Source organism: Methylobacterium sp. PvR107, from assembly GCF_017833295.1.
In the GTDB taxonomy this organism is placed as follows: domain Bacteria; phylum Pseudomonadota; class Alphaproteobacteria; order Rhizobiales; family Beijerinckiaceae; genus Methylobacterium.
Genome location: NZ_JAFIBW010000001.1, coordinates 4,951,927 through 5,062,611, shown reverse-complemented (window position 1 = coordinate 5,062,611; position 110,685 = coordinate 4,951,927). Strand labels below are relative to the sequence as shown.

The 110,685-nt window shown below is 68.9% G+C and carries 108 protein-coding genes, 1 tRNA gene and 2 riboswitches (2 of these 111 cut by a window edge); of the genes, 48 read left to right on the top strand and 61 right to left on the bottom strand.

Annotated features, from left to right (window positions below; translation table 11 throughout):
- The 9 genes from JOE48_RS23940 to crcB form a co-directional block, all read right to left on the bottom strand.
- Positions 1-200: the 5' portion of a hypothetical protein gene (locus JOE48_RS23940; RefSeq protein ID WP_210033479.1), read on the bottom strand. It extends 88 nt beyond the left edge of the window; the window shows 200 of its 288 coding nt (coding positions 1-200); it begins with the start codon at positions 198-200; the stop codon falls past the left edge of the window.
- A 382-nt stretch (positions 201-582) separates the two neighbouring features.
- A complete protein-coding gene (ilvD, locus tag JOE48_RS23935) occupies positions 583-2,412 on the bottom strand; it encodes a dihydroxy-acid dehydratase (protein WP_210033478.1) in 1,830 nt (609 codons plus the stop codon).
- Positions 2,413-2,570: 158 nt separating this feature from the next.
- Positions 2,571-3,869 (bottom strand): phosphopyruvate hydratase, encoded by a 1,299-nt coding sequence (gene eno / locus JOE48_RS23930; RefSeq protein ID WP_210033477.1) that lies wholly within the window; start codon positions 3,867-3,869, stop codon positions 2,571-2,573.
- 109 nt (positions 3,870-3,978) lie between these two features.
- Positions 3,979-5,781, bottom strand: coding sequence for a lanthanide-dependent methanol dehydrogenase XoxF5 (gene xoxF5, locus JOE48_RS23925; RefSeq protein ID WP_210033476.1), 1,803 nt, complete (start codon positions 5,779-5,781; stop codon positions 3,979-3,981).
- A 615-nt stretch (positions 5,782-6,396) separates the two neighbouring features.
- Positions 6,397-6,466: riboswitch (Fluoride riboswitch) on the bottom strand.
- A gap of 90 nt (positions 6,467-6,556) precedes the next feature.
- On the bottom strand, positions 6,557-7,168 hold the full coding sequence (locus JOE48_RS23920) for a hypothetical protein (RefSeq protein ID WP_210033473.1): 612 nt from the start codon (positions 7,166-7,168) through the stop codon (positions 6,557-6,559).
- Positions 7,169-7,172: 4 nt separating this feature from the next.
- A complete protein-coding gene (locus JOE48_RS23915) occupies positions 7,173-7,610 on the bottom strand; it encodes an EamA family transporter (protein ID WP_210033468.1) in 438 nt (145 codons plus the stop codon).
- Positions 7,607-8,158 (bottom strand): inorganic diphosphatase, encoded by a 552-nt coding sequence (ppa, locus tag JOE48_RS23910; RefSeq protein ID WP_210033466.1) that lies wholly within the window; start codon positions 8,156-8,158, stop codon positions 7,607-7,609. The genes JOE48_RS23915 and ppa overlap by 4 nt, the downstream gene beginning before the upstream one ends.
- A gap of 24 nt (positions 8,159-8,182) precedes the next feature.
- Positions 8,183-8,374 carry a hypothetical protein gene (locus tag JOE48_RS23905; protein WP_210033464.1) on the bottom strand — a complete coding sequence of 64 codons (192 nt, stop codon included), beginning with the start codon at positions 8,372-8,374 and terminating at the stop codon, positions 8,183-8,185.
- 75 nt (positions 8,375-8,449) lie between these two features.
- Positions 8,450-8,842, bottom strand: a complete 393-nt coding sequence (gene crcB, locus JOE48_RS23900) for a fluoride efflux transporter CrcB (protein WP_210033462.1) — start codon at positions 8,840-8,842, stop codon at positions 8,450-8,452.
- Between the two features lie 97 nt (positions 8,843-8,939).
- Positions 8,940-9,002, bottom strand: a riboswitch (Fluoride riboswitch).
- Positions 9,003-9,388: 386 nt separating this feature from the next.
- Between crcB and JOE48_RS23895 the strand changes: the two genes are divergently transcribed.
- The 7 genes from JOE48_RS23895 (at position 9,389) to JOE48_RS23865 (ending at position 16,590) form a co-directional block, all read left to right on the top strand.
- Positions 9,389-10,003: a 2,3-bisphosphoglycerate-dependent phosphoglycerate mutase gene (locus tag JOE48_RS23895; protein WP_193375331.1), complete on the top strand. Its 615-nt coding sequence runs from the start codon at positions 9,389-9,391 to the stop codon at positions 10,001-10,003.
- Between the two features lie 183 nt (positions 10,004-10,186).
- Positions 10,187-11,248, top strand: a complete 1,062-nt coding sequence (locus JOE48_RS23890) for a YeiH family protein (protein WP_047170696.1) — start codon at positions 10,187-10,189, stop codon at positions 11,246-11,248.
- A gap of 101 nt (positions 11,249-11,349) precedes the next feature.
- Positions 11,350-12,489, top strand: coding sequence for an adenylate/guanylate cyclase domain-containing protein (locus JOE48_RS23885; RefSeq protein ID WP_007557758.1), 1,140 nt, complete (start codon positions 11,350-11,352; stop codon positions 12,487-12,489).
- Positions 12,490-12,685: 196 nt separating this feature from the next.
- Complete coding sequence (locus tag JOE48_RS23880; RefSeq protein WP_007557757.1) at positions 12,686-13,909, top strand: molybdopterin-dependent oxidoreductase; 1,224 nt, start codon at positions 12,686-12,688, stop codon at positions 13,907-13,909.
- Positions 13,910-13,920: 11 nt separating this feature from the next.
- Positions 13,921-14,259, top strand: a complete 339-nt coding sequence (locus JOE48_RS23875; RefSeq protein WP_007557755.1) for a c-type cytochrome — start codon at positions 13,921-13,923, stop codon at positions 14,257-14,259.
- Positions 14,260-14,442: 183 nt separating this feature from the next.
- The gene (locus tag JOE48_RS23870) at positions 14,443-15,426 is read left to right on the top strand and encodes a beta-propeller fold lactonase family protein (protein WP_210033460.1); all 984 of its coding nucleotides are present in this window, start codon (positions 14,443-14,445) and stop codon (positions 15,424-15,426) included.
- 78 nt (positions 15,427-15,504) lie between these two features.
- Complete coding sequence (locus JOE48_RS23865; protein ID WP_007557751.1) at positions 15,505-16,590, top strand: sulfite oxidase; 1,086 nt, start codon at positions 15,505-15,507, stop codon at positions 16,588-16,590.
- 3 nt (positions 16,591-16,593) lie between these two features.
- Here JOE48_RS23865 and JOE48_RS23860 read toward each other — a convergent pair whose 3' ends face one another.
- From JOE48_RS23860 to JOE48_RS23840, 5 genes are read right to left on the bottom strand one after another with little or no spacing between them, the layout of a single operon-like run.
- Positions 16,594-16,965 carry a YidH family protein gene (locus JOE48_RS23860; RefSeq protein ID WP_007557749.1) on the bottom strand — a complete coding sequence of 124 codons (372 nt, stop codon included), beginning with the start codon at positions 16,963-16,965 and terminating at the stop codon, positions 16,594-16,596.
- Entirely contained in the window at positions 16,962-17,852 is an 891-nt protein-coding gene (locus tag JOE48_RS23855) for a LysR family transcriptional regulator (protein WP_007557747.1), read from the bottom strand. Before JOE48_RS23855 ends, JOE48_RS23860 begins: the two co-directional genes overlap by 4 nt.
- Positions 17,849-18,658 (bottom strand): anti-sigma factor family protein, encoded by an 810-nt coding sequence (locus JOE48_RS23850; RefSeq protein WP_007557745.1) that lies wholly within the window; start codon positions 18,656-18,658, stop codon positions 17,849-17,851. Before JOE48_RS23850 ends, JOE48_RS23855 begins: the two co-directional genes overlap by 4 nt.
- Positions 18,655-19,164 (bottom strand): RNA polymerase sigma factor, encoded by a 510-nt coding sequence (locus tag JOE48_RS23845; protein WP_007557743.1) that lies wholly within the window; start codon positions 19,162-19,164, stop codon positions 18,655-18,657. The genes JOE48_RS23850 and JOE48_RS23845 overlap by 4 nt, the downstream gene beginning before the upstream one ends.
- A 43-nt stretch (positions 19,165-19,207) precedes the next feature.
- Positions 19,208-19,591, bottom strand: coding sequence for a hypothetical protein (locus tag JOE48_RS23840; protein ID WP_007557741.1), 384 nt, complete (start codon positions 19,589-19,591; stop codon positions 19,208-19,210).
- A gap of 181 nt (positions 19,592-19,772) precedes the next feature.
- Here JOE48_RS23840 and JOE48_RS23835 point away from each other — a divergent pair, with 181 nt between their 5' ends.
- On the top strand, positions 19,773-20,225 hold the full coding sequence (locus tag JOE48_RS23835) for a DUF305 domain-containing protein (protein WP_007557739.1): 453 nt from the start codon (positions 19,773-19,775) through the stop codon (positions 20,223-20,225).
- The gene (locus tag JOE48_RS23830; protein ID WP_007557737.1) at positions 20,222-21,658 is read left to right on the top strand and encodes a YncE family protein; all 1,437 of its coding nucleotides are present in this window, start codon (positions 20,222-20,224) and stop codon (positions 21,656-21,658) included. The genes JOE48_RS23835 and JOE48_RS23830 overlap by 4 nt, the downstream gene beginning before the upstream one ends.
- 151 nt (positions 21,659-21,809) lie before the next feature.
- On the opposite strand, the gene JOE48_RS23825 is transcribed toward JOE48_RS23830, so the two are convergent.
- From JOE48_RS23825 to JOE48_RS23805, 5 genes are all read right to left on the bottom strand, one after another.
- Positions 21,810-22,028, bottom strand: a complete 219-nt coding sequence (locus JOE48_RS23825) for a hypothetical protein (protein WP_210033457.1) — start codon at positions 22,026-22,028, stop codon at positions 21,810-21,812.
- Between the two features lie 55 nt (positions 22,029-22,083).
- Positions 22,084-22,782 carry a winged helix-turn-helix transcriptional regulator gene (locus JOE48_RS23820; protein WP_210033455.1) on the bottom strand — a complete coding sequence of 233 codons (699 nt, stop codon included), beginning with the start codon at positions 22,780-22,782 and terminating at the stop codon, positions 22,084-22,086.
- Positions 22,783-23,297: 515 nt separating this feature from the next.
- Complete coding sequence (locus JOE48_RS23815) at positions 23,298-24,074, bottom strand: hypothetical protein (RefSeq protein ID WP_210033453.1); 777 nt, start codon at positions 24,072-24,074, stop codon at positions 23,298-23,300.
- Between the two features lie 65 nt (positions 24,075-24,139).
- Positions 24,140-24,496: a hypothetical protein gene (locus JOE48_RS23810; protein WP_210033452.1), complete on the bottom strand. Its 357-nt coding sequence runs from the start codon at positions 24,494-24,496 to the stop codon at positions 24,140-24,142.
- 147 nt (positions 24,497-24,643) lie between these two features.
- Positions 24,644-26,695: a helix-turn-helix domain-containing protein gene (locus JOE48_RS23805; protein ID WP_210033451.1), complete on the bottom strand. Its 2,052-nt coding sequence runs from the start codon at positions 26,693-26,695 to the stop codon at positions 24,644-24,646.
- 458 nt (positions 26,696-27,153) lie between these two features.
- On the opposite strand from JOE48_RS23805, the gene JOE48_RS23800 reads away from it, so the two are divergent.
- From JOE48_RS23800 to JOE48_RS23790, 3 genes are all read left to right on the top strand, one after another.
- Complete coding sequence (locus JOE48_RS23800) at positions 27,154-27,540, top strand: hypothetical protein (RefSeq protein ID WP_210033450.1); 387 nt, start codon at positions 27,154-27,156, stop codon at positions 27,538-27,540.
- 88 nt (positions 27,541-27,628) lie between these two features.
- On the top strand, positions 27,629-27,958 hold the full coding sequence (locus JOE48_RS23795) for a hypothetical protein (protein ID WP_210033449.1): 330 nt from the start codon (positions 27,629-27,631) through the stop codon (positions 27,956-27,958).
- A gap of 37 nt (positions 27,959-27,995) precedes the next feature.
- The gene (locus tag JOE48_RS23790) at positions 27,996-28,700 is read left to right on the top strand and encodes a hypothetical protein (protein ID WP_210033448.1); all 705 of its coding nucleotides are present in this window, start codon (positions 27,996-27,998) and stop codon (positions 28,698-28,700) included.
- Here JOE48_RS23790 and JOE48_RS23785 read toward each other — a convergent pair.
- From JOE48_RS23785 to JOE48_RS23755, 8 genes are all read right to left on the bottom strand, one after another.
- On the bottom strand, positions 28,697-29,065 hold the full coding sequence (locus tag JOE48_RS23785; RefSeq protein WP_210033446.1) for a hypothetical protein: 369 nt from the start codon (positions 29,063-29,065) through the stop codon (positions 28,697-28,699). The genes JOE48_RS23790 and JOE48_RS23785 overlap by 4 nt on opposite strands.
- Positions 29,066-29,270: 205 nt before the next feature.
- A complete protein-coding gene (locus tag JOE48_RS23780) occupies positions 29,271-29,687 on the bottom strand; it encodes a DUF6634 family protein (protein WP_210033444.1) in 417 nt (138 codons plus the stop codon).
- A gap of 292 nt (positions 29,688-29,979) precedes the next feature.
- Positions 29,980-30,369: a hypothetical protein gene (locus JOE48_RS23775; RefSeq protein ID WP_210033442.1), complete on the bottom strand. Its 390-nt coding sequence runs from the start codon at positions 30,367-30,369 to the stop codon at positions 29,980-29,982.
- On the bottom strand, positions 30,366-30,617 hold the full coding sequence (locus tag JOE48_RS23770; RefSeq protein WP_210033440.1) for a hypothetical protein: 252 nt from the start codon (positions 30,615-30,617) through the stop codon (positions 30,366-30,368). Before JOE48_RS23770 ends, JOE48_RS23775 begins: the two co-directional genes overlap by 4 nt.
- An 11-nt stretch (positions 30,618-30,628) precedes the next feature.
- Positions 30,629-32,227 (bottom strand): AAA family ATPase, encoded by a 1,599-nt coding sequence (locus tag JOE48_RS23765; RefSeq protein WP_210033438.1) that lies wholly within the window; start codon positions 32,225-32,227, stop codon positions 30,629-30,631.
- Positions 32,228-32,296: 69 nt separating this feature from the next.
- Entirely contained in the window at positions 32,297-32,905 is a 609-nt protein-coding gene (locus JOE48_RS23760) for a hypothetical protein (protein ID WP_210033436.1), read from the bottom strand.
- A gap of 8 nt (positions 32,906-32,913) precedes the next feature.
- Positions 32,914-33,036 (bottom strand): hypothetical protein, encoded by a 123-nt coding sequence (locus tag JOE48_RS30910; RefSeq protein WP_280921335.1) that lies wholly within the window; start codon positions 33,034-33,036, stop codon positions 32,914-32,916.
- The gene (locus JOE48_RS23755; RefSeq protein WP_210033434.1) at positions 33,033-33,416 is read right to left on the bottom strand and encodes a hypothetical protein; all 384 of its coding nucleotides are present in this window, start codon (positions 33,414-33,416) and stop codon (positions 33,033-33,035) included. Before JOE48_RS23755 ends, JOE48_RS30910 begins: the two co-directional genes overlap by 4 nt.
- Positions 33,417-33,880: 464 nt before the next feature.
- Here JOE48_RS23755 and JOE48_RS23750 point away from each other — a divergent pair, with 464 nt between their 5' ends.
- The 5 genes from JOE48_RS23750 (at position 33,881) to JOE48_RS23730 (ending at position 36,390) form a co-directional block, all read left to right on the top strand.
- Complete coding sequence (locus tag JOE48_RS23750; protein ID WP_210033432.1) at positions 33,881-34,264, top strand: hypothetical protein; 384 nt, start codon at positions 33,881-33,883, stop codon at positions 34,262-34,264.
- A gap of 3 nt (positions 34,265-34,267) precedes the next feature.
- A complete protein-coding gene (locus JOE48_RS23745) occupies positions 34,268-34,486 on the top strand; it encodes a hypothetical protein (protein WP_210033430.1) in 219 nt (72 codons plus the stop codon).
- 2 nt (positions 34,487-34,488) lie between these two features.
- Positions 34,489-34,959 carry a hypothetical protein gene (locus JOE48_RS23740; protein ID WP_210033428.1) on the top strand — a complete coding sequence of 157 codons (471 nt, stop codon included), beginning with the start codon at positions 34,489-34,491 and terminating at the stop codon, positions 34,957-34,959.
- Positions 34,959-35,171, top strand: a complete 213-nt coding sequence (locus JOE48_RS23735; RefSeq protein WP_210033426.1) for a hypothetical protein — start codon at positions 34,959-34,961, stop codon at positions 35,169-35,171. The genes JOE48_RS23740 and JOE48_RS23735 overlap by 1 nt, the downstream gene beginning before the upstream one ends.
- A 184-nt stretch (positions 35,172-35,355) precedes the next feature.
- Entirely contained in the window at positions 35,356-36,390 is a 1,035-nt protein-coding gene (locus JOE48_RS23730) for a hypothetical protein (RefSeq protein WP_210033423.1), read from the top strand.
- Positions 36,391-36,394: 4 nt separating this feature from the next.
- On the opposite strand, the gene JOE48_RS23725 is transcribed toward JOE48_RS23730, so the two are convergent.
- From JOE48_RS23725 to JOE48_RS23710, 4 genes are all read right to left on the bottom strand, one after another.
- Complete coding sequence (locus JOE48_RS23725) at positions 36,395-36,619, bottom strand: hypothetical protein (protein WP_210033421.1); 225 nt, start codon at positions 36,617-36,619, stop codon at positions 36,395-36,397.
- 389 nt (positions 36,620-37,008) lie between these two features.
- A tRNA-Lys gene (locus JOE48_RS23720) sits at positions 37,009-37,084 on the bottom strand.
- A gap of 99 nt (positions 37,085-37,183) precedes the next feature.
- A complete protein-coding gene (locus JOE48_RS23715) occupies positions 37,184-38,752 on the bottom strand; it encodes a 2-isopropylmalate synthase (RefSeq protein WP_210033419.1) in 1,569 nt (522 codons plus the stop codon).
- 351 nt (positions 38,753-39,103) lie between these two features.
- The gene (locus tag JOE48_RS23710; protein ID WP_245252936.1) at positions 39,104-40,180 is read right to left on the bottom strand and encodes a hypothetical protein; all 1,077 of its coding nucleotides are present in this window, start codon (positions 40,178-40,180) and stop codon (positions 39,104-39,106) included.
- 13 nt (positions 40,181-40,193) lie between these two features.
- Between JOE48_RS23710 and JOE48_RS23705 the strand changes: the two genes are divergently transcribed.
- The 4 genes from JOE48_RS23705 to ubiB all read left to right on the top strand — a co-directional run bounded on the left by JOE48_RS23705 (position 40,194) and on the right by ubiB (position 44,748).
- Positions 40,194-40,907, top strand: a complete 714-nt coding sequence (locus tag JOE48_RS23705) for a carbonic anhydrase (protein WP_210033417.1) — start codon at positions 40,194-40,196, stop codon at positions 40,905-40,907.
- Positions 40,908-41,010: 103 nt separating this feature from the next.
- Positions 41,011-42,120 (top strand): 3-isopropylmalate dehydrogenase, encoded by a 1,110-nt coding sequence (gene leuB / locus JOE48_RS23700; protein WP_210033415.1) that lies wholly within the window; start codon positions 41,011-41,013, stop codon positions 42,118-42,120.
- 113 nt (positions 42,121-42,233) lie between these two features.
- Entirely contained in the window at positions 42,234-43,019 is a 786-nt protein-coding gene (ubiE, locus tag JOE48_RS23695) for a bifunctional demethylmenaquinone methyltransferase/2-methoxy-6-polyprenyl-1,4-benzoquinol methylase UbiE (protein ID WP_210033414.1), read from the top strand.
- A 166-nt stretch (positions 43,020-43,185) separates the two neighbouring features.
- Positions 43,186-44,748 carry a 2-polyprenylphenol 6-hydroxylase gene (gene ubiB, locus JOE48_RS23690; protein ID WP_210033412.1) on the top strand — a complete coding sequence of 521 codons (1,563 nt, stop codon included), beginning with the start codon at positions 43,186-43,188 and terminating at the stop codon, positions 44,746-44,748.
- A gap of 194 nt (positions 44,749-44,942) precedes the next feature.
- On the opposite strand, the gene JOE48_RS23685 is transcribed toward ubiB, so the two are convergent.
- Together JOE48_RS23685 and zapE are read right to left on the bottom strand one after the other, a co-directional pair.
- The gene (locus JOE48_RS23685) at positions 44,943-47,912 is read right to left on the bottom strand and encodes a response regulator (protein WP_210033411.1); all 2,970 of its coding nucleotides are present in this window, start codon (positions 47,910-47,912) and stop codon (positions 44,943-44,945) included.
- Positions 47,909-49,048, bottom strand: a complete 1,140-nt coding sequence (gene zapE, locus JOE48_RS23680; protein ID WP_245253478.1) for a cell division protein ZapE — start codon at positions 49,046-49,048, stop codon at positions 47,909-47,911. Before zapE ends, JOE48_RS23685 begins: the two co-directional genes overlap by 4 nt.
- A gap of 388 nt (positions 49,049-49,436) precedes the next feature.
- On the opposite strand from zapE, the gene JOE48_RS23675 reads away from it, so the two are divergent.
- Positions 49,437-50,030, top strand: a complete 594-nt coding sequence (locus JOE48_RS23675) for a GNAT family N-acetyltransferase (RefSeq protein WP_210033409.1) — start codon at positions 49,437-49,439, stop codon at positions 50,028-50,030.
- A gap of 15 nt (positions 50,031-50,045) precedes the next feature.
- Here the strand turns inward: JOE48_RS23675 and JOE48_RS23670 are convergent, their stop codons facing one another.
- Both JOE48_RS23670 and JOE48_RS23665 read right to left on the bottom strand, forming a co-directional pair.
- A complete protein-coding gene (locus JOE48_RS23670) occupies positions 50,046-50,807 on the bottom strand; it encodes a ComF family protein (protein WP_210033408.1) in 762 nt (253 codons plus the stop codon).
- Between the two features lie 25 nt (positions 50,808-50,832).
- Positions 50,833-51,075, bottom strand: a complete 243-nt coding sequence (locus tag JOE48_RS23665; RefSeq protein WP_210033407.1) for a hypothetical protein — start codon at positions 51,073-51,075, stop codon at positions 50,833-50,835.
- Between the two features lie 169 nt (positions 51,076-51,244).
- Here JOE48_RS23665 and JOE48_RS23660 point away from each other — a divergent pair, with 169 nt between their 5' ends.
- Both JOE48_RS23660 and JOE48_RS23655 read left to right on the top strand, forming a co-directional pair.
- Positions 51,245-52,135: a methyltransferase domain-containing protein gene (locus JOE48_RS23660; RefSeq protein ID WP_210033406.1), complete on the top strand. Its 891-nt coding sequence runs from the start codon at positions 51,245-51,247 to the stop codon at positions 52,133-52,135.
- Positions 52,132-52,494 (top strand): DUF427 domain-containing protein, encoded by a 363-nt coding sequence (locus JOE48_RS23655; RefSeq protein WP_210033399.1) that lies wholly within the window; start codon positions 52,132-52,134, stop codon positions 52,492-52,494. The genes JOE48_RS23660 and JOE48_RS23655 overlap by 4 nt, the downstream gene beginning before the upstream one ends.
- Before the next feature lie 18 nt (positions 52,495-52,512).
- Here JOE48_RS23655 and JOE48_RS23650 read toward each other — a convergent pair whose 3' ends face one another.
- Both JOE48_RS23650 and JOE48_RS23645 read right to left on the bottom strand, forming a co-directional pair.
- Positions 52,513-54,024: a DUF6880 family protein gene (locus tag JOE48_RS23650; RefSeq protein ID WP_210033397.1), complete on the bottom strand. Its 1,512-nt coding sequence runs from the start codon at positions 54,022-54,024 to the stop codon at positions 52,513-52,515.
- Positions 54,025-54,076: 52 nt separating this feature from the next.
- Complete coding sequence (locus JOE48_RS23645; RefSeq protein WP_210033395.1) at positions 54,077-54,316, bottom strand: hypothetical protein; 240 nt, start codon at positions 54,314-54,316, stop codon at positions 54,077-54,079.
- A 97-nt stretch (positions 54,317-54,413) separates the two neighbouring features.
- Between JOE48_RS23645 and JOE48_RS23640 the strand changes: the two genes are divergently transcribed.
- Positions 54,414-54,707, top strand: coding sequence for a hypothetical protein (locus tag JOE48_RS23640; protein WP_312893361.1), 294 nt, complete (start codon positions 54,414-54,416; stop codon positions 54,705-54,707).
- A 6-nt stretch (positions 54,708-54,713) separates the two neighbouring features.
- Here the strand turns inward: JOE48_RS23640 and fabI are convergent, their stop codons facing one another.
- The 3 genes from fabI to fabA all read right to left on the bottom strand — a co-directional run bounded on the left by fabI (position 54,714) and on the right by fabA (position 57,815).
- On the bottom strand, positions 54,714-55,544 hold the full coding sequence (gene fabI / locus JOE48_RS23635; protein WP_210033393.1) for an enoyl-ACP reductase FabI: 831 nt from the start codon (positions 55,542-55,544) through the stop codon (positions 54,714-54,716).
- Between the two features lie 368 nt (positions 55,545-55,912).
- A complete protein-coding gene (fabB, locus tag JOE48_RS23630) occupies positions 55,913-57,139 on the bottom strand; it encodes a beta-ketoacyl-ACP synthase I (RefSeq protein WP_210033391.1) in 1,227 nt (408 codons plus the stop codon).
- A 139-nt stretch (positions 57,140-57,278) separates the two neighbouring features.
- A complete protein-coding gene (fabA, locus tag JOE48_RS23625) occupies positions 57,279-57,815 on the bottom strand; it encodes a 3-hydroxyacyl-[acyl-carrier-protein] dehydratase FabA (RefSeq protein ID WP_210033388.1) in 537 nt (178 codons plus the stop codon).
- 203 nt (positions 57,816-58,018) lie between these two features.
- Between fabA and irr the strand changes: the two genes are divergently transcribed.
- Complete coding sequence (gene irr, locus JOE48_RS23620; protein ID WP_238198595.1) at positions 58,019-58,534, top strand: Fur family transcriptional regulator Irr; 516 nt, start codon at positions 58,019-58,021, stop codon at positions 58,532-58,534.
- Positions 58,535-58,774: 240 nt separating this feature from the next.
- Here the strand turns inward: irr and JOE48_RS23615 are convergent, their stop codons facing one another.
- Positions 58,775-59,338 carry an SH3 domain-containing protein gene (locus JOE48_RS23615; protein WP_210033386.1) on the bottom strand — a complete coding sequence of 188 codons (564 nt, stop codon included), beginning with the start codon at positions 59,336-59,338 and terminating at the stop codon, positions 58,775-58,777.
- Between the two features lie 270 nt (positions 59,339-59,608).
- Between JOE48_RS23615 and JOE48_RS23610 the strand changes: the two genes are divergently transcribed.
- Positions 59,609-60,607 (top strand): D-glycerate dehydrogenase, encoded by a 999-nt coding sequence (locus JOE48_RS23610; RefSeq protein WP_210033383.1) that lies wholly within the window; start codon positions 59,609-59,611, stop codon positions 60,605-60,607.
- A 19-nt stretch (positions 60,608-60,626) separates the two neighbouring features.
- Here JOE48_RS23610 and JOE48_RS23605 read toward each other — a convergent pair whose 3' ends face one another.
- Positions 60,627-61,250, bottom strand: a complete 624-nt coding sequence (locus tag JOE48_RS23605) for a Crp/Fnr family transcriptional regulator (RefSeq protein WP_210033381.1) — start codon at positions 61,248-61,250, stop codon at positions 60,627-60,629.
- Between the two features lie 87 nt (positions 61,251-61,337).
- Positions 61,338-62,675, bottom strand: coding sequence for a flavin monoamine oxidase family protein (locus JOE48_RS23600; protein ID WP_210033379.1), 1,338 nt, complete (start codon positions 62,673-62,675; stop codon positions 61,338-61,340).
- Positions 62,676-62,800: 125 nt separating this feature from the next.
- Between JOE48_RS23600 and JOE48_RS23595 the strand changes: the two genes are divergently transcribed.
- A complete protein-coding gene (locus JOE48_RS23595) occupies positions 62,801-63,505 on the top strand; it encodes a sulfate transporter family protein (RefSeq protein WP_210033377.1) in 705 nt (234 codons plus the stop codon).
- Between the two features lie 92 nt (positions 63,506-63,597).
- Positions 63,598-64,872, top strand: a complete 1,275-nt coding sequence (locus JOE48_RS23590) for an efflux RND transporter periplasmic adaptor subunit (RefSeq protein ID WP_210033369.1) — start codon at positions 63,598-63,600, stop codon at positions 64,870-64,872.
- Between the two features lie 16 nt (positions 64,873-64,888).
- Here the strand turns inward: JOE48_RS23590 and JOE48_RS23585 are convergent, their stop codons facing one another.
- Positions 64,889-65,266, bottom strand: a complete 378-nt coding sequence (locus tag JOE48_RS23585) for a plastocyanin/azurin family copper-binding protein (protein WP_210033367.1) — start codon at positions 65,264-65,266, stop codon at positions 64,889-64,891.
- 212 nt (positions 65,267-65,478) lie between these two features.
- Here JOE48_RS23585 and JOE48_RS23580 point away from each other — a divergent pair, with 212 nt between their 5' ends.
- Positions 65,479-68,361 (top strand): EAL domain-containing protein, encoded by a 2,883-nt coding sequence (locus JOE48_RS23580; RefSeq protein WP_210033365.1) that lies wholly within the window; start codon positions 65,479-65,481, stop codon positions 68,359-68,361.
- A gap of 257 nt (positions 68,362-68,618) precedes the next feature.
- Here JOE48_RS23580 and JOE48_RS23575 read toward each other — a convergent pair whose 3' ends face one another.
- From JOE48_RS23575 to JOE48_RS23545, 7 genes are all read right to left on the bottom strand, one after another.
- The gene (locus JOE48_RS23575) at positions 68,619-70,001 is read right to left on the bottom strand and encodes a class II 3-deoxy-7-phosphoheptulonate synthase (protein ID WP_210033363.1); all 1,383 of its coding nucleotides are present in this window, start codon (positions 69,999-70,001) and stop codon (positions 68,619-68,621) included.
- A 115-nt stretch (positions 70,002-70,116) separates the two neighbouring features.
- On the bottom strand, positions 70,117-70,434 hold the full coding sequence (locus JOE48_RS23570; protein ID WP_210033361.1) for an RNA polymerase sigma factor region1.1 domain-containing protein: 318 nt from the start codon (positions 70,432-70,434) through the stop codon (positions 70,117-70,119).
- A 55-nt stretch (positions 70,435-70,489) separates the two neighbouring features.
- Positions 70,490-71,872, bottom strand: coding sequence for a glutathione-disulfide reductase (gene gor / locus JOE48_RS23565; protein ID WP_210033358.1), 1,383 nt, complete (start codon positions 71,870-71,872; stop codon positions 70,490-70,492).
- Positions 71,869-73,089: an O-antigen ligase gene (locus JOE48_RS23560; protein WP_210033356.1), complete on the bottom strand. Its 1,221-nt coding sequence runs from the start codon at positions 73,087-73,089 to the stop codon at positions 71,869-71,871. The genes gor and JOE48_RS23560 overlap by 4 nt, the downstream gene beginning before the upstream one ends.
- Positions 73,090-73,131: 42 nt before the next feature.
- Entirely contained in the window at positions 73,132-73,707 is a 576-nt protein-coding gene (locus JOE48_RS23555) for a DUF2059 domain-containing protein (RefSeq protein WP_210033354.1), read from the bottom strand.
- Between the two features lie 43 nt (positions 73,708-73,750).
- Complete coding sequence (rpiA, locus tag JOE48_RS23550) at positions 73,751-74,464, bottom strand: ribose-5-phosphate isomerase RpiA (protein WP_210036012.1); 714 nt, start codon at positions 74,462-74,464, stop codon at positions 73,751-73,753.
- Positions 74,465-74,594: 130 nt separating this feature from the next.
- Entirely contained in the window at positions 74,595-75,059 is a 465-nt protein-coding gene (locus JOE48_RS23545) for a hypothetical protein (protein WP_210033352.1), read from the bottom strand.
- Between the two features lie 413 nt (positions 75,060-75,472).
- On the opposite strand from JOE48_RS23545, the gene gph reads away from it, so the two are divergent.
- Positions 75,473-76,171 carry a phosphoglycolate phosphatase gene (gph, locus tag JOE48_RS23540; protein WP_210033350.1) on the top strand — a complete coding sequence of 233 codons (699 nt, stop codon included), beginning with the start codon at positions 75,473-75,475 and terminating at the stop codon, positions 76,169-76,171.
- Between the two features lie 4 nt (positions 76,172-76,175).
- On the opposite strand, the gene JOE48_RS23535 is transcribed toward gph, so the two are convergent.
- Entirely contained in the window at positions 76,176-77,330 is a 1,155-nt protein-coding gene (locus JOE48_RS23535; protein ID WP_210033346.1) for a pyridoxal phosphate-dependent aminotransferase, read from the bottom strand.
- A gap of 309 nt (positions 77,331-77,639) precedes the next feature.
- On the opposite strand from JOE48_RS23535, the gene JOE48_RS23530 reads away from it, so the two are divergent.
- The 4 genes from JOE48_RS23530 (at position 77,640) to aat (ending at position 81,249) form a co-directional block, all read left to right on the top strand.
- Positions 77,640-78,422 (top strand): DsbA family protein, encoded by a 783-nt coding sequence (locus tag JOE48_RS23530; RefSeq protein WP_210033344.1) that lies wholly within the window; start codon positions 77,640-77,642, stop codon positions 78,420-78,422.
- A 151-nt stretch (positions 78,423-78,573) separates the two neighbouring features.
- Positions 78,574-79,047 (top strand): acetyl-CoA carboxylase biotin carboxyl carrier protein, encoded by a 474-nt coding sequence (gene accB / locus JOE48_RS23525; protein ID WP_210033342.1) that lies wholly within the window; start codon positions 78,574-78,576, stop codon positions 79,045-79,047.
- Positions 79,048-79,152: 105 nt separating this feature from the next.
- Positions 79,153-80,505: an acetyl-CoA carboxylase biotin carboxylase subunit gene (gene accC / locus JOE48_RS23520; RefSeq protein ID WP_210033340.1), complete on the top strand. Its 1,353-nt coding sequence runs from the start codon at positions 79,153-79,155 to the stop codon at positions 80,503-80,505.
- 66 nt (positions 80,506-80,571) lie between these two features.
- Positions 80,572-81,249 (top strand): leucyl/phenylalanyl-tRNA--protein transferase, encoded by a 678-nt coding sequence (aat, locus tag JOE48_RS23515; RefSeq protein ID WP_210033338.1) that lies wholly within the window; start codon positions 80,572-80,574, stop codon positions 81,247-81,249.
- Between the two features lie 209 nt (positions 81,250-81,458).
- Here aat and JOE48_RS23510 read toward each other — a convergent pair whose 3' ends face one another.
- Positions 81,459-82,118 carry a DUF2155 domain-containing protein gene (locus JOE48_RS23510; RefSeq protein ID WP_210033336.1) on the bottom strand — a complete coding sequence of 220 codons (660 nt, stop codon included), beginning with the start codon at positions 82,116-82,118 and terminating at the stop codon, positions 81,459-81,461.
- 126 nt (positions 82,119-82,244) lie between these two features.
- A complete protein-coding gene (locus JOE48_RS23505) occupies positions 82,245-82,661 on the bottom strand; it encodes an NADH:ubiquinone oxidoreductase subunit NDUFA12 (protein ID WP_210033334.1) in 417 nt (138 codons plus the stop codon).
- A 513-nt stretch (positions 82,662-83,174) separates the two neighbouring features.
- On the opposite strand from JOE48_RS23505, the gene JOE48_RS23500 reads away from it, so the two are divergent.
- The 10 genes from JOE48_RS23500 (at position 83,175) to JOE48_RS23455 (ending at position 97,883) form a co-directional block, all read left to right on the top strand.
- Complete coding sequence (locus JOE48_RS23500; protein ID WP_210033329.1) at positions 83,175-86,906, top strand: vitamin B12-dependent ribonucleotide reductase; 3,732 nt, start codon at positions 83,175-83,177, stop codon at positions 86,904-86,906.
- Between the two features lie 559 nt (positions 86,907-87,465).
- Entirely contained in the window at positions 87,466-88,515 is a 1,050-nt protein-coding gene (locus JOE48_RS23495) for an ABC transporter substrate-binding protein (protein WP_210033328.1), read from the top strand.
- Positions 88,516-88,895: 380 nt separating this feature from the next.
- On the top strand, positions 88,896-88,985 hold the full coding sequence (locus JOE48_RS23490; RefSeq protein WP_192707376.1) for a K(+)-transporting ATPase subunit F: 90 nt from the start codon (positions 88,896-88,898) through the stop codon (positions 88,983-88,985).
- A 23-nt stretch (positions 88,986-89,008) separates the two neighbouring features.
- A complete protein-coding gene (kdpA, locus tag JOE48_RS23485) occupies positions 89,009-90,724 on the top strand; it encodes a potassium-transporting ATPase subunit KdpA (RefSeq protein ID WP_210033327.1) in 1,716 nt (571 codons plus the stop codon).
- A gap of 1 nt (position 90,725) precedes the next feature.
- Positions 90,726-90,914 carry a hypothetical protein gene (locus tag JOE48_RS23480; protein ID WP_210033323.1) on the top strand — a complete coding sequence of 63 codons (189 nt, stop codon included), beginning with the start codon at positions 90,726-90,728 and terminating at the stop codon, positions 90,912-90,914.
- Between the two features lie 140 nt (positions 90,915-91,054).
- Positions 91,055-93,145 carry a potassium-transporting ATPase subunit KdpB gene (kdpB, locus tag JOE48_RS23475; protein WP_210033322.1) on the top strand — a complete coding sequence of 697 codons (2,091 nt, stop codon included), beginning with the start codon at positions 91,055-91,057 and terminating at the stop codon, positions 93,143-93,145.
- A 22-nt stretch (positions 93,146-93,167) separates the two neighbouring features.
- Complete coding sequence (locus JOE48_RS23470) at positions 93,168-93,773, top strand: K(+)-transporting ATPase subunit C (RefSeq protein WP_210033320.1); 606 nt, start codon at positions 93,168-93,170, stop codon at positions 93,771-93,773.
- A gap of 181 nt (positions 93,774-93,954) precedes the next feature.
- Complete coding sequence (locus JOE48_RS23465) at positions 93,955-96,672, top strand: sensor histidine kinase KdpD (RefSeq protein WP_210033318.1); 2,718 nt, start codon at positions 93,955-93,957, stop codon at positions 96,670-96,672.
- On the top strand, positions 96,669-97,391 hold the full coding sequence (locus JOE48_RS23460) for a response regulator transcription factor (RefSeq protein ID WP_210033316.1): 723 nt from the start codon (positions 96,669-96,671) through the stop codon (positions 97,389-97,391). The genes JOE48_RS23465 and JOE48_RS23460 overlap by 4 nt, the downstream gene beginning before the upstream one ends.
- Positions 97,392-97,436: 45 nt before the next feature.
- Complete coding sequence (locus tag JOE48_RS23455) at positions 97,437-97,883, top strand: PTS sugar transporter subunit IIA (protein ID WP_210033314.1); 447 nt, start codon at positions 97,437-97,439, stop codon at positions 97,881-97,883.
- Here JOE48_RS23455 and guaD read toward each other — a convergent pair.
- Genes guaD through JOE48_RS23435 form a run of 4 tightly spaced genes read right to left on the bottom strand, consistent with a single transcriptional unit; the run spans position 97,859 to position 104,125 of the window.
- The gene (gene guaD / locus JOE48_RS23450; RefSeq protein ID WP_210033313.1) at positions 97,859-99,229 is read right to left on the bottom strand and encodes a guanine deaminase; all 1,371 of its coding nucleotides are present in this window, start codon (positions 99,227-99,229) and stop codon (positions 97,859-97,861) included. The genes JOE48_RS23455 and guaD overlap by 25 nt on opposite strands.
- A complete protein-coding gene (locus JOE48_RS23445) occupies positions 99,229-100,566 on the bottom strand; it encodes an NCS2 family permease (RefSeq protein WP_210033312.1) in 1,338 nt (445 codons plus the stop codon). The genes guaD and JOE48_RS23445 overlap by 1 nt, the downstream gene beginning before the upstream one ends.
- Positions 100,557-103,301 (bottom strand): molybdopterin-dependent oxidoreductase, encoded by a 2,745-nt coding sequence (locus tag JOE48_RS23440; protein WP_210033311.1) that lies wholly within the window; start codon positions 103,299-103,301, stop codon positions 100,557-100,559. The genes JOE48_RS23445 and JOE48_RS23440 overlap by 10 nt, the downstream gene beginning before the upstream one ends.
- Positions 103,292-104,125 (bottom strand): xanthine dehydrogenase family protein subunit M, encoded by an 834-nt coding sequence (locus JOE48_RS23435; RefSeq protein WP_210033310.1) that lies wholly within the window; start codon positions 104,123-104,125, stop codon positions 103,292-103,294. Before JOE48_RS23435 ends, JOE48_RS23440 begins: the two co-directional genes overlap by 10 nt.
- A 170-nt stretch (positions 104,126-104,295) precedes the next feature.
- Between JOE48_RS23435 and pucL the strand changes: the two genes are divergently transcribed.
- Both pucL and JOE48_RS23425 read left to right on the top strand, forming a co-directional pair.
- Positions 104,296-105,138: a factor-independent urate hydroxylase gene (gene pucL / locus JOE48_RS23430; protein ID WP_210033309.1), complete on the top strand. Its 843-nt coding sequence runs from the start codon at positions 104,296-104,298 to the stop codon at positions 105,136-105,138.
- A gap of 526 nt (positions 105,139-105,664) precedes the next feature.
- Positions 105,665-107,149: a PAS domain-containing protein gene (locus JOE48_RS23425; RefSeq protein ID WP_210033307.1), complete on the top strand. Its 1,485-nt coding sequence runs from the start codon at positions 105,665-105,667 to the stop codon at positions 107,147-107,149.
- Positions 107,150-107,182: 33 nt separating this feature from the next.
- Here the strand turns inward: JOE48_RS23425 and JOE48_RS23420 are convergent, their stop codons facing one another.
- The 3 genes from JOE48_RS23420 to JOE48_RS30495 all read right to left on the bottom strand — a co-directional run bounded on the left by JOE48_RS23420 (position 107,183) and on the right by JOE48_RS30495 (position 109,056).
- On the bottom strand, positions 107,183-107,902 hold the full coding sequence (locus JOE48_RS23420) for an HWE histidine kinase domain-containing protein (RefSeq protein ID WP_210033305.1): 720 nt from the start codon (positions 107,900-107,902) through the stop codon (positions 107,183-107,185).
- 153 nt (positions 107,903-108,055) lie between these two features.
- Positions 108,056-108,397, bottom strand: coding sequence for a hypothetical protein (locus JOE48_RS30500; protein WP_245252935.1), 342 nt, complete (start codon positions 108,395-108,397; stop codon positions 108,056-108,058).
- A 218-nt stretch (positions 108,398-108,615) separates the two neighbouring features.
- Positions 108,616-109,056, bottom strand: a complete 441-nt coding sequence (locus tag JOE48_RS30495; protein WP_245252934.1) for a hypothetical protein — start codon at positions 109,054-109,056, stop codon at positions 108,616-108,618.
- Between the two features lie 468 nt (positions 109,057-109,524).
- On the opposite strand from JOE48_RS30495, the gene JOE48_RS23410 reads away from it, so the two are divergent.
- On the top strand, positions 109,525-110,685 hold the 5' portion of the coding sequence (locus JOE48_RS23410; protein ID WP_210033303.1) for a glycosyltransferase. The gene runs 9 nt beyond the window's last position; 1,161 of the gene's 1,170 nt are visible here — the first part of the coding sequence; the start codon lies at positions 109,525-109,527; its stop codon lies off the right edge, out of view.

Here is a 110,685-nt window from a genome sequence, read left to right as displayed (position 1 = left end):
TGGCGCTGCAGGTCGGCCTCACGGGCGCGGCTCGCCAGCAGGGCCTGGCCGAGCCGGTGGACGGCGGCCTCCGACCGGGCCTCAGCGCGGTCCCAGGCGGCCTGCTCGCGAGCGGCACGGATGCCGGCGTCGATGGCCAGAAGAGCGCCTCCCAGACCGGCCGAGATGCCGTCGTGTAGGATCTGACCGTGATCGCGCATCGCCGCCTCCGCCGTCTCAGGAGGCCTATAGATTCAGCTCGCTGACCCGGCGTCCAGCTGCGTCTGTGGGCAGGGTTACCGGTTCCCTGGCCGCTGAATACTGAGTGACACGTCCGGGTGCTTCCACGGACTTGGACGGCTAGCCCCCCCATTACTTCCCCGAAGAGGAACAGAAATCCAAGGGGACGCGGCGCATGGATCTAAGAGGGTGCAGAAGCGGACGTTCGGCTTTGCGCCCTTTGCGGCCATCCAGCCGAGTTGGTGGGTCATCCCGAAGCAGACGATATGGCGGGCAACGGCTTAGCCAAGGAGAACCGTGCGGATACCTCTGCGGTCGTGCCCCTCTTGACCCCCTCAGGAATTTAAAGATCGCTCAACGGGATCAGACTCGCCGGACCGCGCCGTGGGCGGCGCTGGTCGTGAGCATCGCGTAGGCGCGCAGGGCCGCGCTCACCTTCCGCTTGCGCGGCTTCGCCGGCTGCCAACCCGCTGCCTCCTGGGCGACCCGCCGCCGGTCGAACTCTGCCTTGTCCACGTCGAGGTGGATGCTGCGGTTCGGGATGTCGATGGCGATCCGGTCGCCGTCGCGCACGAGGCCGATCAGGCCGCCCTCGGCCGCCTCGGGGGAGACGTGCCCGATGGACAGGCCCGACGACCCGCCGGAGAACCGCCCGTCGGTGACGAGGGCGCACGCCTTACCCAGCCCCTTCGATTTGAGGTAGCTCGTCGGGTAGAGCATCTCCTGCATGCCGGGGCCCCCCCGCGGTCCCTCGTAGCGGATCAGCACGACCTCGCCGGCCGTGACCTTGCCGTTGAGGATGCCGTCGACGGCCGCGTCCTGGCTCTCGAACACGCGGGCGGTGCCCGTGAAGGTCAGGATCGCGGCGTCGACGCCCGCGGTCTTCACGATGCAGCCCTGCTCGGCCAGGTTCCCGTAGAGCACGGCGAGGCCGCCATCCTGCGAGTAGGCGTGGGCCGCGTCGCGGATCACGCCGCCCTCCCTATCGAGGTCGAGTTCGTCGAAGCGGGATTCCTGGCTGAACGCGACCTGGGTCGGCACGCCGCCGGGGGCCGCGCGATAGAAGTCCTGGACCGAGGTGGACGGTTCGCCGCGCACGTCCCAGCGGGCGAGCGCCGCGCTGAGCGTCCCGGCCGAGACGTTGCCGACGCCGGTGTCGATCAGGCCGGCCCGGTCGAGCTCGCCAAGGATGCCCATGATGCCGCCGGCCCGGTGGACGTCCTCCATGTGGACGTTGGCCACTGCCGGAGCGACCTTGCACAGCACCGGCACCCGCCGGGACAGCCGGTCGATGTCGGCCATGGTGAAGGGCACCTCGCCCTCGTGGGCGGCTGCCAGCAGGTGCAGCACTGTATTGGTTGAGCCGCCCATGGCGATGTCGAGCGTCATGGCGTTCTCGAAGGCTTTGAAGCTCGCGACCGCGCGGGGCAGCACGCTGGCGTCGTCCTGCTCGTAGTGGCGGCGGGCGAGATCCACGATCAGGTGGCCGGCCTCGACGAACAGCCGCTTGCGGTCGGCGTGCGTGGCGAGCACCGAGCCGTTGCCCGGCAGCGCCAGCCCCAGCGCCTCGGTGAGGCAGTTCATCGAGTTTGCCGTGAACATGCCCGAGCACGAGCCGCAGGTCGGGCAGGCTGAGCGCTCGATGACGGCGACGTCCTCGTCGGAGATGCGGTCGTCGGCGGCCGCGATCATCGCGTCGACGAGATCGACCTTTTTGGCGATGCCCGGCAGCTGGACCTTGCCGGCCTCCATCGGGCCACCTGACACGAAGACGGTCGGGATGTTGAGGCGGAGCGTTGCCATCAGCATGCCGGGGGTGATCTTGTCGCAATTCGAGATGCACACCATCGCGTCGGCGCAGTGGGCGTTGACCATGTACTCGACGGAATCGGCGATCAGCTCGCGGGACGGGAGCGAGTACAGCATCCCGTCGTGGCCCATGGCGATGCCGTCATCCACGGCGATCGTGTTAAACTCCTTGGCGACGCCGCCGGCCGCCTCGATCTCACGCGCGACGAGCTGGCCGAGGTCCTTCAGGTGGACGTGGCCCGGCACGAACTGCGTGAAGGAATTCACCACCGCGATGATCGGCTTGCCGAAATCGGCATCCTTCATGCCGGTGGCGCGCCACAGGCCGCGGGCACCGGCCATGTTGCGGCCGTGGGTGGTGGTGCGGGAGCGATAGGCGGGCATGGGCGTCTCGTTGGTGTCATGCGCGTTCTGCCGGATAGGCGTCGGCGAACAAGCGGGTTCGGCTCGGTGCTGTCATGCACCTTGGCTGTTGGCGTCCCGTCCACGCTCCCGCCGGCATCGGTGACGGGAACCGAGCGGGCGCCGACCTTGGCTCGGCGCTACCGAGTGCGTCCGTAGCGCGCGAACGGGTTCTCGAAGCGCGCGCGGGCGCCGAGTTCGGCCTCGATGGCCAGCAGGCGGTTGTACTTGGCTAGCCGCTCGCCCCGGCAGGGCGCACCCGCCTTGATCTGCCCGCTGCCCATGGCGACCGCGAAGTCGGCGATGAACGTGTCCGTGGTCTCCCCGGAGCGATGGGAAACCATCGTCGCCCACCCCGCCTTCCGGCACAGGGTGATGGCCTCGACCGTCTCGGACACGGTGCCGATCTGGTTGAGCTTGATCAGCGCGGCGGTACAGGCCCTTTCGTCGATGGCCTTCGCGATGAAGCGAGGATTGGTCACCAGCAGGTCGTCGCCGACGACCTGTATCCGCTCGCCCTGCGCGGCCGTCTGGGCCACGAACCCGGCCCAGTCCTCCTCCCCGAACCCGTCCTCAATGGAGACGATGGGCCAGCGCTCGACCCAACGGCCGTAGAGCTCCAGGAGCTGCGCGCTGTTCAGGAGGCCGGTCCGCGAACGGGCGAGATCGTAACCGTCCGCCGCCGCGAACGAAGAGGCCGCGGGGTCCAGGGCGATGGCGACGTCGGCGCCCGGCGTGTAGCCGGCCCTCTCCGTTGCCTCCACGATCAACGCCAAGGCCGCCTCGTTGTCGGGCAGGTTGGGTGCGAAGCCGCCCTCGTCCCCTACGGCCGTGGCTAGCCCCCGTTCGTGAAGAATCTCCCGGATAGCCGCGTAGGTCTCGGCCGCGACGTGCATCGCCTCGGCCAGGCTCGACGCGCCGACGGGCACGAGCATGAATTCCTGGACGTCGAGCGAGCTGTCGGCGTGCTGGCCTCCGTTGAGGACGTTGAGGCACGGCATTGGGAGAAGGATGGCGGCCTCGCCGCCGAGATGGGCGTAGAGGGGATGGCCCGTCGCGCGCGCGGCCGCACGCGCCGCCGCCATTGAGACACCAAGCATCGCGTTCGCGCCAAGCCTGGACTTATTCGGCGATCCGTCGAGCTCGACGAGCGTCCGGTCGACGCCTTGCTGGTCGGATGCGTCCCATCCCCGGAGCGCCTCGGCGATCTCGCCTCGAACGGCCTCAGCGGCCCTCAGCACGCCCTTGCCCCCGTAACGTGCCGGGTCATTGTCGCGCCTCTCGACCGCCTCGTTTACGCCGGTCGAGGCGCCCGAGGGGACGCCGGCCTTGGCACTGACGCCGCCCTCCAGCGTGACGCGGACCTCCAGGGTCGGGCGGCCGCGGGAGTCCAGGATTTCCAGGGCTTCGAGGGCGCGGATCTTCGTGTCCGTACGCATCGGGTATTCCATCGGTTGATGAAGGTTCTTGGCGGTGGCCAAGCATGGAGAAGGGTGCCGGCGCGGAACCCGCACCGGCACCCTCATGTCGTCAGCGACGTGCCGCTGCTTAGTTCGGCAGGGCGAAGTCGGTCAGCGTGCCACCGAGGTTGGTGTACTGCGACAGGGCCGCGTAGCCACCCACCGCGCCGAGGCCGGCGTTCGGGTCGGTCAGGCCGGCCGCAAGGCCGATGCCCGCCCAGCCGCCGACGCCCGAGAGGACGGCGATGTGCTGCTTGCCCTTGATCGAGTAGGTCATCACGTTGCCGATGATGCCCGACGGGGTCTTGAACTTCCAGAGTTCCTTGCCCGTCTTGTCGTCGACAGCCTTGATGTAGCCTTCCAGGGTTCCGTAGAACACTACGTCGCCGGCGGTGGCGAGCGCGCCCGACCACACCGAGAACTGCTCCGGGTCGGACCAGACGATCTTACCCTTCACGCCGTCCCAGGCGATGAAGTTGCCCATGCCGCCGTGCGAGTTCGGGGCCGGGTACATCGACAGAGTCGCACCGACGTAGGGCTGGCCCGGGGTGTAGGTCACCCGGAACGGCTCGTAGTCCATGCAGACGTGGTTGGTGGGGACGTAGAACAGGTTGGTCTTCGGGGAGAAGGCCGCGGGCTGCTCGTCCTTCGACCCGAGGGCCGCCGGGCAGATGCCCTTGGAGTTCACGTCCTCGCCGTTCTGCTCGGTCGAGTATTTCGCCTGGACGAGCGGGCGGCCATAGTTCTTGGAGCCCTTGTCCATGTCGACCTTGGACGCCCAATTGACGGCCGGGTCGAACTTTTCGGCCACCAGCAGCTCGCCCGTGTCGCGGTTCAGCGTGTAGCCGAAGCCGTTACGGTCGAAGTGGGTCAGGAGCGGGGTCTCCTTGCCGTCGACCTTTTGATCCGTGAGGATCATCTCGTTGATGCCGTCGTAGTCCCACTCATCGTGCGGGGTCATCTGGTAGACCCACTTGGCCATGCCGGTGTCCGGGTTACGCGCCCAAATGGTCATCGACCACTTGTTGTCGCCCGGACGCTGCTTCGGGTTCCAGGTCGAGGGGTTGCCCGAGCCGTAGTACACGAGGTTCAGCTTGGGGTCGTAGGAGTACCAGCCCCAGGTGCAGCCGCCGCCGGTCTTCCACTGATCGCCTTCCCAGGTCTTCAGCGAGGAGTCCTTGCCGATGGGCTTTCCGAGCGAGGTGGTCTTCTCCGGGTCGACCAGGAGCTGGTCGTCCGGGCCTTCCGAGTAGCCGCGCCACACGCGCTTGCCGGTCTTCAGGTCGTAGGCGGTGATGGAGCACTGCACGCCGAACTCGCCGCCGGAGATGCCGACGAGGACCTTGTCCTTCACGGGGAGGACGGTGGCGGTGTTGGTCGCGCCCTTGCCCGGGTCGCCGTTCTTCACCGACCAGTTCACCTTGCCGGTCTTGGCGTCTAGCGACACGACGGTGGTGTCGGCCTGGTGCAGGATGAGGGCGCCGTCGGCGTAGGCAAGGCCGCGGTTGACCGTGTCACAGCACATGACCGGGATCACGGACGGATCCTGCTTCGGCTCGTACTTCCACAGGATCTTCTGCTCATGCTCAAGGTCGAGCGCGTAGACGATGTTCGGGAACGGCGTGTGCACGTACATCACCGAGCCGATGACGAGCGGCGCGCCTTCGTGGCCGCGCAGGACGCCGGTCGAGAAGGTCCAGGCGACCTGGAGATCCTTGACGTTCTTCGTGTTGATCTGGTCGAGCTTCGAGAAGCGGGTGTTCGAATAGTTCAGCCCCGGGAACGCCCAGTCGTTGGGGTTCTCCATCATCTTCATCAGGTCGTCGTTGGCCGAGGCCGGCAGCAGGGTGGCGGCATAGGCAACTGACGCCGCGAGGGCGATCTTTTTCATGAGCGTTCCTCCGTTCAGACGCCGCGGCCAGAATTCGGCGTGGCCACGCGTCATGTCACGCGTTATCGCCACTTTTCTATCCCTGAATTTCCTCCGTTCAGGTCGAAAGCGAGCAATGCAGGTCTATCAAGACCATTAGAGATTACAATAAGATTCTTCTAAGTGCGACAGTTTTTCTTGTGCCGTCAGCACATTTACTTGTTAAGGCATGGATAATCTACCCGGCAAGCGATGCGCTTTCCAGGACCAAGTAAAACCGGCTTTTAAAAAGATCTAAGATGCCAATTTTCTTCGATTATCGGCCTGTTACCGTTGACTCGAAGCTTGTTCTAGCTATCCTGACCTCTCCGACAAGTAAGACTGAGATCTAGCGAACGACTTAAGTTACCGCTCGGGAAGTTCGCTGGGTGCGGCGGGGTCTTCGGACCTCGCCGTTTTTTTTCGTTCGAGCACGACGAAACGCGCGCGAAATCGCGCGCGTGGGTCAGGCTCAGAGCGGCGGTTGGTGGGATCGCATCGGCACACGGCTCACGCAGGATCCCGGTGAAGGGATCGGGTTACGGGAGGTGCGCGGCCGGATGTGGGGACAGGCACAGCCCTACCCGCGCCCGGAAGCGCACGGTAGGAGCTATCGTCCGGGCGTAGGGCCCGGCAGTTGTCGGGGAGCTCCATCCCCATCCCACGTCCGGGAGAGTGGCTTAATCCACGGCGGCCGTCAATTCTGACGCAGGTGACAAGGCCGTGACGGCGCCAGTCCGCCTTTCGCGCCGCCCGGTCAGCCGTCCGTGAGCGCCGACGCGAGGAAATAGGAGCCGTAGGCGACGACCATGAAGGCAGCGGCGCCATCCAAAAGGAATGGCGGTACGCTTCGGAAAACCCCCGTTCGGCCCAACGTCGCCGCCAACGCGCCGATGATCGCGACGCCGAGCGCGACCCCGAGCGTCGCGGTCGCGGCCCCCTCACGCAGTGCGACGCCAAGCCAGACGACCAGGACTTCCAGCCCTTCCGTGACCAGCGCCCAGAACCCGACGCCGATGCCGGCCAAGTTGAGTGGACGCGGCCAGTTGCCGGAGAATACAGGCGGTTTCGGGCTGGTCCCGTCCCACTGACTAAGACCCTGGAGGAACTCCCAGAGCAGGTAGATCCCGAACGCCAGCAGCAGCGCGGCGGCGATGGCGTCGAGGAGATGCAGCGCGAACCGGTAGGCCGCAGCCTGTAACACCCAAGCCAGCACGGCGACGGCGGTTCCGCCGAGGACGCCGCCCAATAGGAGGCTCCGCCAACCGAAGCGGTAGGCTCCCGCGATCAGGACCGTGGCCGCGATGAACAGTTCGGTGAAGGTGACCTGGAAGGTGATGACCACGCCGAACCAGGAGACGTCGCCCATGCGCTCACCCCCGGAAAGCGACGAGGATCGCGCCGGCTGCGATCAGGCCGACGCCGAGCCAATTGGGTCCGGACAGCCGCTCCCCCAGGAACACGACCCCGAACACGGCGACGAGCACGACGCTGAGCTTGTCGATGGGTGCGACCCGCGCCGCATCGCCTAGCTTGAGCGCCCGGAAGTAGCACAGCCAGGAGCCCCCGGTGGCCAAGCCGGACAGGACTAGGAACAGGTAGGTCCGGCGGGAGACCGACGAGAGCGGCTCCCACTGGCCGGTCGCAATCAAGATGCCGCCGAGGACGAGCAGGATCACGGCGGTACGGACGAAGGTGGCGAAGTCCGAGCCCACCGCCTCGATGCCGACCTTGGCGAAGATCGCCGTCAGCGCCGCGAAGCCGGCCGAGAGCAGGGCCCAGGCCTGCCAGGACTGCAGCAGGCCCCTCACGGCGTTATCGGCTCGGGTCCGGCCGCCCGGTGGCGTTCCACGGCCGCCGCGATCATCGCCCGCGCCGCGGCCGCCGTGTCCCAGCCGGTGATTCGGACCCACTTGCCGGGCTCCAAGTCCTTGTAGTGCTCAAAGAAGTGGTGGATCTGGCTGCGGGTAATTTCCGGCAGGTCGGTATGCTCGTGGATGGCGTCGTAGCGGCGCGTCAGGCGTTGCGCCGGGACCGCGACGATCTTCTCATCCGGACCGTGCTCGTCTTCCATCAGCAGCACGCCGACGGGCCGGACCCGCAATACCGCACCGGGCAGAACCCCGCGGGTGTTAGCCACCAGCACGTCGCAGGGATCGCCGTCCTCCGAAAGGGTGTTCGGAATGAAGCCGTAATTGCCCGGGTAGCGCATCGGCGTGTGCAGGAATCGGTCGACCACGAGCGCGCCGGCGGCTTTGTCGAGCTCGTATTTGACCGGCTCTCCGCCGACCGGCACCTCGACCAGTACGTTGACCTCGTGGAAGGTCGGATCGCCGACTGCGATGGCTTCAAGCTTCACGTTAAAAACTCCTTCTGGGCCGGTTCAGGGTTGGGTGACGATCCAGACGGAGGCGAGCGCCAGGATCAGCAGGACGGCGACCGCGAACACGATCAGGGCGGTGCTGCCGTGACGCACGCGTGCGCTCGATCGCTTGCGCTCCCGCTCGGCGCGCCGCAGCGCGTCGACGTCGCTCAGTTCGGGGTCTGGGTCGTTGCTCTCGGGTCGATTGGTCATCGCGGCCTCCCTTGCCGGATTGTCCACGCCTCGCCGGAGGCGGCGGACGGGGTGTTGCCGGCGTACCGGCCGGGCTCACGTCGGCCCCATGCCCAGGAGGCCGCGCACCAGCGCCAGGGCCGCCAGGAGGCCGAGCAGTGCCGCGATCACGGAAGCGAGGACGTAGGCGAAGGCCGCCCCGGTCTGGCCCCGCTCGTAAAGCGTGATCGCGTCGAGCGAGAAGGTCGAAAAGGTCGTGAAGCCGCCGAGCACCCCGGTGGTCAGCAGCAGGCGCAGGGGATGCCCGCCGGAGCCGCGGAGCACGAAGCTCTCGGCGATGATGCCCATCAGGAACGAGCCAAGGACGTTGATGAACAGCGTGGCGACGGGGAACGTGACGCCGGGCAAGAGGCGCGACGTGGCGAGGTTGATTCCGTGGCGGATGGCTCCGCCGACACCCGCACCCAGGAATACGATCAAGAAGTTCACAGGTCGCCTCTCGTCACATCGAGCGAGGGCAACAAAAAACCCGCCTTGCGGCGGGTTGCGTCGGAAACGCTCCCGCCGCGAGCGGGCACGCGGTGCCCTCGCAGCAGGAGCCATCAGCCCTCACGGGCGGTTGTCGGGAAGCTCCATTCCCATCACACGCTAGCCCTTTAACAGCGGGCGATGCGAAGGGTCAATGACTTTCGGTCGCGGTTCGAAATCCCAGCATCCAACACTGCTCATCCAGTCCGCACGAGCGGCCGCTTTCCCCCTGCCTCTGCTCAAACGGACAAGCGGCTTTCGGCCAGCTTCGGCCTCGCCGTTAGGCGATCGGGATGACTGGGGTGGGTGGGAAGCAGCTTGGCTGCTTTCGGTCGCAAGACGTTCTAAAGCGGACCTAGGATGAATCGCCGTCTCCGGATGGACGGTCCAACCCATCTCAGGGTCGAAGTTCGTTAAAGCCGGATGCCGTTTTCATCAGAGGCGATGCGACCGACGCGAAAGTGCGTTGCCTTGGGAGACAGAGTGATTCACGATCGCAAAGCCCCAATCACGCGACGTCTCGTGCTGGTCCGGCATGGCCAGAGCGTAGCCAACCGATCCGGTCTGTTCACGGGATTGCTGGACTCGCCCTTGACCGAGCAGGGTCGGATAGAAGCCGTGGCAGCCGGGCGGCGTTTGGCCGAGCGCAGCTGGCGCTTTTCCGATGCCTTCACCTCGACGCTGACGCGGGCCGTCGTGAGCGGCCGGCTTATCCTCGATACGCTCGGGCAACCCGGATTAATCCCTCAACGCTTCGCCGCGCTCGACGAGCGAGACTACGGCGACCTCAGCGGGCTCGACAAGACCGCCGCCGATGCGCGCTGGGGGGCGGAGCGGATCGAGACCTGGCGGCGCTCCTACGCCGAGGCGCCGCCGAACGGTGAGAGCCTGCGCGATACCGTCGCCCGCATCGTGCCATGCTACCTCCGATCCATCCTACCGGCGGTCATGGGCGGGGACGTGCTCGTCGTCGCCCACGGTAATTGCCTGCGGGCGCTCGTTATGGCGCTCGACGACCTCAGCCCGGCGGAGGTCGAGCAACTCGAACTCGCGACGGGCTCCGTCAGGATCTATGAGTTTGCTGCGGACACGACGATCGAGGCCCGCTGGATCGACGGTTGAATCCGCCTGTAGGCCCCCAAGAATGGGTCGCCTCACGCTTCGAGGGGATCCCCATTTGATCTAATTAAGTGATTGGAATTATCTAATCATTCCGTTGGAGTGAATGAAAGGGAAGTGGGATTCTCCGGCATCACATCGGAGCCACCCATGTCCGCCCCCAGACTTGTCTCCCACCCTCGATCGATGCGTGCCCTGGCCGGCACGAGAGCCATCCTTCCAGGACTGGGCCTCTGCGTGGCAGTTACCGCCGCAGCGGTCGGCTTCGAAGCCGTCGAGACGCACCTGTTCGGTCGCGCTTGGCTCGAAGCCCTGGTGCTGGCGATCCTCCTCGGGAGCGCGATCCGCACCGCCTGGACCCCGTCGCAGCGTTTCTTTCCCGGCATCGCCTTCGGGGCCAAGACCGTGCTGGAGATCGCGGTCGTAATGCTAGGCGCGTCGCTCAGCCTCGCGACGATCCTCGCCGCCGGCCCGGGCCTGCTCTTCGGCATCGCGGGCGTCGTCGTGGTCGCGATCCTGTCGAGCTACGGCATCGGCCGGGCGCTCGGACTGCATTCGCGCATGGCGATCCTCGTCGCCTGCGGCAACTCGATCTGCGGCAACTCGGCGATCGCCGCCACCGCCCCGGTGATCGGCGCCGACGGCGAGGACGTCGCCGCCTCCATCGCCTTCACCGCGGTGCTGGGCGTGCTGGTGGTGCTCGGCCTGCCGCTGCTGGTGCCGCTGCTCGGCCTGTCGCCGATGCAGTACGGCGTGCTCGCCGGCCTCACCGTCTACGCCGTGCCGCAGGTCCTCGCCGCCACCGCGCCGGTCGCGGCGCTCAGCGTCCAGGTCGGAACCCTGGTGAAGCTCGTCCGGGTGCTGATGCTCGGGCCGGTCGTTCTGATGCTCTCCCTCGGCGCGAGCCGGCTGCGCGAGGAGACCGACGAGGCCGCCCCCGGCGTCACAACCGGCGACCGCCCGGCCCCCGGCGGCCTCGCGATCCACCGCCTGGTGCCGTGGTTCATCCTCGCCTTCCTGGCGCTCGCGGGACTCCGCTCGGCCGGGCTGATCCCGCAAGTCGCGCTCGCGCCGATGTCGGAGACCGCCAACGTGCTGACCGTAGTCTCGATGGCGGCACTCGGCCTCGGGGTCGACGTGCGCAGCGTCGCCAAGGCCGGGGCGCGGGTGACCCTCGCTGTGGTCGCCTCGCTCCTTGCCCTCGGCGCCGTCAGCCTCGGCCTGATCCATGTGCTCGGCCTCGTCTGATCCACGCTATGGCATCGATCCGACCCCTTGATGGAAGAATTGCCGTGACACGTTCGTCCCAATCTTCATCCGAGGCAGTCGCGCAGGCGACGGGATGGTTGATGGGGCCGGGTCGCGAAGCGGTGGACGCGGCAGCCCTTCTCGATGGGTTCAGTGCGTGCCTCTCGGGGCTTGGCCTGCCGCTGGCCCGCGCCACCACCCACGCGCCGACCCTGCATCCGTCGTTCCGGTGGGTGATGCGCGTCTGGCATCCAGGAACGTCGAGCCTAGCCCTGCGTCGCCGCCACGGCATCGAGGGCACGCCGACCTTCCACGGCAACACCGTCGAGCACGTGGTCGAGACGCGGACCCCACTCCAATGCCGTCTCGACGGGGATGGGCCGCTGCCGTTTCCCGTGCTTGGCGAGCTTCGCAACGAGGGTCTGACCGACTACCTCATCGCGCCGCTGCATGCCGCGCGTGGACGCATGGGTGCCGCCTCCTGGGCCACGGCGAGACCGGGCGGCTTCACGCCGATCGAGATCGAGACGTTGCTAGCGCTGGTCGAGCCGTTCTCGCTGCTGTTCGAAATCAAGGCGCTCGACGACATGCTTGGCGCGGTCCTGAGCGCCTATGTCGGGCGCGACCCGGCGCGGCAAATCCTGGCCGGCACAGTGCGGCGCGGCGACGTACGCCTCATGCGGGCCGCGATGATGCTGACCGATCTGCGCGGGTTCGGTGAACTGTCCGACCGGCAAAGCCCCGACCATGTCGTGGCCGCCCTCAACCGGATGTTCGATGCCATCGTGCCGGCCGTCGAGGCGGAAGGCGGCGAGGTGCTAAAGTATATTGGTGACGGGCTGCTGGCCGTGTTCGATGCCGATCGCGACGAGGCCGAGGCGCGCCGTGCCGCCTTGCGTGCCGCCGAGGCCGCACTCGATGCGCTTGCGACCCTGCGCGACGGTGACAGGGCTGCCTTTGAGGTCGGCGTCGCACTTCATGTTGGGGAGGTCGCCTACGGCAATATCGGCGGCGGCGACCGGGTCGACTTCACGGCGATCGGCCGCGATCTCAACGTGCTCGCTCGCGTCGAGCGCCTGTGCAAGACCTACGACACGCCGCTGATCGCCACCGACACCTTCCTCCACGGCCTGGCGCATGCCCTCGAACCGCTCGGCATTGTCGCCCTTCGCGGTTTCGCCGAGCGTCACGCCTTGTTCGGGTGTCGCAGGACCGCGCCTGTCGAAGCACCGGCGGTCTGACGTCGAGACGATATCTGGCACCACCGGCGCGGAGATCCAAAATTCTCAAATCATCGCATTGGGAGATCGTTCGCATCGCGAAAGACCGTTGGTGGGAATTAAACGCATCCCGTAGCATCTCCCTAGTCGCAAGGAATCGCCACGGGTCCGGTGCCCTCGAACGCATCGACGCCGACGAACTTTGAAGGGAGAGACCATGCACGGATTGGAAAGACCGACGAACCGCCGCCTCCTGTTGGGCGGGCTCGGGCTCGGCAGCCTTGCCGCCGCGATGCCGGCCTGGGCCGCGGGCTCGGTGAAGCTGCCGCTACCCGGCGGCCCGGATGTGCGGGATCTCACGACGGCCTTTCCCGGCAAGGGCGAGATGATCCTCCAGCGAACCCATCCGCCGCTGCTGGAGACGCCGTTTGCGGTGTTCGATGAGGGCGTGTTCACCCCCAACGACCGCTTCTACGTGCGCTGGCACTGGGCCTCGATCCCAACCGAGGTTGATGCCGGCACCTTCCGTCTCAAGGTCCACGGTCATGTCGAGAAGGAGCTCTCGCTCTCCCTCGATGCCATCGCCGGCCTGCCGCGCTTCGAGATCGCCGCGGTCAACCAGTGCTCGGGCAACTCCCGCGGGCTGTTCGAGCCGCGGGTTCCCGGCGCGCAATGGGCCAACGGCTCGATGGGAAACGCCCGCTGGACCGGGGTGCGCCTCAAGGACGTGCTCGAAAAGGCCGGGGTGAAGGCCGGTGCCGTGCAGGTGCGCTTCAGCGGCCTCGATGAGCCGGTCGTGGACGACGCGCCGGACTTCAAGAAGTCGCTCGATCTCGACCACGCCAACGACGGTGAGGTGATGATCGCCTACGCGATGAACGGCGAGCAATTGCCGCTTCTCAACGGCTTCCCGCTTCGCCTCGTGGTGCCGGGCTGGTACTCGACCTACTGGGTCAAGATGTTGTCGGAGATCGAGGTGCTGGACAAGCCCGACGACCAGTACTGGATGAAGACCGCCTACCGCATCCCGGACGTGCCGGGCGCCAACATCAAGCCCGGCCAGACCGGCTTCAAGACGGTGCCGATCAACAAGATGGTACCGCGCTCGTTCGTCACCAACCTGCAGGATGGCGCCAAGGTGACGGCCGGCGCGCCGGTGGCGTTGCGCGGCATCGCTTTCGGCGGCGATTGCGGGGTGAAGGCGGTCGACTTCTCCGGCGACGGCGGCGCGACGTGGTTTCCAGCACAGCTCGGCGCGGACGAGGGCCCCTACAGCTTCCGCCGCTTCGAGGGCAGCCTGCCGGCGTTGGCCGCCGGCACCCACACGGTGAAGGTCCGCTGCACCAACACCAACGGCGTCGCGCAGCCCACGGACCGGGTCTGGAACGGGGCCGGCTTCATGCAGAACGGTATAGAAACCGTGTCCTTCCAGGCCGCTTGAGGAGAACAGCCATGACCCCGATCCGCTCTGCAGCCCTCAGCGTCGCGCTCATACTGTCTCCCCTGGTGGCGCTCGCCGCCCCGGCTCCCGAGCCGATGCGCTTCACCTCGCAATCGATCGAGATGCCGACCTCCGACCGGATCTTCCCCGACGGGCCCGGGGCCGAGGCGGTCAACAACAACTGCCTCGCCTGCCATTCGGCCGGGATGGTGTTGACCCAGCCCAAGCTCACGAAGGCGCAGTGGACCGAGACCGTGAACAAGATGGTCCACATCTACAAGGCTCCGGTCGATCAGGCCGACGTGCAGACCATCGTCGACTACCTCACGGCGTTGAAGCCGACCCCCTGAACTCCCGAATCCCGAGGCCGCCGCGTTTTTTCGCCGGCCTCGGGGAATAGACCGCCCTCGCTGGCATCTCCTTAAGGCGATGCATGGCCGGACCGGTCCCGCACGACGCAATCCGATTTCGAACCCGCCCGCACGGCTGGCCCCGGCCGCCGAACGAGCGCGCATGCCCAAGAGACCCGCTTCATGACCCATATCCGCACCAGTCTCCGCGCCTTCCTCGCCGGAGCTGCCTTGCTTCTCGCCCAGGGCCAGCCCGGGTCCGCCGCTGGTTTCGACGGCGCGATCAAGAACAACGCCTTGGCGCTGAACGCTGCCGGGACCGTCGCCGCTGTATCGAACAGCGAGGAGAGCGCCGTCGTCGTCTACGACGTCGCCAAGGGCACGGTGCTGCGCCGCCTCGACGGCTTCGTCACGCCGCGCAACATCGTGTTCGCGCCGGACGGCGCCCGCTTCTACGTCTCCGACAGCGGCACCGGCCGGATCACGGTCTACGAGACCGGCACCGGCAAGGAAGCCGGCGTTCTCGCCGCCGGGCCCGGGGTCTTCGGCACCGTGCTCTCGGCCGACGGGGGCAAGCTCTACGTCAACAACGAGGCCGCGAGCACGCTGACCGTGTTCGACACCAAGACTATGCTGGCAGATGCCGTGATTCCCGGCTTCGCGCAGCCGCGCCAGGGCGTGAAGCTGTCGCCCGACGGCAAGACCGTGTTCGTGACGAACTTCCTCGGCGACAAAATCACGTTGGTCGATACCGCCACCAACAAGATCACCGGCGAGATCGCTGGGTTCGACAAGCTGCGCGCCATCTCGATCACCAAGGACGGCAAGACGCTGTTTGCCGCCAACAGCGGCCGCAATACCATCGGCGTGGTCGATATCGCCGCCCGCAAAGTCACCTCCGAGGTGGAGGTGGGCAAGGACCCCTACGGAGCCGCACTGACACCGGACGGTCGCTTCGTCTATTCCGGCAACCTCAAGGACAACTCACTCTCAGTGATCGACACCGGCACCCTCAAGGTTGTCGCCACGGTGACCGGCCTGAACGAGCCGCGCCAGGCGATCGCGTTCTCGGCCGACAACGCCCGCGCCTACGTCCTCAACCGCGATCTCAGCGTCGCCGTGGTCGATCGCGCGAAGAATGCGGTGGTCTCGACAATGAAGCCCTGAGGCGACGCGCGCCGGGGGCCTTATCGCCCCCGGCGCGTTCTCGTCGTCGACATGTCAAGTACGCAGGACAAAGACCCCATGCTCCGCCTGTTCCAGCGCAAGGACCGCCTCATCGTCCACGGAAAGGCGCCCTACAACGCCGAGCCGCCGCTCGATCGCCTGCGGGCGGCGTTCCTCACCGAACAGGCCGACTTCTACGTCCGCAGCCACGGCGACATCCCGGACCTCGACGCCGACAGCTACCGCCTGACGGTAGATGGCATGGTCACCATGCCGCTCGAACTCTCCCTCGCGGAACTCAAGGCGCGCTTTGCGCACGCCACCGTCACGGCGGTGATGCAATGCGCCGGCAACAGACGGGCCGACATGCTGGCGGTGGCGCCGGTCTCCGGTGACCCGTGGGCGCCCGGTGCCATCGGCAACGCGGAATGGACCGGCGTGCGGCTCGCCGAGGTGCTGCGCGCGGCCGGCATCGATGCAGATGAAGAGCGCTACGTCGCCTTCGAGAGCCACGACCGGATCGCGGACACGGACACGCGCTTCGGCGCCTCGATCCCGCTCGCCAAGGCGCTGGCGCCCGAGACGCTGCTTGCCTTCGCGATGAACGGCGAGCCTCTCGCCCCCGAGCACGGCCATCCGTTGCGCGTGGTGGTGCCGGGATTTGCCGGCATCCGCAGCCCGAAATGGCTCGCCCGGATCACGGTGCAGGACCGGCCCTCCGACAACCCGATGCAGGCCGACGACTACAAGCTGTTTCCGCCCGACGTGACGGCCGAGACCGCGGACCCCGCCCACGGCATCACCATCGAGGCGATGCCGCTCAACAGCGCGATCTGCGAGCCCGCCCGCGGCGCGGCGTTGAAGGCCGGCCGGCACGCGATCCGCGGCTATGCCATCGCCAGCGACCGCGCGGTCGCCCGCGTCGACGTCTCGACGGATGGCGGCCGCAGCTGGGCGCAGGCCCGGATCGACCGCGATGCCGACGCGCCCTACGCGTGGACATTCTGGGAGATCGAGCGCGAGCTGACGGCCGGCGAGCACGAACTTGCGGTGCGGGCCTGGGACTCCGCCGGCCAGACCCAGCCGGCCGCCCCCGACGACACCTGGAACTACAAGGGCTACCTTAGCGCCGCATGGCACCGGGTGCGGGTCACCGTGGCCTGATCATCACGCCCAGAGCAAGGCGGTGGCCGCGAGGCCCGAGATCGCGATCAGCAAGGCCGCGATCCCGATGGTGAGGATGCGCGGCATCATCGGGATCTCGGCATGGGCGAGACGCGCCCGGATCGCCCGGTCCCGCCATGCGGCGCCGGCGAACGAGGCAAGCGCGCAGCCGATCAACGTGAGCGACAGCACCTTCAGCGGCCAGACCGCCAGCACCTCCCGCAGGAAGCGCTGCGCGGCCAAGCCGACGCCCAGAAAGGCGAGCCCGGTTCGAAGCCACGCCACGAACGTACGCTCGGCTGCCAGCACCGTCCGGTCCTCGGCGAGCCTCACCCGCGGGTCGTCGGGGGGCACTGGTTTCGCGGGCTCGCTCATTTGATGTTCGCCGTCGCGATCAGGTCGAGAAGCGCGTCGGCGGCCCGGCTGCGGTAGCGCTCCTTGTGGCGCAGCACCCGGAACGGCCGGCTCGGTAAGTCGAACGCCGCCCGCACCAGGGTCCCGGTTCGAAGCGCTGCGGCGACCACGGTCTCGGACAGGACGGCGGCCCCGCCCCCGGCCTCGACGGCGGCGCGCACTGCCTCGTTCGAGGGCAGTTCGAGCATGACCCGGAGCTGGGCCGCGGCAAGGCCGGCCGCACCCAGGGTCGCCTCGAAGGCCGAGCGGGTTCCCGATCCCGCTTCGCGCAGCACCCAGTCGGCCCCGGCGAGGTCTTCGGGTGCGAGTGCAGCCGCCCCGGCGAAGGGATGGTTTGGGGCGACCACGAGGACGAGTTTGTCCTGGGCGATGGTCGTGCTTGCGAGCGTCGGGTCGTCCAGCGCCCCCTCGACGAAGCCGAGTTCGGCCTGCCCCGCGCGCACCGCGTCGGCGGCGTCGGTGGTGTTGCCCACCGCCAACCGGATAGCGATCTCAGGGTAGGCCCGGCGGAAGGCGACGAGGTGGCGAGGCAGCCAGTCGCTGGCGATGGTCTGGCTGGCAAAAAGCGCCAGCGTCCCGCGTCGTAGGCCGCTGAGGTCGGCGAGCACAAGTTCGGCGGCCTCGGCCCGGGCGAGCACGGCGCGGGCCTCGACGAGGAACACGCGCCCTGCTTCGGTCAGCTCGATCCCGCGGCCAACCCGGTGAAACAGCTTCGTCGCGTGCCGCCCCTCGATGTTGGCGATCGCCGTGCTGACCGCCGACTGGACGAGGTTCAGCGCCTCGGCGGCCCGCGTCACGTGCTGTCGCTCGGCCACCGCCACGAAGATGCGAAGCTGATCGAGGGTCATGGCTGCCGACGATCCGGCGCGAGGCCGCGGACGTGCGCATCGACCGCCTGCGCGACGGAGAGCAGCCGGGCCTCGTCGGTGCGGCCGGTGACGACGTATGACATGCCACCATCGACCCAGGAGAAGGCAGCGATGTCGCCCTCGCGGGCGAAGCGGAAGAGCGTGCGGCCGTCGCCGTCACCGACGCGGCTGTAGAGCGTCAGCCGGGTGCCGCGGTCGTCGTCGTACATCAACATCGCCGCGGGCTCGGTGCCGGCCGGCAACAGGCGCCCGCCCATCAGCCGGAAGCCCTGCGCCGAGAGGTCGGGGGCCGCGACCGCGTGACCGAGACGCTTCGAGAGCCACGTCACGAGGTGGGGCTTCTCGTCGGCGCGCACCTCCACCGGATGCACCGCCTCGACCACGAAGGTGCGGAAGGCTGCGACCGCGTCCTGCGTCGCCGGTGCCTCCGCCACCGCCGCCGCCGCGGGCACACCGTGCAGGGCATGGCCAACCCAGCCGCCGGCACTGCCGAGCGCGAGGCAGAGCACGGCCGCAGCCGCCATGGGGAACCAGCGTGCGCCAGGGTACAGGTGTCGCGAGCGGATGTTGGCCACCCGCAGTCGCGCCGGGATCGCCTCCTCGGCGATCGGCGCGAGGCGGGCGCGCAGGCGCTCGCGCAGAACTCGGTCCGTCGAGACTTCAGCCGCACGCGCGGGGTTCCCCACGAGCCACGCCTCGACCAGCGCCTGCCGCTCCGGTTCAAGGCGGCCGTCGATCAGGCCGTGCAGATCGTCCTCGCCGACCGGGCGCGGATCCCCGCTCATTTAACCCTCCTCAGCAGGCCTGTCCTGCCCGTCTCCACAAATCCGCGCATCCGCGTGCGCGCCCGGCTCAATCGTGACATCACCGTGCCGAGCGGCACCCCGAGCACCTGTGCCGCTTCGGCATAGGACAGGTCCTCCACCGCCACGAGGAGCAACACCGAGCGCTGCTCCTCGGGCAGGGTGTCGAGCCCTGCGAGTACGTCACGGGCTCCCAAAGCTGCCCCCGGGTCGGCGCTCGGATCGGGCACCTGCTCCAACGCTTCCGCGCCGAGATCGGCGCCGCGCCGGCCCCGGCGTCGGACGGCGGCGAGGAACAGGTTGCGCTCGATCGTGAACAACCACGCCCGCAGGTCGCCGTCGCGGCGACGCCCGGACCAGGCGGACAATGCCCGCTCCAGGGTGTCCTGGACGAGGTCGTCCGCCGCTTCGCGATCCCGAAGAAGCGCGACCGCGTAGCGCCGCAGGGCCGGGATCTGCGGTTCGATCAGGGGGGCGATCTCGTCCAACGACGTGTCCCAATCAGAGGGAGCCGATCCGGGCATTCACCGATCAGGGCTTTGCGATGTGCCACGCACCGTTGAGGAAGCCGTCACCGGTGGTGTCGCCCGGCTTGGTGTCCTTGGCGAAGGTGTAGAGCGGCTTGCCCTTGTAGGCCCACTGCATCGTGCCGTCGTCCCGGGTCACCGTCGTCCAATCGCCGGAGGCCGCCGATCCGGAGGCAGCCGTCAGGGCCGGCCAGTTGGCGGCGCAGGGGCCGTTGCACATCGACTTGCCGCCCATGTCCTTGTCAAAGGTGTAGAGGGTCATGCTCTTGGCATCCACGAGCGCCGGCCCCTTGGCGGTCTCGGCCGTCATGGCGGGCGCGGCGGCCTGGGCGGCCACGGCGGAGAAGGCGATAGCCGCGAAGGCGGTGCGGATCAGCAGATTGCGCATGGGTGAAGTCTCCCGCGGTCGAGCATGACCGCATCGGGAGGGATGCGAAACGGGCGCCTTTATTCCGCTGACACACGAAAAAAGGCGATCCCATCGGCGCGAACGCTTTTTCGGCCCCGCCGCGGAATAAAGGCGGTCCTCTGGCATCCCTTCCATTGATACCGGATCGCGAGGAGGCCGCATGCGCGGAGCACTGGGATTTGCCGTGACGTCGGCGCTGATGGCGAGCGGCCTCGTCGGCGGCCGGATGATGATGCGCCCGACGCTGGCCGCCAGCGAGCCTCCGGCCGCGTCGTCAACGTCGTTCGACGCGATGATGGCGCAGTCGATGACGCGGATGCACGCCGACATGATGGTCCCGCCCTCGGGCGATCCCGACCGCGATTTCGCCGCGATGATGATCCCCCACCACGAGGGCGCGATCGCGATGGCCAAGGCGGAGCTGCTCTACGGCAAGGATCCGGTCCTGCGTCGCCTCGCGCAGGGAATCGTCGTCGAGCAGGGCCAGGAGATCGATGTGATGCGCCGTGCGCTCGCCAGTCTTCCTAAAGCGCCGCAGCCATCGACTGGTGCGGCCCATTCCCACGACCACAGTGCAGCCCCCGCCGCCATGCCCTCGGAGACCCGCCGATGAAGACCGCCCTGACTATCCTCGCCCTCGCGCTGCTCTCCGGCCCGGCGCTCGCCGGGCAGGCCCCGGGCGCAGCTTCCGCCCCGGACGTGCCGGTTAGCGGCAAGGATCGGTTCTACACCTCCGACCAGTTCTCCAACACGGTCTCGGTGGTCGATCCCGCCGCCAACACCCTGCTCGGGGTGATCCGGCTCGGCGACCCGACGCCGATGAACCTGAGCCCGCTCTATCGCGGGCAGCTTCTGGTTCACGGCATGGGCTTCTCGCCGGACCACAGGACCCTGCTCGCGGTCTCGATCGGTTCGAACTCCGTGAGCTTCATAGACACGGCGACCAACGCGGTCCGCCACACCGCCTATGTCGGCCGCTCGCCGCACGAAGCCTTCTTCACGCCGGACGGCCGAGAGGTTTGGGTGAGCGTGCGCGGCGAGGACCATATCGCGGTGCTCGATGCCGCCACCGCCAAGGAGACCCGCCGGATCACCGTACCGAACGGGCCCGGCATGACGATCTTCTCGCCGGACGGCGCCTACGGCTACGTCTGCTCCAGCTTCAGCCCCGAGACCGTCGTCATCGACACCAAGACCCACACCATCGTCGGCCGCGTGAAGCAAGAGAGCCCGTTCTGCCCCGACATCGCCGCGACGCCGGACGGCAAGCAGGTGTGGTTCACCCTTAAGGATGTCGGCCGCACCCAAGTGTTTTCGGCGCGTCCGCCCTTCGCGCCGCTGAAGACGATCGAGACCGGGCCGATCACCAACCACGTCAACATCGTCTCGACCAAGGCCGGCCAGTTCGCCTACGTGACGATCGGCGGCCTGAACCAGCTCAAGGTGTTCCGCACCGACGACTTCTCTCAGGTCGCCACCATCGCGACCGGCGCCCTGCCGCACGGGCTCTGGCCCTCGGGCGACGGCAGCCGCGTCTATGTCGGCCTGGAGAACGCCGACATGGCGGCGGTGATCGACACGGCGTCGAACACGGTGATCGCTGAGGTGCCGATCGGGCAGGGTCCGCAGGGCGTCGCCTACGTCCCGAACGCCGTGCCGGAGGGCGACGGAAAGCAGAACCTCCAGCCGCTGGGTGCTGCCGGCAAGACCAGCGCGCTGACGCTCACCGGTTCCGATGACAAGCCGGCGACGCAGGTCACCCTGTTCGACCAAGGCGTGCTGCAAACGCTACAGGCCGCGGTCACAGGACTGCCCGCGAAAATGCCCTTCGTGCTGGCGCTCGCCGCCAATCCGAAGGGAGCGACCGGCCTGGAGCCGCTCGCCGCCTTCATGACCAACCCGGCCGGCGCGGCCATCGTCAACGCGATCGGCCCGATCCGACAGGTCACCCGCACGGATGCCGGCGCTAGCCGGCGCTACCTCGTGGTGGTCTCGGGCAAGCCCGGTGAACTCGGCAGTGTCGTCCAGATGCAGACTGTGGATTGATCGAGTGGGGGGCGCTAGTTCGGAAGGCGAACACTCATAAGAGTACCTTGGCGGCGCGAGCCCAGTTTCGATGTCTGCTTTCGAGAACGACGTCGGACTGCTTCTACGGCGCAGTTGGGTCGATAGGAGGCTGTCCGCTTTTCCAGCGGGCCTACTCCAAAGCGGTCATTCCGTTTTCGGCCAGAAGGAGAATTAAAGGGACCGTCGCCTGGCAGGGGAACATGCCATTTCTGCCACTGTCGGGCTCACCGGCGAAAAGCTGAACGTTCGCCAGGGCCAGCGCGTCCGCGGTCGGGGCGCTGTCCTTTAAGATCAGGAACTGGTCGATCTCTGACAGTTCCGCCAAGCGGGCGCGGAGCCGGCCTTCCACTAGCCCTTCTGCTCTGTTGCGTAAAGCTCCTTGTCTGTGGTTTACTGGCGTACTCTCACCCCTTTAGCGTAAATTTAATTACTCTCTCCAGTACGCTTGTTTGCTTTTCTACGAGTGTTACAGTTATGTTATCTTGGCTGCGCTTGCGGTCTGTATGAGTTCTGTCATCACTGTAATCTGCCGAGCTGGATTTTTCTCCACTGGCCGAATGATTATGGTTTTCTTCAGTTTCTGTGAAATAGTATCCTGGTTGATCTGCCAAGATTTCCTCTATCTTCTCCAATCTGCTTGTAATCCTTTTAATGTAATCAGTAAATTTAGACAATTCGTCTGTATCAAGAACGCAAAATGAGTCCTCTAATAAATATTTAACATAATCGATGTGTTGTGTGATTTGAAGTTTGCATGCATCGCTGATTGATAATGGCTCCGTTCCCCTTGGGCCGCTCTGCTTGACTATTACACCTAGCCGAACAAGATCGGTCACGACGCTACTGACAGTGCTTGGCGAGCTTCCTGTTTTTAACGACAGCTCTTTTGCCGTTAAAGACCCGTGCTCACTCAGGCGCCATATAATGTTTTGCGCAAGCCGGTTTTTCGACAGCGCGAATGCTTTGTCCAATACAGAATGATTTTTACGGCGCAATGTTCCAAGTAGCTGATCTAACTCTAAATAGATAGCCCCGCTCTTGCTTGGAATGATTTGACCTACGCTTACCGGAACCGGAAGTGAAGCTTTCTCGTCGTCTGACATGACATCGGTTCTCCTACCCAGCGGAAGAGGCCGATTTAAAGAGAAATGATTGCGAACCAGTTCACGGTCGAACTGGTCAATCTGCGAACTGGTTAGAATAGGAAAGCGAAGGTCTCGCTGGTGGTGCGGCCTTGCAGCCCCTCGCGCAGGCGCGCGTACACCAACTCGTCCGCCAACAGGCAGCACGGCCTAGTGCGCATCCTGGGGCCTCGGTCCATCAGTGTGCCGGACCGAAAGCAGGCGGACCCCGCCATCGGCGCGACGGACCGATGGGATGGGATGGCAGGCCGGCGTCGGCCCGCGGCTCATCGCGCTTATGGGCAGGCATGGGTATCCATGGTCCAGGAATGGGGGCACGTGGACCCCGGCCAAAGGCACGCCGGTCCCCATCCCAGGTCCATAGCGAGCCCATGGGGCTGTGGCCGGTCATGGCTTGAAATCAGGGGCTTAGGCCGTCCGCGTGGGGGCGGCCGGCCCATGGCTGTCCCATGGGGGCGCATGGGCGCGGGATGGGCCTATCGGCCGCTCAGGCCCCGGTCGGACAGGATGCGGCCGAGGCGCTGCCGCACGGCCTCGTCGAACCGGATGGGCAGGTCCTCGTGCGCCTTCCGCACGATGCCCTGGAAATCGAACCTCGGCCGTCGGTACTCCTCCTGCGGGTAGGCGGCCACGAGCAGGCGGGGGGCGGAGAGGTTGTGGACCTGCCTCACGCCGCGGCGGCGGGGGCCGGTCGCCTTGGTCCTCTCGGGCCGCTCCCAGATGCCCTGCGTGCCCCACAGGGGGGTGAAGAAGACGCCCCGGCGCTTGGCGTCCCTGGCGCGGGTGGTCCTGTGGACGGACGTGCCCTTGCCCTTGGGGGCGGCCCGGCGGGACAGGCCCCTCAGGACGTTCCGGCGCAGCCCCCCGGAGGCGGGGTCGACGAGCTCCTCGGCCACGGGCATGAACAGCCATGTCTGGCCGGGACCGATGTTGCCGGGCACGCGGGTGCCCCCCCGGATCTGGAAGGCGTAGTACGCCGACTGCCGGTCCCGGATGTAGATCCTGGCGGTCATGTCGCCGTTGAGCCTGGCCCGGGTGTAGCCGAAGGCGTTCCGGACCGTGAAGTCCGCGGGGCGGTCGAAGACCTTCTTGGCCTCGTCCCGCAGCGCGTCCCGGGCGGCGAAGACGACGCCGTTGAGGGAGTAGCTCGCGGCGAACGGGAGCTCGTCCTTGGCGAAGCCCTGGAGCTGGCGGGCCCAGGACAGCGTGTTCACGCGGAACCGGAGGTCGACGAGGGGGCGTTGGCTGGCCATGCCCGGCAGGCTGCAGAGGGCTCCGGAACCGCGCTAGGGATGGGTGCTCAACACCCACCCCCCGGTCAGTCCTGCCGGGGAGCGAGCCGGTCCGCCAGAGCCGCGTGGATCGCTTCGCGCCGGAGCGAGACTCCTCCGTGAGCCTTGCCCCTGAGGGCGCGGGCAGCGCCTGTGAGGATGTCCGCGAGGTCGGCGTGCCGGCGGACGGCCCCTTGCCCTGCGGGGGCCACGAGAGCGTCCCGGAGGGCATCCACGATGGCGGCGTCGAGCTGCCGGGGATCGGGCGCGCCGCGGTCCCTCAGGGCCTGGCGCTCGTCGCGCTTGCGCTGGCGGTCGGCATCGCGACGGACGGCCCGGGAGGACAGGGCCGGGCCGGAGGAGGCCATCGACATCGAGTGGGACGGGGACGGGGACGGGATCATGGGGCCGATCCTGCCGCCCGGGCTGGCAAGCCACCAGGGGCCTGAAACGACGACACCCCGCCCAGGATGCCCGGAGCGGGGTGTGTGTCCTGGCGGACATTGTGGTGCAACGCGGCCAGTCCCGGGAGGCTCGCGCCGCCCATGCCCTCAATGTAGACGCGTCGAGGGCGAGGGACAATGCCCGAGCATGCGAAGCGGCTGGCGGGGCCGGGGCTTGAGGGGCCTGTAAACTGCCTCCCGGGTAGGCACGCGACCGAAAGTGATCCCGTCTTCAAGCTCGCCTTGGAGCATGTGTATGGCGAATTCCAGGGCGTCCCGGCGAACGCGCAGCCGCATCGTCATGTCGACCCGGCCGACGCGTGCGAGGTCATGCCAGAATAGGCCCTGCAGGCGCTTGGCGTGGTCCAGGTAGCGCTGCCCGGGAGGGAGGGGATATTCCGCGACGAGCCGGCCGAAGTGTCGGGCCAAGTCGGGGTTCACGTCCGCCTCGATCCAGGCGGGGGTGGGCTGCGGGGTGGGTTCGGGGGCCTGAGCGGCGGGCGGGCTCACAGGCGAGGCTACGCCACCTGATAGAGTGCGTGACGGAACTGAGACGGTATCGACGGCCTCGAACTGGATTGCGGGAGCCGCGGGGAACGCCTGCATCGCGCGGTAGACGGTGGCCCGGGAGCAGTCCAGCAGCGCGGCGATCTCTGCCACCGGCAGGCCCGTCGCCGTCGAGATCTCGCGGGCGAGGCGGGCGACCTCGGACAGCGTGCCGGCATGCTCGGGGCGAGCGACGGCCCCGGCGCGGCGCCGGGCGTGGGCCTGCCGCTCGGCCGGGGTGAGCGAGACGCCGGCGTCGGTGCCGGGGATCAGGCGGACGAGGCCGGCTTCCCGTGCCAGCGCCTCGGTCAGCCCGAGCTCGGCGATGATGGTGTCGTCACGGTGCCAGTAGAGCGGGCTCACCTGGCGACCCCGGTACTCAACCGTCTCGCCCGCCTCATGCCGGCGCAGGCGCTGTTCGACGGGCCGCAGGGCACTGCGCAAGGCCTTCTCGGAGAGCCCGACGAGCGGAGCGAGCTCGGCTGCCCATGATGCCGCGTCGCCGCCCATGCCGGCCCTCGCACGCGCGCACGAGATATGATGCGCCATCAGGGTCCGGATCCTCATCGCCTCCATGAGCTCCGGCCCGAGGTGGAGGGCGAGCCGCATCAATTCCTGCTCGTTGGCGGCATGCCGGCCGTATGCGATCCGGACGCGGCGCTCGGCCACCGGCCGGCCCTCGGCCTCGGCGCGGGCCCGGCGGGCTTCCCGGGCGGCATCGCGCTCCGCGAAGTACACCTCGGTCTCGGCGCGCGTGTAGGGCAGGACCGAATCGGCGAAGGGCTCGAAGGACTGCCGCTCGACGTCCGCCCAGGAATCCGGCCACACCAGCCTGACGCGCTCGCCCGACTTTGGGTTGATGGAGCCGGCGACCCTGTGAACGCGGGCGAGATCGCCGACGGCGCGGTCGATGTCCATGCCGTCCCATAGGGCTGTCATGGCGGCCGCCTTGGCCCTGACGCGGTCGCTGCCGGCGCCGCGGCCGGTCGAGACTGCCTCGCCCCACAGGCAGCGCAGGGCGCGGCGGACGCGGCCCTGGACGCGCGGCGGCAGGGGCGTCTCGGACAGCCAGACGAGCCACAGGCCCCGGCCGGAGTGGAGCACGTACGAGGGGCGCGGGACGCCGGCGTCGTCGAGGCGTTGCAGGACGATGCCAGCCACGATCTCGGGGGGCATGCCGCGGAAGGGCGACGTCGGCCCGATCTCCAAGTCGGCCCAGGCGAAGGCGTTGAGGCAGGCGATGTCGTCGCCGCGGCGGTGGCCGTTGAACCGCTGGAGGCTGACGAAACCCGCCTGCAGCGCGTCGGCGGAGGTGGCGAGCTCGCGGCCGGTGAGGGCGACGCTGCCGTCGAACTCGGGGCTCAGGACGGCGGCGCATCCGCGCGAGCGTGCGGGGTGCAGGATGGCGAGGTGTGCCGCCCGGGCGGCCAGAGCGGCGCGCTCGGCAGACGCGGCGGCGACCTTGGCATCAGGGGCGGACGGACGAGCCAGGACCGCCGCCGCGCGCCGGGACGCAGACGCCGCGGAGCGTGCGCGCATCTCGGCCGCGAGCTCGCTCTCGGGGAGCATGAATGCGGGGATCTCGGGGATGACGTATTCGGGGCGGGGCTGCATGCTCTGTCCGGGACGAAGGCCGCCGCGGGGCACCACACCCGTCGACAAGGATAGATTTGACCGTCCGTCCGCCTCGCACAAGCCCGCCGCGGCCGTCGTGAGGGTCGCCGGTTAACGCCACCCGGGCCGGCGATCTGACCCAGACCAACGGCATACGATCAGGCCCGTCCGCGCCCCTGGAAGCCCGCCGCGGCACCGATCAGGCCCGATCCGGCGACTCCGCGCAGCCAACCCCGCGGCCCTGCGTCAGGCCGGTCCTGGGTCCTCGGACCGCGTGAACGCGAAACTGCGTAGACGTCTCCGAGGACCCGGCCGGCCGGCCGCGGCCGGCGGGATCCAGGGCCTCAAGGACCGAATCGCCGGTCCTCACGACGAATCGACGGTTGGTTCCCGGCTCTTACCGTGCGCGGTCCCGCGGCCTCCGGATGATCGAGCTTGCATCCACCGCAGGCCACACGATGTCCGCCCCGTCCCCCGTCCCCCGTCCCCCCCCCAACGTCCGTGTCGGCCGCTCCGGCGGCCTGCGGGCGATCGCCACGAACCATTCGGTCCGCCGCTACGTCGAGCGCTCCCTGGGGATCGGCGAGGAGGCACTCGCCGGCCTGGATGACGCCGCGGCGGTCGAGGTGCTGTTCAAGCAGGGCAAGTGGTTGGTCCCCCGCCGGGACTTCACCCTCTTGGGCGTGTTCGAGGTCAAGATCGAGGAGGGGCCCGGCGGCATCGCCTACGTGCAGACGTTCGTCACGCCCCGGGGCATGACGTACATCGCCGGCCTCTTGAAGAAGCGGGACCTGAAGCGCGAGCGCGAGGCGGCCGCCCGGACGCAGGGCGAGCTCGGCATCTGAAACGGTGCAAGCAATCGATAGCTAACCCGTCCTCCCTTCCATCAGGGCCGGCGGCACACGCCCCGGCCCTCCTTCCCGGACACCCCCCATGGATGCCCTCAACCTGCTTGGCGACGACGTCGTCGAGACCAACTGCGTGTGGGAGCAGCGCGGCCGCTCGTGCCGCCTGCTCCTCACGTGCGCGCAGACCGACGAGCTCGGCGTCGAGCCCTGGGCTTGGCCGAAGGTCGACCCGGGCCGCGCGATCTACTGCGCCGTGTACCGCCTGCCTGGGAACCTGCACGCTCGATACGCCGGCCGGCCGCCGACGCCGGCGGATTATGATGCCGCCCGCGCGGACCCCGCCGGCGTGGCGCTCGGCCTCATCCGCGAGGACCTGGCGCAGCTTGTGGACATCAGCCGATCCACCGCTGCGTGAGATCGCCGGGCGGGGGGCTGCGCGCTACTTGTGGTGAATGATCTCCGACGCCGCCCAGGTCGCCGCCGTCTATACCTCGGGCGGTGTCGTCGCCTTTCTCCTGGCCGCCGCGTTCTTCCGACAGCCCTTGACCCGGGCCATTGACCGTTGGAGGGGCGCCAACCTCGGCAAGGACAGGTCCATCGACTTATCGGGTGAGGCGGCCGCCCAGGTCGAGGCCCAGAAAAAGGCGACGCCGCCGGAGACAGAGAACCTGCCCGTCCCGGTGCCGGACCCAGCGGCCCGTCTGCCGGCGGAGGCGCCCCCGCCCAACCCCGTATTCTCGCCCCTGGAGGCCGACCTTCGCCGCCGCATCGAGCAGGCTGTGCCCGGCGGCGTGGACGTCCAGATGGCCTGGGCCCTGCGCATCGCCGTCGCGGCGCAAGTCGAGAGCGGCCACGAGCAGACATATAGGCTGATATTTGGCAGCCAGATCTCCGCCCTGAAACAGTTGAATACACTTGGTCCGCTGACGCTTCGGCAGGCCCGCGAAATCTTTAACATCACGGCCATCCGCAACTACCCGGAGACCTTCAAGGATGACGACTTCGCAGCCTGGGGCGGATACCTGATTAACCGGGGTCTTGTGTTGCTGGAGCCCGGGGAGCCGACCGACGACACAAAGGCTTTCCTGACGCCCTTGGGAAAGGACTTCCTGCACTTCCTCGTCGGACGTGGTCTGCCCGACTACAAGTGGGGCTAGTCCCCCGTCCCGATGTCGACGGTCCCCTCGGCGCAGCCGGGCGCGTTGCCGAAGAGTTTCCGGCTGCGCTCGTTGAACACGAGCCTGCCCATCTTTCCCAGGTCGATGAGGATCAGCCCCATCGACCGCGCGGCCGCCCCGGTCCCTGTTCGGGCGCGCCACTTGCCCACCCGGGTGTCGCGGGTCTCGCAGCGCGCCGTGACCGCCCATTCGCCTGGGCCGGTCCGCTCGAATGACAGTGAGGTCGTCAGCTCGTCGTGACCGCGGCGCTCCTTCGTGCCGGCCTGCCAGCGCAATTGATCCATGGGGCCAGCCGCCGCCGTTCCGGCCGCCACGAGGGCGGTCAGGGAAATCAGGGTACGCATCACTCTACCTCTTGTGGGTTGCCCTGTGCGCCCGCGGGCGGCCTACGTGCGACCGCCCCGCATGCGGTTTGTCATTTGGGGGGCCGATCGCATGCCGTTTGTCCGCCGCGCATGCGTTTTGTCAGCCGTCGGGCACCCCAACGGTTTGACACCGCCGGCGTCAGAATCATGCGATCCGACACCGGCGCGAACCATTCGACACCGATTACCGGCGGTCGAGCCCATAGTCTGGAAGGCCGTTGAGGAGGTCGTCGATCTCCTCGTCCGACGGCGGCGTGTAGGGGACAGCCTCCGGCTCGGGCTCGGGCTCGGGCGCCAGGGTGGGGGCCGGCTCGCCCAAGCGGTAGAACCGCCCCTCGGTCCTGACCCAGCCATCCCCGCGGGCGATGATGGGCGACGTCCACACGTACGTGCTGCCCAGGCGCGGATGGCCAGTGACGTTCCCCCGCAGGCAGGGCTTATCAGTGCGTGGGTACGTCGTGTCTTCCCACTGGTCGATGAACGGCGCGTCCGCGAGATCCGCCGGCGTCGGCGTCCAGCCGGAGGCGAGGAGATCCTCGTCCCGTGCCCGGGACCTGTTGCGCTCTGCGATCTCCGCGAGCGACGGACGGCGAAACCTCATAGCTGGACCCCCCTGCTGTAGTGGATGTCGATGCACCGTCCCAGTCTGAGCAGGCCTGTCGCATAGCACCATGCCCACCCCTGGATTTCGCCGCCCGGCTCGTCTTCGATCATCTGCACCGGGCTGGTCGTGACCCGGGCCCCATCGGGGTATCGCGGGTGCCCTGAGATGATGCCGGTGAGCACCGCCCCATCCGCCGCGCGGTCATCGGGTTCGAGGAGCCACTCGTCCAACACGGGCGCCGACGAGATGCGGTACAGGTCGGCCGGCAGGCGGCCCGGGTAGCGATGTCTCAGCGACATTCGAGCCCCCATGCAGTGCCGTCCGGATCAAAATACAGCCACCGGCACGCCGTGACCTGCATCCCGCCCGCCGTCACGAAGGAGGTGTGACGGTACGGGTCGAAGAAGACCTGCTCACCCACCAGGGTGCCATCCATGCCAAGCCCGTGGGGCAGGTACTCCCGGTGGCCCCGCGCCCAGGCACAGACCTCCCGCTGTCCCCGGGCGCGGATGCGCTCGACCGCCGGGACGCTGACCATAAGGGTCGCGCAGCTCAGGCAGGCCTGAGGAGTGTGGTAGAGGACCCTGCCGTTCACACGCACCGACCACAGGCGCTTGCGCGTGTGCCAGTAGACGTCGAACAGGAGAAGCGGGCTGTAGTAGGCGTAACCGTCCGTCACGACACGCGTCCCGTGCGCTCGGGGTGAGTGAAACAGGCCGCCCGGCACAGAACCCCGGCCTTCCGGACCGCGAGCTCGGGGTCGATCTCGCCGGCCAGGAGCTCGCGCTCCAGCTGGTAGGTGAACAGGACCGCCGCGGCGGCGGCCGCCTCGTTCACCTGCCGGAGCTCGATGCGGTTAGACACGAGCCGGCGGTTGATCAGGATCAGGCGCTCCGGGCGCACGGGCTCGATGAGGGAGATCGTCATGACGGCCTCCATCAATGCCGAGCCACGGGGGCGCTGTCGCGCGCCTGGAGGAGGCGGGCGACCAGGCGCTGGAGCCGGCGGACCGAGCCACCGCGCCAAGCGTCCTGCAGGGCGTTGAGCTCCTCGTGGTCGAGGTCGCCCCACCGCTCATCCAGGCCGAGCTCACGGCACGCCTGCCGGGCCAGCGCGGGGGCCAGGAGGCCGAGGTGCTCCGGACCCGGCTCGCTCACCCGCACGACCGTCATGCGGTCGAGGAGCGAGCTCACGACGCCGTCGGTCGAGTTGCCGGTGACGACGTACAGCATGTGGCTGTAGTCGACCTCCCCGAGGAGGTACGGCGAGCGCCACGACCGAGCCGTCTCCGGCTCCAGCAGGCCGTGCATCAGGTCATGGGGGTGCCCCCCGCTGGTGCGCGAACCGGCCGCCTTTTCGAACTCGTCAACGAGCAGGAGCCCGGATGCCTTAAGCGCCTTCGCGAGCAGCGCCTCGATGGGCCCCGGGTGCGCCGAGGACCAACGGATCGACGTACCTCCGATCACCGACGAATCGCTCGCCGCGTCGAGGTTGATCCGGGCGAAGGGAAGGCCGCTGGCCTGGGCGGCCAGCCGGCTGATCAGGGACTTGCCGGCGCCGGCGGGTCCGGCGATGTAGACCGCCCCGTGGCTCCAGTGAGTGCGGCCGCCCTGCGTCGCCCGGATGGCACGGATGGCCGGGGCCAGCCACGGGGCCTTCGCGATCAGCCCCTCCTGCCACGCATTCCAGTCGACCGGGACCTCGACCCGCGGCAGGGCAGCGCCCAGGGCATCCCCGAGCAGGCGCTTCACGTCCCGCTCGTTCTCCGACTTGCCGACGCCGGCGAGGATCTCTCGCGGGAACACCACGACGCCGGCGGAGGGCGCCGCCACAGGCTCGTCGAGGAGGTCGGACACGATGCGCTCCGCGCGGTCCTCGTCGCGGTCGCGGGGGTCCAGCCCCGTGTCGTCGCGAACCTGGCCGAGCGGCGGGTTGGCGTCGACACCGCGCATGAATTCGGTTGTCTCGGCGCGGGCGCAGAGATCGAGCCAGCCGCTGTCGCGCGCCAGCCGGCGGTGGACCGGCTCGTCGGTCCTGTAGGTCCCGAGCAGTATCTGGTGCCCGGTGTACGAGCACTCGGCCGCCGTCACCGCGAGCGCCCGCCTGCGAGCGTCGTCGATCTCCTCGATGGCGGCGACGTCTGCGACGTGCATGGCGATGCACGATGACGTGTAGTCACCTAGCCACATGGCGGCGAACCGGGCCCGGGCCCCGATCTCCCGGACGGCGTCGAGCACGTCCTCGGGGAGGCCGCCCTGCCGCACGACCGCGTCGCACGTGTCGGCCAGGGCCAGGACAGCCGGCAGCGTCAGGTCTGCTTGGACGACCGCGTCGAGGACCGCCTTGACCGACTCGGGCAGGCCCTTGCGCGACAGGCCGCCGACCCACGCGGCGGTGTCGCGGTACGGGTTGTGCCAGACGAGCGGCCAGCCCAGCAGCAGTTGCTGCAGGCTCGGCGGGTAGACGGTGCTGGCGGGAGGCGCAAGCGCAAGGTCGCTCGCGCGGGCGCGCTGCGCCCGACGGTTGTCGGCGGTCATCTGGTCTGCTCCCAGGACGGCCGCCCCGAGGGCAGCCTGCTAAGGGGGGTCTACGATAGCGGGGGCGGGTTAAGGTTTCGTATCGCGCCTGGCGCGGGCCTCGGCGGAATCCGCCTGCATCTCGGCGACGAGCTCCATAGCCCGCGCCATCAGGGCGTCGAGGCGCTCCTGCAGCAACTGCTGCCCCTGCGGTGACATGCGGCCGGGCGAGATCGTCATGGCGTCCGGATCGCCCTCGGCCTCGCCCTCGGCGACGGCTTCGTCCCATGTCCACGCCACGGCCAGCATCAGGTGGCCGAGCGCCCGCGGCGACCGGCTCGACCCGGCGCGCCCGAGCAGGGCGAGGATGGCCGGGGGCAGGCCGTGCGTCATGATGCGCCCCCGCATCATCGAGCGGGCGTTCATGCCGGTGATGGCCGACAGATCGCTGCTCCACTCCCGCGGCCCGAACAGCCGCCGGGCCGCGGTGTCGATGGCCTCCCACAGGGCCTCCGCGATGTCCTCGTGCTGCACCGGCCGCCCGTCGATGAGCGGCTGCCGCCCGTCGTACGACAGAACCGCGCCCGCCCGGTCGGCCGTGACGCCGCCAAGGATGGCGAGGCGGGACGGGTCCACGAGCCCGACGGGCGTACCGGTGACGGGCATCCCCGCCGGGATCGGATGGAGCATGATGCGCACGTGGTTTCCTATGGGAGGGCGTGCAGGTCCACGCCGATGACAGTCCGCCTCGCGCCGTTGGCGACCGGCCACAGCGCGAGGCGGACCGTCCAGCGGCGGCCCGCGAGGATGATGATCGGGAGGCGCATCACGCGGAGGCCTCCGCCCCGGTGCGCAGCGCGGCCAGGGTCTCGGCGACGCGGCGGTCCATGTACGCGAGCGCTTCCTGCGCCGACGCGAGCGTCGCGCCCTCGTCCTCATGGCCCGCGCGCCATTCGTCGAGGCGATTGACTGTGCACTCGTACCGGGCGGCGCCGTCGCTGAGCCAGAGGCCGACCGTGGCGCCGATGGCTTTTGGCTGGTCGCCGACGCGAACCGGCCGCTCGAAGAGCAGCAGGAACGCGCACCCGTCCGAGTGGAGAGGCGCAGGGGCGGAAACGTGGATCTCGGGGTGGTAGCCGGCCTCGATCAGCGGGGTGACGAGGGGCCGGACGCGCTCGCAGAAATGGATGCGCGGGCCTGCAGTGGTCATGGGGTGTCCCTCTGTGGACTGGAGGCGACCGAGCCGCCCTGCCAGGAATGTCGTTTTAGCGCGACGAAACAGCCGGCACAACGGGTGATGTCGGCCCGCCGGAGCGCCAGGGTTAATGCCGGCCCGGCACCCGTTCTCCGGCGCAAAGCCTCCCCCACCTGTCGGCATGGTTACCGGTCCGTCGACAGAGGTTAACGCGATCTCAGAAACCGCCCTGTGGATTGACTTCTGTAGAGGGCATTCGGGCTGAGTAGCCCCCGAATGACTCACACAGAAGACACCGCGAAAGTATTCACCATCGCGGCGGTTAACCTGTCCGTCGCCTTGACTTCCGCGCAGTCCGTGTCCGGCGCTGCGTAAGGCACCCCACTCAGCCCGGATGGACGAATCCGGCATGGGTGCTTCTCGCGGGGACGGCCTCCCCGGGGAGGCGCCCGGGAAGCTGGCACCTGGACACGGTCGACATGGTCGAGGTGCATGACCTCGCGGTGCGCGTCGCGGCCCTGTCGCCGGACGGCGTCTCCTCGTTCGAGGCCGAGGTCGCGATGCTGCGGGGCGAGCGGGCCCGCGCCGAGGAGGAGCGCCTCGCCCGGCTGAAGGCCATGGCCGACCACGAGGTGGTCGCGACCGTCCTGCTGTGGGTCCAGCCGGATCCCCGGGACGTGCTCCGGCACCTGCGCGAGGCCGGGTTCGTACGCGGGACAGACTTGTTGGAGGCTGCCTACCGCGCTGGGTTCGCGGCTTCGGGCGAGGGTTGGAACGGCGAGTACCCTGGCGACGCCGACCGGGATCCCACCTTTGACGACCGCCTCCGTGCAAACCTGGCGAACGTGATCCGGAAGGCCTGAGCCATGGCGACCGACGAGAACCCACACGCCTACTGTACGTGGTGCGGCACCGTCCCGAACCGGGCCCATGGCGAGGTCGAGTGCACGTCGCGCGCGCAGGCGATCGGCTGTGCCTGGCTGACCGGCGTCGACCGGCTGCTGGCTGAGGACCCTCAGACCGAGAGCGCCGCGAAGGAAGCGCGGGCCCGACGACAGGCCCGGGCTCGGGCAGTCGAGGCCTGATCATGGGCACCTGCTGGTATCAGCCCGACGGGGGCGTCATGCCGCCGGGGATCTACGTCGAGGACGAGGCCACGTTCGAGGCGCTGGCGAAGGCGCCCGGCATCGAGCGCGTCCCGAACGGATGGACGCAGCGCGTGGGCGACGATCCGACGTGGCGGCCGCACCTCACCTTCAACGGGATGACCGTTCGCGTCGCGACGCCGCTTGAGGCCGAGGCCCTGCGCGCGCTGGCAACCGAGCAGCGCGAGGCCAAGGCCAAGGCTGAGACCCTCGTTCATGTCTGGGCACCGTGGCTGAAGGCGATGGCCGGGTCCTACGACGCGGCCGCCAACCGGATGGTGACCGCGGAACGTATGGCGGCGCGCCAGGCCCTGCGAGAGGCCGCGCGGGCCATGCCCAGGCCGCGGCTCCGGCCGGATGGGCACAACCGCCGGGCCCGGCGTGCCGCCGCGGCGACGGCGAGGAGGGCTTGATGGCCGCCCCCAAGAAGGACCTCATGGCCTGGTGCGAGGAGCACGCACGCCTTCTGCCCGGGCGGCGCGACGAACCCCGCGATGGTCCGTTGCGCCTGTACCCGTTCCAGCAGGCCATCCTCGACGCCATGTCCGAGCCCGGCGTGAAGCTCGTCATCCACAGACCAAGGCGGGACACCGACCTACCGGCCGTGGGGACATTCCATGGTTGAGCGACCCACGAAACTGTTTGGGGTCGGCGAGTATCATGACGATCTTGGGACTATTCACAGGCGAATAATCCGCGCCGCGAGCTCGCGATATCCACAGATGCGCGGGTAAGTATTTGGGGTCTGGTAGTGGAAATCCGTTAAGCATGTCACCATGTGCCCGGCTGCAATGGCTGGGAGATGCCAATTGGCGAACCTCGACGCGCTTTTCGATAGAACGGGTGGCGGCTACTGGAAGTCCCGCTCCGACGACGAGTTGCTCCAGACACAATTCACGACAGACGATCCTGAGAGCCTCGAAAGCGTCTCGGATGATCCGCCGCCGGACGAGGAGGCGACGGTCGAATTAGCCTACGACGTCGCCGGTCGGGACGCAGGACGGGCGCAATGCGTGTTCTGTCGGTACCCCAACCACGACAAGGGCGTCGTCATGCTGTTCCGGTCCGGACAGCGCCGGCTGGTCGGACGCGATTGCGCCCGCAAACACTACGGCGTCGCCTTCGATGCCATGGCCCGAGATTTCGACGCCGCCCAGGACAGGGCCAGCTACGTCGAGCGGCAGCGGCGGGCGGTGTCGGAGCGGCACGACATCGTCGCACTCCTGCGGGCGATGCGAGCCGACCCGGCGATCCGGGAGTTTTCAGATACGCGGCGTCGGCTGCGTGATTTCATGGGGCCGAAGTTGTGGCCCCGCTTTGAACGTATGGCAGATCAGGGCGAGATCCTGGGCGGCGGCCCCGCAACCGCGTTGAGGAATGGTCAACTCACAATCCTGATCGGGTCGAGCAGGCCCGGTGGCATTGCCGGCGCGGATCTTGTCCGGACAGGCCCCTCAGTCGCCCAGCGGCTGGAGGCGATCGAGGCTGAGTTGGAGACCGTCATCGCCGGGCTCCGGGGGGCCGGAAACGCGACACGGGAGATCCGGTCTGGCCTCGTCCGGCTCGTTGAACTCCTGAAGGCCGTCGAGGCGGAGCGGGTGCGGATGCGATCCGTAACCGCCTTCTTCGAGGACGCGAACCTCGGCCGCGTAGCGCATTGGATGCGGTCGTTCGGACGCAACGGCGTTGCGGTGGATGTCCTGCCGTACCGCTTGGTCGACGATCACGCCCGATCGGAATGTGGGCCACCTAAGGACTACACGATACCCGGGAAGAGCCTGGTGGCCGCGATGCGCGAGGCTGTAGTCCTGGCCCCGCAGACAAAGCGGCGAAGGGCAGCGTGACGGGCTAGCGCAGATTCTCCAGCCCCTCCCGCACGGCCGCCTCGACCGCTTCGCCCAGGCCGTCCGTCTCCCGGCCATGCTCCCGAGTCTCGTACAGGCTGGCGGGCTCGCCCTGGCGCTCCACGAGGACGGTGCTGCGCTTCAGGCCGACCAAGACGCGGACGACGACGTCCACATGCCGGCCGGCGCCGGGGCCGTCCTCGACGGGGTACAGGACAGGCTCGCTCATGCCGGCAGGGTCGCAGCTCGCCCGCGAAAGCGAAAGGGCCCGGGGAGGTCATTCCCTAGCCCTTCGAGATTTCGTGCCGCCCATACGCGCCAGGTAACGAGTTCCGCGGGGGTCTCGATACGCCTGGCGCGCAGCCGGAGAAGACCAGCATCCCACTGTGGTCCGGCTTTGTCCCTTGCTCTCGGGGGCTGCTGCAGCAGCCCGGTCCTACCCTAGGGGAATGAGGCGATGATCGCCTGGACGGGGGATTCGTCAACGGCCCCCTCGGTGCCGGCGGAATTCGGCCCCGCCCAAGAACCGGCCCCGCCCAAACCCCGCCCAAGGCCCGAACATGGAAAAGGCGCCACGTGGGCGCCTCGGAGAAAATCGTTGAAGCTGCGAGGGTTATTTGGTGGGCGCACTAGGGTTCGAACCTAGGACCCGCTGATTAAGAGTCAGCTGCTCTACCAACTGAGCTATGCGCCCGATCGCTGTTGCGATCGCCCGGCGGCCACCAAGTCCGCTGGGGTGGCGGGCTGATACCAACGCCGCCGGGGGCTGTCCACCCCCGGCGGCCGCTTTTTCTCATTCCGCGGCAGCATGCTGTGCATGCACGCGCACGGCATGGGCCGCGAGCTTGTTCAGCGCCGAGAGATACGCCTTCGCGGACGCGACCAGCGTGTCCGGATCGGCGCCGCGGGCCGTGACGCTCCGGTCGCCATCACGCAAGCGGACCGAGACCTCCGCCTGCGCGTCCGTGCCGCCGGTCACGGCGTGGACCTGATAGAGTTCCAGCTGCGCCTGATGGGGCACCAGGGCCGTGATCGCGTTGAACACGGCATCGACCGGACCATTGCCCTCGGCTTCCTCGACCCGCGTGCCGGTTTCGTCAGCCAAGCGCAGGGTCGCGCGCTGCGGTCCCCGCGTGCCGGCCATCACAGACAGCGAGACGAGACGGATCCGATCGTGAGCCGTGGCGAGGTTCTCGTCGACCAGCGCCTCGATGTCCTCGTCGTAGACGTGCTTCTTGCGATCGGCGAGCGCTTTGAACCGCTCGAAGGCGTCCTGGAACTGATTGTCGGACAGGTGCAGGCCGAGATCCTCCAGCTTCGAGCGGAACGCCGCCCGGCCCGAGTGCTTGCCCATCACCAGGGAGGTCTTGGTCAGGCCGACCGAGGCCGGAGTCATGATCTCGTAAGTCTCGGAATTCTTGAGCATGCCGTCCTGATGGATGCCGCTCTCGTGGGCGAAGGCGTTGCGGCCGACGATCGCCTTGTTGAACTGCACCGGGAAGTTCGTGGCGTGGCTCACGAGCTTCGAGGCGCGCGTCAGCATCGTCGACTCGACGCCGGTCTCGTAGGGCAGCACGTCGGCGCGCGTGCGCAGCGCCATCACGATCTCCTCGAGCGCGGCGTTTCCGGCCCGCTCGCCGATGCCATTGATCGTGCACTCGACCTGACGGGCGCCCCCCTCGATCCCGGCCAGGGAGTTGGCGATCGCGAGGCCGAGATCATTGTGGCAATGGACCGAGAACACCGCCTTGTCGGCATTCGGCACCCGCTCGCGCACGCTCGCGAACATGTCGCGATACTCGTTGGGCGTGGCGTAGCCCACCGTGTCGGGCAGGTTGATCGTCGTGGCACCGGCTTTGATCGCAGCCTCGACGCAGCGGCACAGGTAGTCGATCGGCGTCCGGGTCGCGTCCATGGCCGACCATTCCACATCCTCGACGAGGTCGCGGGCCTGTGCCACGGTTTTCAGGATGATCTCGACAACCTCGTCCTGACTCTTGCGCATCTGATGCGCGAGGTGGATCGGCGAGGTCGACACGAAGGTGTGGATCCGGGCGCGCCGGGCGTGGCGCACGGCCTCGCCGGCCCGGGCGATGTCGGCGGGGATCGCGCGGGCGAGGCCCGCGATCGTCGCGCGCTTGGTGCGTCGGGCGATCTCCGAGACCGCCTCGAAATCGCCGATCGAGGCGATCGGGAAGCCGGCCTCGATGACGTCGACGCCCATCGTGTCGAGGAGTTCGGCCACCGCCAGCTTCTCGTCGAAGGTCATCGTGGCGCCGGGGCACTGCTCGCCGTCGCGCAGCGTGGTGTCGAAGATCACGATCCGGTCGCGGGCCGAAGTGGTGCTGGTGGTCGAAGTCATGGCGTTACCCTGTCGCGGGCCGCCCGGCTCTCGGCGCGGTACGGCGTGGTGCCCGAAGGGGCGGGATCGCGAATGGAAAATCTCCCCTGAAGGCCCAGGCGCGCGCCCGGACGGCCCTCAGGGGCGGGTAAGCAGAAGCGGAAGAGCAAGCCCGACGCGGCGCGCGCGCGACCGCGGCGCCGTCACTGCGGCGCGGGCGGTCTCGGGCGCTGAGCCGGCTCTGGCCAAGGCTCGTCTCTCCTATCGGCGGCCCACGCGGGAAGCTCTCACGGCGCGGTGCAGCCCGTAGGTATCTCCGGAGCCGCAGGAACACAAGCGCGACGGGCGGGAGGCCGAATCCCACTCGCTGACTCACGCGCGCACTGCCTCCTGCCCAGGCCGCTCAGCGCAGATGTCCGAGGCCAGATCGTCGTAGAAGATCATCTGGCAGGCCGCCCAGAGTTCGAATTCCTCCAGCAGCGAGGGATCGAAGTACGTGAGGCTGCGGCCGGCGGTCCGGAACCATCCGGCCGCTTCGGCCTCCTGCAGCAGATTGCCCACATGCGCGCGGGACACCCGCAGGCGATCCGCCAGCACGCGCAGGCTCAGCGGCGTCGCCGCCGGAGCGTCCGGCACCGAGGCTGCGTACTGCGCGCCGGCGACCGCGACGAGCAGGGGGTAGCCGCAGTCCCGGTTCGTGAGGGCGAGAATCCGGGGGAACGGTTCGGTCAGCATCCCATGCCGCAGAACATGGCGCGCCGATCGATAGACGAGTTCGCCGAGGCGTTCGGGCTCGGCGAGTGCCCCGGCGAGCGCGGGCTGCCTATCCGCCAGCCTGTCCATGGCCGCGACGAAGAGACGTCCGGACCGACCGATCTCGGCCACGAGGGGAGAAGCTGCCCGCAGACATTTCAGCCGGGCGTCGTCGGGATCTGCCTCGACGGTGACGAAACGGGCGGCCTTCAACGTCGCCACGAAGGCGGCGGTCTGGCGGGCGCTGGATCCGATAAGGGCCTGCAGCGTGGTGAGGGTCGGAGGCGGGCCGCCGTGATGGCGCCATGCGTGATCGTTGTGGATCAGCATGAACGAGACGCGATACCGTCCGGCCCGGTTGAGCATCTTGTGTGTCGGCCAAACGATTTCGGTCGGCTCGATGGCATCCCGGCAGTATCCAGCCATTATAATACGAAATTCTGGCTTATTGATAATCTCATATATTCGAGAGAAGAACGCATCGCCAAGCATAGTTGGCCTGAAGGCCTTCTTTATGCGGATCCGGCCTGAGCCTATCGCGAGCCCGTCCCCGGATATTCCTGCAAAGTTTGGACTCTGCAAGTCAAGCCGGAAGACGGTACCAAGGCAATGGCTTGGATCGGAGCCGACGCGCAGGACAACCGCCGCAGATCGATGGTGAAACTCGCACTCGGCCCGTCCGGAATCCAGTTTCATCGGGAGCTATGCCATGTGTGACAAGCATGTGTCCTTCATCTCGCGTCGCGATTTGCTGGCGGCCGCCGCCGGCACGCTCGCAGCCGCATCGGCTCTCGACATTCGCGCCGAGGCCGACGGCGCTGCCGCGCTCCCCAATGCGATCAGCCCAGACGCGGCGCTGGCGCGATTGCTCGACGGCAACGCGCGCTACGTGGCCAACGCGCCTGCCAACAAGGACTTCTCGGCCGGCCGGGCCGCGCGCTCCGCCGCGCAGTACCCGGTCGCCTGCATCGTCGGATGCGCCGATGCACGGGTTGCCCCCGATTTCGTGTTCGATCAGGGGCCGGGTGACCTGTTCGTCGTCCGGGTCGCCGGAAATTTCGTCAACACAGACAGCCTGGCGAGCCTGGAATACGGCGTCCAGGTCCTCGGTGCGCCGCTGATCCTCGTGCTCGGCCACTCGGATTGCGGGGCGGTCAAGGCGACGATCGACGTCCTGAAGACCAACGCCGCCCTCCCCGGCCATCTGCCCGCGCTGATCGACGCGATCCGTCCATCAATTGACCTGGCCGAGAAGGCGCGGGCGGCGGATCCCCTGGCCGAAGCCATCGCCCAGAACGTCCGGCACAATGTCCGGCGCTTGGAACAGGCCGGCCCCATCGTCGCCGACCGCGTCGCCCGCGGACAGGTGAAGGTTGTCGGCGGCTTCTACGACATCACCACCGGCAAGGTCGCGCTCCTCTAAGCGTTCGCCACGGCGCCCGGCCGATGGCACGGCCGCCTTGCCAACGACGGTCCGCCCTCGATAAAGCCCGCCGGCACGTCGAGACTGAAACCGCGAGACCGTCATGGCCAGCTACAAGCTCCTGCTCCTCCCCGGCGATGGGATCGGCCCGGAGGTCGCCAGCGGCATGCAGGTCGTGCTCGACGCCCTCAAGGAGACCGGCCTCGCGACCTTCGAGACCGAGACCGATCTCGTCGGCGGCAGTGCCCTCGACGCCCACGGCGTCCCGCTGGCGGACGCGACCCTTCAGCGCGCCAGGGATGCGGATGCGATCCTGCTCGGCGCGGTGGGCGGTCCGAAATGGGCCGGCGTCGCCTACGAGAACCGCCCGGAGGCCGGCCTTCTGCGTCTGCGCAAGGAACTCGACCTGTTCGCCAACCTGCGGCCTGCGATCTGCTACCCGGCGCTGGCCGAGGCCTCGGCGCTGAAGCGCGAGCTGGTCGAGGGGCTCGACATCATGATCGTGCGCGAGCTCACCGGCGGCGTCTATTTCGGCGAGCCGAAGGAGATCACCACCCTGGAGGACGGTTCGAAGCGCGCCGTCGACACCCAGGTCTACACGACGGCCGAGATCGAGCGGATCGCCCACGTGGCGTTCGACCTGGCGGGCAAGCGCTCCGGCCGGGTCGCCTCGGCCGAGAAGCACAACGTGATGAAGTCGGGCGTCCTCTGGAAAGAGGTCGTGACCAAGGTTCATGCCGAGCATTACGCCGGTGTGCAGCTGGAGCACATCCTGGCGGACAATTGCGCGATGCAGCTCGTGCGCCGGCCAAAGCAATTCGACGTTCTGGTGACCGACAACCTGTTCGGCGACGTGCTCTCCGACATCGCCGCGATGCTCACCGGCTCCCTCGGCATGCTGCCCTCGGCCTCGCTCGGCGCGGTCGACGCGAGCGGCTTGCGGAGCGCCCTGTACGAGCCGGTCCACGGCTCGGCCCCCGACATCGCCGGCCAGGACAAGGCCAACCCGATCGCCATGATCGGCTCGCTCGCCATGTGCCTGCGCTACTCCTTCGGCCTGGGCGATGCTGCCGATGCGCTGGACGGCGCCATCACGGACGCCCTCGCGGGCGGCGCGCGGACGGCCGACATCGCCGGCGAGGGAACGAACCCCATGGGCACCCGCGCCATGGCGGCCTCGGTGGCGGACGCGCTCCGGGCGCGGGTCGGCTGAGACACGAGTTCGGCGCGTCGCAGCACCGGGGTCGGTCCCCAGCCGCGTGTTTCGACGCATGGCGGTCGGGCCCGACCTTCGCTATGACGCGCCCATCGAAGATTGGGAGCGTCATGAAGGCCGGAGACGGGGCGTCTGAGCGCGCGAGCGCGGATTTCGGCTTCGAGCGCGTGGCGCTCGACGAGAAGCAGGGGCGCGTCGACAGCGTCTTCCACTCGGTCGCCCGCCGCTACGACATCATGAACGACCTGATGTCGGCGGGCCTGCACCGGGCCTGGAAGGCGCAGCTCGTCGCGATGCTGCGGCCGCCGCAGAACCGCGCCTTCGCGCATCTCGACGTGGCCGGCGGCACCGGCGACGTGGCGTTCCGGGTGCTGGCCGCGGGCGGTCCGCGCACCCGCGTCACCGTCCTCGACATCAACGAGTCGATGCTGCGGGTCGGCGCCGAGCGGGCGCGGGAGCGCAAGGTCGACGAGGCCGGCGACCGGATCGCCTTCGTGACCGGCAATGCCGAGGCCCTGCCGCTGCCGGACGCGTCCTTCGACGCCTACACGATCGCCTTCGGCATCCGGAACGTGCCGCGGATCGAGACGGCGCTGGCCGAGGCGCGGCGGGTGCTGAAGCCCGGCGGGCGCTTCCTCTGCCTGGAATTCTCCGCCGTCGACATTCCGCTGCTCGACCGGATCTACGACGCTTACTCGTTCAACGTCATCCCGCGTATCGGCGCGCGGGTGGCGGGGGACGCCGAATCCTATCGCTACCTCGTCGAGTCGATCCGGAAGTTCCCGACGCGTGGCGCCTTCGCGGGCATGATCGAGCGCGCCGGCTTCCGCCACGTCACCGACAGGGCGCTCACGGGCGGGATCGTGGCGATCCATTCGGGCTGGAAGGTCTCCTGATCTTGAGCAGCGGTGATCTCCCCTCCCCCTTGCAGGGAGGGGTCAGGGGTGGGGGTGGTGCAGAAGGCACCAGATCGCCCATTCCTGCATCACCCCCACCTCCGGCTCCTGCCCGCAAGGGGCAGGAGAGGGTCGATGAGCCGTTCGGCACCGGGGTATCTCGTCCATGATCAGCGCCGCCATCAATCTGCTCCGCGGCGCGCGGGTCGGCTTCGTGCTGGCCCGCGAGGGCGCCCTCGCCTTCGCCGATCCCTCCGAACTGCCGCCGCATCTGCGCCTCGCCCTGCGGATCGGACGCTCCCTCGAGCGACCCGGCCTCGACGACGGCGCCGCCAGGCTGTCGGCGGCCATGACCCGCCTCGGCCCGTCTTACGTGAAGTTCGGGCAGTTCCTGGCGACGCGACCGGACATCGTCGGCATGCGGGCGGCCTTCGACCTGGAGAAGCTGCAGGACCGGGTGCCGCCTTTCCCGCAAGAGGTGGCGCTCCGCACCGTCGAGGCCGCGCTCGGCAAGCCCGTCAGCCAGCTGTTCGTCTCGTTCAGCGAGCCGATCGCGGCCGCCTCTATCGCGCAGGTCCACAAGGCAATCGTGCAGGATGCCGACGGCACGCAGCGCGCCCTCGCCGTGAAGGTGATGCGGCCGGGTGTCCGCGAGCGCTTCATGCGCGACCTCGAAGTCATGCGCTTCATGGCCCGCGTGGTGCACGCCTTGTCCCCGCAGGCGGAACGGCTACGTCCGCGCGAGGTCGTGGAGATCCTCGCTCGCTCCGTGCTGATGGAGATGGATTTCCGTCTGGAGGCTGCGGCAGCCTCCGAACTCGCGGAAAACACCAAGAACGATCCCGATTTCCGTGTCCCGAAGCCCGAATGGGAGTTGACCGCCCGCGAGGTCCTTTCTGCGGAATGGATCGAGGGAATCCGGCTCCACGGCCCCGCCGACCTGATCGCCGCCGGGCACGATCCGCAGACCATCGGACGAGCCGTGATCCAGAGCTTCCTCCGGCAGGCGATCCGCGACGGCTTCTTCCACGCCGACATGCATCAGGGAAACCTGCTGGTGGATGCGGAGGGGCGCCTCGTGGCGGTGGATTTCGGCATCATGGGCCGGCTCGGCCCGAACGAGCGCCGGTTCCTCGCCGAGATCCTGCTGGGCTTCATCCTGCGCGATTATCGCCGGGTGGCGAAGGTCCATTTCGAGGCGGGCTACGTGCCGGCCCACCACTCCGTCGATGATTTCGCGCAGGCGATCCGGGCGATCGGCGAGCCGATCCACCAGCGTCGTGCCGACGAGATCTCGATGGCCAAGGTCCTGACGCTGCTGTTCGACGTCACGGCCCTGTTCGACATGAGCACGCGCACCGAATTGGTCATGCTCCAGAAGACCATGGTGGTGGTCGAGGGCGTCGCCCGATCCCTCGATCCGCGCCTCGACATGTGGACGACCGCCGAGCCGGTGGTGCGCGCCTGGATCGCCCGCAATATGGGGCCCGTCGGCCGGGCGCAGAGCGGCCTTGAGGCGCTGCGCGTGGTGTCGGACGTCGTCGGCGACATCCCCGACCTCGCCATGCGGCTCAAGCGGGTGCTGGTCCGGCTCGACGAGACCGGAACCGGCGACGCGCGCCGCCTCGAGCGCTTTGCCCGCAACGAGCGGTATCGGGCGATCTGGTCGACGCTGGCTCTCTGGGGCATCGCGATCGGCGCCCTCGTCATGGCGTTCCGGGGCACCTGACGCGCACCGGATCCGGCGAGGCCGCCTGACCGCCGTCCGTGGCGTGACGCGAGCCGGTCCTCAACCCGCGGATGCGCGTGCGGGCATTGCGGGCGTCTGACGGCTGACGCCGCGGTTGGACCGGCTTCGAAGCGGTCCTGACTGGCGCCGGGGCGCTCTGACGACGACCGGGCTCCTCGAGACCAAATCGCGCCTCAGCGGTCGGCGCTTCCCGCGTCCCCGTCGGCCTGCGCCGGCATGAGGGATCTCAGTTCGCGGGCCAATTCGCCGAGTCCGGTCGATCCTTTCGCCAGGACCCGGTCGGCATGGCCGGCGAGGCGTCGGCGGTCGTCAGCCGTGATGTCCTTGGCGGTGAGCACGACGACCGGAACCTCGCGCCAATCCCACCGCGCCCGGACCGAGCGCAGGAACGCGAACCCGTCCATCTCCGGCATCATCAGATCCAGCAGCACGAGACAGGGCCGTTCCGCCGCCATCCGCTCAAGGGCGTCCACGCCGTTCTCTGCCTCGATGACCGGGAAACCTTCCCGCCGGAGATAGCTGCAGAGGTGCCCGCGGACGTCCGCCTCATCCTCGACCACAAGGATCGGCCCGTCCTCCGCGACAGACCGGAAGCGATCGACGATCTGGCGCAGATTGCCCCAATCGATCGGCTTCTGCAGGTAGTCGGTCGCCCCGAGCGAGAAGGCGAGGTTCTGCTCGTCGAGCACCGTCACCATCACGATCGGTGTCGCGCCGATGTCGGGATCGGCCCGAAGGGCCCGCAGCACCGCCCAGCCATCCATTTGCGGCATGGTCACATCGAGAAGCACGGCTCGTGGACGGAGGCGGCGCGCCAGATCGAGCCCGCGCCGGCCATCCTCGGCCACCGCGACCGCGAAGCCCTCCCGCTCCAGGAACCGCGCGAGCAGATCCCGGGTCGCGGAATCGTCGTCGACCACCAGGATCGTTTTGCGATCCTCAGAGGTCTCCGGCGCTGCTTCGGCGTGCTCGACCGCCGCGCCCTGGAACAGAACGGGCAGCGTCAGCGTGAAGGTGGTGCCCGCCCCGTCGCGGCTGGCGACCTCGATCGAGCCGCCGAGCATTTCCGCGAAGGCGCGGGTGATCGCGAGACCCAGCCCGGTGCCGCCGAAGCGCCGGGTCGTCGAGGCATCCGCCTGGGTGAAGCGCTCGAACAGCTTTCCGACCTGCTCCTGTGTCATGCCGATGCCGGTATCGGCCACGGCGAAGCGCAGCGCGCCCCCGGTCCGCGCAACGCTCAGGGTGATCCGGCCGTTCTCGGTGAACTTCGCAGCGTTGCTCAGGAGGTTGATCAGGCACTGGCGGAGCTTCGTCACGTCGGTATGGGCCGTGCCGAGATCATCCGCGAGATCGAGCGTCAGGCTGTTGCCCTTCTTGGTGATCAGGCCTTCGACGGTGGTGGCCACATCCCGCACCACTGCGGCGACAGCGAAATCCTCCGCGTAGATCTCGACCCGGTCCGCCTCGATCTTCGAGATGTCGAGGACGTCGTTGATCAGCCCGAGAAGGTGCCGGGCATTGGCCTCGATCTTCTTCACATCGGTGATGAGAGCGGCCTCGCCGAGGTCGTCCAGCTCCTCCTGCACCATCTCGGCATAGCCGATGACCGCCGAGAGCGGGGTGCGCAGCTCGTGGCTCATGTTGGCCAGGAACTGGCTCTTGGCCGCGTTGGCCGCCTCCGCGGCCATCCGGGCTGCCTCGATCGCCGCCTCCGCCTCCTTGCGCTCCGTGATGTCGGTGTGCGTGCCGACCCATTCGCGCAGGGCGCCGTCTGGCTCGAGGATCGGCACGGCCCGCACGCTCATGTGACGGTAGTCCCCGCCGGCGGCCCGAAGACGGTGCTCGGTGGCGTAGGGCTGAAGCGTCGCAACGGCCTCCGACCATGCCGTCCGGGTCTGTTCGCGGTCCTCGGGATGGACGGCGTCCAGGAAGCCGAGCCCGGAATAGGCGTCCCCGTCCTGACCGGTGAACCGGCTCCAGGCGATCTGCCGCCGATGCAGGTTTCCCTCCGGATTGGCCGTCCAGACGATGGCTGCACTGGCCTCGATGAGGGACCGGAAGCGCTCCTCGCTGCGGCGAAGCCGCGCCTCCGCCAGGTGGCGGATGGTCTCGTCGACGACCACCAAGCCGACGCCCTCGACCTCCGGGCCCGTGCCGTCCGCGGCGCCACGCAGCGGGTAGAAGCTCATCGAGAACTGGCGCACGTTGCCCGGGGCCGACGGCGTCGGTACGGCCACCGGCACGTTGGGCGAGACCAAGCCTTCCCGGAGTGCCGCGGCGAGCTTCGGCCCGAGCTCCGTGCGCAGGGTCGGCAGCATCGCCCAGATCGGCGCTCCGAGATCCGCTCCGAATCCCCGCTCGCTCATCGTGGCGAGCGCCCGGTTCATATGCCGGATCTTCAGGTCGCGATCGAGGAAGCCGAGGCCCACCGGTGCATTGGCCAGGACCCCGTCGAGCAGCCGTGACATCCGCAGCGATTCCTGGCGACGGACCAAGGCGAGCCGCGCCAGCAGTACGATCGCACCGAGCGCCGCGATTCCGGAGAGCAGGAACAGGATCAGCCCGCGGCGGTGCTCTTGGGCCTGCAAGGTGGCGAGGCGCTGCGCGGAGGCGTCCTGCCGCGCGGCCGCCTCGACGCGGATCGCGTCCATCAGGCGCTTGCCCTCGCCGGTCCGAACCAGGTCGGTTGCCGCCTCGAAGCCCTGTTCGCGGCGCGCCGTGATGACCCGGGCCGCAAAGTCGCGCTTCTGCGCGATCAGGCCGGCGAGAGCCGGACCACCGGCGCGGACCGGTTCCTGCGCCGCCGAGCCGAGGCCCGCCAGCTCGGTCTCGATCTTGGTCAAGGCAACCGTGTACGGCGCCAGATAGTCCTCGCTGCCGACCAGCACGAAGCCGCGCTCGCCGGTCTCGAGGTCCTTCACCTCGGAGACGAGGCGCTCGACGCCGGCGATGGTGGCATTCGTCCGCGCCGTCGCGGCCCGATCGGCCTCGCCCGCCAGATAATTCGCCGTGCCGGATGCCAGCGCCACCACGAGGAGCGCGAAGGCGGCGGGCGACCCCAGAAGCGGGCCGAGCGGGCCGGCGCCGCGCCAGTTCCGGCGGCGCAGGCTGAAGATCGAACCGGTTCCCGGCTGGGCGCTCACGTCTCCACCAGACCGGTGCTGGCGCCGGAGGCTTCGGAATCGGGCCGGCCATGCGGCAGGGCGAGGTACTCGCGTGAGCGCATCTCGATGAGGCGTGAGACGGTCCGATCGAACTCGAACGCCTCACGGCCGGTTGCGGCGGTGTAGAGATCCTGCGCCTCGGCCGCCGCCGAGGCGACGAGCTTCACGTGGCGGTCGTAGAGCGTGTCGATCAGCGTGATGAAGCGCTTGGCCTCGTTCCGCTCAGCCTCCTGCATGACCGGGATCCCGTCCAGGATCACCGTGTGATAGGCCCGGGCCAGCGCCATGTAGTCCGAGGCGCCGAGCGGCTTCCGGCAGAGATCGTCGAAGCTGAAGCGCGCGACGCCGCCAGCCTGTTCGGGGATCTCGACCTCGCGCCCGTGCACCATGATGGTCGCCGGGCGACCCTGCGCTTTTCCCGTCAATCCCTTGAAGGCTGCATCCAGCGCCGCCTGCGCGGCCGCATCGACCGGCACGTGATACACGGCCGCGCCGCCAAGCTTCTCCAGGCGAAAGTCGGTCCGTGCGTCGAGACGAACCACCTCGACCCGCTCCTTCAAGGTCTCGATGAAGGGCAGGAACAACGCGCGGTTCAGGCCACCCTCGTAGAGCCGGTCCGGCTCGACATTGGACGTCGCCACGACGGTGACGCCGCGCCGGAACAGATGACCGAACAGGCGACCCAGGATCATCGCGTCGGCGATGTCGGTGACGGTGAACTCGTCGAAGCACAGCAGGGTCGCTTCGTCGGCGAGCTGGTCGGCGACCGGGCCGATGGGATCGTCGCCCTTCACGGTGCCCGCCTTGAGCGCCTGTCGATAGGCGTGGATGCGCTCGTGCGCGTCCGCCAGGAAGCCATGGAAGTGGACCCGCCGCTTCGGCTCCGGCGCTGCCTCATGGAACAGGTCCATGAGCATGGTCTTGCCGCGCCCGACCGATCCCCAGACATACAGTCCCTTCTGCGGCTCGGCTTCGTCCTTGCGCCGGAACAGCCATCCGAGGGCGCTGGTCTTGCTGGCGCGTTTCATCCGCTGAAGGTCGATGACCAAGCGATCGAGGGCGCGGACCAGCCGTGCCTGTGCAGGATCGCGCTCGATAGCCCCGGAGGCGACCATCGCCTCGTAACGCTCGTGGACCGGGCCCGGCGAGACGGCACTCGCCCGCGCCTCCGCGGACGGAGCCTGTTGCTTGCCGGATCTGTCGGTCACCGCCCCGGTCCCTCGCAGCTCACTGCGGCGCCGGATCGGCACCCCCATCCGCGTCGATCCTCGCCGACCCGGGCCACCTTCCTGTGGCGTGCAAGCTCAACCTGAATCAAGCCCGACGCCGAACAGTGACGCGTGAAGCGTCCCATTGGGCCTGTGCATGGCAGCCGCGCGAAAGCGCCCATGCGTATCTTGCTGCATTGCACAATCCCTATCGAGATGCGAGATCAGCGCCGTCTCTCGGGAGGAACGTCCGGATCAACCTGCGCATCCGCGCATGACAGACCGGAGACCCATCATGGCCCTTCAGGCGCTCAACGTGCCGGGCTACACCATCCGGCGACTTTGGCCGGTCGACCGCGATGCGGTGCTCGATTACTTCCTGCGGCTTGACCCCGACACGCGGGCGAGCCGGTTCATGGGCAGTGTCAGCGAGGCTGGCGTGCGGGCTTACGCCGCGCAGGCCGTGATCTCCGAAGGCGTCATGTACGGAGCCTTCATGGACGGTGCCCTGCGCGGCCTGGGCGAGCTTCGGCCCATGGGTCCCTGCCCGTCCCGATACACGCTGAGCCCGCGGGCCGAGGCCGCCTTCGCGGTCGAGCGCGCTTTCCGGCGCCGCGGTATCGGCGCGGCCTTGTTCGCGCGGATCGCCCGGTCGGCGCGCCATCGCGGCGTGATCGATCTTCACGTGCGGTGTCTGTCCGGCAACGGGCCGATGCTACGGCTTGCGGCGAAACACGGCGCAGCCCTCCAGCACGATGGACCTGAGACGGATGGCGCGCTCCATCTGGAGCGTCCCACGCCATTCTCGCTCTGGTACGAAGGCATCGCAGAAACCTTCGACTTCACCCTGGCGGTGAGCTTTCCGAACCGCGACCGTGCCCCCGCCTGACCTTCAGCGGGCTGGTCAGCCGGCGGCCTCGCCCACCAGCGCGAAGGTCAGGAGATCGACCGACACCGCGCCGGCGCGCAGGAGCGCCCGGGCGGCGGCATTGCCCGTGGCGCCCGTGGTCGTCACATCATCGACGAGCAGGATCCGGCGGCCGTCGATGCGATGCCGCGCGTGCCTTGGCACCCGGAATGCGCCGCTGAGGTTCTCAGCCCGCGCCGCACGGCTCAGGCCGACCTGGGACCGCGTCGCGCGCACGCGTTGAAGCGTCGTCGGCAACAACGGACGCCGCGCTTCGGCGGCGATGCGTTTTGCGAGAAGCGCAGCTTGGTTGAATCGGCGGCGCCAGAGCCGCCCGCGATGGAGCGGAACCGGCACGATGCACTCCGCCTCGGCAATCAGCATCCGGCCGCTCGCCGCCATCATCCGCGCCATGACCCGCGCGAGGTCGAGGCGGTCATCGTACTTCAAGCGGTGCACGAGGCTGCGCGCGACACCGTCGTACAGGGCCACCGCACGCGCGCGCCCGAAGACCGGCGGGTCCGCGATGGCCCGCGGCGAGATCAGCGGCCCCACCCCGAGATCGACCGCGAAGGGCGTCCCGAAGCGCTGGCAGACCGGCTCCTCGATCAGGCGAAGACCCGACCAGCAGGTCGAGCACAGCGCACCGGGATCCGCGGTGGCGCCGCCGCAGCCGGCGCAGGTCGGCGGGTAGACCAACGAGAGAACCCCGCGCGGCAAGCCGCGCAGGGCCGAGGCGACGGCGTCGAGCGCCGTCATCCGAGCAGGAGACCTTCGACCCGGCTCAGCGAGCCGAGACGGGGCGCGCCTGCGGATCCATCTGCTGCTGATCCTGGCGGGAGCGGGCATTGGCCCGGTGGCGTCCGATCGCGCAGCCGGCCGCGGCGCCGACGAGACCGTGATGGCCGGCGTAATGCCCCGCGATGCCACCGACGATGGCGCCCTTGATGCATCCCTTCGCCTCAGCACCGCCCGCGGTGGTGAGAGCCGCGAGGACCATGGCGGTCCCGACGAGCATGCGTTTCATGATCCGTGCTCCGTGACAAAACTCGGCCGTAAGGCCCGTTGCAGCAGGAACAGCGACGCTGCCGAGTCGTTCCGCCATCTTACCGCGGCTCACGACACCGTGCACGATCGTCGCCGTTTCGTCGTCGGAGCGCTGGCAGGAGTGCCGCGTCAACGCCATCTGCTCCGCAATGGAAGCCCCATCCGCCCTCTTCGATACCGGCCTCGCCCGGCGCCGCTTGACCCGCGCTCGGCGGTCAGGTTTCGCGAATTTCCTGCTCGATCGACTGGCCGAGGATCTGGACGATCGTCTCGGGGCGGTGCTGCGCCCGTTCTCGAGTGTTCTCGACCTCGGGTCGCCGTCGCCGGTTGCGGCGCAGGTCCTTTCAACGCGCTACCCGCAGGCGCAGCAACTTCGCGTCGCGCCGCTGCCCGAGGCCGGTCGCAACGTGATCGTGGGTGATCCCGAGATGCTGCCGCTGGCGGCCGGAAGTCTTGATCTCGCGGTCTCGCTCCTGGCGTTCCACGCCGTCAACGACCTGCCCGGGACGCTGATCCAGCTTCGCCGCGCGCTCCGTCCCGACGGTCTCTTCGTCGGATGCCTCCTCGGTGGCGCCACCCTCACGGAGCTGCGCCAGAGCTTCGGCCAGGCCGAGAGCGAGATCGAGGGGGGGATCAGCCCCCGAGTCGCGCCCTTCGCGGCCGTGCGCGAGGCCGGGGCGCTCCTGCAGCGGGCGGGCTTCGCGCTTCCGGTAGCCGACACCGACACGCTGACGGTACGCTACGCCGATCCGTTCGCGCTCATGCGCGATCTGCGATCCATGGGCATGACCAACGTGCTCACCGAGCGTCGACGGACACCGCTGCGCCGGGCAACCCTGCTGCGGGCGGCAGAGGTCTATGCCGACCGCTTTTCGGATCCGGACGGGCGGGTCCGTGCGACATTCGAGGTGCTGTGGCTGTCGGGCTGGGTGCCGCACGAGAGCCAGCAGAAGCCGCTGAGACCGGGCACGGCCAAGGCGCGCCTTGCCGACGCCCTCGGAACCATCGAGCTGAAGCCCGAAGACGGGAGATCGCCGTGAAAATTCCTGGACCCGAGCATCCGATCACGATCACGCCCGAGCCGCGACGCGTCCGCGTTCTGGTCGGCGGGGTCGCGGTTGCCGACTCGCGCAACGCCCTGCGTCTCGAGGAGGCGCGCTATCCGGCGGTCTACTACGTGCCGCGGGCGGATCTCCGTTTCGAGAGCTTCGTCGCCTCCGCGCGGACGAGCCACTGTCCCTACAAGGGCGATGCGCGGTACTTCGACCTCGTCGTCGGCGCGGACAGGAGGCCCAACGCGGTGTGGAGCTACGAGGATCCCTACCCCGCTGTGGCGGCGATCCGGGACTTCGTGGCGTTCTACCCGGATCGCGTCGACTCCATCGCGGTGGACGATTGACCGGCCCGAAGTGCCGCCTCAGTCTTTGACCAGGCTCCAGAAGCCGTGCTTGCGGCCGTGCGCGCGCCGCAGCGCCTCACGGTAGGCCTGAGGGTCCGGGGTGATCCCGCCGGGCTCCAATCGCCCGGCCAGACCGTCCAGTTCCATGAGGTAGCGTGCCCCGTGGGCGTAGGCAGCGCTGCGCCCGGATTCGAGGATGGCGTCGAGGAGCCGGCGGTAGAGGATCGTCGCAGGCAGCGGATGGTCTTGGGCGAGGGCGTCGGCTGCCGGCGCCAGGATGGCGTACTGATCGCCCTGCCAGGCCGTCGGCCGTTCCTCCACCAGCTTGGCGGCACGGCGCAGGTCGGGCCAGGCGGCCAGAAAGGCCAGCGCGCGATGGGGCTGCGGGAAGGCCTCGGCATGATCGAGGGCCCGCTGCAGCGCCTCCTCATCGTCGAAATCCGGAAGCTTGGCCAGGAACGTGCGCAGCATCGGCGCATCGAGATCGCGCTCGAACCGTACCCAGCGCAAAGCCTGCGCCTCCTCGGTCCGGCCGAGCTTCTCGAGCACCTCGATCTCCAGTGCCTGCCGCTCACGCTCCGGACCGCGCAGGTCGAAGCCCGCGATCAGATCGGCCCTGGTGGCGATACGGATACCGGGATCCTGCATGCGCCGGATCCAATCGAGCGCTTCCGGCGCGCGCCCGGCGTTGAGAAGACGCCGGGCGATCTCGACCCGGTTTTCGCGGCCCGGCAGAATTGCGCTCTCCAGCGCGATGTAGGAATCCGGATCGCCCCGACGGTCGGAGACGGCTTGGCGGAGGCGCAGGATCTGCGCGCGCGCGGCGTCCCGACGATAGGCCGCCTCGCTGCACGGATTGCCACTTATCGGAAGCGCGGCGGCCGCCTGCGCGAGTCGGGAATCGATGTCGGCAAGCGCGTCTCCGGCGAGCTTGGGCACCATGTCGGCGAGGACGGAACCGAGAGGGCCGAACGGGTCGTCGCCGAACGCGTCTACGAGGCTGGCCGTCACCCGGGCCGCCTCCACCGGCGGCAGCCCGGCCGCGATCTCCACGAAGGCCTCGGAGGCCCGCTCGAAGATGCCCTGGACCGAACCGTTGCTGTCATCGACACGGTTCAGGACGGCATCGGCGCCGTCGAGGAATCGCCTCAGCCGGTCGAGGGCCGCCCCGGGATCGAGGGGGCGCAGCTCGTTCAGGATCACCGTCACGGTCGCGTTGAGATCGGCGGTGAAAGTCCGGCGTCTCTGCCAGTCGATATAGGATTGGGCCCCTTCGAGGGCCGTGAGCCGCCGGTCGACGATCGCCGCGACGGCGTCCGGGCCCTGCAGCGAGGCGAGGGCCGCGCTGACCAGCTTCTTGAAGGCGGGATTGCGCGCCGTCTCGCCGAGGATCAGCGCGATGAGACGATCCTGCCCGAGCGCCGCCAGCGTCTCGGGCGCCGGAGTCGTGCGACGCGCGCCCTTCGGCAGGGCGCGCGCCTTCGGGGTGTCGGCCCGCGCCGCCGGCTTCACGGCCCGCGCGCGCGCCACGCCGGCCTCCGTCCGTCAGCAGGATCCTGCATGGTTGCTCGGTCCTGCGCGCTTACTCCACGACCCTGGCGCGCGGCCGGTCATTGCCCTGGGCGGTCTCGTCGTGCCAGCCGCCGGCCTTGTCCTGGTAGCGGATGCCCTCCGTGGAGCCCGGGACCTGCTGCTCCGCCGCCGCGGCCTGGGCCGCCTGCAACGCCTCCTCGCGACTGGGGAAGGTCTCGGAGAAGACGTCGCCCACCTTGTAGGCGAAGCCGCCATCGTGCTCGACGATGCGATAGGTTACTTCGGACATCACGCCTCCTGTACGCGCCTGGAATCGCTGTCCGCGAACCCGCCGGAGGCGCCGGGGTTCCAGGCGACGCGGCTTTCAGCCTCCGATCCGCCCGAAAGTGAGGTTACCGGCACTCGACCTTCACCTGCTGACGACGACGATGCCGATCCGAACGATCTTCGCTCTCGCCCTCATCCTGGCCGCGCAGCCCGCCACCGCGGAGGAAGGCTTCCTGGATAAGCTCTTCGGCGGCTCGTCGCGCGGCACGCCGCCAAACCCCTTTGCATCGAACTATCCCTCCGCGCCGCCTTCGGCCGAGGATGTCCGCGCCGAGCGCCAGCGCCGGGTCACCCGCGGTGAGCGCGGCGGACCGGCCGCCCCCCTGCCGCCGGGGCGCGTTCCGGAGGAGTGACCGGCCTCAGGAATCGCCCATGACGCCGGCCGCATCCTGGGCCTGGAGCACGTCCGGCCTGGGCATCGAGATGATGTTGTAGCCGGCATCGACGAAGTGCACCTCGCCGGTGACGCCGCCGGAGAGCGGCGACAGCAGGTAGAGCGCCGAGCCGCCCACATCCTCGAGGCTGACCGTCCGGCGCAGAGGCGCATGGGCCCGCTGGTGGTTGAACATCAGCCGCGCGTCGGCGATGCCCGCGCCGGCCAGCGTCCGCATCGGCCCGGCCGAGAGCGCGTTCACTCGGATCCCGTCCGGACCGAGATCGCTCGCGAGATAGCGCACGGACGCCTCCAGCGCCGCCTTGGCGACGCCCATGACATTGTAGTTCGGCATGACCCGCGTGGCGCCGCCGTAGGTCAGCGTCAGAAGCGAGCCGCCGTTGGGCATGCGCTTGGCCGCGCGCTGCGCGATCTCCGTGAAGGAGAAACACGAGATCGTCATCGTCCGCACGAAGTTCTCGCGGGTGGTGACATCCACGTACCGGCCCTTGAGCTGCGCCTTGTCGGAGAAGCCGATGGCGTGAACCACGAAGTCGAGGCCGCCGTCGAACCGGGCATCCAGGGCCTCGAACGTGGCATCGACCGAGGCCAAATCCTCCACGTCACAGGGCAGGACGATGTCGGAATCGAGCTTCGCGGCCAGCGGCGCCACGCGCCGGCCCAGCGCATCGCCCTGGTAGGTGAAGGCGAGCTGCGCGCCCTGGTCGTGGAGAGCCTTGGCTATGCCCCAGGCGATCGAGTGATCGTTGGCGACACCCATGATCAGGCCGCGCCTGCCCGCCATCAAACCTGTCATGCCGACTCACATCTCGAACGAGGACGCCACCCCGACGAATCCGGGACGGGCCACGACCGGATCGACCGAACCGCGACGGTCTGCCTTAGCGCGGCTCGCCGCATGATCCAAACCGGCCGGCGGCCGGGAGCGGGCAAAAAAAACCCCGCCGGCAAGGCGGGGCGTTCAGGCTCGTGCGGCCGGGCTCAGAAATACCCGCCGGTGCGGGATCGCGCCTCTTCGATCAGGGCCTGTCGGGCATAGATCGCGGCGCAGCCGGCGATCATCAGCCCGCCCAGTGTTCCGAAGATGAAGGTCCCCATCGCCACCACCGCATCTCAACAACCGGTAAACGCCGCCCTCGGGCGACGGTTCCGGTTCTCGCGCGATCAGGCGTCGACGTGCTTGAGCACCAGCGTGGCGTTGGTGCCGCCGAAGCCGAAGGAGTTGGTCAGGACGTGGCTGAGCTTGGCGTTGTCCCGGCGCTCCCGCAGGATCGGCATGTCGGCGAAGGCGGGGTCGAGTTCCTCGATATGCGCGCTCTCGCAGATGAAGCCGTTGTTCATCATCAGCAGGCTGTAGATCGCCTCCTGCACGCCGGTGGCTCCGAGCGAATGGCCGGTCAGCGACTTCGTCGCCGAGATCGGCGGGCAGGCCTCCCCGCGGCCGAACACCTCGCGGATCGCCTCGATCTCCTTGTCGTCGCCCACGGGCGTCGAGGTGGCGTGCGGGTTGATGTAGTCGATCCGCGCGCCCTTCAGCCCCTCAAGGGCCTGATGCATGCAGCGCACGGCGCCCTCCCCCGAGGGCGCGACCATGTCGTGCCCATCCGAGGTGGCGCCGTAGCCGGCCACCTCACCGTAGATCCGCGCGCCTCGGGCCTTGGCGTGCTCCAGCTCCTCGAGCACCAGCACCCCGGCGCCGCCCGCGATGACGAAGCCGTCGCGGTTCGCGTCGTAGGCGCGCGACGCCCGGGCGGGCGTGTCGTTGTACTTCGACGACATCGCGCCCATCGCGTCGAACAGCACCGACAGGGTCCAGTCGAGGTCCTCGCAGCCGCCGGCGAAGATGATGTCCTGCCGCCCGCCCTGGATGATTTCGGCGGCGTTGCCGATGCAATGGTTCGAGGTCGCGCAGGCGGACGAGATCGAGTAGTTCACGCCGCGGATCTTGAACCAGGTCGCCAGCGTCGCCGAGGCGGTCGACGACATCGCCTTGGGCACGGCGAACGGGCCGATGCGCTTCGGTCCCTTCTCGCGGGCCGTGGCGGCGGCCTCGACGATCACGCGGGTCGAGGGGCCGCCCGAGCCCATGATGATGCCGGTGCGTGCATTGGAGATATCGCCCTGCTCCAGGCCGGCGTCATGGATCGCCTGATCCATGGCGACGTGATTCCAGGCGGTGCCGCCGCCGTGGAAGCGCATGGCGCGCCGGTCCACCACGCCCTCGGGGTCGAGGGTCGGCGCCCCGGAGACCTGGCTCCGGAAGCCGTGCTCGGCGTAGCTGGCGTCGCGCGTGATGCCCGAGCGGGCCTCGCGCAGGGAGGCGAGCACCTCCTGCGTGTTGTTGCCGATGGACGAGACGATGCCCATCCCGGTGATGACGACGCGGCGCATGATGGTGACACTACCTCCGTCGCGGCTGCGGTCGCCCGTGCCGCGTCCCGGTCAGCTAAGGTGACGCGGACACAATCTCAACAGCCGAAAGCGTTCGGCGTTGCAGCCAAGCCCCAAAAGGCAGCCTCGCGGCACCCGCTCAGCTCTGGAACAGGCCGACCCGCATATCCTGGACTTGGTAGACGCGCTCGCCATCGGCTTCGAGCCAGCCGTCGCCAATCCCGAGCACGAGCTTGCCCTGGCGGACGCGCTTCACGTCGACGTTGTAGACCACCCGCTTCATCGACGGCAGCACCTGCCCGGCGAGCTTGACCTCGCCCACCCCGAGGGCCCGGCCACGGCCTGGCGAGCCGAGCCATCCGAGGTGGAAGCCGAGCATCTGCCACAGGGCGTCGAGGCCAAGGCAGCCCGGCATGACCGGATCGCCCTGGAAGTGACAGGGGAAGAACCAGAGGTCGGGCCGGATGTCGAGCTCGGCCGTGACATGGCCCTTGCCGTGGGCACCGCCATCGGTCGCGATCGACGTGATCCGGTCGAACATCAGCATCGGCGGCAGCGGCAGCTGCGCGTTGCCCGGTCCGAAGAGTTCGCCGCGCCCGCAGGCCAGAAGATCCTCGTAGGAATAGTGCGATTGGCGGTTCGCGCTCTGCACGGATGTCTCGGCGTCTGGCGGCATGTAGGCGGCTGTTTCCTCGGATCTGTCGGGCGCTGCGTGCCCGGTCGTTCGGCGCGCGGGTTAGCACGAGGCGTCGCACCGTCAAAGTCATCAACCGCCCTGGCAGGGGTGCGGCGACGATCGGGTTGCGACAGCCAGACCACTTCAATATACTGAATGGAAGTCCGTTCCTTCAGGCCCCCAGCCGAGCGTTCAGTCCAGCGATGTCCGAATCGGTGCCATTCCAGGCCGTCTTCAACGGCCGGGTCCCAGCCCCCCAGCTGGAGCCCAACGGGACTCCGCGCCGCGGCTGCCCGCTGTCCGACCTGCGCGACCGCCTGCGTCGCGCCGGCCTGCGGCCGACGCGGCAGCGCCTGTCCCTGGGCTGGCTGCTGTTCGGCCGGGGTGACCGCCACCTGACGGCCGAGATGCTCTACGACGAGGCCATGCGCGCCAAGGTGCCGGTCTCGCTGGCGACGGTCTACAACACGCTGCACCAGTTCACCGAGGCCGGGCTTCTGCGCCAGCTCGCGCTCGACGGGTCGAAGGCCTATTTCGACACGAACCCGAGCGAGCATCACCACTTCTATCTCGAGGACGAGAGCCAGGTGATCGACATGCCGGATTGCGGCATTACGGTCGATTCGCTCCCCGAGGCGCCCGAGGGCATGGAGATCGCCGGCGTCGAGGTCATCGTCCGCCTGCGCCGCAGCCGGCCGGCCGGTCGCCGCCAGAGCTGAACGCCGGTCGCGATCGTCCTCGGCGGCGCGTCGTGCGTCATTCCGGGTCGCCGTAGGCGGGCCCGGAACCAGAGCCGCCGACACGTGCAAGACTTCGAGCGATCTGTGCGTCTGGATCCCGGGCTCCGCTGCGCGGCCGCGGGATGACGCGATGCTGAAGGGCGAGCGTCTTTCGTCCGGAAATTGGTAATCGTCGATCCCGAGCGCGGCTGACAACGCTTGCGCCGGTCCGAGGACCCCCTACTCCACCACCTCGTTCGGATAGACGCCCCAGAGGCGGTTCTGCCGGATGTAGCCGTCCACATCCCGCTTGTTCGGAAGGGCGACGATCAGGCGGCACCACGTGCCGGTGCAGCTCTTCACACTGCCGATCACGCCGGTCTGGAGCCGCGCTTGATCCTCGGCGCCGTCATCGGCCCGGGCGCGCAGCGAGACGGCCGCTTTCTCGGCCCCCTTGTCGGGTCCGGCATTGACGATCGCGGTGCGCCGCCCCGAAAGCAGGGAGTGCAGCACCCAGCCCTCGGTGCCCTCCGAATCCCGGATCCTGCGCCACGTCTCGAATTCGCCGACGATCTCCACCGGCAAGCCGGCGCGCTGGAACACCCACAGGGTGCGGTGATCCTTGGACGGACCCTCGCGGAGGTTGACGCGATCCGTCTTGAGGCTGGCGTAGCGCGGCAGTGGCAGCTTGGTGACCGGCCCGACCCCAGCCTCTTGTGGGGCCGACGGCGCGGCCACGGCGCCGGTTGCCGGACTGCCCAACAGCAGCGCCGCGATGGCGAAGGTCAGGCGTAACACGCGCATGGTCCAATCCCTCTGCGGACGTGACGATGGTGAGCCCCGGCCCGACAAGCGCGCGGCGCGTTCCGCGAGCGGGCCGGGCCGGCTTCCGATTGTGTTCCGGCCCACCTCTGGTAGAGAGGCCGATGGGTCGAAACGGGCTCCGGGACCGGCGCCTCGTGATCGATCCTGTCTGGCCGAGTTCGGTTAACGGACGCTTGCGGGAAGCGGTCCGGGCGAGAGCCGCCGGGCACGAGCTGCAACCAGGGCCGCGGGTCCGACGGGGAGAGAGACGTGTCGAAGCGCAAGCCGCTGGTGGTCGTGACGCGGCGCCTTCCGGATGCCGTCGAGACGCGGATGCGTGAGCTGTTCGACGTCCGGCTCAATTCCGAAGACGCGTCGATGACGGCGGACGCTTTGGCGGCCGGGCTGCGCGAGGCCGACGTCTTGGTCCCCACCGTGACCGACGAGATCGATTCCGGGTTGATCGCCCAGGCCGGTCCTAACCTTCGGTTGATCGCCAATTTCGGAAACGGCGTCGATCACATCGACGTGGCGGCGGCCCTGGAGCGGGGCATCACGGTCACCAACACGCCCGGCGTCCTGACCGAGGACACCGCCGACATGACGATGGCGCTGATCCTCGCCGTGGCCCGCCGGGTTACGGAAGGCGCACGCATCATCCCGGACGACGAGTGGACCACGGGCTGGTCGCCGACCTGGATGCTCGGCCGGCGGATCACCGGCAAGCGTTTGGGCATCGTCGGCATGGGGCGGATCGGCCAGGCGCTGGCCAAGCGCGCCCGGGCCTTCGGCCTGCAGGTCCACTACCACAACCGGCGCCGGGTCCCGGCGGCGATCGAGAGCGCGCTCGACGCCACCTACTGGGAATCCCTCGACCAGATGCTGGCACGGGTCGACATCGTGTCGGTCAACTGCCCGCACACGCCGGCGACCTACCACCTCCTTTCGGCGCGGCGGCTCAAGCTGCTCAAGCCCGAGGCGGTCGTGGTCAACACCGCCCGCGGCGAGGTGATCGACGAGAACGCGCTGGCCCGATTGATCGAGGGCGGCGAGATCTCGGCGGCCGGCCTCGACGTGTTCGAGCAGGAGCCCGCGGTCAGCCCGCGGCTCGTCAAGCTCGCCCGCCAGGGCAAGGTGGTGCTGCTGCCGCATATGGGCTCGGCGACCTACGAGAGCCGCATCGATATGGGCGAGAAGGTCATCATCAACATCAAGACCTTCATGGACGGCCACCGGCCCCCGGACCGGATCCTGCCGAGCATGCTGTGACCGGAGCGCGCCGGCACCCCTAAAGGGTGTCGGCCGCGGTCGCGGATTCCGGCGAGCGCTGGCCGCTCTGGAACAGGCGTTCGCTCGTCAGCTTCAGGAAGTAGAAGCCGAATTCCGGGTTCTGATAGTAGAGTTGCTTGACGTCGGAATAGGACACGCACAGCGCGTGGCCGGCCTCGACACAGATCAGCGAGGCGGTGCGGGCGTTGCCCGGCGACAGCAGCCCCAGCTCGCCGACGATGCCGCCCTTGCGCACCTCGATGGCGACCTCCGGGATCCGGAACGCGCCGCTCTCGATGTAGTACATTTCGTCGGCGGTATCGCCCTTGCGAAACACGACCTCGCCGATGCCGAACGGGCGCCGCGAGCCGAATGGCCGCAGCCATTCGAGGGACAGGTCGCCGTCGGCGGCCGTCTCCACGTCGCGGACGAGGCGCATCATCTGCCAGAGCCGGTAGGCGTTGAACGGCATCTGGATCAGCTCGGTGAGCACGACCGGCATACTGCCGATCAGGATCCCGTAGGTGATCACCGCGCAGCTCGCGCAGAGCGAGATGATCCGCAGCGGGATCATCGTGCTCATCGCGGTGGCCGAGATGGTCAATGCGGTGCCGAGGTAGCCGATCCCCTCGATCCAATCCATGGCCGCCCCCCGACGCGAAGTGTCCGGGGGATGCCCGTCTTGCCCGGCCGCGGCAAGCCGCCCGGCTGCAGGATGGGCGCGCGAACCTCAGGCTGTGCCCGCGCGGATACGCCCGGCCACGGCCTCGGCGGCGCGGGTCCCCTCCGCGTAGGCGCCGCCGACCGTGCCCCACTGCTCGCGCGACAGCGCCTCCCCGGCGAACCAGAGCGTGTCGCCGAGGGGCTCGCGCAGGACGTGCCGCGCCGGCGCGTGGCCCGGCGGGACCACGGCCCAGGATCCCTTGGACCAGGGGTCGTGGCGCCACGTGCTCACCGCCGGGATCGACAGGTCGCGTAGCCGCGCCCGGCCGAACAGGTCGGCCAGGACCGCGCGGACATGCCGGCGGACGCCGTCCGCCCCCGACCCGGCCGCATCGATGGAAGCGGCCTCGTGGAGGTCGAGTTCGTAATAGTGGAACGGCGTGCCGTCGATCCGGGTCAGCAATCCGGGCGGTGCATGCCGTCGGCCGTGGATCGCCGCCAGCCGGTCGCGGCCCCGGAACGGGCTCGACGGCCAGTGCAGCACCGCGTGCTCGTAGATGCCGGTGCGGAAGCCGTCGATGGCGGCGCGAACCGTGTTGGGCAGCGGCGGCGTGAAGCCCGGCCCGTCGCGCAGGACCATCATCGGCACGGTGACGATCACCGCGCGGGCCGTATGCACGGTGCCGTCCGCGGCGGTGACGCGGGCGCGGCCGCCCGACCAGTCGATCCGCGTGACCGGCGTCGAGAGCGCCACCGGCAGCCCGTCGGCGAGGCGGGCGAGATAGCTTCCGTAACCGTCGGCGAGGAAGAAGTTGTCGCTGTATTCCAGGCTCGGGAAATCGTGGAGCGAGACCTCGTCCAGCGGACGCCCGGAGACCAGCCCGTGCACCTGCGCCACCCGCGCCCCCCAGGGCCCGAGCCCGGGCGGGAGCGCGCTCTCCGCCGGCCTGTCGGCGCCGGGCTGCGCGGCGCCGCGGGTCATCGCCCGGTCGGCCCGCGCGAACGCCCGGGCATTGGCCCGCACCTCGTCGGCCCGCCCCGGGCGGCCGCCGACCCAGACATGGCTGTCCTGCGGCGCCCGGCGGAGCCGCTCCCCGCGTGCCCGGCCCAGCGCCACGAGGGGATTGATCGGGCCCGCATGGAGCCAGTGGGCCCCGAGATCGAGGGCATGGCCGCGCAGAGACACCGTGTGGGCACGCCCGCCAACCCGGTCGCGCGCTTCCAGCACCGTCACCGGCACGCCGCGCGCGACGAGCACCCGGGCCGCGCCGATCCCGGCCGCCCCCGCCCCGATCACCAGGACCTCCGGCGCCGCGGGCAACGGCGCGAGAAGCGGGCGGTAGGCCGGTCCGCGCGGCGGATCCGCGCTCCGCGCGGCGGCAGCCGGTGGGATCGAGACCGTCATCGCTGCATCCTGCACACGTCTTCCCCGTACCCGCTCACTTGTGACGGCTTCGACCTTGCGCCCGGTGCCGCCCCGTTTCACAACGCAGCCGCGCCGCTGCCGGCGCAGGCCGGACCTATCGCCCGATGCTCGTCGAGTCCGCCGCGGCGGCTTTGCGCCAGACCTTCTCGCCGCCCATGCGGGCGATCCTCTGGAAATCCCTCGGCCTGACGCTCGGACTCCTGGCCCTGGTCTGGCTCGGGCTGACCCGGCTGATCCAGCTGTTCCAGGCGAACCATCACATCTCCGCCCAGTACCCGATCCTCGACAGCCTCGCCTACTACCTGGCGGGATTCGGCCTCGTGGTCGTGCTGGTCTACCTGATGCCGGCGGTCTCGATCCTGGTGGCCGGGTTCTTCCTCGACGACGCGGCCGAGATTGTCGAGCGGACCGACTTCCCCGACGATCCGCCCGGTCGAGCCATGCCGTTCGGCACCGCCATGATGTACGCGGTGCGCTTCGCGGGCCTCACGCTCCTCGTCAACCTCGCGGCACTGGTGATCTTCTTCGTCCCGGTCATCGGCATCGCGGCCTTCTTCGGGGCCAATGCCTACCTGCTCGCCCGCGAGTATTTCGAGATGGCCGCCGCCCGGTTCCGACCCCTCTCCGAGGCGGCCGAGATGCGGCGCGTCTTCGCGGTCCGGACGCTCGGCGCCGGCTGCATGCTCGCCGCGATGATGGTGGTGCCGATCGTCAACCTGCTGACGCCGCTGTTCGGGATCGCCCTGATGGTCCACCTCCACAAGCGGCTCAGCCGGCGCGCGCTCGCCGCCAGACCGCGGCCCAACTAGGCGGCGATGCGGCCAAAGCCCGCTCTGGCCGAGAGGCTCCGCGACCGCTAGGTTGCGAGAGCCGGCCAAGCGTCCGGGCGGAGAGCCGATCGATGAAGGCGCACGACGCGGCCGAGGACGTTCCGCCGCCGCCCGGCAAGATGCCGTTCGTGATCGTCGTCCTCGCCGGAGCGGGCCTCCTCGCCTGGGGCGCCTACGGGCACTGGCAGCGGGACGCCGACGCGACCGCGACGCTGGAGGCGATCAAAAATCTGATCCCGCAGGTGCGCACGGTCACGGCCGAGCGGGCCGAGGGCCCGCTGGATCTCGTGCTGCCAGGTGAGATGCAGGCCTTCACCACGGCGGCGATCGCCGCCCGCGCCACCGGCTACATCGCCGAGCGCCGCGTCGATATCGGCTCGCGGGTCAAGGCCGGCGACCTGCTCCTGCGGATCGCCGCGCCCGACCTCGACCAGCAGCTGGCGCAGGCCGAGGCTCAGGTCGGCCAATTGAAGGCGCAGTTGCTGCAGGCTCAGGCGCAGGTCGAGCAGGCGCGCGCGAACGTGAATCTCGCCAATCTCACCAACAACCGGACCACGACGCTCGCCGTCCAGGGCTGGGCGTCCCGGCAGAACGCCGACAACGCGCAGGCGGGCGTGCTGTCCCAGGCGGCGACGCTGGCCGCTGCAGAAGCCGGCGTGAAGGTCGCGACTGCCAACATCAAGTCCCAGGAGGCCGTGGTCGATCGGTTGCGGGCGCTGACGGCGTTCGAGCGGGTCGTGGCGCCGTTCGACGGCGTGGTCACGGTCCGAAACGTCGATGTCGGCGATCTCGTGCGGGCCGACAACGGCGGTACGCCGCTCCTCGGCATCGACCAGGACAATATTCTGCGCATCACCGTGAATGTCCCGCAGAACGACGCGGTCGGCGTGAAGCCGGGCGTTCAAGCGGTCATCACGGTTCCCCAGATGCCGGGCAGGACTTTCGGCGGATTCGTCGAGCGCAGCTCGGTCGCCCTGAACGCCGCCTCGCGCACCCTGACGACGCAGGTGGATGTGCCCAATCCCGACCGCCTGCTGCGCGCCGGGCTCTACGCCTACGTGACCCTGAAGATCCCGCGCACAGCGCCCAGCGTCGCGATCCCGGCCGAGGCGACCGTGTTCAACAGCAACGGTCTGCAGGTCGCCGAGGTCGGTCCTGACGACCGGGTAAAATGGCGGACGATCCAGGTCCAGCGCGATCTCGGGCGGACCTTGGAGCTCGAGTCCGGCCTGTCGGCCGACAGCCAGATCATCTACAGCCCGGCGCCCGAACTTCGGGAGGGCCAGGCGATCGAGCGCCTCAAAGCGACTCCGGAAGCGGCGCCGCTGCGCTCGGCACAACGCTGAACCTGGCTCCGCGGCCTCAATCCACCCGGACGACCAGCTTCATCTTGGGGTGTATGCCGCAGAGCACCTGAAACGTGCCTCGCTCGGTGAAGGTGACCGGGGTTCGGCTGCCCGGTTCCTGGTCCCCGGAATCGAAGGTGAAGGTGTCGGATTCGACGAAGACATGATGCAGCAGGTCACTGTCGTCGTTCACGAATGTCACGGTCTCGCCGCGGGTGACCGTGAGATTGCCGGGATGAAACATCCGGCCCTTCTGGGAAACCGCGATCGTCGAGGCCTGGATCTGTCCGGCAAGCAGCACTCCGCAACCCAACCCAAGGGCCAGAGCCGACACGACGAGTGCCGCCCGTCGCGGAGGCCGGGAAGCGAAGAACCGGAACTGATTGGCGGACATGCTATTCCTCGGGTTCTGAGGATCAGCCTAGCCGACGTTTCATTGAGAAATCATTTTCCGAATGCGTGATATGTCCTAAATCGAACGCATTCGGCGGCCCTGTACCGAAGTTCGCGGACGCTATTGATTCCTTTTCGGAAAGCCTCGGGCTAATCGCCTCTTAACATGTAGCAATTACATGGGATCGCACCTGTGACGCGGCGGCCGGTGCGATGCGAGACCCCGAGACAGCGACTGACGATAAGCCACGGGCAAGGCTGTCGTACGCGGCGCGCGGCCATCTGGGTTTCTTCACGACGATTCGCGGCCGGATTTTCGTGGCCTTCCTCGGCATGAGCCTGCTGTCGGGCCTGCTCGGGCTCTACGCGGTGGTGGCGATCTCGCATATCGGCACGCTGATCAACCGCACCTACGACGAATCGCTGATGTCCATCAATTATGCGCGGGCGACCGCGGCGGACTTCGCCAAGATGCGGACCGTCTTCGCGCGCAGGATGCACGCCCAGAATGCAACGGAGGCCGCCAAGCTGGACGCGGAGATTGCGGATCTCTCGACGACGCTGGCCGAGGACCTGACGATCGCGGTGGAGCGCTCCCAGTCGGACCGGGCCGTACGGACGGCCGGCGCGGTACAGGCGGGCGTGGCTGCATGGGAGGAGATGCGCCGAACGCTGAACCCCGCCACGGCCGTTTCGGAACGTTGGGACGAGCTGGATCAGCGGGCGCACGCGGTCGATAACCAGATCGATCTGTTGGTGAACTACACGGCGGGCGACGGCTTCACCTTCCGGCAGGCGGCCCGTGTCCTCGTCGCTCGGGAAATGCAGGTCAATGCGATCGCGGCAGCCCTTGCGGTCATCATCTGCGGGCTGATCGCGTGGCTGCTCAACCGACGCATCACGGGGCCTCTGGCCGCCGCCTCCGCCGCAGCGGAGCGCATCGCCAGCGGCCGCCTCGACGCGCGCATCCTGGCCGGCGGGCGCGACGAGCTCGGCAGCCTGCTTCGCTCCATGGCCGTCATGCGCGACAACATCCAGGCGATGATGGCCCGCGAGGTCAGCCAGCGCCGCGTCGCCGAGGCGCTGGTGACGGACGCGCTCCAGACATCGCGTGAGGGTGTGGTGGTGGTCGATGCGGCCGGCCGCATCGCCCTTGCCAACACCCAGGCGCTGCGGTTCTTCGAGGGGCTCGGCGCTGCCATCGAGGCTGGGATCTCCCTGGCGCGGCTGGCCGGGGGCTCGCGGGGCGAAGGTCCGGAGGCGCTTGAGGATTGCGTCCGGGCGCTCGCCCGGGACGGCGATATCCAGCTCGCCGACGGACGCTGGCTGCGGGTCAGCCGCAGCCCGACCCAGGAAGGCGGCTTCATCGCCGTCTGCAGCGACATCAGCCTGCTCAAGGAGCAGGAGGACCGGCTGACCCTCACGAATCTCCGCCTCGACGCGGCCCTGGACAACATGTCCCAGGGGCTCTGCCTGTACGACGCACAAGACCGCCTGATGGTGGTCAACCGGCGCTACAGCGAGATCTACGGCCTGCCTCCGCGCGCCGTGGCGCCCGGGATGACGACGCTCGAGGTCATGACGGCCAGCCTCGTGGCCGGCAATCATCCGGGCTGCGACCTCGACACCTTGGTGCGCCAGCAGCGCGAGGCCTTCCAGAACGGCGCGTGGCGCACGCATTTCCAGGAACTCAGCAACGGTCGGATCGTCGCCATCGATCGGCGCGAGACGGCCGATGGCGGCTTCGTGGCCACCTATGAGGACGTGACCGAGCGCCGCCGCGCCGAGGCGCGCATCGCCTTCCTGGCCCATCACGACATGCTCACGGGGCTGCCGAACCGGGTGGCCCTGGGCCAGCAGATCGACATGGCGGTCGCCCAGGCGGGGCGCGATTACGGCTTCGCGGTCTTCGCCATCGATCTCGACGATTTTCGGCCCGTCAACGAGACCCTCGGGCACGGTGTCGGAGACGAGCTGCTCGCCGCTGTGGCCAACCGGCTGACCGCCTGCGTGCGCGAGATCGATTGCGTCGCCCGGCTTGGCGCCGACGAGTTCATCGTGGTTCAGCGCGGCATCGACCGGCCGGAGGACGCCGCAGTGCTGGCGCGCCGGATCATCGAGGTGGTGGGCGCGCCCTACAGCCTGAGCAGCCATGAGATCAGCGTCGGGCTGACCATCGGCATCACCCTGGCGCCGAGTGACGGCACCAGCTGCGACAAGCTCCTGAAGAATGCCGAGGTCGCCCTCGACCGGGGCAAGACCGAGGCGCGCGGTTCGTTCCGGTTCTTCGAGCCCGAGATGGATGCCCGACTCCAGGCGCGCCGGATCCTCGAGCGGGACCTGCGCGAGGCGCTGACCCGCGAGGCCTTCGAGGTCTATTACCAGCCGATCTACAGCCTCGACACCGACCGGGTCTGCGGCTTCGAGGCCCTGTTGCGCTGGAACCATCCGGTCCGCGGCTTCATCTCCCCGGCCGAGTTCATCCCGATCGCCGAGGAACTCGGACTGATCGTGCCGCTCGGCGAATGGGTGCTGCGCCGCGCCTGCGAGGTCGCCGCCCACTGGCCGGACGGCCTCAAGGTCGCCGTCAACGTCTCGGCGGTCCAGTTCACGTCGGCGAGCCTCGTCACGGCCGTCCGGGAGGCCCTGCGGCGCACGGGCCTGCCGGGCCGGCGACTGGAGCTGGAGATCACCGAATCGGTGCTGGTCGCGAATCCCGGTTCCACGACGGCCATCCTGCACAGCCTGAAGGCGCTGGGTGTGCGGGTCGCCATGGACGATTTCGGCACCGGCTATTCGTCGCTGAGCTACCTGCGCAGCTTCCCCTTCGACAAGATCAAGATCGACCAATCCTTCGTGCGCGACCTCTGCATCAAGGACGGGACCAACTTCATCGTCCGCGCGGTGATTGGCCTCGGCGCCAGCCTCGGCATGACCACGACCGCCGAGGGCGTGGAGACCGAGGCGCAGCTGGCGCAGCTTCGGGCGGAGGGTTGTGACGAGGTCCAGGGCTACCTGTTCAGCCGCCCTGTCCCGGTCTCGGAGGTCGCCGACGTGATCCGCCGCTGGAATGGCACCAGCCGGGCTATTGCCTGACTGGGGGGGCCGAACGGAACGAACCCGATTTTTTCGCTCAGGGCTTTGTCTGCCAGCCTCATTCCGTCGCCCGAGCCGAGCCTGCCCCATCGTCTTTCCGGGGCGCCGCAGGCGAGCCTGGAACCGATGACCGCGACGATGCTCGAATGCGCCGCGTCGGCGGGGCTGGATCCCGGGCTCCGCAGCGCGGCCCCGGGATCACAGGGTGGCGTTCCCGCGGCCGGATGCGGACATCGGCGGCTGCGGTGGACGGCGCGTTACTCCGCCGCGTCGAGACGCGGACGCTCCACGTGGCTGCGCTCGGCCTTGACCAGTTCGGCCGTGCGGAACGCGACTTCCAGCGCCTGCTCGGCGTTCAGGCGCGGATCGCAGTAGGTGTGGTAGCGGTCCTGCAGATCGTCGGCCGTCAGCGCCCGGGCGCCGCCCGTGCATTCGGTGACGTCCTTGCCGGTCATCTCCAGATGGATGCCGCCCGCGATGGTGCCTTCGGCCCGGTGAACGCCGAAGAAGCCCTCGATCTCCTGCATGACCCGCTCGAACGGCCGGGTCTTGTAGCGGCCCGCCGGGATCGTGTTGCCGTGCATCGGATCGCAGATCCACACCACCTTGCGCCCCTCGCGCGCGACGGTCCGGATCAGGGCCGGCAGGTGATCGCCGACCTTGTCGGCGCCGAACCGGCAGATCAGGCTCAGACGCCCGGCTTCGTTCTCCGGGTTGAGCTGATCGATCAGCCGGATCAGGCCATCCGCCTTCATGGACGGGCCGCATTTCAGACCGATCGGGTTCTTGATGCCGCGGGCATATTCCACATGGGCGTGATCCGGCTGCCGCGTGCGGTCGCCGATCCACAGCATGTGCCCGGAGGTCGCGTACCAGTCGCCGGTGGTCGAGTCGACGCGGGTCAGCGCTTCCTCGTAGCCGAGCAGCAGGGCCTCGTGGCTGGTGTAGAAATCGGTCGTCCGCACCTCCGGGTGCGTCTCCGGATTGATGCCGATCGCCCGCATGAAATCGAGGGCGTCGGTCATCCGGCCGGCGACATCCTGGTAGCGAGAGGATTGCGGCGAATCCTTCACGAAGCCCAGCATCCAGCGATGCGCATTCTCCAGGTTGGCGTAGCCACCGGTGGCGAAGGCGCGCAGCAGGTTGAGGGTCGCGGCCGATTGGCGGTAAGCCTCGAGCTGACGGCGCGGATCCGGGATCCGCGACTCCTCGGTGAAGTCGATACCGTTGATGATGTCGCCCCGGTAGCTCGGCAGGCTCACGCCCTCGAGGGTCTCGGTGGGCGAGGAGCGTGGCTTGGCGAACTGCCCGGCGATGCGCCCGACCTTCACCACCGGCGATCCGCCCGCGAAGGTGAGGACCATCGCCATCTGCAGGAACACCCGGAAGAAGTCGCGGATGTTGTCGGCGGAGTGCTCGTCGAAGCTCTCGGCGCAGTCGCCGCCCTGAAGAAGGAACGCCTCGCCCTCCGACACGCGCGCGAGTGCCGATTTCAGCTTGCGGGCCTCACCGGCAAAAACCAACGGCGGAAAGCTCGCGATCTGGGTCTCGACCGCACCGAGGGCAGCGGCGTCCGGATAGGTGGGGACCTGCTCGATCGGCAGATGCCTCCAGCTCTTCGGTGTCCAACGCTCGCCCATGACCTCTCTCCGCGCACCCTCTCGTGCGATCGCGCCTCGTGCGCGAAGCGCGGCTTATAGAGAGGTTCCCGCGGAGTTGCGAGTGCCGGAAACCGGGGGCAGGCGCGCCCCGGCGTCAGGCCTCGCCGTCCTCGACCTCGATCCCGTGCTCGGCCAGGATCCAGAAGATCGCCTCCAGGTCTTCCGCCGAGACGTCGCGCGGCGGGAGGGCTTCTTCCAGGTCGTCGTAGGTCAGGTTCCGACTCCGCTGCGCCTCGGCCTTCGCGAGGAGCTGGTCGATGGCGCCGCGGATATCGGCCGCCAGCGCCTCGTGGCTCGGCGGGCGATGGAAGGTCGGGCGCAACGCGTCCGCCAGCAGGCCATCAATGATCGCCTGCCGGCGCGCATGCGCGTCGTCTCCGCGTCGTCCCTTACCTGCGCCCTGCTTGCCCATACCCCTGATATGGCTCGGTCGGGCACCGCGTCGAGGCCTTGCCGCCGCGGAGGCTTCAGCCGACGCCGACGGGGTGCTTGGTGACCTCCGGGACCCGCAGGGTCACCAACTCCTCGGCCGCCGTCGGGTGGACCGCGATGGTCCGGTCGAAATCGGCCTTGGTCGCGCCCATGGTCACCGCGATACCGACCGCCTGGATCACCTCTCCGGCATCGTGGCCGAAGATGTGGACGCCGACCACCCGGTCGCTGGCGCAGTCGACGAGCACCTTCATGAGGATCCGCTCCTCGCGACCCGACAGCGTCGCCTTCATGGGGCGGAACCGCGCCTTGTAGACGTCGATCTTGCCGTAGATTTCGCGGGCCGCCGCCTCGGTATGGCCGACGACGCCGATCTCGGGGGTCGAGAACACCGCCGTCGGGATCAGGCGGTGATCGACGCAGGACGGCTTGCCGCCGAACACCGTGTCGGCGAAAGCGTGGCCCTCGCGGATCGCCACCGGGGTCAGGTTGGCCCGGTTCGTGACGTCGCCGACCGCGTAGATCGAGGGGACATTGGTCTGCGAATAGGCGTCCACCGGGATCGCGCCGGCGGCGTCCGTCTCGATGCCGACGCGGTCGAGGCCAAGCCCGGCGACGTTCGGCCGCCGGCCGGTGGCGACGAGGATCTGGTCGGCCTCGATCGCGCTGCCGTCGTCGAGCCGGGCGCAGAGGCCGCCGGCTTGCCGCTCGATGCGGGTCAGTTTGCGCCCGAGGCGCAGGTCCATGCGGCGTCCGTAGGCCTCGGCGAGGGCGTCGCGGACCTCGTCGTCGAAGCCGCGCAGCAGTTTGTCGCCCCGGTGCAGCAGGGTGGTGCGGCTGCCGAGCGCCGCGAACACGCCGGCGAACTCCACCGCGATGTAGCCGCCGCCGATCACCAGGATGCGCTCCGGCAGCCTCTCCAGCTCGAACACCTCGTTGGAGGTGATCGCCAGCTCGATGCCCGGCACGGCCGGCTCCTGGATCGGATGCGCGCCGACGGCGATCAAGATGCGCCCGGCCCGGACGCGCCGGTCGGACTTCAGCAGGCGCACGCTGTGCGCATCCTCGATCACGGCGCGTTCGGGCACGATCTCCACGCCGGCCCGGATCAGGTTGGCGTCGTAGATGCCTTCGAGCCGGGTCACCTCGGCGTCGCGGCGGCTCTTGAGCACGCTCCAGTCGAAGCGCGGCCGCTCCACGGTCCAGCCGAAGCCGGCCGCATCCTCGAACTCGTCGGCGAAGCGGCCGGCATAGACCATCAGCTTCTTGGGCACGCAGCCGCGGATCACGCAGGTGCCGCCGACCCGGTACTCCTCGGCGAGCATCACGCGCGCGCCGTAGCCCGCCGCGATCCGCGCCGCCCGGACCCCGCCTGAACCGCCGCCGATGACGAAGAGGTCGACGTCGAAATCGCTCATGCCGGTCCGTCCTTTCCGGATGCCGCCTCGGCGCGCGGCCGGGCGGCCTCGCGCAGCCACGAGATGGCAGCGGCGAGCCCCGCCGTCCACCACGCCGCCCAGCCGTTATGCTCGACGAAGGCGATCGCGGCCGCGCAGGCGACGAGGCCGAGCGCCGCGGCCCGGTCCAGCTCGTCCAGCCGCGCGACCCGGGCCAGCATCAGAATCAGGGTGAGTGCGGCCAGGATCGCGCCGGGCAGGCCCAGCTCGGCCCAAACCTGCAGGAAGCTGTTGTGCGGATGCCCGACGCCGAGGAGCACCCGCATCTCGGCCGGCAACGCCTGGGCGACCGGCGTCTCGGCGAATCGTGCGCTCGTACCGGTCCCCGCTCCGCGCCAGGGATCGGCAGCCACCGCCGCCCCGAAGCTGCGCGCGATCGCGACGCGCGCCCGGGACGAGGATTGCACCAGGCGCTCGTGGGCCGATTCCGGCATCATTCGGGCGAGCAGATCGCCTTCCACGGGCGCGAGCGCCACCGCGAGGCCGAGCCCGAGGCCGGCGAGCCCGATGCCGATCCGTTTCGGCAGCAGCCGGGCTGCGACGAACATCGCGGCGCCTGCGAGAAGGCCAAGCTGCGCGGCCCCGCTGATCGAGCGCAGCACCCCGAGCGCTGCGAAGCCGAGCACCGCCACGGCCGGACCGCGGGCGCCCCTGCGCCACAGCAGAAGGGCGAGCGGGCCGGCCACGAGATCGAGGGTCAGCGCCGGCCGGTTGTGAACGAAGGCGGCGACCCGCCGTCCCAGCGCCCGTTCGAGGGCGAGATCCGTGGCGAGGTCCGCCGCGATCACAACGCCCCCGAGGCCGATCGCGGCCGCCGCGAGCCTTGGCGCGAAGGCCGGGATGCGACCGGGCGCCAGGCAGGCCAGCAGGTAGGCGGCAAGCAGGGTCGGTAGGAACTCGGACAGGACCCGGAGGGACACGACCGGAAATGGGCTCCAGACCAGCCCGGCGAGCGCCCAGGCGAGGAAAGCGAGCGCGGCTCCGGCCAGGGGCGTCGCCAGCGGCGCCAGCAGATGCGCCCGCAGGGCTGCGCGATCCTCGACCCATCGGCCGGCCAGGAAGGCGAGCGCCGCCAGCCCGACCACGACCGGGCTGGATCGGTTGGCGAGAACCATCGCGAGCGGCATGACGGCGAGGAACACCCCGCCCGCCGCGTAGAGCCGGCCCGCCGCGCTCATCGGGTTTTCGTCACCGTGATCCGCCGCCGGGAGCGGCCGCCCTCACTGCATCTGGTGGCCGCGCTTGCCCATCTCGGCGCGCACGCGGACCATCACGTACTCCGAGACGTCCTGGGTCCAGTCCTGCATCTCCTGCACCATCTCGTCGAGCAGCTGCGGCTGCGCCTCGACGTAGTGCTTGCCGGCGGGCGAGCGGAAGAAGGTCGCGATCTCCTTCAGCTCGGCCTCCGAGAACTTCGCCGCGTAGGTCCGCGCCGCGATGTCGATCATCCGCTGCTTCTGCAGCTCCATTTCCGGCTGCAGCGAGGCCAGGACCTCATCGAGATCCTTGGCCAGCTCCGGCCGGGTCACCGACTGCTTGCGGATCTGCTCGGCAAAGGCGGGCAGCACCGAGTCGAACGAGCGGGCGATGCCGGAGCTGAGCATCACCTCACGGGCGAGCGCGAGGTGACTCGGCGTGTAGGCCGAAGCGGCCGGAGTATTGGCGGCCGGTGTGCTCGGCTGTGCCGCCGGCTTGGCCGCGCCGCCCTTGTTCGCCTGGGCGAAGGCCGCGTGGGGGAGTGCCAGAAGCGCGAGGCCGAGCGCGAGGCTGGGCGCGGCGGTGAGGCGTCGGGACATGCTGGACTTTCTTGCGAGGAGGGCCTGCGAGGAGGGTGGCGCCTCAGGCGAGGCTGCCGAGAACGGTGACCTCGGCCTGCCCGTCCCGCGCGGCCGCCAGGATGGCGGCATCGGCGATCCCGAGGAACAGGCCGTGCTCGACCACGCCCGGCACCGACCACAGCGCCGCGCCGAGCGTTTCCGGATCGGGAATCGCGCCGAGATGGGCGTCGAGGATATGATGCCCGCCGTCGGTGACCAGAGGCTTGCCATCGTCGTGGCGGCGCAGCCGGACTTCGCCTCCGCAGCCGGCAGCCGCGACCGCCGCCTCGACCGCGCGGTGGGTGGCCGTGAGGCCGAAGGGATTGACCTCGATCGGCAGCGGGAAGGCGCCGAGGCGGCTGACGCGCTTGGCGGCATCGGCGATGACCACCATGCGGCGGCTCGCGCAGGCGACGATCTTCTCGCGCAGGAGCGCCGCGCCGCCGCCCTTGATCAGCCGCAGCTGGTCGTCGACCTCGTCGGCGCCGTCGATGGTCAGGTCGAGTTCGGGCATCGTGTCGAGCGTGGCAAGACGGATGCCGAGGCCCTCGGCCTGTGCACGCGTCGCCTCGGAGGTCGGCACGCCGACGATGTCGAGCCCGGTGCGGACCCGTTCGCCGAGAAGTGCCACGAAGGCGGCGGCCGTCGATCCGGTGCCGAGCCCGAGGCGCATGCCGGGCTCGACGAGGTCGAGGGCGCGGGCGGCCGCGGCCCGGCGGAGATCCGGCCCGCTCACCGGCAGAGTGCCCGCTTGGCGGGACGGAGCGAACGATGGCACGTCATGGGTCGAAGATCTTTCCCCGGAGGTTCGCCGGCCCGTAGCACGTGACAGGGCCGACCGGAACGCTGGAGGCGACGATGCCGCGTTACGGCCGCCCGCCCTGTGTCGGTGTGGCACTGGCTCCGGCCCGGCCGGGAGCCGGGCCGGTCAGCGGCGCGTCGGACGCACCTTCGGCACCGGGCTTGCCCTGCTGGGTGCAGACGACCTGCTCCTTCTTCACCAGAACGAAGCAGATGCTCATCTCGCCGGTCCGGTAGTTCACCCGGAAGACGCCAGCCTCACGGGTGTGCCGGCTCGCCACCAGCCCGTATTCCGACGGGACCTGCGGACCCGCGCCCTCGCCCGCCCCGAAGCAGACTGTCTGCCCGATGCCGCCGGCCGATTCCTGAAGACCGTACTGGCAGGACGTCACCTCGCCGGTCACCTTGTCGACGCGGTACATCCGGTTGAGGTCGATCTGCGGCGCGGGGACGAACTCGAAGGAGGTCGCGGCGGCCGGCACGGCGTGAAGCGCGGCGCAAGCGGCGAGGATGGACAGAGAGGGTTTCATCGGCGGTCCCGGAGGGCTGGTATGCCGTGCATGTCGCTGGGCTTTCGGGCGAGTCTGGGGCATCCGGCAGGGAGATGCACGGGTACAGGTTCCGCGGCCGGCCCTGTTCGGGCAATCGCACCTGCTCCGTATTTCAGGGCCGCGCAGCGGAGCCCGGGATCCAGATGCGCTCCGGGTGCACGATCTGGCTTCGCCGGCGGTTCTGGATTCCGGGCTCGCCTGCGGCGACCCGGAATGACGGGTGACTGGGATTCACGGAACGTGACTGGCCGGGGGATGATGCGCTCGAAGCGGGCGGCCTGTGATGCGCGCGAAACAGGGAGCTGACGGCACCGCTCCCATCCCGTCGCCCGGCTTGCCCGCGTCTGCCGGCCCAGCTAGCGAGGGCGCGAGTCAGCAGGAGCCCTCTCAGAATGTCCGCCGAACCGACGACCCGCCCGCCGATCGCCGTGTTCGACCTGGACGGAACCCTCGCGGAAACCGCGGGCGACCTGATCGGCACGCTCAACGTGCTGATGAGGCGGGAGGGGCTCGCCGAGCTGCCGCTGTCGCAGGCGCGCGGGCTGATCGGTGCCGGCGCCAAGGCGCTGATCCGGCGCGGCTTCGAGGCGGAGGGCCGCTCGCTCGCCCCGGAGGACCACGACCGGCTGTTCGACGCTTTCATCGCCCATTACGGCGAACACCTCGCCGACACGTCCCACCTGTACCCGGGCGTGGTCGAGGCGCTCGACGCGCTGGAGGCGGCGGGCTTCCGCCTCGCGGTCTGCACCAACAAGTACGAGGGCCAGTCGGTGGAGCTGCTGCGGATCCTGGGGATCGGCGACCGGTTCGCGGCGATCTGCGGCCGCGACACCTTTCCGCAGTTCAAGCCCGACCCGCGCCACCTCATCGAGACGATCGCCCGCGCCGGGGGTGACCCGGCGCGGGCCGTGATGGTCGGCGATTCCCGGACCGATATCGACACCGCCAAGGCCGCCGGCATTCCGGTGGTCGCCGTGACCTTCGGCTACACGGACCGGCCGGTGACCGAACTCGGGCCCGACCGGGTGATCGAGCATTTCTCGCAGCTGCCCGAGGCGGTCGGCGCGCTCGTGCCGGTGGAGGCGGCCTGAGCCGTCAGCGCAGCCAGAGCCGGAGCCGCGCCACCGCCTCGCGGCACTCGGCCTCCGAGCCGGCGAACGAAAACCGGACGTGGTGGTGGCCCAGCTCCGGGTCGAAGTCGAGGCCCGGGGTCGCCGCGACGAGGGCCTCGTCCAGCATCCGCCGGCAGAAGGTCGAGGCGTCGTTCGTGAGGCCCGACACGTCGGCGTAGAGATAGAACGCGCCGTCCGCCGGGTGGACGCGCCCGAGTCCGAGGCCGGGCAGCGCGCCGAGCAGGATCGCACGGTTGCGCGCGTAGCTGTCGCGCACCGCATCGAGCTCCTCCGTCGCGTCGAAGGCCGCCAGGGCACCGACCTGCGAGAGGTAGGGCGCCGAGATGTAGAGGTTCTGCGCGAGCCGCTCGATCGGGCGGACCAGCGCCTCCGGCACGACCATCCAGCCGACCCGCCAGCCGGTCATGCAATGGTACTTCGAGAAGGAATTGATGATCACGGCTTCGGGATCGAAGCGCAGCGCCGTCACCGTCGGGACGCCGTAGCTGAGGCCGTGATAGATCTCGTCGGAGATCAGGGGCAGGTCCAGCGCGCGCGCGGCCGCGCAGAGGTCGCGCAGGGCGGCCTCGGAGATCACGGTGCCCGACGGGTTTGCCGGGCTCATCACCAGGGCGCCGGCCACCGGCTCCCGGGCATGCGTTTCGCGCAGCAGGGCAGCGGTCGGTGCGAAGCGGTCCGCTGCGCGCAGGACCATCGGGGCGGGCACGAGGTCGAGGGCGGCCAGGATGCTGCGATAGGCCGGGTAGCCCGGTTGCGGGACCGCCACGCGGGCGCCGGCATCGAACAGGCTCATGAAGGCGAGCACGAACCCCGCCGAGGAGCCAGTGGTGATCACGACCCGCTCCGGGCTGACCGAGACACCGTGTCGCTCGGCGTAGTCGCGGGCGATCCGTTCGCGCAGGGCGGGCAAGCCGAGAGCTTCCGTGTAGGGGACGCGGCCGGTGGCGAGAGCCGCCTGTGCGGCCGCGATCACCGCGCGCGGCGCCGGCGCCGAGGGCTGGCCGACCTCCATGCGCACCACGTCGTCGCCCGCGCGCGCCTTGGCGGCCGCGGCGGCCATGACGTCCATGGCGAGGAACGGCTGGACGGCGGCGGCCCGCCGGGAGATCGGGGTCATGGGGTTCTGCTCTGCGCCGGGCGAAGCCGCGGTCCGGGGGGGTTAGACCCTCGCGGTTCCCGCCTCAAGCCGGCGCCAAGCCTCCACGCGTCGAGCGCGTGGCTAAGCCTTTCACGACACCCGTCCCGCCTTTCCGGGGCGCCGCAGGCGAACCCGGAATCCAGACGGGCAGGTTGTGCCAGCCCTTGATGCATCGGCGGCTCTGGATCCCGGGCGCCGCGGGATTTGACCGGATGCCGCGAAAACGCCTAACCCAGCCCCTACCGCTCGCGCCAGGCGCGGGCCGGCTTGCCGCGCAAGCGAGGATCCATGCCCTTCATCCGCCCCCTGCCCGCGCTGGCCCTGGCGCTCGGCCTCGCCGCCGTCCCGGCGCTCGCCCAGAATGCGGCGGCGCCCGCCGCGCCCTTCACGGATGCGCAGCGCGCCGGCATCGAGGCCATCGTCAAGGATTACCTGATCAAGCACCCCGAGGTGCTTCAAGAGGCCCTCGCCGAGGCCGAGAAGCAGCAGACCGAGACGCAGCGCCTCGCCCAGGCCGCCGCCCTCAAGGAGTCGCGCGACGCGCTCCTCAACGGCCCCCATGACGTGGTCGCCGGCAATCCCACCGGCGACATCACGATGGTCGAGTTCTTCGATTATAATTGCGGCTACTGCCGGAAGGCGCTCGGAGACATCCAGGCGCTGATCAAGTCCGACCCGAAGCTGCGGGTGGTGATCAAAGACTTCCCGGTGCTCGGCCCGGAATCGCTCGAGGCCAGCCAGGTGGCGATCGCGGTCCGCCAGCAACTCAAGGGCGACAAGCTGTTCGAGTTCCACCAGAAGCTCCTGGAGACCAAGGGCCGTGTGAACGGCGCCCGGGCGATCCAGGTCGCCAAGGATCTCGGCGCGGACACCGCCAAGCTGCAGAAGGATATGGCCTCTCCCGAGGTGAAGACCGCGCTCAGCGAGAACCGGGGTCTGGGCGACCGTCTGGGCCTCTCCGGAACGCCGGCCTTCATCATCGGCGACGAGGTGATCCCCGGTGCCGTCGGCGTCGAGCCGATGCGCAAGACCATCGCCGACGTGCGCCAATGCGGCCACGCCTCCTGCTGAGCTGACGATCCGGGCCGTTGGACCATGGAAGGCGTCGCGTGCAGCCTTGTCGCGGCGGGGCGCCTTCGTCTAAGAGCCGCCAGCCGCAGGGCCGCGGTCCAGCGCCGACTCGGTTGGACGGACTGACGCGCCGCGAGACGAAGTAGGCCGGATGCCAAAGAACGACGCTATCGATCCCGAGCTCGTGCGCGAGCTCGCCAACCTCGTCACCGAGACCGGCCTGTCCGAGATCGAGGTCGAGAAGGGCGACCTGCGCATCCGCGTGGCGCGGCGTCTCGAACCCGTGAGTGTTCAGGTCGCGGCGCCCGCTCCGCTGGCGGCGGCGCCACCACCGGCGGCCGTGTCCGCGGCGCCATCCGCCCTCGCTCCCGCAGAGCCGGCGCGATCGCAGCCCGGCACCGTGCCCTCGCCGATGGTCGGCACCGCCTATCTCCGTCCGTCGCCTGACGCGAAGGCGTTCGTCGATATCGGCTCGCGGGTCGAGGCCGGCGACAAGCTGCTGCTCATCGAGGCGATGAAGACCTTCAACGAGATCGTGGCGCCGCGCGCCGGCACGGTCAGCGCCATCTTCGTCGAGGACGGCCAGCCGGTCGAGTTCGGCGAGGCCCTGCTCGTCATCAGCTAGGACGTCCGCCAGGCCGATCGCAGCTCAGTCCTGGAAGACGCCGCTTAACCAGAGGATAGAGCCTCCTGCGCGGTCCGGGATCGCCAGGACGCCCTAACGGGTCCGATGTTCGACAAGATCCTGATCGCGAACCGCGGCGAGATCGCCCTGCGCATCCTGCGGGCGGCGAAGGAACTCGGGATCGCCACCGTGGCGGTCCATTCCACGGCCGATGCCGACGCCATGCATGTCCGGCTCGCCGACGAGAGCGTCTGCATCGGGCCACCGGCCGCGCGCGACAGCTACCTCAACATCCCGTCCATCATCGCGGCCTGCGAGATCACCGGCGCGGATGCGGTTCATCCCGGCTACGGCTTCCTCTCGGAGAATGCCCGCTTCGCCGATGTACTGGCGCACCATCAGATCGGCTTCATCGGCCCCAAGGCGCATCACATCCGCACCATGGGCGACAAGATCGAGGCCAAGCGCACGGCGCTGAAGCTCGGCATTCCCTGCGTGCCTGGCTCCGAAGGCGGCGTCGAGGATGCCGACACCGCCAAGCGCGTGGCTGCCGAAATCGGGTATCCGGTCCTGGTCAAGGCGGCGGCGGGCGGCGGCGGGCGCGGCATGAAGGTGGCGCGCTCCGAGGCCGAACTGGAGCAGGCGATCGGCATGGCCAAATCCGAGGCCAAGGCCGCCTTCGGCGACGACGCGGTCTACCTCGAGAAGTACCTCGAGAAGCCCCGGCACATCGAGGTGCAGGTGCTGGGCGACGGGCGCGGCGGGGCCGTCCATCTCGCCGAGCGCGACTGCTCGCTGCAGCGCCGCCACCAGAAGGTCTGGGAGGAAGGCGGCTCGCCGGCGCTCAACGAATCGATGCGCGCCGAGATCGGTGGCATCTGCGCCAACGCCATGAAGGAGCTCGGCTATCTCGGCGCCGGCACGGTCGAGTTCCTGTACGAGGACGGCCGGTTCTACTTCATCGAGATGAACACCCGGATCCAGGTCGAGCATCCGGTAACCGAGATGATCACCGGGATCGACCTCGTCATCGAGCAGATCCAGGTTGCGTCGGGCGGTTCGCTCTCGGTGAGCCAGTCCGACATCAAGGTCGAGGGCCACGCCATCGAGTGCCGGATCAACGCCGAGCACCCGGAGACCTTCCGGCCGTCGCCCGGCGAGATCACGCACTACCATACGCCGGGCGGCCTCGGCATTCGCGTCGACTCAGCGGCCTTTCAGGGCTACCGGATCCCGCCGAACTACGACTCGCTGATCGGCAAGCTGATCGTGCACGGCCGCACACGCAACGAGTGCTTGATGCGCCTGCGACGGGCCCTGGACGAGTTTGTCATCGACGGCATCGACACGACGCTGCCGCTGTTCCGGACCCTGGTCCGCAACCCGGACGTGCAGAACGGTCTTTACGACATCCACTGGCTGGAGCATTTCCTGGAAGATGGGGGCATGAAGGTCTGAGGCCGCGCTATCCTGGGGCAGCCGCGGCCTCTGGCCTTCGGGCCGGCCGCGCGCGACACTGACGCCATGCACGATCCCACCCGCGTGGACATCACCCCCGAGATCCTGCTGAAGGCCTACGCAGCCGGCATCTTCCCGATGGCCGAGGATGCCCAGGATCCGACCCTCTACTGGGTCGAGCCGAAGGCGCGCGGCGTCCTGCCCCTGGACGGATTTCGGGTCTCACGGCGCCTCGCCCGGACCGTCCGGTCCGACCAGTTCGAGATCCGTTGCGACACGGATTTCGAGGGTGTCATCGAGGGCTGCGCTGCCCCCCGCCGAGACAGCGAGCGCACCTGGATCAACGGGCGCATCCGCGAACTCTACGGCGCCCTCTACGATCTCGGCTACGTCCACACCGTGGAGGTCTATGCCGGCGGCCAGCTCGTCGGCGGCCTTTACGGCGTGTCGCTGGGTGCGGCCTTCTTCGGCGAGAGCATGTTCCACGAAGTGCGCGATGCCTCGAAGGTCGCCCTCGTCCACCTGATGGGCCGCCTGCGCGCGGGGCGATACCGGCTTGCCGACACCCAGTTCGTCACCGAACACCTGACGCAGTTCGGCGCCGAGGAACTCCCGCGCCACGTCTACAAGCGGCGGCTCGCCGAGGCCCTCGACCATGCGGGCGACTGGAACGTCTGGCCCTGCGACGGCTCGGTGACGGGTGCGCGAGTGCTGGACGCGCTGGGCGGCACGGACGGCGCCTAGCGTTCGGATGCCTGCGCCAAACGCGGCACCCTGCGACTTGCCGACTTAAGCCGATGCCGTTGGGTCAGCCGTCCTTGTGAGCCGAGCACAGCAATCCGGCAGCGCCACGCTCGAAAATGTCGCGCTGCCCTGGGTCACGTCGTTGCGCTCGCAATGACGGAGAGGCTGACGCCACCCGCCCCTTCAAACCAAGGCGGTGTGACTGAGCCTCAGCGGAACAGCGCGTCGAACAGGTTTTGCGGCTGCTGCGGCGCCGGCGGCGGGGCCGCCGCGGGGCCCTCGTTCGACGGGAAGAACTTGCGCGAGGGCTTCTGGCGGGGCTGGACCGGCACGCCGCGCGGCGCTTCCACGTCCACCTGACCGGCGGCGTTGAGCTGCTGGGCGGTCTTGGTGGCGTCCTTGCTCGGGCGCTTCGCCTTCTCGGGCTTGGCCGCGACGGCGGGGACGTCCTCCTGCTCCTTCGCTTCGGCGATCACGTCGGCGCCGCCCTTACAATCGACGAGCCACACGTCGTAGATCGGGTGCTCGATCGCGTGCAGGCCCGGGCTCGACGCGAACATCCAGCCGGTGAAGATCCGGCGATACTTGTTGTCCAGGGTCACCTCGTCGACCTCCAGAAACGCCGTGGTCTTGGCGCTCTCGGTCGGCGGGCGGGTATAGCAGACCCGCGGAGTCAGCTGCAGGGCACCGAACTGCACCGTCTCGTCCACCGCCACCTCGAAGGAGACGATCCGGCCGGTGATCTTGTCGAGACCGGAGAACACAGCGGTCGGGTTCTTGATCTTGTCGGCGGCGGCGGGGCCCGCGCAGAGGGCGAGCGCGAGGCTCGGCAGGAGCGCGCGGCGTGCGAGGGCGGTGATGCGGCTCAAGGCTCGGACCCCTAGACGAGGGTGGCCGGCCGCGCCAACGATTGCGCGGCGGACGTTCGGGATTGGCCCGCCATGAACACCGGAACGGTGGCGGCAAAAGGGCGCCGGTGGCCGGTGTCCCGCTCTCTAGTCGCCCGGGGTCCAGGACACGTAGTCGCCGGTGGCAGCGGGGCGCTGCCCCCAGGACAGCTGTGAACCCGCCGGCCGGTACGCGTTCGGCGTCCCGGTCTGGTTCTCGACGTGCGGCTTCTGCCATGCCTTCGGCTGGTAGTTCTCCTCGCTCGGCGCGAGATCGACGTTGTGGCAGAGCCAGCCGCGCCAGCCCGGGGGCACCTTCGAGGCGTCGGCGTAGCCGTTATAGATCACCCAGCGCCGCTCGGAGCCGACCGAGCGGTCGATGAGGGCGCCTTCCGCCTTGTAGTACTTGTTCCCGAAATCGTCTTCGCCGACGAAGATGCCGGTGCGTGCGGTCTGGAGCGCGAGGGAGACGGTCTGGCCGTTCCACCACGTGAAGACGCGCAGCAAAGTGTCCTTCAGCGCCATCGCCGATCCCGAAATCGTGCCGCGCCGCGGAGGCGCTTCCGGCGCCGTTATGGTGACCGCGCGCGCGCGAGTCCAGCGGCCGTACGGAAGTGTCGCGCGGCGGCAACGCTGGGCGCGCCCAATCGGCGATCGCGGCAAAGTTCCCGGAATCGGCGCCGCCGACCCCTGTGAATCTAAAATTTTCCCGGCCGGAATCCGGAAAGCCAGAAGGACACTTATCCGCACCACGGACGATATCCACAGGCTTTTGCAAGCCGGCACAACATCTAGCGGGGAACAAGCCCACCGAACACTACTTGTTGACGTAAGAGCGAAGGCAGCGGTAATCTCCCTGCATCGGTCGCGCCCCTGGATTGTGGTGCGTTGGACAGGGGCGACCGTTCCTAGATTTTGTTCGCGAGACCGAGGCACGTCCGCCACCGGACGTGTTCGGGCGCGAATCCCAATATTGGGAACAGACCCCGCGTCGCGCGGGACCGGGACCATCGTGTCCCGTCGGGAGAGGTGTGTTTCATGCGGTTCGAGCGTCGCTACACAACGGCCGGACAATCGCCCTACGCCAGCATCACGTTCCGCAAGGCGCTGAGCGAGATCCGCAACCCCGACGGGTCGGTGGTCTTCCGCCTCGACGGCATCGACGTGCCGGAGAGCTGGAGCCAGGTGGCGAGCGACGTGCTCGCGCAGAAGTACTTCCGCAAGGCGGGCGTCCCGGCGCGGCTGCGCAAGGTCGAGGAGAACGCGATCCCGTCCTTCCTGTGGCGCTCGGTGCCGGACGAGGCTGCGCTGGCGGAGCTCCCCGAGGATGAGCGGTTCGTCTCCGAATCCTCCGCCACCCAGGTCTTCGACCGGCTCGCGGGCTGCTGGACCTACTGGGGCTGGAAGGGCGGCTACTTCTCGTCAGAGGACGACGCGGCGGCGTTCATGGACGAGCTGCGCTTCATGTTCGCCCGCCAGATGGTGGCGCCGAACTCGCCGCAATGGTTCAACACCGGCCTGCACTGGGCCTACGGCATCGATGGGCCGAGCCAGGGCCACTATTACTGCGACCCGCAGACCGGCGCGCTGACCAAGTCGGCCTCGGCCTACGAGCACCCGCAGCCCCATGCCTGCTTCATCCAGTCGGTCCAGGACGACCTCGTGAACGAGGGCGGCATCATGGATCTGTGGGTGCGTGAGGCGCGCCTGTTCAAGTACGGCTCGGGTACCGGATCCAACTTCTCGATGCTGCGCGGCGAGAACGAGAAGCTCGGCGGCGGCGGCAAGTCATCCGGCCTGATGAGCTTCCTCAAGATCGGCGACCGGGCGGCCGGCGCGATCAAGTCCGGCGGCACCACGCGGCGCGCCGCCAAGATGGTGATCGTCGATATCGACCACCCGGATATCGAATCCTTCATCGACTGGAAGGTGAAGGAGGAGCAGAAGGTCGCCGCGCTGGTGACCGGCTCGAAGGTCGTCTCCAAGCACCTGAACCTGGTGATGAAGGCCTGCACGCAGTGCGAGGCGGAAGGGGATGCCTGCTTCGATCCGGAGCGCAACCCGGCGCTCAAGCGCGAGATCAAGGCTGCCCGCCGCGCCTCCGTGCCGGATTCCTACATCAAGCGCGTCGTGCAGTTCGCCCGGCAAGGCTTCACCAAGATCGATTTTCCCGTCTACGACACCGACTGGGATTCGGAGGCCTACCTGACGGTCGCCGGGCAGAACTCCAACAACTCGGTCTCGCTGACCGACGACTTCCTGCGCGCCGTCGAGGCGGATGCCGACTGGACCCTCCAGGCCCGCACCACCGGCAAGGTCACCAAGACCCTCAAGGCCCGCGACCTGTGGGAGCGGATCGGCGAAGCGGCCTGGGCCTCGGCCGATCCGGGCCTGCATTTCAACACCACGATGAACGACTGGCACACCTGCCCGGCGGGCGGGCGGATCCGGGCCTCGAACCCGTGCTCCGAGTACATGTTCCTCGACGACACCGCCTGCAATCTCGCCTCGGCGAACCTGCTGACGATGTACGACCGGGAGACCAAGCGCTTCGACGTGGAGGCATTCGAGCATCTCAACCGCCTCTGGACGGTGGTGCTCGAGATCTCCGTGATGATGGCGCAGTTCCCCTCGAAGGAGATCGCGGAGCTCTCATACCGCTACCGGACGCTCGGCCTCGGCTACGCCAATATCGGCGGCCTGCTGATGACCATGGGCCTGCCTTACGATTCCGACGCGGGCCGGGCTCTGGCCGGTGCGCTCACCGCGATCATGACCGGCGTCGCCTACGCCACCTCGGCCGAGATGGCGGCGGAACTCGGCACCTTCCCGGCCTATGACGAGAATGCCGACGCGATGCTGCGGGTCATCCGCAACCACCGCCGGGCCGCGCATGGCGAGACCGAGGGCTACGAGTTCCTGAACGTCGCTCCGGTCGCCCTCGACCACGCCAACATCCCGCAGGCGGATCTTGGCGACCATGCCCGCGCCGCCTGGGACCGGGCGCTGAAGCTCGGCGAGGAGCACGGCTACCGCAACGCGCAGGCCACCGTGATCGCGCCGACCGGCACGATCGGCCTCGTGATGGATTGCGACACGACCGGCATCGAGCCCGACTTCGCCCTGGTGAAGTTCAAGAAGCTGGCCGGCGGCGGCTACTTCAAGATCATCAACCAGGCCGCCCCGGACGCCCTGCGGGCGCTCGGCTACCGCGAATCCGAGATCGCCGAGATCGAGGCCTACGCGGTCGGTCACGGCTCGATGGGTCAGGCGCCGGGCGTCAACCCGACGACGCTCCGCGCCAAGGGTTTCTCGGACGAGAAGATCGCGGCGGTCGAGAAGGGTCTGAAGTCGGCCTTCGACATCAAGTTCGTGTTCAACCGCTGGACGCTCGGCGACGACTTCCTGACCCAGACCCTCAAGGTCCCGGCCGAGAAGCTGGCGGACCCGACCTTCGAGCTGCTGGCGTTCCTCGGTTTTTCCAAGAAGGAGATCGAGGCTGCCAACACCCATATCTGCGGGGCGATGACGCTGGAGGGCGCGCCCTTCCTTAAGGTCGAGCACTACCCGGTCTTCGACTGCGCCAACCCGTGCGGCCGGATCGGCAAGCGCTACCTCTCGGTCGAGAGCCACATCCGCATGATGGCGGCGGCGCAGCCCTTCATCTCGGGGGCGATCTCCAAGACCATCAACATGCCGAACGACGCCACGGTGGAAGATTGCAAGGCGGCCTACCTGCTGTCCTGGCGCCTCGCCCTCAAGGCGAACGCCTTGTACCGCGACGGCTCGAAGCTGTCGCAGCCGCTCAACTCGGCCCTGATTGCCGATGAGGACGACGAGGCCGATGAGGGGATCGAGGCGCTGATGCAGGCGCCGGCCGCCGCCAAGGCCGCCGCGGTGGCGGAGAAGATCGTCGAGCGGGTGATCGAGCGCGTGGAGCGGATCCGCTCCCGCGAGAAGCTGCCGACCCGCCGGAAGGGCTACACCCAGAAGGCGGTGGTGGGCGGCCACAAGGTCTACCTGCGCACCGGCGAGTACGACGACGGCCGCCTCGGCGAGATCTTCATCGACATGCACAAGGAGGGCGCGACCTTCCGGAGCCTGATGAACAACTTCGCCATCGCGATCTCGCTCGGCCTCCAGTACGGCGTGCCGCTGGAGGAATACGTGGAGGCCTTCACCTTCACGCGGTTCGAGCCGGCGGGCTTCGTGCAGGGTAACGACGCGATCAAGAACGCGACCTCGCTCCTCGACTACGTGTTCCGCGAGCTGGCGGTGTCTTATCTCGGCCGCGCCGACCTCGCCCATGTCAGCCCCGCCGAGATCGGCGGCACGGTGATCGGCGGCGGCGAGAGCGGCGACACGACCCGCGAGGGTCCGAAGCCCGCGCCGGCTTCCTCGGTCGTCTCCCGCGGCCTCCTGCGCGGCTCGGCCGACCGGCTCACCCTGATCCAGGGTGGCCCGGCCGGTGCCAGCATCGGGGTCGGTGCTGCCAGCGCCGGGCAGTCGGCTCCGGCCGGCGGCACGGTGCACGCGATCCGCGGCAGCACGGCGCTGAAGGTCGAGCCGGCGGTTGCCGGTCAGGTCGAGACGATCGCCGACACCCTCCCCTTCGGAAAGGCGGAACGGACGGTCGCCGACCGCCGCGCCGAGGCGAAGATGAAGGGTTATGTCGGTGAGGCCTGCCCGGAATGCGCGAACTTCACGCTGGTCCGCAACGGCACCTGCCTGAAGTGCGACACGTGCGGGAGCACCACCGGCTGCTCGTAAACCGGATATCGGTGTCATCGGGCGGGCGGTGACCACGCTGCCCGATGGTGTCCGGTAGAGCGATGGGCCGGCCTGCTGCTCGCGGCAAGTCGGCCCTACCGCGTTCACGGCGCAGGGTGCACGTCGGGGGCCGAGTCCAACCGGACGCATTCGTTCCGGGCTGCAGCAGGCGAGCCCGGGACCCCGAACCGCGACGCATGCGCAGCATGGCGTCGCGGTTCTGGATTTCGCGCCCCGCCACGCAGTCCCGGAATGAGGTGCTCGCGGCCTCACCGTCGTTGCGCGCGGAGCGAAGCAATCCAGGGCATCGCCACGATCTCAGAGGTTGCGTTGCCCTGGGTCACGTTACGGCGCCCGTGATGACGGAGCGCGGGACGCGCGCCGAACGCCCTGTCCGGACACCGCCTCGCACCGCCCGGCCGCCTGCACACGCGACACCGATATTTCTGTCTCACCTGAATACAGCACCTGCCTACCCGCCATGGCCCTAATGCAGTAGCGTCAGGATGCATTTCGGCCGGCGAGACCGGCTGGATCATCCTTCTGAGACGAGAGCTGCATGCGTTCCGGCGACACCAAGACAGATCGTTGCGGCTCCACCCGGCGGACGCTCCTCCGGGCCGGCCTTTCGGCCGCCGCCTTCGGCGCGCCTCTGATCCGGTCAGGTGCCGCGCGCGCCGAGGCCGGCGAACTCCGCATCGCGAAGCAGCCGGGCCTGTCCTACCTCCCCGCCGTGATCGCCGAGAAGCTCGGCCTCGTGGAGAAGCATGCCAAGGCTGCCGGGATCGACAACCTCCGGGTGACGTGGACGCGCCTGACCAACGGGGGCGCCAGCAACGACGCGCTGCTGTCGGGCGGCGTCGACATGGTCATCAGCGGCGGCCCGAACATGCTGATCATGTGGGGCAAGACGAACGGGCGGGTGAAGGGCGTCGTGGCGACCGGCGCCCTGCCGATGAAGCTCGTCACCAACAATCCCGCCGTGAAGACGCTGGCCGATTTCGGCGCCGCCGACCGGATCGCGGTCCCGACCATCCGGGTCGGCACGCAACCGGCGGTGCTGGGCATCGCCGTCGAGAAGCAGTTCGGAGCCGGCGCTCTGGAGAAGTTCAACGCGATGACGGTCGGCATGGGGCATCCGGACGCGATGATCGCGCTGCAGAACAAGAACAATGGCGTCACCGCGCATTTTTCTCAGCCGCCCTACCAGGATCTGGAGCTGGCCATGCCGGACGTCCACGAGGTCCTCGATTCCGTCACCGTGATGGGCGGACCGATCACCAATGGCTGCGTCTACAGCACGACGACGTTCCACGATGCCAATCCCAAGATCATCGCTGCGTTCGTCGCGGCCATCAAGGAAGCCATCGCCCTCGTCGACACGGATAAGCCGGCGGCGGCCAGGATCTACCTCGAGGTCAACAAGGAGAGCATCTCGGCGGACACGCTCGCCGCTCTCATCGCGCGACCGGGCATGGTGTTCTCCGCAGCCCCACAGAATTTGCTCCCGGCCGCGCAATTCTTCTCCCGCGCCGGCTACATCAAGCAGAAGCCGATGAGTTGGAAGGAATTCTTCTTCGACGAGGTCCACGATCTGCCCGGAAGCTGAGAGCGTCCGGGCTCATATTTCTGCGGACAATCCGGTCGCCGGGTCACGCTCCGTCATCGCGGGCGCAGTGACTTCAGGGCGACCCCTTGCACGGTCGGGCGCCGCCGGGGATCGCTTCGCGCCGCTCATGATGACGGCGCCGCCCGCCCGATCCTAATGCGGTCCTTATAAGATCCGCCCCGTCCCCGTCTCGAACCCTAACGCGGTTCGGGGCCATCTTCCGGTCTGGCCAGGACCGGTCGCGGAGCCTCCGCGATCGGGTCCGCCGAACCGGACCCGACCACCATGCTCGACATCGTCTTCCTCGCGGGGGGGCTCGCCTTCTTCGCCGCCGCGGCCGGCTACGCCGCGGCCTGCGAGCGGCTGTGAGCGAGGCCGCCATGAGTCTCGATCTCGCCCTCGGTGCCTGCGTGACCGCCGGCCTCCTCGTCTACCTCACCTACGCCCTCGTCCGCCCCGAGCGGTTCTGAGCGGCTGCGCACGGACCTCCCCCATGACCCTCAATGGCTGGATTCAGATCGCGCTCTACTGCGCGGTCGTTCTGGCGCTCGTGAAGCCCCTCGGGTCGTACATGACCCGCGTCTTCACCGGAGAGCGCACCCTCCTCTCGCCCGTGCTCGGCCCCGTCGAGCGCGGGCTCTACCGCGTGTCGGGCATCGATGCCCGCCAGGAGCAGCACTGGCTCGCCTATACCGGCGCGGTGATCCTGTTCCACGTGCTGGGCTTCGCGGTGCTCTACGCGATCCTGCGTCTGCAGGCGGTCCTACCGCTGAATCCAGCCGATCAGGCCGCGGTGGCGCCGGACCTCGCGTTCAACACGTCGACCAGCTTCATCACCAACACGAACTGGCAGTCCTACGGCGGCGAGACCACGCTCTCGTACCTCTCCCAGATGCTGGGCCTGACGCACCAGAACTTCCTGTCGGCGGCGACCGGCATCGCGGTAGCGGTGGCGCTGATCCGCGGGTTCAGTCGCGCCTCCACCGGCACGATCGGCTCGTTCTGGGTCGATGTGACCCGCGCGACCCTCTACGTGCTCCTGCCGATCTGTATCCCCTACACGCTGTTCCTGGTCTGGCAGGGGATTCCGCAGACGCTCGGCGCCTACGCCGACGCCACCACGCTCGAAGGCGCAAAGCAAACGATCGCGCTCGGACCGGTGGCAAGCCAGGTGGCGATCAAGATGCTCGGCACCAATGGCGGCGGCTTCTTTAACGCCAACGCCGCGCACCCGTTCGAGAACCCCACCGCCCTGTCGAACTTCGTCCAGATGGTCTCGATCTTCGTGATCGGCGCCGCGCTCACCAACGTCTTCGGCCGCATGGTCGGCGACGAGCGCCAGGGCTGGGCGATCCTCGGCGCCATGGGGTTCCTGTTCCTCGCCGGCGTCGCCGTCACCTACTGGGCCGAAGCCAACGGCAGCTCGGTGCTCAACAGCTTCGGGCTGACCGGCGGCAACATGGAGGGCAAGGAGATCCGCTTCGGCATCGCGGCCTCGGCGCTGTTCGCGGTGATCACCACCGCGGCCTCTTGCGGCGCGGTGAACGCCATGCACGACTCGTTCACGGCGCTCGGCGGCCTGATCCCGCTGCTCAACATGCAGCTCGGCGAGATCATCATCGGCGGCGTCGGCGCCGGCCTCTACGGCATGCTGATCTTCGTGATCGTGGCGATCTTCGTGGCGGGCCTGATGGTCGGTCGCACCCCCGAATACCTCGGCAAGAAGATCGAGGCGAAGGAGGTGAAGATGGCCATGCTGGGCATCCTCTGCCTGCCGCTGATGATGCTGGGCTTCACGGCGCTGGCGACGGTGGTGCCTGCGGGCCTCGCCGGCCCGGCCAATGCCGGACCGCACGGGTTCTCGGAGATCCTGTACGCCTACACGTCGGCGGCGGCCAACAACGGCTCGGCCTTCGGCGGGCTGACGGCCAACACGCTGTTCTACAACAGCACGCTCGCCATCGGCATGCTGGTGGGGCGGTTCTTCGTGAAGATCCCGGTTCTCGCCATCGCGGGTTCGCTTGCCGCCAAGAAGAGGGTCCCGGCCTCGGCGGGCACGTTCCCGACCCATGGCGGCCTGTTCGTCGGGCTCCTGGTCGGCGTGATCCTCATCATCGGCGGCCTGACCTTCTTCCCGTCCCTGGCGCTGGGCCCCGTGGTCGAGCACCTCGCGGGCGCGGCCGGCCAGACCTTCGCGACGGGGGGCTGAGATGCCGCGCGCCCTCCCCGCCCGGCGCGTCGCGCGCCACCACCTCGTGCTGCACCGACAGCCGCACAGCCCCAGCCGCGCCCGGCCCGTGCGGACGTCCGATCTCGTGCTGGCGCTCCTCGGCGTCGTCCTGCTCGGCGGTTTCGCCCTCCTGGCCGCCTACGCTCTGACCCTCGGCGCCGGGGGCTGAGCCTCCGCAACCGTCATCGCGGGCGCAGCGATTCGACTGAGGGCTGCTCGACGCCTCCGGACGAAGCGCTGTCCTGGATCGCTTCGCTGCGCTCGCAAAGACGGCAGCCTCTCTCCCATCTCTCCTCCGGACATCCCCCCATGTCACGTCAGACATCATCCCTGTTCAGTGCCGCCCTGATCGGGCCGGCCCTCATCGGCTCCGTCAGGAAGCTCGATCCCCGCGCCATGATCCGCAACCCGGTCATGTTCGTGGTCGAGGTCGTGGCTCTCCTGACCACCGTGCTGTTTGCCCGTGACCTCATCACCGGCGGCAGTGACCTCGCCTTCTCCGGCCAGATCATCCTCTGGCTGTGGTTCACCCTGATCTTCGCCAACTTCGCCGAGGCCCTCGCCGAGGGTCGCGGCAAGGCCCAGGCCGACAGCCTGCGGCGGACCCGCACCGAGATGACGGCGAAGCGCCTCAAGGGACCGGGCCGCGTCTTCGAGACGGTGCCGGGCACCTCCCTCAAGGTCGGCGACGTCGTCCTGGTCGAGGCCGGCGACCTGATCCCCTCCGACGGCGAGGTGATCGAGGGCGTGGCCTCGGTGAACGAGGCCGCCATCACGGGCGAATCCGCCCCGGTGATCCGCGAATCCGGCGGCGACCGCTCGGCGGTGACCGGCGGCACGCAGGTCCTGTCGGACGCCATCAAGGTCCGCATCACGGCGGCGGCCGGCTCCACCTTCGTCGACCGGATGATCGCGCTCGTGGAGGGCGCCTCGCGGCAGAAGACGCCGAACGAGATCGCCCTGAACATCCTGCTCGCCGGCCTCACCATCGTGTTCGTCTTCGCGGTGGCGTCGATCCCGAGCTTCGCGAGCTACGCGGGCGGCGCGATCCCCGTGATCGTGCTGGTCGCCCTGTTCGTCACCCTGATCCCGACGACGATCGGCGCGTTGCTCTCGGCGATCGGCATCGCCGGCATGGACCGGCTGGTCCGCTTCAACGTGCTCGCCATGTCGGGACGCGCCGTGGAGGCCGCGGGCGACGTCGACACCCTGCTCCTCGACAAGACCGGCACGATCACGCTCGGCAACCGGCAGGCCACCGAGTTCCGCCCGGTCTCCGGCGTGAGCGCGCAGGATCTCGCCGACGCGGCGCAGCTCGCTTCACTGGCGGACGAGACGCCGGAGGGCCGCTCGATCGTGGTCCTGGCCAAGGAGAAGTACGGCCTCCGCGCGCGCGACATGGCCGCACTCAACGCCACCTTCGTGCCGTTCACCGCGCAGTCGCGGATGTCGGGCGTCGACCTGGAGAGCGCCTCGATCCGCAAGGGTGCGGTCGACGCGGTGATCGCGTCCCTGTCCGGTCAGCCGGTGGCGAGCCGGGGCTCGAGCGCCGCGCTGGCCTTCCAGCCGGCTCCGGAGACGGGCGCCGTCAAGGAGACCCGCGCCATCGCGGAGGAGATCGCCAAGGCCGGCGGCACACCGCTCGCCGTGGCCCGGGACGGCCGCCTGCTCGGCGTCGTCTACCTCAAGGACATCGTGAAGGGCGGCATCCGCGAGCGCTTCTCCGAGCTGCGCCAGATGGGCATCCGCACGGTGATGATCACCGGCGACAACCCGATGACCGCGGCCGCCATCGCGGCGGAGGCCGGCGTCGACGACTTCCTCGCCCAGGCCACCCCGGAGGATAAGCTCGCGCTGATCCGCAAGGAGCAGGCGGACGGCAAGCTCGTCGCGATGTGCGGCGACGGCACCAACGACGCCCCGGCGCTGGCCCAGGCCGATGTCGGCGTGGCGATGAACACCGGCACGGTGGCGGCCCGCGAGGCCGGCAACATGGTCGATCTCGACAGCGACCCAACCAAGCTCATCGAGATCGTCGGCATCGGCAAGCAGTTGCTGATGACCCGCGGCGCGCTGACGACCTTCTCGATCGCCAATGACGTGGCCAAATATTTCGCCATCATCCCGGCGATGTTCCTCGGGCTCTACCCGCAGCTCCAGGCGCTCAACATCATGGGCCTGGCCTCGCCGCAGAGCGCGATCCTGTCGGCGATCATCTTCAACGCGCTGATCATCGTGGCGCTGATCCCGCTCGCCCTGCGCGGCGTCACCTACCGGGCCGTCGGCGCCGCCGCGCTGCTGCGCCGCAACCTCCTGATCTACGGCCTCGGGGGCGTCCTCGTGCCGTTCGTCGGCATCAAGGCCATCGACCTCGCCGTCAGCGCCCTCCACCTCGTCTGATCCGGTTCCTCGGAGACCCGCCATGCTGAAACAGCTTCGCCCCGCCCTGGTCGTGCTCACCGCCCTGACGGCGATCACCGGCCTCGCCTACCCCCTCGCCATGACCGGCCTCGCCGGCGCCATCTTCCCCGCCAAGGCCGCGGGCAGCCTGATCGAGCGCGATGGCACAATCATCGGCTCCAGCCTGATCGGCCAGAACTTCATCGGTGCCGGGTACTTCCACGGTCGCCCCTCGGCGACGACGGCGCCGGACCCCGCCGACGCAACGAAGACGGTGCCGGCGCCCTACAACGCGGCCAATTCCTCGGGCTCGAATCTCGGCCCGACCAGCGCGGCTCTGGCCGAGCGGGTGAAGGGCGACGTCGAGGCGCTGAAGGCCGAGAATCCGGGCGCGACGGTGCCGAACGACCTCGTCACGACCAGCGGGTCCGGCCTCGACCCGGACATCTCGCCCGAGGCCGCCTATTTTCAGGTTCCCCGCGTCGCCAAGGCCCGCAACATCCCGCAGGACAAGCTGCACGACCTTGTGGCCTCTCACATCGAGGGCCGCACGCTCGGCATCCTGGGTGAGCCGCGCGTCAACGTCCTGGCGCTGAACCGCGCCGTCGACGGGCTTACCGCCCGCTGAAGTAAACCCGACACCTCTCGGGATGACATCACCGTCGGGCCGGATCGACGTCGACTGGCCTGACGAGATGACCGGTACGGTCCGGTCGCATAGGCGGACCGCGACACGGCAAGCTGGCGCTTCCGCTCGCAATGACGAAGCGATCCCGCGATGGCCGCGGCATTTTGTTAAGATGGCGATTATGCCCGAGACTGGCCGCCACCCGACCCGCCCCTCGCCCGATGCCCTGCTCGAAGCGGCGCGCCGGGAGGAGCCGACTCGCGGCCGGCTCAAGGTGTTCCTCGGGGCCGCCCCGGGTGTCGGCAAGACCTACGAGATGCTGACCATCGGCCAGGCCCGGCTGAAGGCTGGGCTCGACGTGGTGGTCGGCGTGGTCGAGACGCACGGCCGCGCCGAGACCGAGGCCCTGCTCGACGGGTTCGAGACGATCCCGCGCCGGGCGATTCCGTATCACGGCACCGTGCTTGAGGAGATGGACCTCGACGCGCTGCTCGCCCGCCGGCCGGCCCTGGCGCTGGTCGACGAGCTCGCCCACACCAACGCACCGGGCTCCCGCCACCCGAAGCGCTTCCAAGATGTCGAGGAGCTGCTCGATGCCGGCATCGATGTTCTGACGACGCTCAACATCCAGCACGTGGAGAGCCTCAATGACGTGGTCGCCTCCATCACCCGCATCCGGGTGCGCGAGACGGTGCCGGACGGCGTCCTCGACCGGGCCGACGACATCGAGGTGGTCGACCTCAACCCCGACGACCTGATCCAGCGCCTCAAGGACGGCAAAGTCTACGTTCCGACCCACGCCGAGCGCGCGCTCAAGCACTATTTCTCCCGCGGCAACCTGACGGCGCTCCGCGAGCTGGCGCTCCGGCGCACCGCCGACCGGGTCGACGACGAGCTGCTCGGCCACATGCGGGCCAACGCGATCGCCGGCCCCTGGGCGGCGGGCGAGCGCGTCCTGGTCTGCGTGAACCAGGATCCCCGCTCCTCCGGGCTCGTGCGCTACGCCAAGCGCTTGGCCGACCGCCTCCACGCGCCGTGGACGGCGCTCTCGATCGAGGGCGCGCAGGCGGCCACAATGGGCGAGGCCGAGCGCGACCGGATCGCCGAGGCCCTGCGCCTTGCCGACCGCCTCGGCGGCGACGCCGTCACCCTGCCGGGCGGTCGCCGGATCGCCGACGACGTGCTCGACTACGCGCGCTCGGCCAACGTCAACCACATCGTCGTCGGCAAGGCGAAACGATCGTGGCTGTTCGAGCTCGTGAACGGCTCGGTGGTGCACGATCTCGTGCGGCGCAGCGGCAACATCAGCGTGCACGTGGTCCCCGGCGAAGCCGTGCCGGATGAGACGCGGCCGCGTCGCGCCGTGGCGGTAGCCGCACCGCGCTCCGGCTTCGATGCGCGGCCCTATGCCATCGCACTGTCGGCGGTCGCCGCGGGACTCGGCGCGGCCATCCTCGCCCAGCCTTACGCCGGCGTCGAGAACGCGGACCTGTTTCTGCTGACCGCAATCGTCGCGGTGGCGGTACGGTGCGGCCTCGGGCCGGCGCTTGCCGCCGTGGTGGCAGGCTCGCTCGCCTACAATTTCTTCTTCCTGCCGCCGGTCTACACGCTCACCATCGCCGACCCGACCAACGTCGCCGCCTTCCTGCTGTTTACCCTGGTGGCGGTGCTGGTCTCGAATCTCGCCGCCCGCACCCGCCGTGTGGCGGTGGTCAGCCAGGGCCGCGCGCGGGCCACCGAGCGGCTGTTCGGTTTCTCGCGCAAGCTCGCCGCCTGCGGAACCCTCGACGACGTGCTCTGGGCCACCTGCGCCCAGGTCGCCGCGATGCTGAAGGTGCGTGTCGTCCTGCTCCTGCCCGATGGTCCGGTCGTGACGGTCCGGGCCGGCTATCCGCCCGAAGACATGCTCGACGAGGCCGACTTGGCGGCGGCGCAATGGGCCTTCGACAACGACCGGCCCGCGGGCCGGGCCGCCGACACGCTGCCCGGCGCCAAGCGCCTGTTCCTGCCGATGCGGACCGGGCGCGGCACGATCGGGGTGATCGGGCTCGACGCCGATGGGGTCGGGCCGATCCTGTCGCCGGAGGGCCGCCGTCTTCTCGACGCCCTGGCCGATATGGGCGCGCTCGCCATCGAGCGGGTCCGGCTGGTGGAGGATCTCGACCGGGCCGAGCGCGCCGCCGAGACAGACCGCCTGCGCCAGGCGCTGCTCACCTCGATCAGCCACGATCTGCGCACGCCGCTCGCCTCGGTTCTGGGCGCGGCCAGCACGCTGCGCGACCTCGAGGCGGCGCTGCCCGCGGACGCCAAGGCGGAGCTGCTGGCGACGATCATCGCGGAATCGGAGCGGCTCAACCGCTTCATCGCCAACCTCCTCGACATGACCCGGCTGGAGGCCGGCGCGGTGGCGCCGAATCTCTCCGCCCAGGACGTGGCGGAGACGGTCGATACCGCCCTGCGCCGCACCCAGAAGATCCTGGCCGACCACCGGGTCGCCGTGGCGGTGGATCCCGACCTGCCGGCGCTGGCGCTCGACCCGGTCCTGTTCGAGCAGGTTCTCGTCAACCTCCTCGACAACGCCGCCAAGTACGCGCCCGAGGGCTCGACCGTGACGGTACGGGCGCGCCGCGCGGGCGACCGGGTTCGGATCGCCGTGCTGGACGAGGGCGACGGCCTGCCCGAGGCGGATGTCGAGCGCGTCTTCGACAAGTTCTACCGCGTCCGGAAGGGCGACCGGGTCCGGGCCGGCACCGGGCTGGGGCTCGCTATCTCCCGGGGCTTCGTGGAGGCGATGGGCGGCACCGTCACGGCCGCGAACCGCCGCGACCGGAGCGGGGCCTGCTTCACCATCGCTCTGCCGGTTCCGGACCGGAGCGCGCCCAGGGACATCGCCGCATGAGCCCTACCGTCCTGGTCGTCGACGACGATCCGCCGATCCGCAAGCTCCTGCGCATGGGCTTGGCCACCCAGGGCTACGCCGTCCTGGAAGCACCCGATGCCCGGACGGCCCTGGCGCTGCTCGGCCGCGACGGCGTCGATCTCGTGATCCTCGATCTCGGGCTGCCCGACATGCGCGGTCATGATTTGCTGCGGACGATGCGGGCGAGCCATCCCGACCTGCCCGTCGTCGTGCTCTCGAGCCGCGACGACGAGGGCGGCAAGGTCGAGGCGCTCGATCTCGGCGCCAACGACTACGTGACCAAGCCCTTCGGCATGGCGGAACTGCTGGCGCGCCTTCGGGCCGCCATGCGCCACCAGCTCGCCGCACGGGGCGAGCGGCCGATCTTTCGCGTCGACACCCTGTCGGTCGACCTCATCCGGCGAATCGTCAAGGTCGACGACGCCGAGGTGAAGTTGACGCCGCGCGAATACGATTTCCTGCGCGTCCTGGTGCTGCATGCCGGCAAGGTGCTGACTCACGCGCAGCTGATGCGCGCGGTGCCGTCCTCGTCCGACCCGCAATACCTGCGCGTCTACGTGCGCCAACTCCGCCAGAAGCTTGAGGCGGATCCTGAGCGTCCACGGATCTTGCTGACCGAGACCGGCGTCGGCTACCGCCTGCGGGCGCCCGACGACGAGCCGGCGCCGCGCGCCCTCGACGGCGCGGCCGCGCCCTGAAACCGAGGTACGGATGATGCAACTGAGCACCGGCTTCCCCGCGCGATGACGGTGGACCAAATCCTCGCGCCGTCCGACGTGCTCGTCGGCCTGCGCGCCGCCACCAAGTCCGCTCTTCTCGAAGACCTGGCTCGGCGGGCCGCCGCGGCCCTCGGCATCGGCATCGACGCAATTTTCCCGGCGCTTGCTCGGCGCGAGAATCTCGGCTCGACCGGGATCGGCGGCGGCATCGCTCTGCCGCACGCGCGGCTCGAAGCCGTCGCCCGGCCGTACGGAATCCTGAGCCGCCTGCGCGAGCCGGTCGATTTCGAGGCGGTTGACGACAGCCCGGTCGATCTCGTCTTCCTGCTGCTCCTGCCCGCGCCCGCCCGGCACGAGCCGCTCAACGCCCTCGCCTGCGTGGCGCGGCGCCTGCGCGATGCCGAGACCGCGGCAGCGATGCGCGGCGCCCGGGACGCGGCTGGTCTCTACGCGGCGGTGACCGGCGGGTAGCGGAGCGGGTCGCCGCTGCGCCGGTTGTCGTAGACGCACTCGCCCGCCACCCAGGTCGCCCGCACGGTGCGGTGGTCGCCGAGAATCATCAGCACGAAGAGCAGCTCCTCGATGTCCCGGCAGGTCCCGGTGCGGAAGCCCAGGAGCGGTGTCGCGGCGAGATCGAGGACGCAGAGATCCGCTTCGTAACCCGGGGCGATGCGGCCGATCCGGTCGTCGAGGCGCAGGGCTTCCGCCCCGCCCAGCGTCGCGAGCCAGAAGGCCCGCAGCGCATCGAGCTTGGTCCCCTGCAGGGCGGCGACCTTGTAGGCGTCGCCCAGCGTCTTCAGCAGCGACAGGGTCGTGCCGGCCCCGACATCGGTGCCGAGGCCGACCCGCACCGGCCGACGGGGATCCTGCGCGTCGAACAGGCGGAACAGGCCGCTGCCGAGGAAGCCGTTGGAGGTCGGGCAATGGGCGAGGGCCGCGCCCGCCTGGTGACAGGTGCAGAGATCGTCCTCGCTGACATGGATCGCGTGGCCGAAGACCGAGCGCGGCCCGACCAGCCCCGCGCTGGCATAGACGTCGAGGTAGCTCGCGCGATTGGGGAACAGGTCCATCACCCAGGCGACCTCGTCGGTGGTCTCGCACAGGTGGGTCTGCAGGAAGAGCCCGTCATGCTCGGCCAGCAGCGCGCCGGCGGCGTCGAGCTGCGCCTCGGTGCAGGAGGGGGCGAACCGCGGCGTCACGGCGTAAAGCTGACGGCCCCGCCCGTGCCAGCGCGCGATCAGGGCGCGGCTCTCGTCGTAGCCGCGCTGGGCCGTGTCGAGCAGGGCCGCGGGGGCGTTGCGGTCCATCAACACCTTCCCGGCGACCATCCGGGTATTGAACCGCGCGGATTCGGCGAAGAACGCCTCCACCGAGCCGGGATGGACCGTGCAGTAGACCGCCGCCGTGGTGGTGCCGGCGCCCAGGATCTCGCGGAAGAACAGCTTGGCGACCCGCTCGGCATGGGCCTGATCGGCGAATTCCAGCTCGGCCGGGAAGGTGTATCTGTCGAGCCAGGCCAGGAGCTGCTCGCCGTACGAGGCGATCATCTGAAGCTGCGGATAGTGGACGTGCGTGTCGATCAGGCCCGGCAGGATCAGGGCGTTCGTGTACTCGGTCACCGGCACGCCCTCGGGCACGAGGCCGACCGTTTCGGCGTATGGACCGAACGCCAGGATCCGGCCGCCGTCGATCAGGATCAGCGCGTCTTCGACGTGATGCAGGCAGCCCTCGGCCAGGAACGGGTTGCCGGTGAGGCTCGCGGCGCGCCCCCGCAAAGCTGCGGACCGGCCCGGCCCGGCAGAGGCGGCGTCGGCCATCAATGTGCCCCGCCGGTCTCGACGAACTTGAACAGGAAGACCGCCGCGATCACCCAGACGATCGGCTTCACATCCCTGGCGCGGCCGGCGAGGAGCTTGAGCGCCGCGTAGGTGATGAAGCCGCATGAGACGCCGTTGGCGATCGAGTAGGTGAAGGGCATCAGGAGCGCCGTCACGCAGGCCGGCACGACTTCGGTGAGGTCGTTCCAGTCGAGTTCCACCAGCTCGCGCAGCATCAGGCAGGCCACGTAGAACAGGGCCGGCGCCGTGGCGTAAGGCGGGACCGCGGCGGCCAGCGGAGCGAAGAACAGGCAGGCCAGGAACAGCACCGCCACCGTGGCGGCCGTCAATCCGGTGCGTCCGCCCTCCTTAACGCCGGAGGCGCTCTCCAGGTAGGCGGTGGTGCTCGATGTGCCGAGAAGCGAGCCCGCGAAAACCGAGGCGGAATCGGCCATCAGCGCCCGGTCCAGGCGGCGCATCCGCCCTTCGGTCAGCAGCCCGGCGCGGCCCGCCACGCCCATCAGCGTGCCGGTGGCGTCGAACAGCTCGACGAGGAACAGCACCAGGATCACGTTGAGCAGGCCTGCCGAGACGGCACCCTTGATGTCCAGGGCGAACAGCGTCGGGGCGATCGAGGGCGGCAGGGAGACGATGCCCTGGAAGGTGTTGCCCGCGAAGGCGAAGCTCAGCGCCGTCACGGTCAGGATGCTGGCCAGCAGCGCCGCCCGCACTTTCCGGGCGGAGAGCACGGCAACCATCAGGAAGCCGACAATCGCCAGGATCGCCTCGGGCTTGTGCAGGTCGCCCAGGGTGACGAGAGTCGCCGGGCTCGCCGCGACGAGGCCGGCGTTCTTGAGCGCGATGATCGCCAGGAACAGGCCGATCCCCACCGTGATGGCGATCCGCATCGAGGCCGGGATCCCGTCGACGATGAGTGCCCGCAGGCCGGTGAGTGTCACAACCAGAAAGCACAGGCCGGAGATGAATACCGCCCCCAGCGCCGCCTGCCACGAGAAGCCCAGGCCCTGGACCACCACGTAGGTGAAGTAGGCGTTGAGCCCCATCCCCGGCGCCAGGGCGATCGGATAATTGGCGTAGAGCGCCATGATCATCGATCCGAGCGCCGCCACGAGGCAGGTGGCGACGAACACCGCGCCCCGGGGCATGCCGGCATCGGCCAGGATGCTCGGGTTGATGAAGGCGATGTAGGCCATCGTCAGGAAGGTGGTCAGGCCGGCCAGGAGTTCGGTGCGCACGCTCGTGCCATGCTCGGCGAGCCGGAACGTGCGCTCGAGGATTCCGGAAGCGTCCGGAGCCGCCTCGCGCTTCATGTCCATCCCTGATCCCCGCGTCGCCCGGCCGCCACGGCCCGGTAGATCCTGTCGGCCGCGAAGGGCGTGGCGGTAAGCCGGATTCCGGTCGCGTCGCGGATGGCGTTGCCGAGCGCCGCCGCGACGGGATTGAAGGGCGATTCGCTCATCGACTTGGCACCGAGCGGGCCGACGCTGTCGTGGGTCTCGGCGAAAAGCACCTCGGTGTCCGGCACGTCGGCACAGGCCGGGATGTGGTAGTCGCGAAACGCCTCTGTCACGACCCGTCCCGCCGCGTCGATCCGGACGTCCTCGTAGAGCGCCGCGCCGATCGCCTGCGCGACGCCGCCATCGATCTGGCCGCGGCACTGCATCGGGTTGATGACGCGGCCCGCATCGGCGGCGTGAACGCTCCTCAGGATCCGGACTTCGCCGCTGATCGGGTGGACGGCGACCCGGAAGCCCTGAACGTTGAACGAGACCGAGCGCGGCGTGCCGTCCGCGCGGCCCGACGCGTCCAGTGGGCCGAGGGCCGCGAGCCGGAGCAATCCGTTCGGTGTCGCGACGGTGTCACCAACGAGCCGGCACGTCTCCGGGGCCGTACCCGACATGTCCGCGGCCCGCGTTCGGATCCGCGCCGCGAGCGCCTCGGCGGCACGGAGCGTCGCGAGGCCCGCCACCACCGTGCCGGTGCTGCCATAGGCGCCGGTATCGTGGCCGACCGCGTCGGTGTCCGCGCCCGCAACGCGCACGCGCTCCGGGGTCACGTTCAGCACCGAGCCCGCGATCTGCCGGTGCACCGTGCTGGTGCCGTTGCCGAATTCGGCCGTGCCCACCCGGACGGTGTAATGTCCGTCGCCGTCGAGGGTTATCCGCGCGTCGGCGTGATGGCCGCGGGGCGGGATCGTGTCGATCATCGCCATGGCCATGCCTGTGCCGACCCGCCAGCCGGGCTCCGGCTCCGGCCCGGGATCGGCCCGCAGGGCGTCCTCGACCAGGGTCAGACACTGGTCGAGCCCATAGCTGCCGAACACCACGTCGTGCGGTTCCAGGCTGTTCGAGACCATGGAATCGCCGGGCTTCACGGCGTTGATCCGGCGCAGGGCGAACGGGTCGATCCCGAGGCTGCGGGCGACCTCGTCCAGCGCGGATTCGAGGGCGAAGATCGTCTGGCTGAGTCCGTAGCCCCGGAAGGCGCCGGACGGCACCGTATGGGTATAAACGGCATAGCCGTCGACCCGCTTGTTCGGGCAGGAATAGGCGGCCAGAACCTCGTTGCAGCCGTGGTGGATTACGCCGCCCGCGTGATTGCCGTAGGCCCCCGTGTCGGACAGCACGTCGAGGCTGATCGCCGTGAGAGTCCCGTCCCGGCTGGCGCCGACCTTCACGGCCACGCGCATCGGGTGGCGGGTCGTGGTCGCGGCGAACTGCTCCTGACGGGTCAACTCCCAGCGCACCGGACGACCGGTTCGCAGGACCGCCAGGGTGACGAGATCCTCGGTGAGCATCTCCTGCTTGCCGCCGAAGCCGCCGCCGACCCGGCCGCAGACGACACGCACCGCGTCCCGCTCGAGGCCGAACAGGTCGCAGAGGGCATCGCGGGTCAGGAACGGGACCTGGGTGCTCGTGCGGAGCGTCAGGCGCCCGTCTTCGGCACGCCAGCCCAGGCAGCCATGCGTCTCCAGGGCCGCGTGCTGGAGGCGCTGCGAATGAAAGACGCCCGCATAGACGAAATCGGCCGCGGCGAAGCCCGCATCTACATCGCCGACCTCGCCGTGCACCTCCGCGGCCAGGTTCGGATGGTGCCCCCGCGGCGGGGCGTCCTCGCCCGGCCGGTCGCGGGGATCGTGGACTCGCGGCGCTTCAGGCGTGAGGGCGTGGTCGGGGTCGAGGAGCGCCGTTCGGACCTCGTAGGTCGCGCGCAACGCCCGGCAGCCGGCCTCCGCGGCCGCCTCGGTCTCGGCGATCACGGCCGCGACCCGCTGCCCGACGAAACGCAGGATCGGGTCGAGAACGCGCGTGTCCGCCGCGTCGTCCCGCGGATCCTGGTGGCGACCCGTGGAGAACCGGCCCGACGGCGCGTCCGCATGCGTCAGCACCGCAACCACGCCGGGGACCGCGCGCGCCGCCGTGTCGTCGATGGCCACGATGCGGGCATGGGCGTGCGGCGAGCGCAGCACCTTCAGGTGCAGCGCATCGGTCGGCGGCAGGTCGAGGGTGAAACGGGCGCGCCCGGACACGACCAGCGGCGCGGCCGGGGCGGGCAGGTTCCGGCCGATCGGATCGGTATCGAGCCCCGCTGCCACCGCGTGCCCGGTGCCCGTGATCGCATCGCGAACGGCGCGGTAGCCGGTGCAGCGGCAGAGGTTGCCCTTGAGGGCGGCGCCGAGATCCCGCCTCTGGCCCTGGTCCAGGGCGGCCGCCGTCATGATCATGCCCGGGGTGCAGAACCCACACTGGAAGCCCTGCGCCGCCAGGAAGGCCGCCTGCATCGGATGGAACGTTTTCGGCTCGGCCGCGTCCGGACCGCAAGGACCCGCGAGGCCCTCGATCGTCGTCACGCTGCGCCCCTCGGCACGGAAGGCGGGGATCAGACAGCTATGGACCGGCTCGCCGTCGAGATGGACGGTGCAGGCGCCGCAATCGCCCGCGTCGCAGCCCTTTTTCACGCCGAACCAGCCCGCCTCGCGGAGATACGTGCGCAGGCATTGCCCCGGGCGCGGCTCGCGATCCTGCGCGAGGCCGTTGACGGTCAGCCGCATCGGTCTGTGTCCGCCGCGAGCGAGTCGCGGATCTCCCCGGTGAGGTGACGGGTGATGTGGCGGCGCCAGTCCGGCCGGCCGTGAACATCGTCATGGTAGAGGGCCTCGGGGATCGCGTTCTCCAGGCGGGCCAGGAGCTCCGCGGTTTCCGGTAGGCTGGCGAAGACGAGATGCACCGGGCGCCGGACGGACGCGGTGACGGTGAGCGCGAATTCGCCGGCCGGATCCCGCGTCCCGATCAGCAGAGCTGCCGATCGGCCGTTCGAGCTGAGGCTGATCCGCCGGAATGCGGTCCTGCGCATCAGGGCGGCGGCCGGTATCGACAGGCTGCGTAGGATCTCGCCCGGACGCAGAGCATTGCGTTGGGCGCCGAGGATGAAGTCCGCGACGGGCACATGCCGTTCGCCGCCATCCGCTGACCAGATCGCGCAGGTGGCGTCCAGCGCGGTCGCCAGCGCGATCATCGGGCCGGCCGGCAGCGCGAGGCAGAGATTGCCGCCGACGGTGGCGGTGTTCCAGATCTTGAACGAGCCGAGCAATGCGCGGCAGCACTGCCCAACGAGCGGTGCCGCGATCCAGGCGGGCGGCAGGTCGAGGCGGTCGAGTTGCGCGAATGTGCAGGTCGCGGCGAGAACCAAGCCGTCCGCGTCGATCGCGTGCGGCGGCCAGGCGAGACTGGCGAGGTCAATCAGTCTTCGGGTGTCGACCTGCGGCTCTGAGAACAGCCATGTCCCGCCCGCGAGGCACGCGTCGCCCGCCCGCCAAGCGGGCAAATCGAACCGGTTGCGCGGCCGGAGAACCGTCTCGATCGTGTTGAGGTCCATTCCCCTCTCGTCTGCCGGGTGACCGGAAGGCGTCAGCCTCGCAATATGGCGGCCGGCCGGCCGCCGCGGTCAAGTCGGCCCGGGCCTGGCCCAGGCGCGCATGGATCTTGGATCCACGATCGCTGCCGCCCTAAGCTGGACGGCGTCCATCGACTTCGTCGGAGATCCCCATGCCCTTGATCGCGTCCCGCTACGGCAAGGAGCAGGTCCGGGTGATGCGCCTCACCCGCGACGGCGACCACCATACGCCGCGGGAGCTGACGCTCTCGGTGATGCTGACCGGCCGCTTCGGTGCCGCCTGGACCGAGGGGGACAACCGCGCCTGCATCGCCACCGACAGCATCAAGAACATCGTCAACGTCACGGCGGCCCGAAACCTCTCCCTCGACAAGGAGGCGTTCGTCACCGCCGTCGCGCGGGTTCTGCTCGACACCTACCCGCAGATCGAGACGGTCGCGATCGAGGCGGAGGAAACGCGCTGGCTGCGCCACAGCATCGACGGCCAGCCGCATGGCCATACCTTCACGCGGGACGGGAACGGCGTCGGCTTCGTCGCGCTCGTCGCCGACCGGGTCGGCTCGACCCTGCGCTCCGGCTTGCGCGGCTACACCTTCATGAAGACCACGCAGTCCGGCTGGGCCGGTTTCGTCGCCGATCACTACCGGACGTTGCCCGACACCACCGACCGGATCGCGGCGACCAGTATGGACGCGACCTGGTCGTGGGCGGACGTGCCTGCCGCGTGTGAGGCGGCGAACGCGCGGATTCTCGCGACGCTGCTGGCGGTCTTCGGTACGAGTTACAGTCGCGGTGTGCAGGACAGCATGTACAGGATGGGCGAGGCCGCGCTCGCGGCCGTGCACGACATCAGCGAGATCACCTTCGTGATGCCGAACAAGCACTACATTCCCATCGACCTGACGGTCTTCGGCTTGGACAATTCCGGCACCGTTTTCCTGCCGACCGACCAACCCCACGGGCGGATCGAGGCAACGATCAGCCGGGACGTCTGACCATCGATGAGGCATTTCGCGCGCACGCACAGTCGATCGGCTTCAGGGCAGCCGTTTGTCTCCCTCTGCGCCTTCCGGTCTCAGCGTGCCGCTGCCCAAATCGACGGCCTCATGATCATCGGTCTCATTGGTCTGGGCTTAAACGCGGTCGAGAACTTGTGAAAGTTTGACACTTCTTCGTGGGATGCGGTGTTTCCGGAAGCCCGCGCGCATCACGCGTGCCCGTTGCCAACCCAACGTCTGCGGAAGCACCAACCTGAGATAGGATAATACAATCGCTGGATGAGTCCCGTCGCGTCCATGTAGATTTATAAACGTGTCTCCGAGATTGCTCAGTTTAGGATGGTCGAGGGCCGATTTAACATTTAGGCAAGGGAATTGTTTTAGGTCAACAGACAGAAATTTTTCAGTATAGCAGCCCTCGATCTTGCTAACAGAGATAGCTTTTTCAGGCGGCCTGCAATTAGCCGCGACCGTCAAGGTGCGCTTTCGCCGCACCTTTGGGTTGCGCATGGGGGAGGACATCATGTTTGAGCGCCTGAAGGGCCGCCGGGATCACTATGCCAAGCTGGCCGCCTTGAGCCGGTCGCTCGCCACGATCGAATTCGCGCTCGACGGAACCATCCTGGACGCCAACGCGAATTTCCTGACCGCGATGGGCTACACGCTGGATGAGATCCGCGGCCGTCACCACAGCCTGTTCGTCGAGCCGGCGCAGCGCGAGAGCGCGGCTTACCGTGCGTTCTGGCAGGATCTGCGGCGCGGTGAGTTCCAGACCGCCGAGTACAAGCGGATCGCCAAGGGCGGCCGCGAGGTCTGGATCCAGGCCACCTACAATCCCGTGCTCGATGCCGCCGGCAAGCCGGTGAAGATCGTCAAGTTCGCCACCGACATCACCGCGCACAAGCTTCGCTCCCTCGATCTCGAAGGCCAGATCACGGCCCTCCACCGCTCGCAGGCGGTGATCGCATTCGCGCTCGACGGAACGATCCTGAGCGCCAATCAGAACTTCCTCGAAGCCGTGGGTTACCGCCTGGACGAGATTGTCGGTCGCCACCACAGCCTGTTCGTCGGCGAGGCCGAGCGGGCGGGCGAGGCCTATCGTGCGTTCTGGGCCGCACTCGCCCGCGGCGAGTACCAGTCGGGCGAATTCCGGCGCACCGGCAAAGGCGGTTGCGCGATCTGGATCCAGGCGACCTACAACCCGATCACCAATTCGGACGGCCGGCCCGTCCGCGTCGTCAAGTTTGCCACTGACATCACCGCGCAGGTCCACGAGCGGCAGCGGCGCGCCGAAGCGCAACGTGCGATCGGCGACGATCTCGACGCGATCGGTCGCGCTGTCGCGGATGTGACGCGGCAGACAAGCCGGGCCGCCGAGACGGTCGGGCGGGTCTCGAATGAGATCCGGTCCGTGACCTCCGGTGCCGAGCAGCTATCCGTCTCGGTGGGGGAGATCAGCCAGCAGGTCAGCCACGCGGCGGATATGGCCGGGCGAGCGGTCGACCAGGCGCAGCACACGGGACGGATCGTTGCAGGCCTGAGCGAGCAGGCAACCCAGATCGGTGACGTGGTCGGACTGATCTCCGGCATCGCCGCCCAAACCAACCTGCTCGCGCTCAATGCCGCGATCGAGGCGGCCCGCGCCGGGGAAGCGGGCCGCGGTTTCGCGGTCGTGGCGAGTGAGGTGAAGACCCTCGCCGCGCAGACGGGCCGGGCAACGGATCAGATCCGCGGCCAGATCGCTTCCACCCAATCTGCGACCCGCGAGGCCGTGGACGCGATCGGCGTTATCCAGGGCACGATCCGCACGCTGAACGAGGTCTCGTCGACCATCGCGGCGGCGGTGGAAGAGCAATCCGCGGTGACACGTGAGATGTCCGGCAGCATGCAGACGGCGTCGCACGGCGTGTCCGCGATCGCGTCCGGCATGGACACGATTGCCGAGGCGAGCGTCCGGGTCGACCGGGCGACGCATCAGGTCCGGGAAGCCTCGCGGGTGATGGGCTGACAGCGCTGAAGCGCGCGGACGGCGCCGGCCGTTTCAGTCCAGCTCGCCGCTTTCATCGACGTCGGTCTCGTCCACGATGTGTCCGACTCGCGTCGTCAGCGGGAATTGTATGATGCACCGTAAGCCGTCGGCTTCGAAGGCGAGATCGACGCGGGCGCCCAGTTCATAGCTCAGCATCTCGGTCAGAACCTGCATCCCGAAGCCCTGCCGTGCCGGCGGGCCGATCGCCGCGCCGCCCGTTTCCTTCCACGCGAGCGTCAGCGCCCCGGCGGATGTCGCACCGGTGCTGTCGACGGACCAGCGGACCTCGACGCCGCCTTCGGCGAGGCCGAAGGCGCCATGTTCGACGGCGTTGCTGCAGAGCTCGTGAAATGCGAGCGCCACCAGCTGCGCGGCCTTCGGCCGGAGCCGGACCGCCGGCCCGTCGAGCGCCGCCTGCTCGCCCTCGCGGATGAGATGGATCATCAGCTCATCTGAGATCAGGGTGTGCAGGTTGACTTCGCCGAAGGTGTCGGCGGTGACCCGGACGCGCGCGATGGCGTCGAGGCGGCCCTCGAGATGCGTCGCGTAATTCTCGACGCTGTCGGCGGTCTCGGCCGACAGGCGCAGGACCGCCCGGAGCATCGCCATTGTGTCGCGCAGGCCGTGTCGGAGCCCGTCCGGCGCGCCCGCCTCATCCAGGAGGCGGCGTAACCGCATATTGTCCGCTTCCAGCCGCACCATGCGCGCCGCGTTATCGGATCCCTCTGCCATTCTGGCCTTCTCCGCGCGAAGAGCCATCAGGATGCGTTCGGCTCAAACGATAGGCGCACTGCGCAAGCCAGCTTCACGCCTTCATCAGGGTCGGTCAACGGCACCAATCACGGCGCCGGCCGGTGGCCGGTTCCGCTTTTCGGCGGCATCGCGTCAACGCCGCAGCACCCGCGCCGCCTGGAGCCGGCCGATCGCCGATAGCAGAACTGCGGCGCTGTCCACGCTCTCATCGAAGCCGGCCCGCCAGATCGTGCCCATGTCGGAGACGAGATCGAAGGCGCTGTGAAACGCGAAGTCGCCAAGGCCCCAGCCGACGGCGCGCGCGTCGGCCCTGTGAACCGCCAGACGCATGGGCACGGGCGGCCCGATGGGCAGAACCAGCGCTGCGGCGAGCTTTCCCCAGATGCGCCGCCAGCGGACGGGCTCGTTCACGACGTTGAAGGCCTGATCGCGTGCCGATCCCTCGGTCGCTGCCCGGAGGCTGGCCCGCGCCAAGGCTTGGGCGTCCGTCCCGTGAGCGAAAATACCCTCGTAAACGTGGGCCGGACCCGGACAGCGTAAGGCCGCACCCTCTGCCCGGCACAAAGCCGCGTAGGCGCCGATCACCAAGGCGACGTTCAAAACATTGCCGGCCGCGTCGGCAAATACCGCGTCCGGGCGCAGGATGGACCAGCGTCCACCGCGGTTGTCGTGCGAGCCCGCAGCTCGTCTTCCTACGTGAAGTAGAAATACGGGCCGCTGTGACGCGAATTCTCGTCCTCGGTGAAGGGCGATGGGACCGGTCCGAGACGGTTTGCCTGAACCTTCGCCCTCGATACAGAACGACGCGCCGCAGCGGTGCACCGACGGCCGCCAATCCGTCGAGCAGATGGCGCAGAATCGCCCCCGTTGACCCGATCCGCCTCGGCCAGGTTCGGTTGAGGCGCAAGGGCGGCGTAGAAGAGATGCGTGGTGTCGCGGGCCGCCGCGAGGGTCGTGCGGGTCGCATCGGCATCGGTGAGATCCACCGCTATGGCGCCGGCTGCCGTGTGCGGGTGGCGCGACAATGCGCGGGTGGTCCAGTCGGGACGGGCGCTGAGTTCTTCCATCAGCGCCTTTCCGATGATGCCGTTGGCTTCCGCGACCGGCGCTGTGCCAGATTTTTCCGTCGTCACTTCGCTCCTGTCGATCTGGGTGCGCGAGCCGCGTGATCGTCCCTTCGCCCGACCGGATTGCGGTCCGAGAAACGGCGCCCTTGCGATGAACCGGCGGGATCGCAATCCGTTCGCGACGAAGGCACCGGCGGCTGCGGGACCTGCTCGGCGCATGGCAGGCCTTGAACCCGGACGCTCAGACTGTCCCGTCAACGGTGACGGATCCGAAACCAACCGTTCTTTGCGCGCGCGAACACGGTCGCAATCTGTTTTTGTTGATATATGATGTTATCGCTCCGATCTATTTATCAAATAGACTGTTCTTCTAACAAAGAATTCGAAATATAAACGCCGTTAAATAGATCGTTAGATTTATGTTGCTACAGAGCGTTTCGTCATTCCCTTTGCAGAGAGTCCTTAACTGACTTAATAGGGCGATCAACGCGAGCAGACAGCTTTCGCGTATCGTTTTTCCGAAGGTATATTGGCATGAATATTTCTGGGCAGACAATCTGTCTTTCGATGATTGTCAAAAATGAAGCGCATGTCATACGACGTTGCCTCGATTCTGTTCGGCCGATCATTGATCATTGGGTGATCGTGGACACGGGCTCGACCGATGGGACGCAGGATGTGATCCGCTCGGCTATGGCGGACCTGCCCGGAAGGCTTATCGAGCGGCCGTGGGTCGATTTCGCCCATAACAGGAGCGAAGCGCTCGCTCTGGCGCGCCCCCACAGCAGCTACACGCTTATCATCGATGCCGATGATGAACTGATCATCCCGGCCGGCTTCACGATGCCTAAGCTCGACGTTCCCGGGTATGTCTTCACGATTTCGGACCGCCACACCGAGTATACGCGCATTCAATTGGTCAGCAACACTTTGACTTGGTGTTATCGCGGCGTGTTGCACGAATTTATCGATAGTAGAGACAAATACTGGACGAAGCCGATGCCCTTGGTGATGCGGCGCGGCGAGGACGGCGCCCGCCATCGCGACGAATCGACGTATCGGCAAGACGCTGGAATTCTCGAGAAGGCCCTCACTACTGAGCGAGACCCTTTCCTGATCGCCCGGTATACGTTCTATCTCGCGCAGAGTTATCGCGACTGCGGTGAGCTTCGTAAAGCAATCGAAAATTATTCCAGGCGGTCCGAACTGGGCAACTGGCGCGAAGAGGTCTACATCAGCCTTCTGAGTGCCGCTCAACTCAAGGGTTTCCTCGGAGACCCTGAGGATGAAGTCCGGGCCATCTTCGACCGCGCGATTCCGGTCTGCCCCGAGCGGGCCGAAGCGCGTCATGGTGCCAGTGTCTTCTTCCGGCAACGCGGCCAGCACGCCGAGGCCTTCTTGTACGCTCAAGAAGCCCTCCACCTGACGGCGCCCAACGAGGCATTGTTTTTGCAGAACTGGATATATTTGTACGGCCTGCGAGACGAGTACGCCGTCGCCGCCTTCAATACGGGTCAGTACCGCGCCTGCTTCTCGACCTGCCTCGATATTCTTGGTCAGGCTGACATTCCGCCGGACGTCCGGACGCGGATTGCCGGGCTCGCGCGCCAGGCATTGGCCAAGATGGTCGATCCGGCCTGGGGATGCCGGCAATCGCCCTACAGCGCCGAGTTCTGGCCATGCTGGGAATTTTCG

Excerpts from the sequence above, each read along its gene's own strand:
- JOE48_RS23795 (WP_210033449.1), top strand. The coding sequence starts at position 27,629 with ATGGATGCCCTCAACCTGCTTGGCGACGACGTCGTCGAGACCAACTGC.
- JOE48_RS23735 (WP_210033426.1), top strand. The coding sequence starts at position 34,959 with ATGGCCGCCCCCAAGAAGGACCTCATGGCCTGGTGCGAGGAGCACGCA.
- JOE48_RS23585 (WP_210033367.1), bottom strand. The coding sequence starts at position 65,266 with ATGTCCGCCAATCAGTTCCGGTTCTTCGCTTCCCGGCCTCCGCGACGG.
- JOE48_RS23765 (WP_210033438.1), bottom strand. The coding sequence starts at position 32,227 with ATGACCGCCGACAACCGTCGGGCGCAGCGCGCCCGCGCGAGCGACCTT.
- JOE48_RS23855 (WP_007557747.1), bottom strand. The coding sequence starts at position 17,852 with ATGACCCTCGATCAGCTTCGCATCTTCGTGGCGGTGGCCGAGCGACAG.
- JOE48_RS23545 (WP_210033352.1), bottom strand. The coding sequence starts at position 75,059 with ATGAAACCCTCTCTGTCCATCCTCGCCGCTTGCGCCGCGCTTCACGCC.
- JOE48_RS23800 (WP_210033450.1), top strand. The coding sequence starts at position 27,154 with ATGTCCGCCCCGTCCCCCGTCCCCCGTCCCCCCCCCAACGTCCGTGTC.
- JOE48_RS23805 (WP_210033451.1), bottom strand. The coding sequence starts at position 26,695 with ATGCAGCCCCGCCCCGAATACGTCATCCCCGAGATCCCCGCATTCATG.
- JOE48_RS23595 (WP_210033377.1), top strand. The coding sequence starts at position 62,801 with ATGCTCGTCGAGTCCGCCGCGGCGGCTTTGCGCCAGACCTTCTCGCCG.
- kdpA (WP_210033327.1), top strand. The coding sequence starts at position 89,009 with ATGACCCTCAATGGCTGGATTCAGATCGCGCTCTACTGCGCGGTCGTT.
- aat (WP_210033338.1), top strand. The coding sequence starts at position 80,572 with ATGCACGATCCCACCCGCGTGGACATCACCCCCGAGATCCTGCTGAAG.
- JOE48_RS23850 (WP_007557745.1), bottom strand. The coding sequence starts at position 18,658 with ATGAGCGGGGATCCGCGCCCGGTCGGCGAGGACGATCTGCACGGCCTG.
- JOE48_RS23660 (WP_210033406.1), top strand. The coding sequence starts at position 51,245 with ATGGAAGCCCCATCCGCCCTCTTCGATACCGGCCTCGCCCGGCGCCGC.
- JOE48_RS23440 (WP_210033311.1), bottom strand. The coding sequence starts at position 103,301 with ATGCGGCTGACCGTCAACGGCCTCGCGCAGGATCGCGAGCCGCGCCCG.
- JOE48_RS23745 (WP_210033430.1), top strand. The coding sequence starts at position 34,268 with ATGGCGACCGACGAGAACCCACACGCCTACTGTACGTGGTGCGGCACC.
- JOE48_RS23870 (WP_210033460.1), top strand. The coding sequence starts at position 14,443 with ATGACCCATATCCGCACCAGTCTCCGCGCCTTCCTCGCCGGAGCTGCC.
- JOE48_RS23580 (WP_210033365.1), top strand. The coding sequence starts at position 65,479 with ATGCGAGACCCCGAGACAGCGACTGACGATAAGCCACGGGCAAGGCTG.
- JOE48_RS23420 (WP_210033305.1), bottom strand. The coding sequence starts at position 107,902 with ATGGCAGAGGGATCCGATAACGCGGCGCGCATGGTGCGGCTGGAAGCG.
- JOE48_RS23790 (WP_210033448.1), top strand. The coding sequence starts at position 27,996 with ATGATCTCCGACGCCGCCCAGGTCGCCGCCGTCTATACCTCGGGCGGT.
- irr (WP_238198595.1), top strand. The coding sequence starts at position 58,019 with ATGTCCGAATCGGTGCCATTCCAGGCCGTCTTCAACGGCCGGGTCCCA.
- JOE48_RS23785 (WP_210033446.1), bottom strand. The coding sequence starts at position 29,065 with ATGCGTACCCTGATTTCCCTGACCGCCCTCGTGGCGGCCGGAACGGCG.
- JOE48_RS23675 (WP_210033409.1), top strand. The coding sequence starts at position 49,437 with ATGGCCCTTCAGGCGCTCAACGTGCCGGGCTACACCATCCGGCGACTT.
- JOE48_RS23460 (WP_210033316.1), top strand. The coding sequence starts at position 96,669 with ATGAGCCCTACCGTCCTGGTCGTCGACGACGATCCGCCGATCCGCAAG.
- fabI (WP_210033393.1), bottom strand. The coding sequence starts at position 55,544 with ATGACAGGTTTGATGGCGGGCAGGCGCGGCCTGATCATGGGTGTCGCC.
- JOE48_RS23445 (WP_210033312.1), bottom strand. The coding sequence starts at position 100,566 with ATGGACATGAAGCGCGAGGCGGCTCCGGACGCTTCCGGAATCCTCGAG.
- ubiB (WP_210033412.1), top strand. The coding sequence starts at position 43,186 with ATGATCAGCGCCGCCATCAATCTGCTCCGCGGCGCGCGGGTCGGCTTC.
- JOE48_RS23505 (WP_210033334.1), bottom strand. The coding sequence starts at position 82,661 with ATGGCGCTGAAGGACACTTTGCTGCGCGTCTTCACGTGGTGGAACGGC.
- JOE48_RS23815 (WP_210033453.1), bottom strand. The coding sequence starts at position 24,074 with ATGGCCAGCCAACGCCCCCTCGTCGACCTCCGGTTCCGCGTGAACACG.
- JOE48_RS23780 (WP_210033444.1), bottom strand. The coding sequence starts at position 29,687 with ATGAGGTTTCGCCGTCCGTCGCTCGCGGAGATCGCAGAGCGCAACAGG.
- JOE48_RS23605 (WP_210033381.1), bottom strand. The coding sequence starts at position 61,250 with ATGGATTGGATCGAGGGGATCGGCTACCTCGGCACCGCATTGACCATC.
- kdpB (WP_210033322.1), top strand. The coding sequence starts at position 91,055 with ATGTCACGTCAGACATCATCCCTGTTCAGTGCCGCCCTGATCGGGCCG.
- JOE48_RS23645 (WP_210033395.1), bottom strand. The coding sequence starts at position 54,316 with ATGTCCGAAGTAACCTATCGCATCGTCGAGCACGATGGCGGCTTCGCC.
- gor (WP_210033358.1), bottom strand. The coding sequence starts at position 71,872 with ATGAGCGATTTCGACGTCGACCTCTTCGTCATCGGCGGCGGTTCAGGC.
- eno (WP_210033477.1), bottom strand. The coding sequence starts at position 3,869 with ATGCGTACGGACACGAAGATCCGCGCCCTCGAAGCCCTGGAAATCCTG.
- JOE48_RS23665 (WP_210033407.1), bottom strand. The coding sequence starts at position 51,075 with ATGAAACGCATGCTCGTCGGGACCGCCATGGTCCTCGCGGCTCTCACC.
- JOE48_RS23905 (WP_210033464.1), bottom strand. The coding sequence starts at position 8,374 with ATGACCAATCGACCCGAGAGCAACGACCCAGACCCCGAACTGAGCGAC.
- JOE48_RS23705 (WP_210033417.1), top strand. The coding sequence starts at position 40,194 with ATGTGTGACAAGCATGTGTCCTTCATCTCGCGTCGCGATTTGCTGGCG.
- JOE48_RS23500 (WP_210033329.1), top strand. The coding sequence starts at position 83,175 with ATGCGGTTCGAGCGTCGCTACACAACGGCCGGACAATCGCCCTACGCC.
- JOE48_RS23590 (WP_210033369.1), top strand. The coding sequence starts at position 63,598 with ATGAAGGCGCACGACGCGGCCGAGGACGTTCCGCCGCCGCCCGGCAAG.
- JOE48_RS23615 (WP_210033386.1), bottom strand. The coding sequence starts at position 59,338 with ATGCGCGTGTTACGCCTGACCTTCGCCATCGCGGCGCTGCTGTTGGGC.
- JOE48_RS23885 (WP_007557758.1), top strand. The coding sequence starts at position 11,350 with ATGGGGCCGGGTCGCGAAGCGGTGGACGCGGCAGCCCTTCTCGATGGG.
- JOE48_RS23455 (WP_210033314.1), top strand. The coding sequence starts at position 97,437 with ATGACGGTGGACCAAATCCTCGCGCCGTCCGACGTGCTCGTCGGCCTG.
- JOE48_RS23755 (WP_210033434.1), bottom strand. The coding sequence starts at position 33,416 with ATGACCACTGCAGGCCCGCGCATCCATTTCTGCGAGCGCGTCCGGCCC.
- JOE48_RS23725 (WP_210033421.1), bottom strand. The coding sequence starts at position 36,619 with ATGAGCGAGCCTGTCCTGTACCCCGTCGAGGACGGCCCCGGCGCCGGC.
- JOE48_RS23600 (WP_210033379.1), bottom strand. The coding sequence starts at position 62,675 with ATGACGGTCTCGATCCCACCGGCTGCCGCCGCGCGGAGCGCGGATCCG.
- JOE48_RS23710 (WP_245252936.1), bottom strand. The coding sequence starts at position 40,180 with ATGAAACTGGATTCCGGACGGGCCGAGTGCGAGTTTCACCATCGATCT.
- JOE48_RS23810 (WP_210033452.1), bottom strand. The coding sequence starts at position 24,496 with ATGATCCCGTCCCCGTCCCCGTCCCACTCGATGTCGATGGCCTCCTCC.
- JOE48_RS23830 (WP_007557737.1), top strand. The coding sequence starts at position 20,222 with ATGAAGACCGCCCTGACTATCCTCGCCCTCGCGCTGCTCTCCGGCCCG.
- JOE48_RS23535 (WP_210033346.1), bottom strand. The coding sequence starts at position 77,330 with ATGACCCCGATCTCCCGGCGGGCCGCCGCCGTCCAGCCGTTCCTCGCC.
- JOE48_RS23575 (WP_210033363.1), bottom strand. The coding sequence starts at position 70,001 with ATGGGCGAGCGTTGGACACCGAAGAGCTGGAGGCATCTGCCGATCGAG.
- JOE48_RS23880 (WP_007557757.1), top strand. The coding sequence starts at position 12,686 with ATGCACGGATTGGAAAGACCGACGAACCGCCGCCTCCTGTTGGGCGGG.
- JOE48_RS23820 (WP_210033455.1), bottom strand. The coding sequence starts at position 22,782 with ATGTCAGACGACGAGAAAGCTTCACTTCCGGTTCCGGTAAGCGTAGGT.
- JOE48_RS23750 (WP_210033432.1), top strand. The coding sequence starts at position 33,881 with ATGGTCGAGGTGCATGACCTCGCGGTGCGCGTCGCGGCCCTGTCGCCG.
- fabB (WP_210033391.1), bottom strand. The coding sequence starts at position 57,139 with ATGCGCCGCGTCGTCATCACCGGGATGGGCATCGTCTCGTCCATCGGC.
- zapE (WP_245253478.1), bottom strand. The coding sequence starts at position 49,048 with ATGGTCGCCTCCGGGGCTATCGAGCGCGATCCTGCACAGGCACGGCTG.
- JOE48_RS23835 (WP_007557739.1), top strand. The coding sequence starts at position 19,773 with ATGCGCGGAGCACTGGGATTTGCCGTGACGTCGGCGCTGATGGCGAGC.
- JOE48_RS23465 (WP_210033318.1), top strand. The coding sequence starts at position 93,955 with ATGCCCGAGACTGGCCGCCACCCGACCCGCCCCTCGCCCGATGCCCTG.
- accB (WP_210033342.1), top strand. The coding sequence starts at position 78,574 with ATGCCAAAGAACGACGCTATCGATCCCGAGCTCGTGCGCGAGCTCGCC.
- JOE48_RS23860 (WP_007557749.1), bottom strand. The coding sequence starts at position 16,965 with ATGAGCGAGCCCGCGAAACCAGTGCCCCCCGACGACCCGCGGGTGAGG.
- JOE48_RS23890 (WP_047170696.1), top strand. The coding sequence starts at position 10,187 with ATGCGTGCCCTGGCCGGCACGAGAGCCATCCTTCCAGGACTGGGCCTC.
- JOE48_RS23670 (WP_210033408.1), bottom strand. The coding sequence starts at position 50,807 with ATGACGGCGCTCGACGCCGTCGCCTCGGCCCTGCGCGGCTTGCCGCGC.
- JOE48_RS23840 (WP_007557741.1), bottom strand. The coding sequence starts at position 19,591 with ATGCGCAATCTGCTGATCCGCACCGCCTTCGCGGCTATCGCCTTCTCC.
- ubiE (WP_210033414.1), top strand. The coding sequence starts at position 42,234 with ATGAAGGCCGGAGACGGGGCGTCTGAGCGCGCGAGCGCGGATTTCGGC.
- JOE48_RS23490 (WP_192707376.1), top strand. The coding sequence starts at position 88,896 with ATGAGTCTCGATCTCGCCCTCGGTGCCTGCGTGACCGCCGGCCTCCTC.
- guaD (WP_210033313.1), bottom strand. The coding sequence starts at position 99,229 with ATGGCCGACGCCGCCTCTGCCGGGCCGGGCCGGTCCGCAGCTTTGCGG.
- leuB (WP_210033415.1), top strand. The coding sequence starts at position 41,011 with ATGGCCAGCTACAAGCTCCTGCTCCTCCCCGGCGATGGGATCGGCCCG.
- JOE48_RS23470 (WP_210033320.1), top strand. The coding sequence starts at position 93,168 with ATGCTGAAACAGCTTCGCCCCGCCCTGGTCGTGCTCACCGCCCTGACG.
- pucL (WP_210033309.1), top strand. The coding sequence starts at position 104,296 with ATGCCCTTGATCGCGTCCCGCTACGGCAAGGAGCAGGTCCGGGTGATG.
- JOE48_RS23555 (WP_210033354.1), bottom strand. The coding sequence starts at position 73,707 with ATGTCCCGACGCCTCACCGCCGCGCCCAGCCTCGCGCTCGGCCTCGCG.
- xoxF5 (WP_210033476.1), bottom strand. The coding sequence starts at position 5,781 with ATGAAAAAGATCGCCCTCGCGGCGTCAGTTGCCTATGCCGCCACCCTG.
- JOE48_RS23530 (WP_210033344.1), top strand. The coding sequence starts at position 77,640 with ATGCCCTTCATCCGCCCCCTGCCCGCGCTGGCCCTGGCGCTCGGCCTC.
- JOE48_RS23740 (WP_210033428.1), top strand. The coding sequence starts at position 34,489 with ATGGGCACCTGCTGGTATCAGCCCGACGGGGGCGTCATGCCGCCGGGG.
- JOE48_RS23435 (WP_210033310.1), bottom strand. The coding sequence starts at position 104,125 with ATGGACCTCAACACGATCGAGACGGTTCTCCGGCCGCGCAACCGGTTC.
- fabA (WP_210033388.1), bottom strand. The coding sequence starts at position 57,815 with ATGCCGCCAGACGCCGAGACATCCGTGCAGAGCGCGAACCGCCAATCG.
- ilvD (WP_210033478.1), bottom strand. The coding sequence starts at position 2,412 with ATGCCCGCCTATCGCTCCCGCACCACCACCCACGGCCGCAACATGGCC.
- JOE48_RS23570 (WP_210033361.1), bottom strand. The coding sequence starts at position 70,434 with ATGGGCAAGCAGGGCGCAGGTAAGGGACGACGCGGAGACGACGCGCAT.
- JOE48_RS23480 (WP_210033323.1), top strand. The coding sequence starts at position 90,726 with ATGCCGCGCGCCCTCCCCGCCCGGCGCGTCGCGCGCCACCACCTCGTG.
- JOE48_RS23865 (WP_007557751.1), top strand. The coding sequence starts at position 15,505 with ATGCTCCGCCTGTTCCAGCGCAAGGACCGCCTCATCGTCCACGGAAAG.
- JOE48_RS23770 (WP_210033440.1), bottom strand. The coding sequence starts at position 30,617 with ATGACGATCTCCCTCATCGAGCCCGTGCGCCCGGAGCGCCTGATCCTG.
- accC (WP_210033340.1), top strand. The coding sequence starts at position 79,153 with ATGTTCGACAAGATCCTGATCGCGAACCGCGGCGAGATCGCCCTGCGC.
- gph (WP_210033350.1), top strand. The coding sequence starts at position 75,473 with ATGTCCGCCGAACCGACGACCCGCCCGCCGATCGCCGTGTTCGACCTG.
- JOE48_RS23920 (WP_210033473.1), bottom strand. The coding sequence starts at position 7,168 with ATGGGCGACGTCTCCTGGTTCGGCGTGGTCATCACCTTCCAGGTCACC.
- JOE48_RS23875 (WP_007557755.1), top strand. The coding sequence starts at position 13,921 with ATGACCCCGATCCGCTCTGCAGCCCTCAGCGTCGCGCTCATACTGTCT.
- JOE48_RS23495 (WP_210033328.1), top strand. The coding sequence starts at position 87,466 with ATGCGTTCCGGCGACACCAAGACAGATCGTTGCGGCTCCACCCGGCGG.
- JOE48_RS23715 (WP_210033419.1), bottom strand. The coding sequence starts at position 38,752 with ATGACTTCGACCACCAGCACCACTTCGGCCCGCGACCGGATCGTGATC.
- JOE48_RS23560 (WP_210033356.1), bottom strand. The coding sequence starts at position 73,089 with ATGAGCGCGGCGGGCCGGCTCTACGCGGCGGGCGGGGTGTTCCTCGCC.
- JOE48_RS23425 (WP_210033307.1), top strand. The coding sequence starts at position 105,665 with ATGTTTGAGCGCCTGAAGGGCCGCCGGGATCACTATGCCAAGCTGGCC.